The sequence below is a fragment of the Methylorubrum sp. SL192 genome (assembly GCF_026672325.1).
Classification (GTDB): Bacteria; Pseudomonadota; Alphaproteobacteria; order Rhizobiales; family Beijerinckiaceae; genus Methylobacterium; species Methylobacterium extorquens.
In genome coordinates this window covers 3,659,980-3,775,322 of sequence record NZ_JAPPQV010000003.1, presented here as the reverse complement: position 1 = coordinate 3,775,322, position 115,343 = coordinate 3,659,980, and the positions used below count along the sequence as shown (strand labels likewise).

General features: G+C 65.4%; 81 protein-coding genes, 3 tRNA genes and 7 pseudogenes (2 of these 91 only partly in view). 42 read left to right on the top strand and 49 right to left on the bottom strand.

What is annotated here, in order from left to right:
* Positions 1-8,803, top strand: partial view of a hypothetical protein gene (locus OVA30_RS18420; RefSeq protein WP_268176317.1) — the 3' portion only. The gene continues 1,202 nt to the left of window position 1, outside the view; 8,803 of the gene's 10,005 nt are visible here — the last part of the coding sequence; its start codon lies beyond the left edge, outside the window; its stop codon occupies positions 8,801-8,803.
* Between the two features lie 50 nt (positions 8,804-8,853).
* On the opposite strand, the pseudogene OVA30_RS18415 reads toward OVA30_RS18420, so the two are convergent.
* The 4 genes and pseudogenes from OVA30_RS18415 to tnpC all read right to left on the bottom strand — a co-directional run.
* Positions 8,854-9,110 (bottom strand): annotated as a pseudogene (locus tag OVA30_RS18415) (transposase); the annotation flags it as partial.
* Between the two features lie 767 nt (positions 9,111-9,877).
* Positions 9,878-10,696, bottom strand: a complete 819-nt coding sequence (locus OVA30_RS18410) for an IS5 family transposase (RefSeq protein WP_268176316.1) — start codon at positions 10,694-10,696, stop codon at positions 9,878-9,880.
* Between the two features lie 249 nt (positions 10,697-10,945).
* The gene (locus OVA30_RS18405) at positions 10,946-11,710 is read right to left on the bottom strand and encodes an IS5 family transposase (RefSeq protein WP_268176315.1); all 765 of its coding nucleotides are present in this window, start codon (positions 11,708-11,710) and stop codon (positions 10,946-10,948) included.
* 254 nt (positions 11,711-11,964) lie between these two features.
* Positions 11,965-13,245, bottom strand: coding sequence for an IS66 family transposase (gene tnpC / locus OVA30_RS18400; protein ID WP_268176314.1), 1,281 nt, complete (start codon positions 13,243-13,245; stop codon positions 11,965-11,967).
* A gap of 188 nt (positions 13,246-13,433) precedes the next feature.
* Here tnpC and OVA30_RS18395 point away from each other — a divergent pair, with 188 nt between their 5' ends.
* From OVA30_RS18395 to OVA30_RS18385, 3 genes are read left to right on the top strand one after another with little or no spacing between them, the layout of a single operon-like run.
* Entirely contained in the window at positions 13,434-13,922 is a 489-nt protein-coding gene (locus tag OVA30_RS18395) for a TIR domain-containing protein (RefSeq protein ID WP_264045761.1), read from the top strand.
* A 9-nt stretch (positions 13,923-13,931) separates the two neighbouring features.
* Entirely contained in the window at positions 13,932-15,092 is a 1,161-nt protein-coding gene (locus tag OVA30_RS18390; RefSeq protein WP_264045763.1) for a toll/interleukin-1 receptor domain-containing protein, read from the top strand.
* A 2-nt stretch (positions 15,093-15,094) separates the two neighbouring features.
* Positions 15,095-15,751 (top strand): SLOG domain-containing protein, encoded by a 657-nt coding sequence (locus tag OVA30_RS18385; protein ID WP_268176313.1) that lies wholly within the window; start codon positions 15,095-15,097, stop codon positions 15,749-15,751.
* A gap of 406 nt (positions 15,752-16,157) precedes the next feature.
* On the opposite strand, the gene OVA30_RS18380 is transcribed toward OVA30_RS18385, so the two are convergent.
* Entirely contained in the window at positions 16,158-18,782 is a 2,625-nt protein-coding gene (locus tag OVA30_RS18380) for a hypothetical protein (protein WP_268176312.1), read from the bottom strand.
* Between the two features lie 342 nt (positions 18,783-19,124).
* Positions 19,125-19,886, bottom strand: a complete 762-nt coding sequence (locus OVA30_RS18375; protein WP_264045769.1) for a toll/interleukin-1 receptor domain-containing protein — start codon at positions 19,884-19,886, stop codon at positions 19,125-19,127.
* 175 nt (positions 19,887-20,061) lie between these two features.
* On the opposite strand from OVA30_RS18375, the pseudogene OVA30_RS18370 reads away from it, so the two are divergent.
* Positions 20,062-20,921 (top strand): annotated as a pseudogene (locus tag OVA30_RS18370) (IS3 family transposase); the annotation flags it as partial.
* A gap of 213 nt (positions 20,922-21,134) precedes the next feature.
* Here the strand turns inward: OVA30_RS18370 and OVA30_RS18365 are convergent.
* Together OVA30_RS18365 and OVA30_RS18360 are read right to left on the bottom strand one after the other, a co-directional pair.
* On the bottom strand, positions 21,135-23,180 hold the full coding sequence (locus OVA30_RS18365; RefSeq protein WP_268176311.1) for a DUF6538 domain-containing protein: 2,046 nt from the start codon (positions 23,178-23,180) through the stop codon (positions 21,135-21,137).
* 99 nt (positions 23,181-23,279) lie between these two features.
* Positions 23,280-23,354 (bottom strand) — tRNA-Gln (locus OVA30_RS18360).
* A 199-nt stretch (positions 23,355-23,553) separates the two neighbouring features.
* On the opposite strand from OVA30_RS18360, the gene OVA30_RS18355 reads away from it, so the two are divergent.
* Together OVA30_RS18355 and OVA30_RS18350 are read left to right on the top strand one after the other, a co-directional pair.
* Complete coding sequence (locus OVA30_RS18355) at positions 23,554-24,303, top strand: SDR family oxidoreductase (RefSeq protein ID WP_268176310.1); 750 nt, start codon at positions 23,554-23,556, stop codon at positions 24,301-24,303.
* Positions 24,304-24,409: 106 nt separating this feature from the next.
* A complete protein-coding gene (locus OVA30_RS18350; protein WP_003596251.1) occupies positions 24,410-26,029 on the top strand; it encodes a peptide chain release factor 3 in 1,620 nt (539 codons plus the stop codon).
* A 199-nt stretch (positions 26,030-26,228) separates the two neighbouring features.
* Here OVA30_RS18350 and OVA30_RS18345 read toward each other — a convergent pair whose 3' ends face one another.
* The 5 genes from OVA30_RS18345 to OVA30_RS18325 form a co-directional block, all read right to left on the bottom strand.
* Positions 26,229-26,420: a hypothetical protein gene (locus OVA30_RS18345; protein WP_012255472.1), complete on the bottom strand. Its 192-nt coding sequence runs from the start codon at positions 26,418-26,420 to the stop codon at positions 26,229-26,231.
* 139 nt (positions 26,421-26,559) lie between these two features.
* Complete coding sequence (locus tag OVA30_RS18340) at positions 26,560-26,994, bottom strand: tellurite resistance TerB family protein (protein ID WP_003596249.1); 435 nt, start codon at positions 26,992-26,994, stop codon at positions 26,560-26,562.
* A gap of 101 nt (positions 26,995-27,095) precedes the next feature.
* Positions 27,096-27,857: an ABC transporter ATP-binding protein gene (locus tag OVA30_RS18335; RefSeq protein ID WP_268176309.1), complete on the bottom strand. Its 762-nt coding sequence runs from the start codon at positions 27,855-27,857 to the stop codon at positions 27,096-27,098.
* A complete protein-coding gene (locus OVA30_RS18330; RefSeq protein WP_268176308.1) occupies positions 27,854-28,606 on the bottom strand; it encodes an ABC transporter permease in 753 nt (250 codons plus the stop codon). The genes OVA30_RS18335 and OVA30_RS18330 overlap by 4 nt, the downstream gene beginning before the upstream one ends.
* A gap of 19 nt (positions 28,607-28,625) precedes the next feature.
* On the bottom strand, positions 28,626-29,651 hold the full coding sequence (locus tag OVA30_RS18325; protein ID WP_268176307.1) for an ABC transporter substrate-binding protein: 1,026 nt from the start codon (positions 29,649-29,651) through the stop codon (positions 28,626-28,628).
* Between the two features lie 211 nt (positions 29,652-29,862).
* Between OVA30_RS18325 and OVA30_RS18320 the strand changes: the two genes are divergently transcribed.
* Entirely contained in the window at positions 29,863-30,291 is a 429-nt protein-coding gene (locus OVA30_RS18320) for a DUF3597 domain-containing protein (protein ID WP_268176306.1), read from the top strand.
* 455 nt (positions 30,292-30,746) lie between these two features.
* Here the strand turns inward: OVA30_RS18320 and OVA30_RS18315 are convergent, their stop codons facing one another.
* Positions 30,747-31,454 (bottom strand): DJ-1/PfpI family protein, encoded by a 708-nt coding sequence (locus OVA30_RS18315; RefSeq protein ID WP_268176305.1) that lies wholly within the window; start codon positions 31,452-31,454, stop codon positions 30,747-30,749.
* A gap of 326 nt (positions 31,455-31,780) precedes the next feature.
* On the opposite strand from OVA30_RS18315, the gene OVA30_RS18310 reads away from it, so the two are divergent.
* Entirely contained in the window at positions 31,781-33,043 is a 1,263-nt protein-coding gene (locus tag OVA30_RS18310) for a flavin monoamine oxidase family protein (protein ID WP_268176304.1), read from the top strand.
* Positions 33,044-33,222: 179 nt separating this feature from the next.
* Here OVA30_RS18310 and OVA30_RS18305 read toward each other — a convergent pair whose 3' ends face one another.
* A complete protein-coding gene (locus OVA30_RS18305; RefSeq protein WP_268176303.1) occupies positions 33,223-33,801 on the bottom strand; it encodes a DUF308 domain-containing protein in 579 nt (192 codons plus the stop codon).
* Between the two features lie 163 nt (positions 33,802-33,964).
* Between OVA30_RS18305 and OVA30_RS18300 the strand changes: the two genes are divergently transcribed.
* The 3 genes from OVA30_RS18300 to OVA30_RS18290 all read left to right on the top strand — a co-directional run bounded on the left by OVA30_RS18300 (position 33,965) and on the right by OVA30_RS18290 (position 37,785).
* Positions 33,965-34,858: an AraC family transcriptional regulator gene (locus OVA30_RS18300; RefSeq protein WP_268176302.1), complete on the top strand. Its 894-nt coding sequence runs from the start codon at positions 33,965-33,967 to the stop codon at positions 34,856-34,858.
* Between the two features lie 403 nt (positions 34,859-35,261).
* Positions 35,262-36,878, top strand: a complete 1,617-nt coding sequence (locus OVA30_RS18295) for an FAD-dependent oxidoreductase (protein ID WP_268176301.1) — start codon at positions 35,262-35,264, stop codon at positions 36,876-36,878.
* A 220-nt stretch (positions 36,879-37,098) separates the two neighbouring features.
* Positions 37,099-37,785 (top strand): zinc metallopeptidase, encoded by a 687-nt coding sequence (locus OVA30_RS18290; RefSeq protein ID WP_268176300.1) that lies wholly within the window; start codon positions 37,099-37,101, stop codon positions 37,783-37,785.
* 260 nt (positions 37,786-38,045) lie between these two features.
* On the opposite strand, the pseudogene OVA30_RS18285 reads toward OVA30_RS18290, so the two are convergent.
* Positions 38,046-38,231: pseudogene (locus tag OVA30_RS18285) on the bottom strand (amidase); the annotation flags it as partial.
* Here OVA30_RS18285 and OVA30_RS18280 point away from each other — a divergent pair.
* Positions 38,231-38,458, top strand: a pseudogene (locus OVA30_RS18280) (amidase family protein); the annotation flags it as partial. The pseudogenes OVA30_RS18285 and OVA30_RS18280 sit on opposite strands and share 1 nt — an antisense overlap.
* 4 nt (positions 38,459-38,462) lie before the next feature.
* Here OVA30_RS18280 and OVA30_RS18275 read toward each other — a convergent pair.
* The 4 genes from OVA30_RS18275 to OVA30_RS18260 all read right to left on the bottom strand — a co-directional run bounded on the left by OVA30_RS18275 (position 38,463) and on the right by OVA30_RS18260 (position 44,939).
* Positions 38,463-39,146, bottom strand: a complete 684-nt coding sequence (locus tag OVA30_RS18275) for a type 1 glutamine amidotransferase domain-containing protein (RefSeq protein WP_268176298.1) — start codon at positions 39,144-39,146, stop codon at positions 38,463-38,465.
* Positions 39,147-39,318: 172 nt separating this feature from the next.
* Positions 39,319-39,921 (bottom strand): TetR/AcrR family transcriptional regulator, encoded by a 603-nt coding sequence (locus OVA30_RS18270; RefSeq protein WP_268176297.1) that lies wholly within the window; start codon positions 39,919-39,921, stop codon positions 39,319-39,321.
* Between the two features lie 458 nt (positions 39,922-40,379).
* On the bottom strand, positions 40,380-43,574 hold the full coding sequence (locus OVA30_RS18265) for an efflux RND transporter permease subunit (RefSeq protein WP_268176296.1): 3,195 nt from the start codon (positions 43,572-43,574) through the stop codon (positions 40,380-40,382).
* A gap of 99 nt (positions 43,575-43,673) precedes the next feature.
* On the bottom strand, positions 43,674-44,939 hold the full coding sequence (locus OVA30_RS18260) for an efflux RND transporter periplasmic adaptor subunit (protein ID WP_268176295.1): 1,266 nt from the start codon (positions 44,937-44,939) through the stop codon (positions 43,674-43,676).
* 88 nt (positions 44,940-45,027) lie between these two features.
* On the opposite strand from OVA30_RS18260, the gene OVA30_RS18255 reads away from it, so the two are divergent.
* Positions 45,028-45,633: a TetR/AcrR family transcriptional regulator gene (locus OVA30_RS18255; protein WP_268176294.1), complete on the top strand. Its 606-nt coding sequence runs from the start codon at positions 45,028-45,030 to the stop codon at positions 45,631-45,633.
* Here the strand turns inward: OVA30_RS18255 and OVA30_RS18250 are convergent.
* Complete coding sequence (locus OVA30_RS18250) at positions 45,571-46,398, bottom strand: DUF6538 domain-containing protein (RefSeq protein ID WP_268176293.1); 828 nt, start codon at positions 46,396-46,398, stop codon at positions 45,571-45,573. The two genes, OVA30_RS18255 and OVA30_RS18250, sit on opposite strands and share 63 nt — an antisense overlap.
* 333 nt (positions 46,399-46,731) lie before the next feature.
* Between OVA30_RS18250 and OVA30_RS18245 the strand changes: the two genes are divergently transcribed.
* The gene (locus tag OVA30_RS18245; protein ID WP_268176292.1) at positions 46,732-47,307 is read left to right on the top strand and encodes a hypothetical protein; all 576 of its coding nucleotides are present in this window, start codon (positions 46,732-46,734) and stop codon (positions 47,305-47,307) included.
* 61 nt (positions 47,308-47,368) lie between these two features.
* Complete coding sequence (locus OVA30_RS18240; protein ID WP_268176291.1) at positions 47,369-47,560, top strand: hypothetical protein; 192 nt, start codon at positions 47,369-47,371, stop codon at positions 47,558-47,560.
* Positions 47,561-47,911: 351 nt separating this feature from the next.
* On the opposite strand, the gene OVA30_RS18235 is transcribed toward OVA30_RS18240, so the two are convergent.
* The 6 genes from OVA30_RS18235 to leuC all read right to left on the bottom strand — a co-directional run bounded on the left by OVA30_RS18235 (position 47,912) and on the right by leuC (position 52,538).
* Complete coding sequence (locus OVA30_RS18235; protein WP_268176290.1) at positions 47,912-48,151, bottom strand: hypothetical protein; 240 nt, start codon at positions 48,149-48,151, stop codon at positions 47,912-47,914.
* 207 nt (positions 48,152-48,358) lie between these two features.
* On the bottom strand, positions 48,359-48,511 hold the full coding sequence (locus OVA30_RS18230; protein WP_268176289.1) for a hypothetical protein: 153 nt from the start codon (positions 48,509-48,511) through the stop codon (positions 48,359-48,361).
* Positions 48,512-48,726: 215 nt separating this feature from the next.
* Complete coding sequence (locus OVA30_RS18225) at positions 48,727-49,023, bottom strand: hypothetical protein (protein WP_268176288.1); 297 nt, start codon at positions 49,021-49,023, stop codon at positions 48,727-48,729.
* Positions 49,024-49,301: 278 nt separating this feature from the next.
* Complete coding sequence (locus OVA30_RS18220) at positions 49,302-50,630, bottom strand: hypothetical protein (RefSeq protein ID WP_268176287.1); 1,329 nt, start codon at positions 50,628-50,630, stop codon at positions 49,302-49,304.
* Between the two features lie 264 nt (positions 50,631-50,894).
* A tRNA-Leu gene (locus OVA30_RS18215) sits at positions 50,895-50,979 on the bottom strand.
* Positions 50,980-51,128: 149 nt separating this feature from the next.
* The gene (gene leuC, locus OVA30_RS18210) at positions 51,129-52,538 is read right to left on the bottom strand and encodes a 3-isopropylmalate dehydratase large subunit (RefSeq protein ID WP_268176286.1); all 1,410 of its coding nucleotides are present in this window, start codon (positions 52,536-52,538) and stop codon (positions 51,129-51,131) included.
* Positions 52,539-52,812: 274 nt separating this feature from the next.
* Between leuC and OVA30_RS18205 the strand changes: the two genes are divergently transcribed.
* Positions 52,813-53,787: a 2-hydroxyacid dehydrogenase gene (locus OVA30_RS18205; protein WP_268176285.1), complete on the top strand. Its 975-nt coding sequence runs from the start codon at positions 52,813-52,815 to the stop codon at positions 53,785-53,787.
* Between the two features lie 11 nt (positions 53,788-53,798).
* Entirely contained in the window at positions 53,799-54,695 is an 897-nt protein-coding gene (locus tag OVA30_RS18200) for an AprI/Inh family metalloprotease inhibitor (RefSeq protein WP_268177512.1), read from the top strand.
* A 69-nt stretch (positions 54,696-54,764) separates the two neighbouring features.
* On the opposite strand, the gene OVA30_RS18195 is transcribed toward OVA30_RS18200, so the two are convergent.
* The gene (locus OVA30_RS18195) at positions 54,765-55,517 is read right to left on the bottom strand and encodes a sulfite exporter TauE/SafE family protein (RefSeq protein ID WP_076641994.1); all 753 of its coding nucleotides are present in this window, start codon (positions 55,515-55,517) and stop codon (positions 54,765-54,767) included.
* A 43-nt stretch (positions 55,518-55,560) separates the two neighbouring features.
* Positions 55,561-55,809: a hypothetical protein gene (locus OVA30_RS18190; RefSeq protein WP_268176284.1), complete on the bottom strand. Its 249-nt coding sequence runs from the start codon at positions 55,807-55,809 to the stop codon at positions 55,561-55,563.
* A 173-nt stretch (positions 55,810-55,982) separates the two neighbouring features.
* On the opposite strand from OVA30_RS18190, the gene OVA30_RS18185 reads away from it, so the two are divergent.
* Complete coding sequence (locus tag OVA30_RS18185) at positions 55,983-56,936, top strand: LysR family transcriptional regulator (protein ID WP_268176283.1); 954 nt, start codon at positions 55,983-55,985, stop codon at positions 56,934-56,936.
* Positions 56,937-56,964: 28 nt separating this feature from the next.
* Here the strand turns inward: OVA30_RS18185 and OVA30_RS18180 are convergent, their stop codons facing one another.
* Entirely contained in the window at positions 56,965-57,975 is a 1,011-nt protein-coding gene (locus OVA30_RS18180; RefSeq protein WP_268176282.1) for a 2-hydroxyacid dehydrogenase, read from the bottom strand.
* Between the two features lie 653 nt (positions 57,976-58,628).
* Here OVA30_RS18180 and OVA30_RS18175 point away from each other — a divergent pair.
* Both OVA30_RS18175 and OVA30_RS18170 read left to right on the top strand, forming a co-directional pair.
* Positions 58,629-61,691, top strand: coding sequence for a hypothetical protein (locus tag OVA30_RS18175; RefSeq protein ID WP_268176281.1), 3,063 nt, complete (start codon positions 58,629-58,631; stop codon positions 61,689-61,691).
* A gap of 43 nt (positions 61,692-61,734) precedes the next feature.
* The gene (locus tag OVA30_RS18170) at positions 61,735-64,290 is read left to right on the top strand and encodes a hypothetical protein (RefSeq protein ID WP_268176280.1); all 2,556 of its coding nucleotides are present in this window, start codon (positions 61,735-61,737) and stop codon (positions 64,288-64,290) included.
* Between the two features lie 172 nt (positions 64,291-64,462).
* Here OVA30_RS18170 and OVA30_RS18165 read toward each other — a convergent pair.
* Positions 64,463-64,729 (bottom strand): annotated as a pseudogene (locus OVA30_RS18165) (transposase); the annotation flags it as partial.
* Positions 64,730-65,241: 512 nt separating this feature from the next.
* On the opposite strand from OVA30_RS18165, the gene OVA30_RS18160 reads away from it, so the two are divergent.
* The 3 genes and pseudogenes from OVA30_RS18160 to OVA30_RS18150 form a co-directional block, all read left to right on the top strand.
* A complete protein-coding gene (locus OVA30_RS18160) occupies positions 65,242-65,610 on the top strand; it encodes a hypothetical protein (protein ID WP_268176279.1) in 369 nt (122 codons plus the stop codon).
* 523 nt (positions 65,611-66,133) lie between these two features.
* Positions 66,134-67,048, top strand: a complete 915-nt coding sequence (locus tag OVA30_RS18155; protein WP_268176278.1) for a hypothetical protein — start codon at positions 66,134-66,136, stop codon at positions 67,046-67,048.
* A 524-nt stretch (positions 67,049-67,572) separates the two neighbouring features.
* A pseudogene (locus OVA30_RS18150) lies at positions 67,573-67,746 on the top strand (SOS response-associated peptidase family protein); the annotation flags it as partial.
* Here OVA30_RS18150 and OVA30_RS18145 read toward each other — a convergent pair.
* From OVA30_RS18145 to OVA30_RS18130, 4 genes and pseudogenes are all read right to left on the bottom strand, one after another.
* Positions 67,740-68,348 (bottom strand): annotated as a pseudogene (locus OVA30_RS18145) (helix-hairpin-helix domain-containing protein); the annotation flags it as partial. The pseudogenes OVA30_RS18150 and OVA30_RS18145 overlap by 7 nt on opposite strands.
* A gap of 463 nt (positions 68,349-68,811) precedes the next feature.
* The gene (locus OVA30_RS18140; RefSeq protein ID WP_268176277.1) at positions 68,812-69,360 is read right to left on the bottom strand and encodes a hypothetical protein; all 549 of its coding nucleotides are present in this window, start codon (positions 69,358-69,360) and stop codon (positions 68,812-68,814) included.
* 338 nt (positions 69,361-69,698) lie between these two features.
* Positions 69,699-70,229 (bottom strand): hypothetical protein, encoded by a 531-nt coding sequence (locus OVA30_RS18135; RefSeq protein ID WP_268176276.1) that lies wholly within the window; start codon positions 70,227-70,229, stop codon positions 69,699-69,701.
* Between the two features lie 460 nt (positions 70,230-70,689).
* Complete coding sequence (locus tag OVA30_RS18130; protein WP_268176275.1) at positions 70,690-71,898, bottom strand: PGN_0703 family putative restriction endonuclease; 1,209 nt, start codon at positions 71,896-71,898, stop codon at positions 70,690-70,692.
* A gap of 642 nt (positions 71,899-72,540) precedes the next feature.
* Between OVA30_RS18130 and OVA30_RS18125 the strand changes: the two genes are divergently transcribed.
* The 3 genes from OVA30_RS18125 to OVA30_RS18115 all read left to right on the top strand — a co-directional run bounded on the left by OVA30_RS18125 (position 72,541) and on the right by OVA30_RS18115 (position 84,023).
* Positions 72,541-77,067 (top strand): hypothetical protein, encoded by a 4,527-nt coding sequence (locus OVA30_RS18125; RefSeq protein ID WP_268176274.1) that lies wholly within the window; start codon positions 72,541-72,543, stop codon positions 77,065-77,067.
* Between the two features lie 367 nt (positions 77,068-77,434).
* Positions 77,435-82,333 (top strand): ATP-binding protein, encoded by a 4,899-nt coding sequence (locus OVA30_RS18120; protein ID WP_268176273.1) that lies wholly within the window; start codon positions 77,435-77,437, stop codon positions 82,331-82,333.
* A gap of 106 nt (positions 82,334-82,439) precedes the next feature.
* A complete protein-coding gene (locus OVA30_RS18115; RefSeq protein ID WP_268176272.1) occupies positions 82,440-84,023 on the top strand; it encodes an LA2681 family HEPN domain-containing protein in 1,584 nt (527 codons plus the stop codon).
* A gap of 905 nt (positions 84,024-84,928) precedes the next feature.
* Here OVA30_RS18115 and OVA30_RS18110 read toward each other — a convergent pair.
* From OVA30_RS18110 to OVA30_RS18080, 7 genes are all read right to left on the bottom strand, one after another.
* A complete protein-coding gene (locus OVA30_RS18110; protein WP_268176271.1) occupies positions 84,929-85,633 on the bottom strand; it encodes a hypothetical protein in 705 nt (234 codons plus the stop codon).
* 17 nt (positions 85,634-85,650) lie between these two features.
* Positions 85,651-86,040, bottom strand: coding sequence for a hypothetical protein (locus OVA30_RS18105; protein ID WP_268176270.1), 390 nt, complete (start codon positions 86,038-86,040; stop codon positions 85,651-85,653).
* 77 nt (positions 86,041-86,117) lie between these two features.
* Positions 86,118-86,654: a hypothetical protein gene (locus OVA30_RS18100; RefSeq protein WP_268176269.1), complete on the bottom strand. Its 537-nt coding sequence runs from the start codon at positions 86,652-86,654 to the stop codon at positions 86,118-86,120.
* 43 nt (positions 86,655-86,697) lie between these two features.
* Positions 86,698-87,183: a hypothetical protein gene (locus tag OVA30_RS18095; RefSeq protein ID WP_268176268.1), complete on the bottom strand. Its 486-nt coding sequence runs from the start codon at positions 87,181-87,183 to the stop codon at positions 86,698-86,700.
* A 77-nt stretch (positions 87,184-87,260) separates the two neighbouring features.
* Complete coding sequence (locus tag OVA30_RS18090) at positions 87,261-87,722, bottom strand: hypothetical protein (protein WP_268176267.1); 462 nt, start codon at positions 87,720-87,722, stop codon at positions 87,261-87,263.
* Between the two features lie 115 nt (positions 87,723-87,837).
* Positions 87,838-88,917, bottom strand: coding sequence for a hypothetical protein (locus OVA30_RS18085; protein WP_268176266.1), 1,080 nt, complete (start codon positions 88,915-88,917; stop codon positions 87,838-87,840).
* Positions 88,914-90,164 carry an MBL fold metallo-hydrolase gene (locus tag OVA30_RS18080; protein ID WP_268176265.1) on the bottom strand — a complete coding sequence of 417 codons (1,251 nt, stop codon included), beginning with the start codon at positions 90,162-90,164 and terminating at the stop codon, positions 88,914-88,916. The genes OVA30_RS18085 and OVA30_RS18080 overlap by 4 nt, the downstream gene beginning before the upstream one ends.
* A gap of 106 nt (positions 90,165-90,270) precedes the next feature.
* Here OVA30_RS18080 and OVA30_RS18075 point away from each other — a divergent pair, with 106 nt between their 5' ends.
* Positions 90,271-90,528, top strand: a complete 258-nt coding sequence (locus tag OVA30_RS18075; RefSeq protein WP_268176264.1) for a helix-turn-helix domain-containing protein — start codon at positions 90,271-90,273, stop codon at positions 90,526-90,528.
* A gap of 45 nt (positions 90,529-90,573) precedes the next feature.
* Here OVA30_RS18075 and OVA30_RS18070 read toward each other — a convergent pair whose 3' ends face one another.
* The 6 genes from OVA30_RS18070 to OVA30_RS18045 form a co-directional block, all read right to left on the bottom strand.
* Positions 90,574-92,325, bottom strand: coding sequence for a site-specific integrase (locus OVA30_RS18070; protein WP_268176263.1), 1,752 nt, complete (start codon positions 92,323-92,325; stop codon positions 90,574-90,576).
* A gap of 116 nt (positions 92,326-92,441) precedes the next feature.
* Positions 92,442-92,515, bottom strand: a tRNA-Gln gene (locus tag OVA30_RS18065).
* 222 nt (positions 92,516-92,737) lie between these two features.
* On the bottom strand, positions 92,738-93,922 hold the full coding sequence (locus OVA30_RS18060; protein ID WP_012255447.1) for a hypothetical protein: 1,185 nt from the start codon (positions 93,920-93,922) through the stop codon (positions 92,738-92,740).
* Positions 93,923-94,091: 169 nt separating this feature from the next.
* Positions 94,092-94,910, bottom strand: a complete 819-nt coding sequence (locus tag OVA30_RS18055) for a glycosyltransferase family 2 protein (RefSeq protein ID WP_268176262.1) — start codon at positions 94,908-94,910, stop codon at positions 94,092-94,094.
* Between the two features lie 94 nt (positions 94,911-95,004).
* The gene (locus OVA30_RS18050) at positions 95,005-95,766 is read right to left on the bottom strand and encodes a LuxR C-terminal-related transcriptional regulator (RefSeq protein WP_003600126.1); all 762 of its coding nucleotides are present in this window, start codon (positions 95,764-95,766) and stop codon (positions 95,005-95,007) included.
* A 193-nt stretch (positions 95,767-95,959) separates the two neighbouring features.
* A complete protein-coding gene (locus OVA30_RS18045; protein ID WP_268176261.1) occupies positions 95,960-96,610 on the bottom strand; it encodes a response regulator transcription factor in 651 nt (216 codons plus the stop codon).
* A 693-nt stretch (positions 96,611-97,303) separates the two neighbouring features.
* Here OVA30_RS18045 and OVA30_RS18040 point away from each other — a divergent pair.
* Together OVA30_RS18040 and OVA30_RS18035 are read left to right on the top strand one after the other, a co-directional pair.
* Complete coding sequence (locus tag OVA30_RS18040) at positions 97,304-98,518, top strand: sensor histidine kinase (protein ID WP_326493637.1); 1,215 nt, start codon at positions 97,304-97,306, stop codon at positions 98,516-98,518.
* 7 nt (positions 98,519-98,525) lie between these two features.
* Complete coding sequence (locus OVA30_RS18035; RefSeq protein ID WP_015824421.1) at positions 98,526-99,230, top strand: response regulator; 705 nt, start codon at positions 98,526-98,528, stop codon at positions 99,228-99,230.
* 319 nt (positions 99,231-99,549) lie between these two features.
* Here the strand turns inward: OVA30_RS18035 and OVA30_RS18030 are convergent, their stop codons facing one another.
* Complete coding sequence (locus tag OVA30_RS18030) at positions 99,550-100,110, bottom strand: TetR/AcrR family transcriptional regulator (RefSeq protein WP_056502457.1); 561 nt, start codon at positions 100,108-100,110, stop codon at positions 99,550-99,552.
* A 219-nt stretch (positions 100,111-100,329) separates the two neighbouring features.
* Here OVA30_RS18030 and OVA30_RS18025 point away from each other — a divergent pair, with 219 nt between their 5' ends.
* The 12 genes from OVA30_RS18025 to OVA30_RS17970 form a co-directional block, all read left to right on the top strand.
* Complete coding sequence (locus OVA30_RS18025; RefSeq protein ID WP_268176259.1) at positions 100,330-101,493, top strand: efflux RND transporter periplasmic adaptor subunit; 1,164 nt, start codon at positions 100,330-100,332, stop codon at positions 101,491-101,493.
* Positions 101,490-102,641: an efflux RND transporter periplasmic adaptor subunit gene (locus tag OVA30_RS18020; protein WP_268176258.1), complete on the top strand. Its 1,152-nt coding sequence runs from the start codon at positions 101,490-101,492 to the stop codon at positions 102,639-102,641. The genes OVA30_RS18025 and OVA30_RS18020 overlap by 4 nt, the downstream gene beginning before the upstream one ends.
* Positions 102,642-102,709: 68 nt before the next feature.
* Positions 102,710-105,772 (top strand): efflux RND transporter permease subunit, encoded by a 3,063-nt coding sequence (locus tag OVA30_RS18015; RefSeq protein WP_076642024.1) that lies wholly within the window; start codon positions 102,710-102,712, stop codon positions 105,770-105,772.
* A 292-nt stretch (positions 105,773-106,064) separates the two neighbouring features.
* A complete protein-coding gene (locus tag OVA30_RS18010) occupies positions 106,065-107,399 on the top strand; it encodes an MFS transporter (protein WP_015952477.1) in 1,335 nt (444 codons plus the stop codon).
* Between the two features lie 233 nt (positions 107,400-107,632).
* Positions 107,633-108,757 (top strand): ubiquinol oxidase subunit II, encoded by a 1,125-nt coding sequence (cyoA, locus tag OVA30_RS18005; protein WP_268176257.1) that lies wholly within the window; start codon positions 107,633-107,635, stop codon positions 108,755-108,757.
* Positions 108,758-108,796: 39 nt separating this feature from the next.
* Positions 108,797-110,800 (top strand): cytochrome o ubiquinol oxidase subunit I, encoded by a 2,004-nt coding sequence (gene cyoB / locus OVA30_RS18000; protein ID WP_003600114.1) that lies wholly within the window; start codon positions 108,797-108,799, stop codon positions 110,798-110,800.
* 47 nt (positions 110,801-110,847) lie between these two features.
* Positions 110,848-111,456 carry a cytochrome o ubiquinol oxidase subunit III gene (gene cyoC, locus OVA30_RS17995; RefSeq protein ID WP_373691184.1) on the top strand — a complete coding sequence of 203 codons (609 nt, stop codon included), beginning with the start codon at positions 110,848-110,850 and terminating at the stop codon, positions 111,454-111,456.
* Positions 111,453-111,833 carry a cytochrome o ubiquinol oxidase subunit IV gene (cyoD, locus tag OVA30_RS17990; RefSeq protein ID WP_003600111.1) on the top strand — a complete coding sequence of 127 codons (381 nt, stop codon included), beginning with the start codon at positions 111,453-111,455 and terminating at the stop codon, positions 111,831-111,833. The genes cyoC and cyoD overlap by 4 nt, the downstream gene beginning before the upstream one ends.
* Positions 111,834-111,894: 61 nt before the next feature.
* Positions 111,895-112,620, top strand: a complete 726-nt coding sequence (locus tag OVA30_RS17985) for an SURF1 family protein (protein WP_268176256.1) — start codon at positions 111,895-111,897, stop codon at positions 112,618-112,620.
* A gap of 214 nt (positions 112,621-112,834) precedes the next feature.
* Positions 112,835-113,245, top strand: a complete 411-nt coding sequence (locus OVA30_RS17980; protein ID WP_012255437.1) for a hypothetical protein — start codon at positions 112,835-112,837, stop codon at positions 113,243-113,245.
* A gap of 148 nt (positions 113,246-113,393) precedes the next feature.
* Positions 113,394-114,092: a TVP38/TMEM64 family protein gene (locus tag OVA30_RS17975; RefSeq protein ID WP_268176255.1), complete on the top strand. Its 699-nt coding sequence runs from the start codon at positions 113,394-113,396 to the stop codon at positions 114,090-114,092.
* A 58-nt stretch (positions 114,093-114,150) separates the two neighbouring features.
* Positions 114,151-115,343, top strand: the 5' portion of a protein-coding gene (locus tag OVA30_RS17970; protein ID WP_326493620.1) for a phospholipase D-like domain-containing protein. Its footprint extends 355 nt past the window's final position; the window shows 1,193 of its 1,548 coding nt (coding positions 1-1,193); the start codon lies at positions 114,151-114,153; the stop codon falls past the right edge of the window.

Genomic DNA, 115,343 nt, shown 5'->3' with positions numbered 1-115,343 from the left:
TGTGATCGAGGAGGAGTACGCCCTCGCGCTCACGGCCGGAAACAAACCGCACCGCGACCGCACGTCGTGGATGAAGCTGCATCGCGGGGGCGAGATGGACCTGCTTGCCGAGCCGCCGAGCGGGCGCACGCTCGACGCCGTGGCGAGCGCTGGCACGACCGTCCTCAACCATGCGCCGCTGCTCCGCCAGGTCGGGACAGGGGGGACGGACAAACATGCCGGCTTCCTGCCGGTTCTGCCGCCACGCGGCGTCCTCGCCGACGACCTCGACCTCGCGAAGGCTTTCGACCGCGGCCTACTGGCGCGCGAGCGTCGGCGCGTCTCGCAGGCACCCCGCGGCGCGAAGCGGGGTCAGGTACCGATGGTGGCGGGCGCAGCGTCGCCCGTGACGACGCCCCTCGGCTTCGAGGTCGAGACGAACGCGGACGGATCGCCGACCCGCCTTGTCTTCGCCCGAGTCAAGCTCGAGACCGGGGAGGCCGTCTTTGCGCTTCGAGGCAAGGCCGGAGCGCCGATCCCGTCACCGATCCTCGACGCGCTGGTCCGCAACAAGCTGTTCCTGGTCGCAAACCGCATGCCGAGCGCGGTGGAGGTGCCGGGTCTCGACTTCGAGAGTAGCATCAACATCGGCGGCTACTCCTTCGACGTGCGGCTGGACGCGCCGGACTCGATGGTGCCGATTGGTGAGACGTCGCCGCGCTTCGACACCTTCGTAATCGTCAAAAATGTCGCCGACCGATCGATCGCCGAGCTGGTGGGTGATCCCTCGTCATGGTCGGGGCGCGGGCTGTTCCTGACCAACCCGCGTGCGAACACGAAGGCCGGCGCCGATCCGAAGCAGGCCGTTGGGGAGGTCCAGAAGGCGCTCGACGCCTTCATCGCGCGCGCCCGCGCGATCTCGGAGGGCAAGATCCCGACTGGAGGGGACGAACCCACGCCTGCCGACCCCGCGCGGTACGGGCGCCTGTACAACGCCATCCTGAACGACGCGTCTTGGCAGGGCGTCCTCGTGGTCGGCGCGAGCTTCGACCTGGCAGGCTTACCCGTGCAACTGAAGGGGCTGCTCGGCGGCATCGATCTAGAGAGGCTAAAGGCGGAGTACATCGCGGTCCCGCTGAAGCCGCTGCCGAGCGGCGGGGTGCCGCAATCGCGACTCCAGGGCCTCGTCGACTACCGGGGCCCGCCGAAAGCTAAGCCCGATGTCAGTCCGGAGGAGGGTCAGAAGGACGACGAGGAGGGCCCTTACGGCTTCGACGTGCCCCGGCTCGTCGTAGAGTTCGCCCGCGGCGAGGTGTTGGGCTTCGAGGCCAGGGTGCGCCTCGTCGCGACCAAGCTGTTCCGCGCGGTTGGCAACATCCAGCAGAAGAAGAACGGAGGCTGGGAAAGCGCCACGACCATCGAGCTCGACGGCCGCTACGAGAAGCGGCGCGAGGGCGACACGGTGCTGGAGAGCTACGTCTTCGAGACCTCCGGCTCCTATCGCTACGTCAGCGGCACGGATCCGGAGGGAGACCCGGCTGCCATCATCCGGCGCGCGACGCTCGACCGCGTCGCCTACGAGACCCTGTCGGCCGAGTCCAAGGACGGCAAGTCAAAGGTGGGAGCCGCGTTCCGGATCAACGGCGACATCGAGTTCGGGAACGTGAAGATCCCCGGGCTGTCGGACCTGTTCAACATCGAGAAGGTCGCGTTCTCCGACCTGCGCATCTCGTGCGACTTCCTGCTCGATCTCGTCAAAGGCGTCATCGACGGCGTCAAGAAGATGTCGTTCCGGGTCGGCGCGCTCGGCTTCGACTTTCCCAACGCGAGCGTCCGCAAGGACGGCGGAGGCCTGTGGTCGGCCTTCCCGCTGAAATTCCGGAAATTCTGGATGTTCGACGGGCCGGTCAACCTGCCGTCGCTCGGCTATGTCAGCTTCGCCGAATTCGACGCCGCGCTCGCATTTCGGTTCGGTTTCGACTTTGATCTCGACCTCGGCACTCTCGGCGGCCTGTCGTCCTTCAAGGGCCTGCGGCTCGGCCTCCTGTTCGCCTTCGTGGACGGCGGGTCGTCGGCCGGTAACGTCACGTTCGGCTTCCGCTTTCCCGAAGGCGACGGCTCGCTCGATATCGGCCTGCAGGGCTTCCTGAAGCTCAAAGCGAAGAAGTACGGCATACTCAATACCGCCTATTCTAACGGCAAGAAAGCAAAGGCGATTTACAGCGTCGGCACCCAGCTGGAGGTGCTCGGCCAGGACTTTCCGGCCGATCCGGGCATCACCTTCGCGGTGCTGGCCGCCCCTGAGCTGATCAAGAAAAACGGTCTCGGTTCCATCGGCTGGCTGGCTGCGCGCAAGTTCGCTTCCGACACGGGCAGGATTGGCAATGTCATCGACCTCGAACTGATTGCGCTCGGTCAGCGCGTCGACCCCATGAAGGGCGTCGAAGTCAGGACGACGAAGGACTTCGTTGCCCAGCTCGGCAATCTTTTCGCGGATGACCTCGGCAGCGAAGAAGCCGACCCCAAAAAGATCGCCGAGAAAATCATCAAGGCGATCGAGACCAGCATCGGGTTCGCGCCCGACCGCAACTGGTCGCTCGGCTTTAGCGCCTGGATCGCCGACCGGGTGCAGATCGGCCTGGCGGTGCGCGACGCCGACATATACGGCCTGCGTGTCGACCTCCGCAAGTCGCGCAGCAGTCCCGATCCGCTCTTCGCGGTCGACGTGCTCTACCGCAAGCTATCGGAGCGTCTCGGCGTCTACTCGATCGAAATCGTGCCGCCGGAGCAGTTGCGCCAGATCGATTTCGGCTGGGTGGTCGTTGACCTGCCGGCGATCGGCATCGAGATCTTCACCGACGGCGGCTTCACGATCGATCTCGGCTATCCACACAACATGGACTATGCGCGCGCCTTCAGCGTGCAGGTCCTGCCCTTCATCGGCTCCGGCGGGCTCTACTACCGCCAGGTCTCGGGGCCGGGCGCGAACCTCATTCCGCACCCCAGGTTCAAGAAGGGCGGCGTGCTGCAGCCGCGGGACGAGACGGTCCTGTCCTACCAAGTGGTGGAGGCCGGCATCGCGTTCCGGGTCGGGCTCGGCAAGGAGATCGACAAGGGCATCTTTAGGGCCGGGCTATCGCTCACCGTATTCGCCACGCTTGAGGGCGGCTTCGGTTACCTCAAGAAGAGCGACGCCTTCGCGCAGAACGGTTTCGCGACTGGGGCGGCCACGACCTTCATCGCCGTTGGGGGCACCGTGGGCGTGATGGGCGAGGTCTACGGCTACGTCGATTTCGGTATCGTCAAGGCCGGCGTCGCGATCAGGCTGTGGGTCGCGCTCAGTCTCGACTTCAAAACCGACCACCGCACACGGCTCTTCATGCAGGTCGGCGTCAGCGTCGCGGTCGAGGTGGAGATCGCGAGCTTCAAGATCTTCGGCCGGCGCATCTCGATCTCGATCTCTTTCAGCTTCGACACGACGGTGGAATACTCTACCTATCTTGGCAGTGACCGCAACGCCGAATATTACGAAGTGGGCGCGGGTGTCGGAGTCGCCTCGATCCCGCGAGCCCGGACGGCGGTCGCGGAGTACGGCCCGATTGCCGCGTTCGACTGGACACGGTCACTCGCGCCAGCCGAGTGGCGCGAGGCGGCCGCGAAGCTCGCGTTCGCGCTTCGCTTCTCGCCCGACGTGACTCTCGCCAACCATGCGAACCAGATGCGGCCCGAGGCCGTCATGATCCTGACCTCGGAGGTGCCGGACAAGACGCCGACCGACATTGACGGAGTACCGGCGATGCTGGCCGCCTGGGCATTCAGGGCCGCTTACGAACCGGGCTCGATTCGGGACAAGACCGTTAGCTTCGACGAGCTCGACGCGCTGGCGCGCGCGGTCGCCGAGGGTCCGCCGCCGATACCGGGCGCTCCGGCGCCGACCGCACCGCCCGCCCGCCTCGCCCATCTCCCGGACGTGAGCGCGATCCTGTCGCTTTTCGCCGACAACATCGCGGCCACGTTCGAGGAGCACTTGGTACACGACGACCCACCGCCGCCACCGGTGCCGGCGGTATTCTGGCCGATACCGCCCCGGACGCGGATCCGCCGCCACGGGTTCGCGGACGACGCCATCTTCGACGACGTCACGCCGTCCGAAAAGCGTGTGGTCGATGACCACTACCGCGACACGGTCGACCTCGCGTTCCGCGAGCAGATGGCGGTCCTCAACCGGGAGGATGGGCCGGGGACGGTTAGGGCCCAGGCCGCGCCGCCGCCGATCTCGATCGCGGACGCGGCCTTCACCGAATACGCGATCCTGCTAATGCGCGCCGCGCTGGTACGGCTCGCGAGCCTCGCACACGAGTCGATCCTAGCGGACAAGGACCGCCCCGATCGCGTCCGGCTCGGTCCTCTGCTCGACCGGCTGACCGCCTCGCCGGGCGGGACCGGCATGCCGGACGTCCCTGGCCCGGCGCGCGACATTCTGCGGTCGGCATCGCGGATCTTCATGCACGCACCGCGCCTGCCGTTCCCGGAGCTGGCGAAGGGCGACCTGTCGCTCGTGCCGCCTGACGCGATGGACCCGACTGCGCATCACAGCCTGTTCCGCCTCGGCTGGCTGCAGGTCCCGCTGGGCGCCGCAGCGAATACGGGGGGCGCCGGAGCGGACACGAGGAGGATCGAGGTCGAGATCGATCCCGGCTTCGGCGCGAAAGCCACGCTGAGCGTCGACGACGTCATCGGGGCGAACCTCGACACCTTCGCGGCGCTCGGCACGACCAAGCCGGCGCTCGGCGGTGCCTGGCACCCGTCGCAACTCGTCCGCACCGAGCGCCGACGCTTCCACGCCGGCCTTTCGCATCCGCGCAACGACGGCGGCCGGCTGGTGATGCTCGACCCGCTACTCCTGAGCCAGCTGGCCGAGCGCGCCCTCGCGGACGCTAGCCTCAAGCTGTTCCTGCGGAAGCTCCCGGACAGCGACAAGGAGCTGCCCGCGCTTCCGGCCGATATCGAGCACGACAAGGACACGTTGAAGGCAAAGCCCGCGATCGCGGTCCGCATCCGCCTCGCGTCGCGCCGCGCCGAAGGCGGCACGAGTGATCTCGACGTGTTCGAAATCCTCGGCATGAGCGAGGCGAACCGTGTGCGGCTCGACCGCTACGAGGACGGGCAGAACCCCGGCGAGATCGTCGGCATCGCGTTCTACAGGCTTGGCGACACGCTGCTGAACGACGTCGGGGCGCCACCCGACGCCACGGTCGTCCAGGTCGACGTCTCGGCCGAGCCGAAGCCGGATGCCGACGGCGCCAAGGTGCAGCCGGCGCCGGTCCAGGCGACCTACGTCGCGAGGCTGGACGAGATCGGCGCCTTCGTTGACATCGTCCGGCGTACCGGCATCGTCAATCGTGGCGGCACCGTCTTGGGCTGGGATGGCGGTAAGGGAACGTTCGGCGCCGGCTCGACCGTCGAGGCCTTGATGGTGCTGACCCTGCGGGCTGATGCCGTCGGCCAAGCCAACGCGATGCTGATCGCGCCGGCGGACGCGGCCGGGGCAGATCGGCTTGAGGCCGTCCTCGCCGGCGACGCGGGCACGGATGCGGTCGCGAGCGTCGGCGAGCCGGTCGCGCAGGCCGGCACCATGCCGGCTATGGTCGTGCGCAAGCCGCTGCCGCCGCCGGAGGGCGCGGATGCCGGCGCCTGGAAAGCGCTAATAGACCGGTTCTCGATGCTGGCGGTCGGCATCTCGAGCCAGGACGGCACTGTTCTAGTAGAGGCCGCGAAAGCGCTCTCGGTCGGCCCGACGAAGGACGCCACGACGGGCGCACTTATGTTCTCCTTGCCGATCCCCGTCGCCAAGCTGTTCCGCGACGCCTCGCCGTATCGTCGGGTGGGCCAGACGCTGATGCTGCGCGGCCTGTGGCGCGACGTCTACGGCAATGAATGGCCGGTCCCGGCCTTCGTAAAGCCCGACGCGCGAGTCCAATATGTCGATCGGCTGACCCCGTTCACCGACCTGCCCGGGCTCGGCATCGGCTGGTGGCCGACCGCGACGCCTGGCATCCTTCAGGTCAAGCTCCAGATCGAAAGGCGCTGGCCCAACAGCCTAGTCCCGTCACCGCCTCCGACTCAGTCCCAACCCGATGACAAGCTGACCGCGGCCGCCCAGGCCGAGCTCGCGGGCCGTCTCGAACGGACACGCGCCGTCTATGCCTGCGCGGCCGAGCAGATCGCTGATCCTCTCGCGGATGCGACCCTGACGGCGAGCTGGAGCGAGGCGACGGTGGCGCCGGAGCTAGGGACTGCGCTCCAGACCTTCATGAAGCTTGCAGCTGATGCCCTCGGAAAGCTGGTAGAGCTCGATCTCGCGCGATCGGCGACGGCGATCCGCGACGACATTAAGAACGCTATTGCCGGGCTGTCTCGGTCCGTGTCTGCGACGGCACCCATTCCAACTATCGGAGAGTCGAACGCGGACTTCTTCGAGCTGGCGCTCACCCTCAAGGTTGCCCGGCGGGAGACGAATGACGCAGGCGACCAGATCTTCTTCAGCACCGACGCGACGTCGGACATGAAGTCGTTCTCCATGCCGGTCCGGCTGCGACTGCGCGAGCTGGACTCGATCCCGCCGGACGACCCGTTCGGCGGCACGCTGGTCGAGCTGCAGCAGGCAGTGTGGAGCGGCTTCGCGCCGCACCACCTCGTCGGCACGGGCCTGTCGGCCCAGCCGGGGATCGGCGACCGCGCGGCCTGGCTGATCCGCCGCGAGGTCCTGCCGCCACCCGACCATCTCAAAAGGGGGGCGCGGCACGATTTCGCGCTGCCGCCCGTGTCGACGCACCTTCATACGGTGGAATTTACGGAGAAGACTGGTCTCTTGCCGACCTTCGGCGGGATGCCGCGCTCGGCCACCTTCCGGGCCGTCGATGCGGATGTCGAGGCGGCGCGGGCACTCGCCGCCTATGAGCAGATCCTGAAGCCCGAGATCGTTGATCGACTGATGCGATCATCGGTAGGCAGGGCGGCCCTGCAAGAAATCGTTACAGCCAAGGCCGGTTTCTCCGAGGACGTGACTGAAGAAGAGAGCGAGAAATTGGGCATCGCGCAGCTTCTCGCGACGCGGGCCGCACCCGTCTTCGTCGGCAGCGCGCCCGCTCCGCAAAGCCTAGCACTCACCCATCGGGTGCTGACCGATCTGGTGCGGGGCGTGCTGACCCGCGCCGACACGATCGACACGATCGTGGTCCTGGGTGACCCTGATCCGACGACCCGACCCGTAGCGGGTAAGAAGCTCGAGGCCGGCCCGCAAGCCTACGGGCGCTTCGAGCCGGAGGGTGCCGCGATCGCGTCCGTGCGTCCCTTCGTGATGAGCGTCGGCACGCAGAGGGTCCGACGCGACCTCGCGATGGCGGTGGACGTGCCGCCGGACTTTGCCGAAGCTTTCATCCAGGTCGTGGGTCGCTATCGCGTCACGCACGTGCAGCGCCTGGACCGGCCAGACAACGTGGAGGCGGGGCGGCCCGGCCGCTACCGGCCGACCGCGTGGCTCGCCCTAGTGCCCCCCCCCGTCGAGAAGAAGCAACCGGGATTGTCGCCTGCCCCTATTCCCGCCTGGCTCCCGGAATACGAGATCGAGCTGAAAGACGTCCCCGTGTTGCGCCGCCGCTATCCGGTCGTGCCGGCCCTCCTGCGCGAGACCGCGACGGAAACGTCCTGGCCGCCGGCGATGCCGATCGACGCCAGCCTTCGCGACTGGTCATCGTCCCGGACCTGGAAGGCGGAGGCCATTGGCCCCGACCGTATGGACCTCGGGCTGCGCTACAATCCCAGCCCTGGTCGAAGCGACGTGGTCTCGTCGGCGGCGAGCGCCACGGAGTTCGCCTGGGCGACCGCCTTCCTACGCTTCGCCGAGACGGTCGGCCCAGCGCTGGAGACGGCGCGCAAGACCGGGCCATCCGCCGCCGACGTCGAGCTTGCGGCATTCCTGCGCGACGCCTGCCAGTCGCTCTGGGTCACCCTGCGGACGCCGCTCGCGACACCCGCCTCCTCGGATCCCGACATCTTCGATCGGCTCAGGCTTGAGGAAGAGCCGTCCACCGGCGGTTCTCGCCGGATCAAGCTGCGCCGAAACGCAGACCCCCGGGTTGCAGGAACCAGGCTCACGCTGGACGTTATGAAGAGCGACACCGCGGTGGCGGGCTCGTACGCAGTTGCGGACGGCGACTGGGCGAACGCGCCCAGCACGCCTGGGTCGCTGCAGATCCGGCAGCTCGGCGCAGAGGGTGCCGACATCCTCCTGCTGCGTGCCGTCCAGACGGAGCTCACGCTGAGCCGCAACGCGATGATCGGTCCGAAGACGGTCGACGAGCCCTTCGTGTACCGTGTGCCGACCGTGGTTTCGGGCGCGCCGGTCCTGCCGGTCATCGACGTCGCGGAGGCTCCGCTCGCGACCGCGCCGGCCCCTTTCGAGACGCATCTCGCACAACTGCTTGACGCCTTCATCGGGCCGGATGGTGGCCCAGCCGCGGAGGCCCTACAGGAACTAGCGCTCGATCTCGTGCTAACATTTGAGCCCGAACTCGCTCCCGGGCTCGACGTGACGGCCGACGGGCTGCACGTTGCAGGGTTGAGCCGGCTCGACCTGTCGACCAAGCGCGCGGCGTGGATTCAGCCCTTCGTGGACGCCGTCGCTGCGTGGCGAGGCACGCGGGCTCCGACGCGAGGCCTGTTCGCATTTGACGTGCGGCTCTACGAGCGCGGTGAGGGCCGGAGCGAGCGGCTGATCATGCGAGTGCGGCGCATCACTCTGGGCATAACATTGATTACGTGATTATCACGAGCAAGTAATCAGAAGAGATTACCGTCCCGTGCCGGGAAAAATCGGACACGGCTGGTGCCGAAATGTCTTCGTCCGCCTGCACGGCTTGGTGATTGCCCTCCAGTATGCGTCGCGTCCAGGCGAAGAGCTGAGACGCCCCGATCCCGGCCCACCTCGTCACGAACGAGACCGACATGCCGGGCTGCATCGTCTCCTCGACCAGCCGCACCTTCTCGGCCGTGGATCAGCGACGACGACGCTGAACGAAGGAGATGACCTCCACACGACCGGGCGGAGCAAACCTCGGATCCGATGACATAATCTTGCTCCTAGGCGAATGCCTATGCGAGCTACGTTGCTTGCTCGGTGAAAACGGGGTGCAGTTCATCCACCCGCACTGCATCCCCTACTTGACCTCCCACTTGCCGACTTTCCCCGTTCCTAGAAAATGAGCAACTCCGGAGTTGCCAGGTTGGGCTTCACCCGGAATAAGATTGTAGAAGAAAGCCTCAACGTTAGCGCCGCTCTCGCCGACGAGCAGTCCCGTCCCCTTTACGGCGAAGCCGGGAACCACGTTCGTACCAGATTTGTACTTACCGCTTCGAGATTTAATAATATCACCCGCCCCGCCATTGGTCCCCGACCATTTCTCAGTTCCTCCGTTAAGAAATACAGAAGCAGTCTCACTATCTGATGAGGTGAGTCGAACGGTAATATCTGCAGCATTCGCCACGGATACACCGTATAGAAGTCCTACGAGGGTAATTGCTAAGCTTGCGCATCGTACGATCATCATCGGGTCCCCCTCTGAAATTAGGAAGTCTGTGATACCTAGCGCGTATCTGACGTCACTTAAGATCGCTACAGGCACTTCAGCGACATACGAGACTCCGAACGATGCGGTCGTTGTCGGCACGCCACCAGTACCGCAATCGTGCACCGAGATAGTAGTTAAAGATCCCGCCCCGGATCAAGGAGAAGTCACCATCAGCCCGCGTTTGAGCTTGCGTGCGGGGTTTCGGGTCGACCGACTGTGCGCAGGAGGTGCTGCGAGTTGGCGCTACCCCATTCTGCTTAGACCCTGTTTCATAAAGCTCGGGCGATCCGTCTGACGAGGATCATGGCTGCGGCGAGGACGAAGAAGGCGAGCGCAGAGGACGGGGTAGCCTCGTGGTCGCGAGCCAACCTGCGGCAGCGGGCGATCCAGCCGAAGCTCCGCTCGATGACCCACCGCCTGGGCTGCACCGCAAAGCCCTTCTGGCCCTCCTTGGGTTCGACGATCTCGACCGTGATGGTCGTGGCCGCGCCAACACGCTCGCCTCGATAGGCACGGTCGGCAAAGCAGTGGGCCAGGAAGGGAAACAGTCCGCGCGAGGCTCGAAGCAGGGCAATCGCGCCGTGGCTGTCGTGCAGGTCAGCGGGTGAGACCGCAGCCACGAGCAGGCGCCCGTCTGTATCCGTCAGTGCGTGGCGTTTGCGCCCGACGACCCGCCGGGCCGGATCGTAACCGCGTTCGCCGGCCACCCCCACGCCACCCGAGCGGGCAGCTTGCGCATCGACGACACAGCCGGTCGGGCAGGCCTCACGTCCGACGCGCTCACGGTCGGCCATCGTGAGGGCATGAGCGAGGCGCTCGAACACGCCTGTCTGCGAGAGACGCAAGAACCAGCGATGCACCGTGCTCCACGGCGGGAAGTCCAGCGGCAGATGCCGCCACGCGCATCCTGTCCGCAGGACGTACAGGATGCCGTCGAAGACCGCGCGCAGGGGCCGGCGCCATGGGCGGCCTGTGCTGGACGGCGCAGGCAGAAGCGGCGCAAGCACCGCCCACTCGGCATCGCTGAGATTGGTTGCGTAAGGCAGGCTCTCGCGCGCAAGCTCGGCGCGGGCGGCGGGCGTCCACATCGGGGTTCCTGGGTGAGCGTCAGAAACTCTCCCAACGCCTGCGATGCTCGCCGCTCACTCAATAGCTAAGCTGTTCTGCCCATTATGAAACGGGGTCTTACGAGGCTTCAACGCCCAAGACCTTACGGCGGGTTGTTCTCGTCCCCGGTCTGTCCGGTTCGCCATCAACTCACATGGCCCTCGCAATCTCATTCGCGCGGGTACCACGCTGTTGGTGGAACGCGTCCTCAGGCCGTCGCCGAGCCGAACCTAGAGGCTGTTAGGGGCTTCTGCGAGGTCGGCCGCCCTGCGGAGTAGCAGTACACTGACGGCGACCAGGTGAAGTCCTGCCAGGGTGGTGGGCAGGCGTTCATAGTCACGAGCGTGGCGGCGGAAGCGCGCCATCCAGGCGAAGGCGCACTCGACCACCCACCGTCGCGGCAACAGAACGAAGCCGCGCTTGGCCTCGGGCAGTTTCACGACCTCCAGGGCAATGCCGTGATCTGCCGCCGCCTTCGCTGCACGCTCGCCCGTGTAGCCTTGATCGACATAGGCGAGATCTACGCTGTCGCCGGTCGCCTCCTGCACGGCATCAGCCAGCGCGGCCACGGCAGCCCGATCGTCGGTGTTGGTCGGTGTGACGTGCAGCGCCAGCACTTGTCCAAGCGTATCGACCGCCACGTGCAGCTTCGAGCCGCGGTTGCGCTTGTGTCCATCCCAGGCCTCGCGAGCGCCGCTTTCAGGCGTCGAGCGCAGGGTGCGGCTGTCGAGCACCACGTCCGAGGGCTCCTCGGCCCGACCCGAGGCGAGGCGCAACACGGCGCGGAGGTCGTGGACTAGGTTCTCGAAGCAGTCGGCCCCCAGCCAGCGTTGCGCCTGATCGTACACGGCGTGCCAGGATGGCAAGTCATGGGGCATCGCGCGCCAAGCCACGCCGTATCGCACCACGTAGCGCAATCCATTGAACACCTCCCGCAGGCTGTGTTCACGCTGGCCGGCCGCTTCAGGCAGCAGCGTCAGGTAAGGGGCGACCAAGCCCTATTATTCATCGCTGACATCGGATGGGTAGGCGCGGCGGGACTGCATCCCCCAAAACTGGTGCACCCAAAGATCCGTAACAGCCTCTAAATTTTCTGATGCACAAGCGCTTGGATAATCGCCTGTGCGCGCTGTCCGGGGCAGATCACAAACTAATGCTGCAGGGCAGACATGCAGCAAGAGACTTCTCGTGCAAGTGATTCGGTACCACGGCTGTTGCGAGTAATTACCCACGCCTGTGATGGCAGGGTTCAGGCACCGATGGTTTTGAGGACGGTGCTGAAGGGGCTGCTGCCTGTGAGGCGCGCGGTGTCGACGACGGTGCGGATGGCGGCCTCGCCCTCGGCCGCCCACATGACGCGATAGCCGTTGGTCACCTTCCGCTGCACGACAGCCGGACGAAGCAGCCGCTCGGAGCCGTTGTTGGTCGGCTCGACCTTTCCGGGATAGGCGAGGAAGACCAGGAGCTGCTCGCGGGCGCGGCTGATCTTGGCCTGCAGCTCGCGGGTCAGGTCACAGCGGCTCGGCGTGGTCAGGATGGCACCGAGTTGCCGATCCAGGCTCCGGCGCTTGGCCGAGAGCGTCGAGGCCGCCAAGTCGGTGACGCGCTCGGCCAGGGCGAACACGCTCTGCAACCAGAGCTGCAGGCGCCAGGGGACGGGATCGTCGCTGACCTCGACAGCGTAGGCGACATCGCGCGCCAGATGAGCCAGGCAGGTCTGGTGCTCATCCGCGTGGCCTTGTTGGGCCGTGTAGCGATCCGAGATCCACACTGCGGGCCGGTGCCCGTCCATCATCTCGCGCACCACGACAGCGCCGCGCGTCGGCGAGGCCGTGTGCACCACCGCGTCGGCCGAGTGGAACAGCCAGTGGTACGCGTTCGAGCCCTCGATGCGCACGCCGGTCTCGTCGCAGGCGACGACCTCGGCCTTGCGCAGGACCGAGACGGCCGCGTCACGACCGGCACGGAACCGGCCCTGCGCGCGCCGGAGCAGGTTCATCAGCCCGCCCTGGCTGAGGGTCAGGCCGAACAGGTCGGACAGCGCCGCCTGCAGCCGTTCGTATGAGAGCGCCTGAAAGATCTTCAGGTACGTCGCCACCGCATGCAGCCGCGGACCAAACGGGGTGCCGCGCGCTGCCTCCGGCACCGGTGCGACCACCCGCTCCCCACAGCGCGGGCAACAGACCGCGAGACGCTGGTGCTGCGTCACGATCGGCGCCACCGCGGGCAGCTCGATCTGCTCGGCGACGCTGGCGACCTCTGCCGGAAGAGCGGCGTGCAGGCTGGCGCCGCAGCACGCGCACGCCTCGGGACGATGCTCGACGACAGCATCGGGATCGTCGCTGACGACGCGGCTATGGCCCTCGTGACCGGGCTTGGCGCCGCCGGGCTTGGACTGCGCGCGCTGCTCATTGCGATCGGTCTCGGGCGGTTTGGACGAGGTGCGCGACGTCTTCTCTGGCCGCTGCAGACGCAACACCAGCTCGATCAGCTCTTCGCGGCTCAGCCGTTCCAGTTCGCTGCGGCCCATCTCACGAGAGAATCAGCGAAACCCATCCCGCGCAAGGGCGTGGGTAATTACTGTTGCGAGACGCCGAATGCCGTCGCGCTCGCCTGAACGATTGCCTGATGCCATAAGAGGGAAGCTGGAGGGTTTGCCATCGAGGCATCCTCAGCGACAAGCTCGACCGAACCATTGGGCATGGGACGAGGTTATCTATGGCGAGACGGGTCTTTTTCAGCTTCCATTACGCTCGGGATGTCCGACGTATCGTCCAGGTCCGCAATTCTTGGGTCGTTCGGGCGAAAGGCGAAGCGCAGCCCTTCTACGATGCCGCCGCGTTTGAGGAGGCGAAGAAGCGCGCTGGCGGCATCGAGAAGTGGATTGAGGAACAACTCAGGGGCACGTCGGTGACCGTAGTACTGTTCGGCGCGCAGACCTACGAGCGTGAGTGGGTACGGCACGAGATCAAGCGCAGCTACGAACTCGGAAAGGGACTGCTCGCTATCGACATACACAAGGTGAAGGACCCGCAGCTTGGCGCAGACGTGCAGGGCAAAAATCCTCTATCCTACTGGTCAGTCGAACAAAACGGCCAGAAGGTACCCTTTAGCAGCCTCTATAAGACATACGATTGGGTCCAAGGCGACGGCTACACCAACATGTCTTCGTGGATTGAGGCCGCAGCGACAGCGGCAAGGCGTTGAGGTGCACCGATGAGTTTATATGAGCTCGCGATCCTGGGTCACGTAACGCAAGACGAGAAGGCAATCCTTACCGCGACGCTGTGCGGGATGATTGAGGACTTCGGTCTTGCCATTGACGAGGACGTGCGCATTCTCGATGGAACGAACGTGGCTGCGCGGGACAAGCGTGCGGCGTTTGCCGCCGTCTATTTCGCCAGCGAAAATCCCTTGGACGTTGAGGCCACGCGGGAGGTGGTCCGCTCGAGCGCACCGGTCATTTCAACTGTCGCTGCCGACAGCGACTTCGGATGTCAGGTTCCCAATTTCCTCCAATCTACTAACGGATTGAGGCGGCGCAACGATGATCCAGCGATGTCTGAACTCGCTTCCGCGTTGCTCGAATGCGTGGGACTGCTACGAAGGCAGCGACGGGTATTTGTCAGCTACCGTCGAACAGAGTCACGCGCAGCCGCATTACAATTCCACGACCTGCTCACCGAGCGCGGGTTTGATGTCTTTCTCGATACGCACGATATTCGGCCAGGAGACCCGTTCCAAGACGTCATCTGGCACCGCCTGGTCGACGCGGACGTTATGGTTATGCTCGACACGCCGACCTACTTCGACAGCCGCTGGACACGCCAGGAGATTGGGCGCGCCCGCGCGAAGGACATTCAGGTGCTCCGGGTAATCTGGCCTGCGCATACGCCCAACAAGCTGACGGACATGGCCGAGACGGTCTACCTTGAGCCCGCCGAACTTGCGGGACCTGATGGGCCCATCGCTCAGACTGCTGCCGAAGCAATCGTACTTCGTTTGGAGCGACTGCGCAGCCGTGCGATCGCTGCCCGATACATGTCCATTACCGGTAAGTTGCGGGCCGATGTCGAAAAGATCGGCGCATCAGTGGACGGCGTAGGCGCTCATCGAGCGATCGCAGTGCGGCTGCTCGATGACCGAAAGATCTGGGCTTACCCGATCGTCGGCGTGCCGACCGCCGAAATCCTTAACGATGTCGCCGAAAAGGCGCGGCGCGCGGATCAAGGCGAGGTCCCGGTGCTGGTCTACGATCACATCGGAATCCGCGAAGCCTGGAGCGCGCACCTGCAATGGCTCCAAGAAAACATCCGTGTCGTCCGTGCCATCAAGGTCTCCGAGGCCGGTTGGGCACTAGCCGGCTGGGAGGGCTGAGCTTGACCGAAGCCGTATTCCTCTCAGCAGGTATCCCCGATCCACGACGCGGACCGCAATACGCTGCTACCGCCGACACCGTAGCGATTACTGCGGCGGTGTCGGCGCTCGTCCATGTAACGCTCGGTCGTCGGCTGCTCGTCTGGGGCGGCCATCCGGCGATCACGCCGATGATCTGGGTGATCGCACAGGACATTGGCGTCGATTACGGAAGCTGGGTCCGACTCTACCAGTCGCGGCATTTCGAGGATGAGTTTCCGCAGGACAACGAGCGTTTCAAGAATGTAACGTTTACTGATGAAGTCGGATCAGATCGTGAGAAGAGCCTCCTGGCAATGCGCGAGCGGATGTTTTCAGATCATCGATTCAAAGCCGCCGTGTTTATTGGCGGCATGGGCGGGATAGTGAATGAGTATGAGATGTTTCGGCGCCTGCAACCTGACGCTACTGTCGTCCCAGTTATATCAACGGGTGGTGCAACACTCGATGTCGCCGCAAAGGCCGGACTCTTCTCAGATGATCTTGTCAGCGACTTTGACTATGTGGCGTTGTTCCATCGACACTTGAATGTTTCGGTCAGGGAGGAGCGTTTCAGAAGTCCAGAAGCTCAGCCAGCCGCGGTCGAGCAACGCTTCTGGGACGCTGGGACAAAACCGTGATCCGCACTGGCATTCCTGCGAGAGGACGACAGACACTCGTGAGCGCAACGGCGCTGCCTTCCAATATCCTCGCGGTGTGACTCGAAGTAAGAGGTGTCAATGCCGCGACTTTCTTATCAACGCATACGCGGCCGACATCGTTCTATACAGCTTTTATTGCGCCCAAAAAATATTGTTCATCTAAGAAAATGTGAAAGGAAGATAGACCCTGCCGGAGAGGCCTTTTATGCCTTTCGAACCATACACTGCCGATCTTCGGCAATGATCTGCCTTCCAAATCGATCGAGATCATCTAAGGTTGCATACTGAGCCGAAGCAAAATCTCGTTTGGTACATCCGGAGGAGAAACATGCGCCCTGGCATGATAGAACAAAGCTTATAGGTGTTTTGCGAAAACATACCTAAGCTAAATAATGGGTCTGAGCAAATTCCTGCTTAAAGCTGCGAACCAGTCTTGTAGAACCACATTTTGTTCCTTATTTATGTCGCCGACCAATGCGTCTAGGAACAGTTTTTCCCCCACGTGCTCACCCAAAGCTCTGTAAGCTTCGAATTGAACCTCGCTGAAATTCTGGTGGGCGGTCGGATGATGCGGAAAGACCGGCTCATCGAGACGGTGCCTTCGCAGAAACTCTCCCTCATTACCAGTGAGAGACAATTTAACATAAAGCAAATATCCGCAAGGAATTCCGGTTCCCGGATAGATGATACGGCAGAGTCGAAAATGCGACCGACTCAATCCCGTCTCTCGTAATCTAAGATCGTCTAGGTCGATTTCGACTCGGATCCCAAAGTCTATTGCTGCCAATCTCTGCAGGTTTGCGAGACCATGAAAGGTCATCTCGGGATCCTGCTCTCCGTCGATCGCGACTATGAATTGGCATCGGCGGCGCAGAAGTTCATAAACCCCTAGATTCTCGATATGCCCGCCATCCGTGACATTGATAAACCCCGATTTTTCATTCATTGATCCGCGTAATTCTTTGAGAAGGTAGAAAATATTCGGCGGAAGTAGACGTAACTTGTTTGGCTTTCTCAACCAGTATCCAAGACGTGCGTTCAGTAATGTAAGCCAAAATCTAGCTCGATTATCCGAATTCACCCCCATAACAGGGGAAACGGCTGCGCCCGAGATGGCCATAGCTGTTCCAACGTTTAAGTTCGGATTTGAGCGCTCCCATGTCTTTGTACACTGATATCGCGTCAGCGGACTACCGCAATATGCTGGACTAAACAGGAAAAAATCTGTAAGTCGTCCTTGTATAGTAGTATTTGAAGATCCAGGCACATTGAGAGCGCAGTTCATTAGGGGATAAGAGCCGCACGATGAAATTAGCAAATCGGAAAGTTTTGTTGATACGTCAGCATTGAATGATATGTTATCTGGGATGTCATCTTTGGGTTGGATAAGAAAAGTTTCTGCGAGCTTCCTTCGATAGTGTCTGTGTGGCGATGTAAAGTTTATATCAAGCAAGATCCCAAAAATCCACAATCCGAGCAGTAAAGTTCCAAGCACGCTATAGCGATTACTGAGATCCGCAGGCCCATACGCCGTCCCAGTGAGCCACAAATATACATACAACTCTATCCCCAAAAACAGCACAGGAGCGGCAAGGGCCGCCAGAATTGTAAGAACCAATTTTGTGCGAAAGTGCCGTTGGTTTAATAGGCTGAGTAATGCCGATGCTGTAAGGGGAATTGCAGCCGAAGTGAATAGGAGCCAGCCACCAGCTCGCTCTCCGAGCGAAGCGACGCCGTTATGAATGTAACCAAGTACATTCCAGGCTAGAAGCAGAACAGCAATGCTGCTTACGAGCGCAATCAAGCCGTCCGCGTATCTTCTGAGATACGGAATAAAGCGTACTATCGAAGGGATTATCAGCGCAAATACGGCTGCTGCGACCGCAAGATAAAAGAATTTTGAACTATCTGGGCTGGGGTTTCCGTTGACTGGTCGAACTCCAGCCTCGATCCATCCGATGGTACTCGGAACAACCAATAAAGCCAGTATATTCGATGCCATGCCGTACGCTTGAGCAAAAGCAATCTTTATTCTTTCCCATAGAGAAGTTTGCAGATATTTGCTTCGGTGGCGTATGTAGCGTAACGCGGGGGCTTCACCTTTATCCAAGATAAACGGCTGCTGTGACGACTTTAACCCGATTTTCTTCTCTTTTACTTTCAGCTGCTTAGTAGCGAGGAAAGTTGTGAGAAATGAGCCTAGATAACCTCCTCCCGATACGGTTGATAGGTAGTCAAATTGGGGAAGAAGATTCCGGCGGCCGAGTGAAACTAGAATTCCAAGTGCAAATGTTGCGGACCGAATCCCGCCGCCTGAAATTGCGAGTCCGGATGCGCAAACCGCGTCCATATCTAATCCGTAATTCTTACGACGTGCCTTGATGGCGGCAACCTCAGCTAGGTTGATAGCCTCCGCGTCTTCCGGGTGAATTTTTCCAAAAGTGACATCAATACCAAATGGGAGCTGTGTTCGCACCTCTCGCTGTACGCTGTCATCCTTCTGGCCGGGTTCGGCCGCCGGCGGCGGCGCATCATCGCGTAGGTCAACCAGTAGAATGTCAAAGCACTGGAGCAGGGTTTGCAGCTTCTTCAAATCTGCGCGAAACTCGTCTGTCGAATCCAGTGCCTTAAGTGCTCCAAGTTTCGCCTCGCGATGCCAGCGAGACGTGAATGGCCGAACGTGAGTGTTGAGGACATGCCATACAACCACGTCAAAATGACGGGCACCAAAATTATTATCTGCTGCGTCGCGGGCCCGATCGAAAAGGAGCGAAACACTCTCGAGTGCAGAGACCTCGTCGCCGTCTTGATATCCAATAGCTTGGGTCGCAACGCGCGAGCTAATTTGCGTGTGGAGTATACTTGCAGCTTTCTTGTCTGCCTCCTGGGGATTCCAGATCTGCCCGCCCCAGCGCTGTAGAAACACCTCGTCAAATAAAGGATGCTCTTCGCCGGCGTAGGATTTTAATTTATCGAACCAACTTACGTGCGGCACGGCGTCTGTTCCCATCTTCGTACTAAAGCTCATGGGCCTTATTGTTTTATTTTCAGTGCGGACTAAGCAATGGTGAGCTCGAATATGCCGGCTTGTTTAGATCGTTGGTGCTTGCATGGTGCCGACTGCGGATGCTTCTAATCGACCAGCGTTCAGCAGACATGGCCAGCAAAGTTCAATGAAGCCTCGAGCCAGCCTTATTGCCTGCGTCTTGAAGTACCAAGCGGGCACGATAAGGGATGCCAGGTTTCCAGCGTCGCCCAAAGCTGAAGACTATGACAAATGCATCCTAAGGTGATCGGTGTCGTAGGCTTCGGGCCTTTGAATTAACAATTAAATTTAATTCTAGAACTTTATTTAGTCCATAAGATTAGGGTGGTTCGCAATAGACGGCACATTTCGGCAGATGGTTTTCAGAAGTTGCGGTAAGGAACTTTCACGACGAGCTCTATCTATAAGTTCGACACATGCCATGGCTACATTCGGTCTATTGACGTCATCATCCATTCGCCGCTCGAATATGTCGAACCAAATGACGCCGATCTGATCAATCGTTAGCCGGTCCGACATCGCGTATCTTAGACTGCCTAGCTTGGCGCGACCCAAGGTGTCTACGCAGGGATTCGGGCCGCCATGATGTTTGATTGGAGAGGATTGTCGAAATCCAAAGGACAACGCCTCTGACGTTTCCGATTGTGACTTAAAAAATCTCCTGAGTTGAGCGAGGCCCTTCGCGAAGGATTCACGAAAATCGATATATAAATAGCCGCTAAATTCAATTGGTAGCTCAGCGTTGTCCGTTAGAGCAGGTACGATCGTGGTCTTCTTCTCCCGTGAAAGCTCGAAAGCATAGGAAATTTCACGTTTGACCCACTCTGACTTCGAAGATTTGTCCGTGATATATAGCAAAAAATAGTCAGATCCCGCAATGCCATCTTTAATCTTATCTGCTGGTCGGTCGCCGAGCAGAATGTTATCTCGATCTATCCAAACATCGAGCCCAGCGGACCGAACAGCTTCTTTAAGTTGATCTACTTGATGTGCATCTGCCCAGCTGTAACTGATGAAAACGCGCTTTTTTTGTTCCCGCTCAGAAGGTCCGTTGCTCATCATCGACATGCGTTGTTTCCCAAACCGCGTCCACGCACACTAATCTCCTACGATAAAAGGACGGTTGCAAGCGTACTCAGCGCTCAGGCTTTGGTCGGGATTAGGGGCTCAGTTGCGGGCGATCCTCCCTCGGTTTTACTGACAACTTTGATAAGCTCGTCATGGGCCGAGAAGGTGTCCGACGATTAAGACTAAGCGCGAGTTGACGCCCGAGTTCAAACGGGAAGCGGTTGCCCTGCTGGAGAGCAGCGGCCAGCCGCAGATGCAGATCGGGGCCGAGCTTGGGATCCAGCCCTCGACGTTACGGCGGTTGCGGGCCGCGCTGAAACGGGGGCCCGCTCCGACCGCGGCTGGCTGGATCGATCGGGATCTCACTTCCAGGCTTGGTCGCGGCGCCGTCCGACCAGGCCGCCGAGATCGCGCGCCTGCGAGGTGAACTCGCCCGCACGCGCATGGAACGCGACGTCCTAGGAAAGTCACAGGCATCTTCGCGGAAATGCCCAAGTGACCTACGCCGTCATTGAGCAACATGCACGCAAGTGGCCGGTGCGTCTCATGTGCCGCGCGCTCAAAGTGTCCCTCAGCGGGTTTTATGGCTGGCGGTCAAGTCCTGAGAGTGCCCGCTCGGCCTCCAACCGTCAACTCCTGGAGGATGTCCGGCGGTTCCGTGTCGCCCATCACCGACGCTCTGATGCCCCACGGGTGCATGCCGCCCTGCTGGCCGAGGGCCGTTCAGCCAGCCGCGGGCGAGTGGAGCGACTAATGCGCCGCTACGGCATCTGTGCCCTGTCGGTGAGTCGGTTCCGGCCCTGCACGACTTATAGCCGCCACGATCTCCCGATCGCCCCGAACCTTCTGACGCAGGGCTTCTAGGCCACTCGGCCGAACACGGTCTGGCTAGCCAATATCACTTATTTGCCAACGGGCGAGGGCTTGCTCTACTTGGCTGCCGTCCTCGATCTGACCACGCGCAAGATCGTCGGCCGGTCCATGCGTGATCACATGCTCAGTGAGCTGAGTGTAGCTGCACTGATGATGGCTGCCCACACATGCACGCATCGCGCGTCTGAAGTCGCTTGTACGTGTGGTCAAGAGCGCATAATATCGGCTTGATGGCAGACAGCTAAGTGTTGGATTTTTCCCTAGTTAATTGGCATGAATTCGAGTCCTGCCGGAGACACCAATGCTCCACCTCGAATGAATAATTTCGGAGCGGTTAGAGGCGAAATAGGCAGCCCTTTGATCTACTTCAGAGGCTTAGCGCGGCGAGGCTCCTTTCGCGGCACGCTTCGACTGACGAGCGAAAGGAGCGGGCTTTTTGTCGGAAACCCAACCGAGCAGCCGAATCGGTTGCGCATCGAGATGCGCCGTCACGGCCGGTAGCTTGATGAGATCGGCGAGCATGGAGCGCAGTGCGATCGGATCACAGTACCGCTCGTCGGTCTCACCCTTGCCGCCATGCCCGAGGATGTCCGCGCGGATCTCCGTATGGACCCGCGCCTGTTTCAAGTTGTTGCCCAGGGCATGCCGGAAGGAGTGGATCACTTTCTTCCTGACGGCGGCATCAGGAATCGCGATCTTCATGCCCTCTAAGAACTCGTCATAGAGCCGATCTCCAAGGGGAGCTCTTGAGCTCGGGGATTTCAAATCCGGAAACACAAGGGAGTACCCGAGATTTTTGATAGCTTGAACGTAATCTAAAAATCCGAGGCGTAAAATCTCGGGGTGCAACGCGATGTACCGAACCGACTGATCGTTCTTGACGCGCCGCGTCTGATTCCGCCTGATATCGATGTATGCAACGCCATCGAGTTCACCCACATCATCGACATGGAGACCGCAAATTTTCTCCCGTCTTGCGCCGGTGTAGTAAAGCAGGATGATCGCAAAATACAGCGCTCGATGGATCGTGTCGGGGCCGGGCTCGAACGGTTGCCGCCAGGATTTGCAGCCAGTGAAGCAAGTCAGTCGGAAGATCGCCCCGACATCCTCGTTGGTCAGCGCCGCGCGCTTGTTGCGAGCCCGGTTCTTGGTCTTGGCCCGCAGGAGGGCGACACTGATGCCGGGGTCGAGCGGCAGTCCCTGCGCCTTCAGATAGGTCAGCAATTGGCCAAGGAAGGTTAGGTGGCGATTGAGGGTGGCACCCGAGATCCCGCGCGCCTCCGGCGCAAGCTTGGCGCCGACAGCCCTGAGTTCGGCCGTGGTACGGTTCTGATCCTTCGGGCTCTTACCATAGCTCGGCGATACGGCACGCAGAAGGCCGACGAGATCGGCGAAGTGGCTCTGGCGCAGGTCAGCGACGTCCACCAGATTATTTTCGAACAAGAGCTTGGCAAAGAGGGTGAAGATCTGGCGGGCCTGGACCTGCGTCTTAGTATCCCAGTCCTCATCCCTGGCGCGTGCCGCGATCATCGCCTCGCCGAACTCGATGACGGGGTGATTTTCGAGAGACACCACCCGGGGGCTGGGCTGTCGAGGCGACGAAGGCCTGTCTGACGCCCGATCCGCGGCCTCCTTCGCCCGCTGCGGCACAGGTTTGGAGGCCGTTGTCGGTGATTGAGAAGCCGCGGCATCGGTGAGCGGAGCGAAAGGGTGTGTGATCGCGGTGACTTCGCCGAGGACGATGGCGTCCAGCTTCGCCTCGTCTTCGATTCGCGCGCCGTCGTAGCGACGCTCGGTCGCGAAGGCGGCGGTCGCCATCGCGCGAAACGTCACCTCTTGCGCTAGCGACAGGTTCACTGACGTTGCCGGGGCCTCCTGGTTGATTAGAAGTGCTTCGAGACGCTGCTGGGGCATCCGATGCGCGCCTTGCGCGATCATCGCGGCAAGCGTGGCGCTGACCTCGGCGACATCCTCTCGGCTCAGTCCCTGCTCGGCCATCTTCGCGGCCGTGCCGTCGTCGACGAAGGCGGCAGCACCTCGACCGGCCAGCAGGCGAAAAACCCACCCCATGCGGTGGTCGCAACGTCGGCTGTCGTCGGGATCGAAGTTCGGGTCGGCGCGCTCGGCGGCGGCGACGCGATCGAGCTTGTCGAGATGAGCGAGCAGGCTCTCGCGGAATACGCCGTCGAGCTGGCGGCGGGTCATGACGATGTCGGGATCGGCGTTGGCCATGGCGCGCTGGAACATATCGTCGGAATGGGCCGTGAGTTGGCCGGCGAGGAAGCGGGCCCGACGCGGGTCGCGCGTGCCGAGGCTGACGATAAGCGCTTCGCCCTTACAAAATCGGCACAGCGGCTGCGGGATTCGGCGGCGCCAGGTATAGGTCGCGCCGCGGCGATAGGCATGGGCGATGGCGGGCATGGGGCACATCCTGTGCTACAGGCATGTGCGACAGAGATGTGTGCCGGCTCCAAATCCGCAAGGCGAATATAGAGCAAAATCAACGACTTGCGCGGAGATTGGCTGGGGCGCCAGGATTCGAACCTGGGAATGGCGGTACCAAAAACCGCTGCCTTACCACTTGGCGACGCCCCATCGGCTTCAAGCCGCCGGATCTCTAGACGGGCCGGGCGGGACTGGCAACTGGGTTGGAGGCTTGTGCCTCGCACCGACGCGCGTTTGTGAGGGGATCACTTGGGCTCCTGCGATTGGCCGAGGGTGCACGGCGCCCCTGCACCGGATCGATGCAACCGCTTATTCTGGGGCCGGATGGCAGGAGCAGGACGGCAGAGGAATGGCGATGAGGGATCGGGTGGCGGTCGTGACCGGGGCAGGCTCCGGCATCGGGCGGGCGGTGGCGCTGGGGTTGGCGCAGGCCGGGTGGCGGCTGGTGCTGGCCGGGCGGCGGGGCGAGGCGCTGGAGCGGGTCGCGGCAGAACTGCCGGGCCCGTCGTTATGCGTGCCGACCGACGTGTCCGGTCCGCGTGCCGTCGAGGCCCTGTTCGCCGCGGTGAGCGAGCGCTTCGGGCGGCTCGACCTGCTGTTCAACAATGCCGGGATCTTCACCCCCGCCGCGACGGTGGACGAGATCGCGGTCGAGGATTGGCTCGCCAGCGTCAACGTCAACCTCACGGGCACCTTCCTCTGCACCCGCGCCGCCTTCGGGATGATGCGCAAGCAGGACCCCAGGGGAGGGCGCATCATCAACAACGGCTCGATCGCGGCCTACGCGCCACGGCCGATGTCGGCGCCCTACAGCGCCACCAAACACGCCATCACCGGCCTCACCCGCGCCACCGCGCTGGACGGGCGCCCCTTCGACATCGCCTGCGGGCAGATCGATGTCGGCAATGCCGAGACCGAGATGACGCAAAGCTTCGGGAAGGGCGCGCGGCAGGCCGACGGCTCGATCCGGCCCGAGCCCTACATGGAGGCGGCCCATGTCGCGGAGGCCGTCGTCTACATGGCCGGGCTGCCGCTCTCGGCCAACGTGCTGTTCATGACCGTGATGGCGACGAACATGCCCTTCGTCGGGCGAGGGTAGGGGAGTCGGCTTTGCGTAGGCGGCGCGGAACGCGTAGAGAGCGGAACACCGCCCGGTCCCCCTTCGAGACGAGCGGCCGACCGCCCCGCGGCGGCCGGTGCCCGCCATGCTGATGCAAACAGACGCCAAATCCGCTGACGCGAAGACCGATCCGGTTGCGCGGCGGCGCACCTTCGCCATCATCTCGCACCCGGATGCGGGCAAAACCACGCTCACGGAAAAGCTGCTGCTGTTCGGCGGCGCGATCCAGCTCGCGGGCGAGGTCAAGGCCAAGCGCAACCGCGTCTCCACCCGGTCCGACTGGATGGGCATCGAGAAGGAGCGCGGCATCTCGGTCGTCACCTCGGTGATGACCTTCGAATACGGCGACTGCGTCTTCAACCTGCTCGACACGCCGGGCCACGAGGACTTCTCGGAGGACACCTACCGCACCCTGACGGCCGTCGACTCGGCCGTGATGGTCATCGACGCCGCCAAGGGCATCGAGGCCAGAACGCGAAAGCTGTTCGAGGTGTGCCGGCTGCGGGACATCCCGATCGTCACCTTCGTGAACAAGCTCGACCGAGAGGCGCGCGACCCGTTCGAGACGCTCGACGAAATCGAGAAGACGCTCGCCCTCGACGTGGCGCCCGTGACTTGGCCGATCGGGCTCGGGCGCAACTTCGCCGGCACCTACGAACTCGGCGGCAACCGCGTGCGCCGGCTCGACGCGGCGGACGATGCCGGCACGATCCCGGTCTCGGGCTTTGGCGACCCGCTCTTCGACACGCTGCTGACGGAGAACGGCGCGGCCGATGCGTGGCGCGAGGAGGTGGAGCTCGCCGAGGGCGGTCTCAAGACCTTCGATCTCGAAGCTTTTCGCGAGGGACACCTGACCCCGGTTTTCTTCGGTTCGGCCTTGCGCAATTTCGGCGTGCGCGACCTCATCGACGGGCTCGCCCGCTTCGCGCCGCCCCCGCGCGGCCAGGAGGCGGACAAGCGCGCCGTGCAGCCGTCCGAGCCGAAGATGACCGGCTTCGTGTTCAAGATCCAGGCGAACATGGATCCGAACCACCGCGACCGCATCGCCTTTATGCGGGTCTGTTCGGGCCAGCTCCGGCGCGGGATGAAGGCCAAGCTGGTGCGCACGGGCAAGCCGATGTCGCTCTCGGCGCCACAATTCTTCTTCGCCCAGGACCGCGCCATCGCCGACGAGGCCTATGCCGGCGATGTGGTCGGCATTCCCAACCACGGGACGCTTCGCATCGGCGACACGCTGACCGAGGGCGAGGAGATTGTCTTCCGCGGCGTGCCGAGCTTCGCCCCCGAGATCATGCGGCGGATCAAGCTCACCGACGCGATGAAGGCCAAGAAGCTGCGGGAAGCGCTCCAGCAGATGGGCGAGGAGGGCGTCGTGCAGGTCTTCATCCCGCAGGACGGCTCACCGGCCATCGTCGGCGTGGTCGGTGCGCTGCAGCTTGACGTGCTGAAGGAGCGGCTCCAGGCGGAATACGGCCTGCCGATCGACTACGAGACGACGCGATTCTCGGTCTGCCGCTGGATCGAGGCGGAATCGGAGGTCGAGATCGATCGGTTCGTGAACGCCCACGGCTCGGCCATGGCGAGCGACCTCGACGGTGCGCCGGTCTTCATGGCCACCACCGCCTTCTCACTCCGCTACGAGGAGGAGCGCTGGGAGAAGATCCGGTTCACGGATGTGAAGGATTACCAGAAGCGGGCGGCGTAAGCGGCGTCTCCCGACCCCGCCATCCCGCTCTTTCCCCATCCTGAGATGCCGCGGAGCGGCCTCGAAGGAGGGCTCCGGACGTCGCGCGATCCCTGGAGCCCTCTTATCGAGGGCGACACTTCGGGATGCGGGAGTGGGTTGAGCAATCCGTCGGATAGAAGCGCTCGATGCTGAAGCTCGATCGGCCCTTCGAGCCAGCTCAGTCGTAGTCGAAATCCAGCGAACGCTCGAAGGCGATGGCGCTCATCTCGCGTCCCTTCGGGTCGGCGACGGAGATGTTGCGAAAGCCGCGTCCGGCCAGCTCCCAGGTCTTCTCGAGAGCCTGCTCGTCCGTGCCGCAGGCGAAGGCCAGCGTGCGGCCGGCGGGATCCGTGCCGGTTACCTTGTACATGGCCGCGCTCCTGTCCGAGCCGTGAAGTATAGGCTCGGTGCCGTTCGAGAGAAGGGGTTGGTCCGAGCATCGTCTTTTCCGAAAGCCGGTGACCATCTTTCGGGACAATGTTGAGAGCAGGGCGCTCCCGCGCAGCGCCTCAGACGAGCAGCGCCGCCTTGTCCACGTCGAGCGCCCGGGCCAGCTCGTCGAGCACTGCGTGCTCGCTCTCGGTGATGCCGCCCTTGTCGGCCACGTCCGCCGCGATCAGGAAGACGTGTTGGCGCTGCTCCAGGGGACGGTCGGCGATGGCCGCGACGTGCTGGCTGTTCTCCAGGCGCCCGGCGCGCAGCTCCGCACGGGCAAGTGCTTCGAACAGCGCCTGTTCCAGGGTGAGCGTGTCGTAGGATTTCTGAAGGATCGGGTTGGCCCGCATGCTGACGAGAGCCGCCTCGATCTCCTCGTCATCGGTGTCGCCGTCGGCGACGATCACGTTGGCCGCGGCGGAGACCGCCGCCTGCATGAAAACGGAATCGCCGGCGTAGGACATCACCACCCGGTTGAAACGGACAAGGGCGTCCTGAAAAAACCCCATCTTGCAATCCCCCCAGGCGCCCGGACCCAAGCGCACCACCCTAGCCCCGATGGTTCCAACGCAGGCAGAGAACCGTCAAGATGGCAAGCTTGACGGATCCCTCACAGTTCCGCCGAGCGCCGCGATAGTTCCGCCCGCAGGTGGCGCGCCGCCTCGACCAGGGCCGCGTCCCGGCGCTGGCGCGGGCGGGGCGGCGCGAGGGTGACATCCGCCGCGATCCGGCCGGGGCTGCCCGCCAGCACCACGACCCGGTCGGCGAGGTAGACCGCCTCGTCGATGTCGTGGGTCACGAACAGCACCGTCTTGCCCGTCTGCGCCTTGATGCGCTGGATCTCGTCCTGCAGGCCCTCGCGGGTGAAGCTGTCGAGCGCCGAGAACGGCTCGTCCATCAGCAGCACCTCGGGCTCGACCGCGAGGGCGCGGGCGATGGCGACGCGCTGGCGCTGGCCGCCGGAGAGCTGGTGCGGCCAACGGCCGGCGAGATCGGACAGCCCGACGAGCTTGAGCATCGCCGCCGCCCGCTCGCGGCGCTCGGGCTTCGACAGGCCGTGCCGCTCCAGGCCGAAGGCGACGTTGTCGATCACCCGCCGCCAGGGGAGCAGCCGCGCGTCCTGGAACACCAGCGCCATCGGCGTGCGGGTTTTCTGGGGATCGGTGCCGAGATGGACCGTGCCTCCGCTGGGTTTGGCCAGATCGATCAGCACGCGCAGGAGCGTCGATTTGCCGACGCCCGATTCGCCGACGATGACGAGGAACTGCCCCCGCGGCACCGCGAGATCGAGGGCGGATAGGATCTCGGTGCGCCGTCCGTTGCGCTCGTAGGCGAGGCTCAAGCCCCGGATGTCGATGATGGGACCACTCATGCGCGCCACCGCAGCAGCCAGCCCTGCAGGGCGACGAAGCCGGTATCGAACAGGCCGTACAGCCCGGCCATGGTGAGCATGTAGACCACGACGATGTCGGTGGAGAGGAGCGAGGAGGCCTGCATCATCCGCGCGCCGATGCCGGGCACGCCGAAGATCTCGGCGGCGACCACCGCCATCCAGGCCTGTCCCAGTGCCGTCCGCAGGCCGACGAGGATGCCCGGCGTGGCGGCGGGCAGGAGGATCTTGGTGAGCCGCGCAAGGGGCCCGCGGAAACCGAAGGCCTGGGCCACCTCGATCAGGTCGCGATCGACGTGGCGCACGGCGCCTTGGGTGGCAAAGAACACGATCCAAAACACGCCGATGGCGATGATGAACACGGCGGCCGTTGGCTGGACGCCGAACCAGATGATAGCGAAGGGCACCCAGGCGAGGCCGGGGATGGGGCGCAGCAGCCGCACGATCCCCGCGGTCAGGCTGTCGAACCAAGCGAACATGCCCGTGGCCAGCCCGAGGGCGACGCCCGCAAGCGCGCCCGCGCCGAGCCCGACCACGTAGTGGCTCAGGCTCTCGACGACCGCGGTCAGCCAGGCGCCGTTGGCGATCTCCCGGGCGAAGGCCGCCGGGATGGAAGAGGGCGGCGGCAGGAAGGCCGGGTTGATGAGGTCGAGCCGGGGTGCGGCCTCCCACAGGGCGAGGAAGGCGGCAAGCCCGACGACCGCCAGGGCGGCCGAGCGGAACGAGGTCATGGCGTCAGGATCGTGGAAATCAGGGCTTCTTGACCGCGTCGAACGGCTTGGCGTCGAACAGGCCGTCGGTCGGCGCCTCCTTGTCGAGGGTGCCGATCGAGACCTGATAGGCCTGCATCTTCTTCGTCGCCTCGATGATCGTGCGCGGGTCGGCGACGAACTTCGCGGCCGGCGAGGAGAGCGCCTTCTGGATCGTGGCGACGTCCGTAATGCCCTTGCCGAGCGCCGCCTCGACCGGCGGCGCGGCGCGCGCCGGATCGGTCTTCAAGAGGTCGGTTGCCTTGACCAGCGCCGAGACGAGGCCCTCGACCGCCTTCGGGTTGGCATCGGCGAACTTGCCGTAGACGGCCACCACGGTGCCCGGCTGATCGGGGAACATCTCCCCGCCGGTGGCGATCAGCGCGATCTTCGGGTTGCGGCCCTGGACGATGGTGAGCGCCGGCTCGCGGATCGAGGCGCCATCGACGGCGCCGGCCAGCAGCGCCTGCTGGGTCGCGTCGATGCCCATGGCGACGATCTCGACATCGGCCTTGTCGGCCTTCGCCACCTGCCAGAGCCAGTGCTGGAGGGTGGTGTTCGGCACCGAGCCCGGAGGCTGCGTGGCGAGTCGGGCGGGGCGGCCCTCCTTGGCCTTGAACTGCTTGAAGGCCTCGGCCTTGCTCGGGGCGGACGCGAAGTAGGGCGCGAGCTTGGGGGCTGCCACGAACACCATCTCCTCGATGGCGGTGGCGGCCACGACCCGCACGTCGATGCCCTTGGTGCGGGCGACCGCGAGCGGCGCGATGCCGGCGACGTAGACGTCGATGGTGCCGGACGCCAGCGCCTGGATCATGTTGGGGCCGGATTCGAAGGTGGTGAAGGCCGGCGCCAGCCCGGCTTCCTTGAGCCATCCCTCGCCGTTGGCGACGAAGACGGGTGCCGCGCCGATCACCGGAATGACGCCGATGCGCACGGGCACGGTCTGGGCGGCGAGCGGGACCGCGAAGGGCACGGGAAGGGCGAGAAGCCCCGCGATCAGGCCGAAGGCCTTGAACAGATTGCGCATCGAAACGGGTTCCAGGGGTGCCGGATGGCGTCCCCCATGGCACAGCGGGCGCGATCTTCCAATCGCGCTTCCACACCAGCGTCACGCGGCAGCAGCACGCCGGGCGACGAAGCTTTGCCGGCCTGCGACGGAACGGCCCCGTTCCTCCTGCCGTTTACCCAGCCGAAAGCGGCATCCACGCCGCGGGACAGACGACAGGACACCCTACGCCATGAGCCTCCTCGGCAGCATCGTCAGCAAGATCCTCAACCCGTTCGGCTCGTCGGAGGCGAAGGCCAGCGAGTCGTCCGCCAAGCCCTCCGAGACGCAGGCCCAGCCGTCCTCCGGCGGCGGCAGCGCCCCGGTCTCCACGCCCACCAGCGGCGGAACGTCGTCGGGCGGACAGGTCGATGTCGAGGCCGTGCTCAACGACCTCGCCGCGAAGAACTCGCAGAAGCTGAACTGGCGCAGCTCGATCGTCGATCTGATGAAGCTGCTCGACCTGGATTCGAGCCTGCACGCCCGCCAGCAGCTCGCCGACGAGCTGCACTACACCGGCGACAAGAACGACTCGGCCTCGATGAACATCTGGCTGCACAAGCAGGTCATCAAGAAGCTCGAAGAGAACGGCGGCAAGGTCCCGGCCGACCTCAAGGACTGAGAAGACCGATAGCGGTCACGTCGACACCCTCGCCGGCATCAGAAAGTGGGTGGCGGGAGAGAACTCCCGCCACCCACTTTCGTTTTCGAGGCCGCTCGAAGGCGTGATTTCCGGCGGATTTTCCAGAAGCCGATCAAAACCGGCACAGCGCGATCTGCCAGCGCGCCGCCAGGGCGAAGCGAACCCTTCAGGCAAGAAAAAATCCCGCACCCTTCAGCAAGGTACGGGATGAAAATTTAGAAGACCAAGGATCTCGATGGGTCAGAGATCAATTGGTACCCGGGAGAGGATTGCCCACTTTCCCAACAAAATCTAGCAAATGCAGAAGCTTAGACTGCGCGCCTCGGCAACGTTTGTACCACCGTCGATGCAGAATTCATTCGACGGTAGGGTCGCTGGTCATTCGCCAATGTCGATCTAAAGCTGCAGCGGCTGAGTGCAGCAAACAGCACCGATCAGTCCTCGCGGGAAGCAGGCGAAGGCGCATCACCGAGCCCGGGTTCTGGCGGTTGAATCGGGGCAGCGGCCTTTCGCGCTTCCGTCACAAGCGTGTCGAGAATCGCTTGCGCCCTCTGGGTAATGATCGGCCCTGCCGCGGCCGGACTTCCTGCCTCGAACGGCGGCTTGGGCGCATATTCGGCGACGAGTTGTGCCGTTCGTGCATAATCCTCGCCACGCAGGCGGGCGGCGAGTGCCAGGGCGAAGTCGAGCCCAGCCGAGACGCCGGCGGCGGTCACCCGGTTGCCGTCAAAGACGACCCGATCATCAACCGGGATCGCCCCGAGGAGCGGAAGAACAGTATCGCGAGCACACCAGTGTGAGGTCGCGCGATAGCCCTTCAAGAGCCCGGCTGCTCCGAGGATCAGCGATCCGGTACAGACACTCGTCACCCAGCGCGCCCGGCTGGCCCGATCCCGCAAAAAGGCCAGCGTAGCAGCGTCGCGCATTTGAGCGGCTGTGCCATCGCCTCCCGGCACGAAGAGCACATCCAGTTCGGTGGGACAGTCGGCAAAGCTCGTCGTGGCGATCAGGCTGAGGCCGGTGTCGCTTAAGACGGGTCCGGCGGACCGGGCGACGAGGTGGAGGGTGTCCGGCGCAAGTCCCGCCAGCAGCCCTTGTGGGCCAACCACATCGAGGGCCGTCATACCGGGATAGAGCAGCATGGCGATGCGGACTGGTGGCACCCTCACGGATGGCCTGGCTGCATCAAGCGCCTGTGACGGTCGAGCCGCCAGGAGGGCAGCGGCGGCCAGCGCAGCCGCCCCGATCTCACGCCGGTTCGCCACAGCTGTCGGCCCTCAAGTTGTGGTTCTTTCGTCCGAAAAGCGCCATTTCCGGACCTTCGTTCCCAAGGCAACGGAATGGCCCTTGTCACGTAACGGCCAACGTTGACGCGGGAGGTAGCCGCGCTTGCGGCCATCGCGGCCGGTGCTCAGACGAGAAGGCCACGACGCTTGTCCCGCCCGATGCCCGACCTCACCTCCCTCTCATGGAAAGTGCGTTCGACGTCATCATCGTAGGGGGAGGCGCCGCCGGCATCGGCGCCGCGCGACGGCTGGCAGCACACGGGCTGACTGTGCTGGTGCTTGAGGCGTCCTCGCGGCTCGGGGGGCGCGCATTCACGCAGGATCTTGGTGGGTATCCGCTCGACTTCGGTTGCGAGTGGCTCCATTCGGGTGAACGCAACGCCTGGGTCGCCATCGCCGAAGCGTCCGGCTTCTCGGTCGACCGAAGCGAACCGCCATGGGCCAAAGCGCATCCCGGCATCGTCCAGGACGAGCAGGAGGCGGCGCAAAGGGCGTTCCGGGACTGGAACGAGCGGCTTCCTCACGTCGCGCAGGGCAGCGACCGCGCGAGCGATGCCCTTGAGCCCGGGGGTCAGTGGAACGCCTACGTGCGGGCCATCGCCGGCTTCATGAGCGGAGTAGCGCCCGAGCGAATATCCGCCGCCGACTACATGGCCTACGACACGGCCTCGACCGGTCGGAACTGGAACGTGCCACTCGGATACGGCACGCTCGTTGCTGCCAGCCTACCGTCCGCGGTGGCGCTGCGCCTAGCGACCCCTGCTGAGCGGATCGACCTGACGGCGGACGGCGTCGCTGTTACTACGCGGGCCGGCACTGTCCGGGCCGGGATCGCCATCCTCACAGTCTCGACCGCAGTCCTGGCCGGCGATGCAATCCGCCTACCCTCCGGGACCGAAGCTTGGCGCGAAGCGGCCGCCGCCCTGCCGCTCGGGCGCAACGAGAAGGTCTTTCTAGAGATCGGGCGCGATACCGCTTTCGAGCCGGATTCGCACGCCTACGGCAACCTGCGCGACGTGAGGTCGGCCGCGTACTCGATCCGGCCTAACGGCTGGCCGGTCATCGAGGCGTTCCTCGGCGGCGAGGGGGCCCGCATTGTGGAGGAGGAGGGCCCAGCCGCCGGCTTCGCCCATGTGTCCACCGAGTTGATCGCCCTGTTCGGCAGCGACGTGGCATCGGCCCTTCGCCCGCTCGCGGCCACGTCGTGGAGCCGTATGGCGTTCATCGGGGGCGCCTATAGCTGCGCCCTGCCGGGGCAGTCGTTCGCGAGGGCGCGGCTGGCCCAGCCGTTCGAGGATCGGCTGTTCTTCGCCGGCGAGGCGACGCACCCGTTCGACTTCACCACCGCCCATGGAGCCCACGATAGTGGGGTGCGCGCCGCCGACGAGGCGTTGGCCGCGCTTCGGGCGAAACGTCCTGCCTTCCGGCGCGCCCTGCTTTCGTGAGAGCCGTCACGCGGGCGAACGGCGGGCGTCGTACCGCAAGGCGTCCACGGACCTACGGCGACCACTTCGTCGCGAACCGGTCTTGAGCGTGTCCAGGCCCTTTCGCCGAGAATGGGGCCGTGGGAGGCCGCCGGCGGCCAACGACGCGGGTTCGAGTGTTCAGCCGGCGCCGCGCAGAGTCATGTGGTCCGTTCCGACACTCCCTTCCGGGCCTGCGCCACGGTCAACCACACGGCTGAGACCAGGAAGTAGAAGGCACCGAACGCGGCGTAGGGAGCGATGTCCGTGATCCCAGGCGTCGAGGCACCATTCGCCTTGAAGATGAAGTGGGTGCCCGCGAGGGCCGACTGGGCTCCGCTCAGCGCCATCGCCCACTGACCACCTGCATTCCAGCGCCGCACGCCGGTCGCAAGCTGCAGCAGGCCGGAGAGGATAGCCCAGACCCCAAACACCGCCAGCACCGCGTGCTGGCTCCACCCCAGCGCGACGGCGACCGCGAGGGCGACGACGGTGCTAGCAGCCGCGTTGAGGACCTGGCTGGGATTGGCGGCCAAGCCGCCACTGCGCCGCGCGTCGATAACGTTGGCGACGGCGTCCCAGGCGGGATAGGCGACCAGGAGCGCCGCCTCGGCCGGCGGCATGGCCCTTCCGAGGGTGAAGGCGGCCGCAACCCAACCGACGGACACCCCGGCACGGAGGAAGTAATAGGAGCTCAGCCAGCCCGAAGTGTCACGGCCAGGTTGTTGGACGGTCGTCATTGACGTTCCCTTCGGGTGCGCGGCGCAGCGGAGAGTCGGGACGACGGGCAATCACGCGGCAGCCTCGGCGACCGAAACGCCAGGCTTCGTGAAAGCGGCGTCTTTTCAGAGAGATACGCCTCGCTTCGGAAGGTAGGTCTACAATCGGACGCCGATGGCACCCATGACCGGATCACTGGAAAACTTGACCGTTCTTCCGGACGCCGGACCGGGCGTCTCCGGCGACCTGCTCTCGCACGTACTGGCGCAGATCCGGCTCACCGGGGACCATGTCCGGTCACACGAAGTCGCGTGGTCGAACGTCTTGGACCTGGAAGCCGGAGCCGCCCATGTCCTGGTGGTCGCCGACGGCTCGCTCGACGTCGAGGACGGGGAGCGCGTCGTGATCAACACGGGCGATCTCGTGCTTCTGCCCCGCGGGCTCGGAGGGTCCAGGCTGGTGGCGTCCGCCTCGCACGCATCGGTGATCGTCTGCCGGTTCTCGTTCGATCCCCACAGCCTTCGCGGCATGATCTCGACCCTGCCCGGGCGCATCCACATCCGGCGCGCCGAAGGAGCCGGGTGGCTTGACGGCATCGTACCCTTCCTGATGGTCGAGGTGACTGACGACGAGCCCGGCGCGGCCCTGATGATCTCACGGATCATCGACGTCATCGTCATCCGCACCTTGCGGACCTGGGTGCAGCGCGGGCACACCACCGGATGGCTGGGGGGGTTGTCCGACGCCCGCATCGCCCGAGCGTTGAAGGTCATACACGAGCGACCACTGCAGCGCTGGAGCGTCGACACCCTGGCCGACGCGGCCGGCATGTCCCGGTCGAGCTTCTGCGAACGTTTCGCCGCGCTCGTCGGGCGCTCGCCACTGCGCTACCAGAACCAGTGGCGGCTCACGCTCGCCCGGAACATGCTCGTCGCCCGCGAGGCACGTGTCGGCGAGGTCGCACGACGGGTCGGCTATGAGTCCGAAGCAGCGTTCAGCCGTGCTTATAAGGCGATGTTCGGCCATCCACCGAGGGACGAGCCGGCACTGCCGAGCGAGAAGAGATTGCAAAAGTGAGCCGTTTGCTTGGAACGGCAGGGGCGTAATGAACCACGATCTGCTGATGTCGTGACCGCCGCTCAAAGGTCCGCTTCTTCCTGCCGAGCGGACGTTTCGGCCGGTAGGCTTGAAGGTCTGCAAGGGGTCAGGAGTTCGCACGCCGATGGTTCTGCTGTGCGCCACAACCGGACCGTGGCCTTGGGTCCAGAAGCGGCCCTTCGGCTTTGCGCCCGTCTCAATCATTCGGCAACAGTCGCGAGCATCACCGAAGCAGAGGTCGGCTCAGGCCGGGTTGCACGTTCTGGGAGCGCCACCCCAGACCTGCAGCTTCGACCATGCATACGCTCGCGCGCAGGACTTGCCTACCGAAGCTCAGCCACTGATGCTGCGCCGAAGCGGATGACCTGCGAGGGGGCGACCCATGGAAACGATCGGCCGTGATCTGCGCGAGATGCAGCGCATCCCCTTGGCCGAATCGCATGTCGCCGCGCTTCGGGCGATCGGAGCCGAGAAGCACTACCCGGCCGGTACATTTCTCGTCCATGCCGGTGATCCAGCCGACCGCTTCGTCTATGTCGAGGCCGGCGAGATCGAGGTGGTCAACCCTTTCACAAATGAGCGCCATCTGCCGTCTACCCTCGGACCGACCCAGTTCATGGGCGAGATCTCGTTCCTGAACGGCGGGGTCTGGTCGATGCCCATGCGGGCGAGTGCGGATACCATCGTCACCGAGGTGCCGCGCCCGGAGATGCTGCGACTGATGTCCGAAGTCCCGGAGATGTCGGACATCATCATCACGGTCCTGGCCGCACGGCGGCGGCGGCAGCTCGACTCGCACGACGGCACGCTGGTTCTCCTCGGCGAGGACGACGACCGGAGCGTCCGGCGGATTGCCGAGTTCGCGAGCCGGAACCGCCTTCCTTACAGGTCCTATCCGCTGGGCAGCCCGGAGGCGGCGAGCGTCGCCAGGAGTTGCTCAATCTCGTCCGAACGGCCGGCTGTGATCTTCGGGCGGGATATCGTCGTGACCGAACCGACACCCGCCAAGGTCGCGCAGCTGCTCGGCCTCGACTACAACCTCGTCGACGACGAGGCCTTCGACGTCCTTATCGTGGGCGGCGGACCGGCCGGGGTGGCAGCGGGCGTCTATGCGGGCGCGGAGGGGCTTCGCGCGCTCGTCATCGAGGATGTGGCGATCGGCGGTCAGGCCGGCACATCGAGCCGGATCGAGAACTATATGGGCTTCCCGACCGGGATCTCGGGCGCCGACCTCGTCTGGCGCGGCGAGGTCCAGGCGATGAAGTTCGGCACGCGGTTCGCGATGCCGCGGCGCGTGGCGAAGCTGGAACGGCTTGAGGGCGGATCGTTCTGTGCAACGTTCGACAACGGCCGGCGCGTTCGGGGACAGGCCGTCGTTGTCGCCACCGGCGTCCAGTACCGAAGATTGCCGATCGAACGCCTCGAGGCGTTCGAGGGTGCAGGCATCTACTACGCTGCGACGGAGATCGAGGCACGCTACTGCAGGAATGCCGAGACGATCATCATCGGCGGCGGCAACTCAGCCGGCCAGGCGGCGATGTATCTCAGCCGCTCGGCCCGACATGTTCGCCTTCTCGTGCGCGGGCAATCGCTTGCGACGTCCATGTCGAACTACCTGTCGAGCCGGCTGGAGGCCGACCCGGGGATCACGATCGAGTACGGGGCCGAAATCATCGCCCTTCACGGCGACGATCACCTCGATGCGGTGACGATCCGCAACGTCGCCGACGGCACGATGCGTACGATCTCGACCTGTGCCGTTTTCGTCATGGTGGGCGCCGCCCCCAACACCGGCTGGCTCTCGGGGCTCGTCGAACTCGATGGCCACGGCTTCGTCCTGACCGGGGACGCGATCGGCGCGCGTTCACCCTATGCGACGTCGCATCCGGGAATTTTCGCGGTCGGCGACGTGCGAGCCAACTCCGTCAAGCGTGTCGCAGCCTCGGTCGGCGAGGGTTCGGTCGTCATCTCCAAGGTGTGGGAGCACGTTCGGACGTAGATCGCCCCCCTGCCGCGTCCGACCGGGGCGCTGACTCTATCGACGACCGGGCCCGCGCTCCTGCCGTTTCAGCCGGCGCTGCGACGGCTTGGGCGATCCGGATCAGTCTCGACGATCCCGCGATGGCCAAGCGCAGCGCGGAGATCGCCAAGGCGGCGTATCCATGGGTGCCAGTCCTGGCCCGCTTCACCGAATCGGGCCGCGCGCCTACATACCCGGCATGCCTCTCCTCGTAGCGCTCGGAGCCGCCCTCCTGTTCGGCCTCGTGTTCGGCCCTCAGTGGTGGGTGCGCCGGGCGATGCAGCAACACGCCACCGAGCGGCCGGACTTACCCGGGACCGGGGGAGAGCTCGCCCGCCATCTGCTCGACCAAGCACGACTCGAGCACGTTCCCGTCGAGGTCGCGCCGGCCGACCACTTCGACCCGGTCGCGAACGTCGTGCGCTTGTCGCCGCAGAACCATGACGGCCGCTCGATCACGGCGGTCGCGGTCGCAGCGCACGAGGTCTCCCACGCGCTCCAGCACGCGGCGGGGGACCGGCTGCTCGCGGCGCGGGTGAGGTTCGCCCCGGTCGTGCAGGGCTTCGAGTTCGCCGCGGCCGTGGTGACGATGACCGCGCCCTTGATGCTCGCCATCCTCAAGTCGCCTGTCCTGCTCGCCCTGCAGGTGGGGGTCGGCATCGCGCTCCTCGGTGCGCGCCTCGTGTTCCACCTCTTGACGCTGCCCGTCGAGCTCGACGCGAGCTTTCGCAGGGCTCTGCCTATCCTGGAAACGGGTCGCTTCCTCGAGGCTGACGATATGCTTGGCGCCCGCACCGTACTGCGCGCTGCGGCCCTCACCTACGTCGCTTCGTCCCTCGTGTCGCTCGTGAACATCGCCCGCTTTCGGCGGCTCCTGCCGTTCTGAGACCGATGAGGCGCGCGTCCGATTTCCTGCTGCGCTCCATGCAGGCGGACCGTCTCCGATCGGCCAGCACCGGCCAACACGCAGCGCTCGCCTCAGCGTCTTGGATTTGTGGTTTCCTGCCTGTCCGGTCCCGGGAAGCAAAACACAAGAAGCGGACGTTTGCTCGGGGAGCGGAGGTTGGCCGCTACGCTGCCGTTTCAGCGGTTCGACGTCCGCGCATGGCCGGGCACTGGTGGCGCTCCCCGGCAGGCTCTCTCCTGTCAGAGGCTCGCGTGCAGGCCGCGGACCGGGCTCACACCCTCCAGGACCGAGGCCGCGTGAAGGATCGTGGTCTCCGCCTGCCAGCGGCCCACCAGCTGCACGTTGATCGGCAGACCCTCGCGGCTCGTCCCGAAGCGCATCGACAGGCCCGGCAGGCCGGTCACGTTGAGGGGCACGGTCGCACCTTACCCGCACGCCGGGCGGATCGAGCGGCGGTGAGTCGGCGGCCATCGCGGCGGGCATGTCGCCGCTGAGCCTCGGCACCGACCTCGCCATCTCTGTGCGCGGTCCGGCCTCACAGACTGGCATCGTCTCACTGAAGGCCACCCACAGGCGTGTGCCGATGACCGGCATCTGGCCGCGGGCGCCCCGCCGCTTCTGGCACGTCGGCCCGATCCCGGGGGGCGCCCGCGTCCTCAGCGGTTCGCGAGGTGGGCGACGAGACGCTCGGCGGCGGGACCGGAGGAGGCCGGGTTCTGGCCGGTGATGAGCAGGCCGTCCGTCACGACGAAGGGATCCCAATCGGCACCCTTGGCGTAGAGGCCTCCGTTTCGCTTCAGCTCATCCTCGACCAGGAAGGGAACCACCTCGGTCAGGCCCACGGCCTCCTCCTCGGTGTTGGTGAAGCCAGTAACCTTCCGGCCTTCGACAAGGGGCTTCCCGTCCGGAGCCTTGGCATGGCGGAGGACGCCGGGGGCGTGACAAACAAGGGCAAGGGGCTTGCCGGCGCCGAGCGTCGTCTCGATCAGTCTGATCGAAGCCCGGTCCTCGGCGAGATCCCAGAGGGGGCCGTGCCCGCCGGGATAGAAGACGGCATCGAAGCCCTCTTGTCCGACGGCATCGAGCCGGCCCGTCTCGGCGAGCACCGCCATAGCCGCAGCGTCGGCTTCGAAGCGGCGCGTCGTGTCAGTCTGGAAGCTCGGCTCGGCACTCTTTGGATCGAGCGGCGGGCGGCCACCCTCCGGTGACACCAGGACCACCTCCGCACCTGCATCCTTGAACACGTAGTAGGGGGCCGCGAGTTCCTCCAGCCAGAAGCCGGTCTTCCGGCCGGTGTCGCCGAGTCGGTCGTGCGAGGTCAGCACCATCAGGATCTTCATCATTGCTCTCCGGGTCTTTCGCTTGGGTGAGGGGGCAGTCTTGATTTCCGAGCCGTTCGCCTAGGCCACGCTCGCGCCGACCCAGAAAACCTGGCTCTCATTGACAGTAGACCGGTCGTCTCGAATTTGCCCGTGGTAAGTTGGGTTTTCGGCAACGTTGGAACGCGGTGGATCAGTGTGACGTGAGGCCGAGAATGCGCCGGGTTGTCCCTATGGCAGCCTCGAATGGGGCGTCGGTCCGGACGATCTTGGCCATTAAGCTCGCACCGAGCCAGACGTGATACAGATTCTCGGCGGTCGTATGTGGCTCGCTCTCGACCGTGAGCGAGCCCTCCGCCACGCCCGCCGCGATGGATCGCGCCAGCCGTTCTATGATCGCGGCAGTGCCGCTCTTAAGGGCGAGCCGCATAGGCTCGGACAAGTCCGAGACCTCCGCAGCAAGCTTCACCGCAAGGCATTTGCGCTGGTCGTCGATGCCCCCCTGCGTGGCCTGCCATTTGCGCCAGTAGTTCATCAGGCGCTCGGCATGGCTCAGCCCAGGCTCGGCGAGTGTCGTGTCGAGGTCGGCGAGATAGCTCTCGAAGTAGTCCGCCAAGAGAGCCTCGCCGAAAGCCTCCTTGGAGCCGAAGTAGTGGTAGAATGACCCCTTTGGCACACCAGCCGAGGTTAGGATCTCGTTGAGCCCGACGCCAGAGAACCCCTTCGCGCCGACCAAGCCGTAGGCGGAGTCGAGGATCTCCTGTCGGGTGTCGGTCTGTGCAGCGAGGCGTGCCATGACGATGAGATAGATCGAATTAGACCGGTCGTCTAGAGGCGTTTTGCATTTTTGTCGGAGGGCCCACGAATGTTCGCCGAGCAGTTTTCGCAGCCTGCGGACGTCACCGCGGAACGTCTTATGGGTGGTGTCCGCTTTCAGGAAGCGGGCGCGTCGCCTGCTTCGACCCAATCCGATCGGAGGCGGAACGTCTGGTTCCAGGCGAAAGGCGAAGGTCCGGTTTCCGACCAATCCGGACCTTCGGCGGCAGCGTCTTGAATGTCCGCGAGGGGTCAGGAGTTCGCGCGCCAATAGTTCGACGGTGCGCTAGTAGCGATCCTTGGACCAGCTTCGGGAGGTGGACCTTCGGCTTCGCGCTCACGACCGCCATGCGACCTGTGCGAGCGATGCCCTCGAAGGGCCATTCACAGCAGCCTCGACCGCCGAGCTCGATCGCTCGAACAAGGAGGTCGAAGCCGCTAGGCAGCTTGCTCGATGTCGTCTTGGCCGGTCATCGGCGCGCTTGCAGCGTGCTGCTTGAGTTGCGCGTTTCCGGAGAGGCGGCGCAGCAGGACGTAGAAGACCGGCGTCAGGAACAGGCCGAAAGCGGTCACGCCGATCATGCCGGAGAACACGGCGACGCCCATGGCGCTGCGCATCTCCGCTCCGGCCCCGGTCGCCATCACGAGCGGCAGGACGCCCATGATGAAGGCCATCGAGGTCATCAGGATTGGGCGCAGGCGCAGGCGGCTCGCCTCGATCGCCGCCTGGATCGGGCTGCGACCGGCGAACTCGAGCTCGCGGGCGAATTCGACGATCAAGATCGCGTTCTTGGCCGAGAGACCGACCAGGACGATCAGTCCGATCTGCGTGAAGACGTTGTTGTCGCCCGCCGACAGCCAGACCCCGAACATGGCCGCCAGCAACCCCATCGGCACGATCAGCAGGATGGCGAGCGGCAGGGCGAGGCTCTCGTACTGCGCCGCCAGCACGAGGAAGACGAGCAGCAGCGCCAGCGGGAAGACCCAGATCCCGGAATTGCCGGCGATGAATTCCTGGTAGGTGAGGTCGGTCCATTCGAAGGCGAAGCCGCGCGGCAGCGTCTCGGCGGCGATGCGCGCCGCCGCCGCTTGCGCTTGGCCCGACGAAAAGCCGGGGGCCGCCCCCGCGTTGATGTCGGCGGAGAGAAAGCCGTTGTAGCGCATGGCCCGCTCCGGTCCCGCGGTCTGGCGGACACGCAGCAAGGCCGAGAGCGGCACCATCTCGCCCGATCCGGCGCGGACCTTCAGCAGCCCGACATCGTCCTGACGAGCGCGGAACGGCGCGTCGGCCTGGACGCGCACCGAGTAGGTGCGGCCGAACCGGTTGAAGTCGTTGACGTAGAGAGAACCCAGATAGATCTGCAGCGTGTCGAAGACGTCGGTGACCGGGATGCGGAGCTGGCGCGCCTTGGTCCGGTCGATGTCTGCGAAGAGCTGCGGCACGTTCATCTGGAAGCTGGAGAACAGGCCGGTGAGCTCGGGCGCTTGCGCGGCTTTCGCCATGAACGCCTTGGTCGCCTCGTTCAGCGCCTCGTAGCCGAGGCCGGCGCGATCCTCGATCTGCAGCTTGAAGCCGCCGATGGTGCCCAAGCCATTGACGGGCGGGGGCGGGAACATCGCGATGAAAGCTTCCGGGATCGCGGCGAACTTCCTGTTCAAGGACTGCGCGATGGCGGCCCCGCTCAGCGCGGGATCCTTGCGCTCCGCGAAGGGCTTGAGCGTCGAGAATACGATTCCCGAGTTCGAGCTGTTGGTGAAGCCGTTGATCGAGAGCCCTGGGAAGGCGACGGCACTCTCGACGCCCGGCTCCTTCAAGGCGATCTCGCTCATCGTGCGGATCACCTCCTCGGTCCGGTCGAGGGTGGCGCCGTCGGGAAGCTGCGCGAAGCCGACGAGGTACTGCTTGTCCTGACCCGGCACGAAACCGCCGGGGATCTGGCGGAACAGCACCACGGTCACGCCGACGAGCACGAGGTAGAGGACCATCATCGCGCCTTTTCGCGACACGACGGAGGCGACGCCGCGTCCGTAGCCGTCGGAGGCCCGCCCGAAGGCGCGGTTGAACCGGCGGAAGAACCAGCCGAGCAGCGTGTCGAGCGCGCGGGTCAGTCGGTCCTTCGGCGCGTGATGGTCTCGGAGTAGGAGCGCCGAGAGGGCTGGCGACAGGGTCAGCGAGTTGATCGCCGAGATGACGGTCGAGATCGCGATGGTCAGGGCGAACTGCTTGTAGAACTGGCCCGTCAGGCCGCTGATGAAGGCGAGCGGCACGAACACCGCGACGAGCACCAGCGCGATGGCGATGATCGGCCCCGAGACCTCGCGCATCGCCTGGTAGCTGGCGTCCCGCGGCGACAGCCCCGCCTCGATGTTGCGCTCAACGTTCTCGACCACGACGATGGCGTCGTCGACGACGATGCCGATCGCGAGCACCAGGCCGAACAGGCTCAGCGCGTTGATCGAGAAGCCGAAGGCATGCATCACCGCGAAGGTGCCGATGATGGAGACCGGCACAGCCAAGAGCGGGATGATCGAGGCTCGCCAGGTCTGCAGGAACAGGATCACCACGAGAACGACGAGGGCGATCGCCTCCAGCAGCGTGTGAATGACGGCCTCGATCGAGGCGCGCACGAACTGCGTCGGATCGTAGACGATCTGGTAGTCGACGCCTTCCGGCATATTCTTCTTGATCTCGGTCATGGTCCTGCGGACCTCGTCCGAGATCTGGATCGCATTCGATCCCGGCGACTGAGAGATCGGAATCGCCACCGCCGACTTGTTGTCGAGGAGCGAGCGGAGCGCGTAGTCCGAGGCGCCGAGTTCGATCCGGGCGATGTCGCGAAGCCGCGTGATCTCGCCGTTCTCCCCGGTCTTCACGACGATGTCGCTGAACTGCTCCTCGCTGGTGAGGCGCCCTTCCGCGTTGAGCGAGAGTTGCAGGTCGAGGCCGGGAACGGCCGGTGAAGCGCCGATGACGCCCGCCGCCGCCTCCACGTTCTGCGCCTGAATTTCCCGCACCACGTCGCCCGCCGACAGGCCGTGCTCGGCCACCTTCTGAGGATCGAGCCAGATCCGCATCGCGTAGTCGCCGGAGCCGAACAGCTGCACCTGTCCCACGCCGTTGATGCGGGCGAGGCGGTCCTTGATGTTCAGCACGGCATAGTTGCGCAGATAGGTCATGTCGTAGCGCCCGTTGGGCGAGACGAGGTGCACGACCATGGTCAGGTCGGGCGAGGACTTCACCGTGACGATGCCGAGCTGGCGCACGATGGCCGGCAGGCGCGGTTCGGCCTGCGAGACACGATTCTGAACGAGCTGCTGCGCCTTGTCCGGATCGGTGCCGAGACGGAACGTGACGGTCAGGGTCATGACGCCGTCCGTCGTGGCTTGGCTCGACATGTAGAGCATGCCCTCGACACCGTTGATCTGCTCCTCGATCGGTGTCGCCACCGTCTCGACGATGACCTTGGGGTTGGCGCCCGGGAAGGTCGCCCGCACCACCACCGAGGGCGGCACAACGTCCGGATACTCGGAGATCGGCATCGCGAAGAGCGAGATGAGGCCGCCGATGAAGATGAGCACCGAGAGCACGCCCGCGAAGATCGGGCGGTCGATGAAGAACTTGGACAGGTTCATGTTCGCCCTCCGGGGTCGGGCATCAGGCGCAAGGCGTCGGGCGGCCGCCGAGAGGGCGGTCGCGCGCGTCGGGTCGGGAATGGTCGAAGGGGCTGAAAGCTACGGGGCCTCGGCGCTGGCGAGCTCGCGCGCTCCGGCGGCACCGGGCGCACGCACGCCCATCGCCACCGGCTCAGGGCGCAGAAGCGTGCCGGGGCGGATGCGCTGCAATCCGTTGACGACGATGCGCTCGCCGCCGGAGAGGCCCGCGGTCACGACGCGCAGGCCCTCGACCGCCCGGCCGAGGGTGACGGCGCGGAACTCGGCGCGGTCGTCCGCTCCGACCACGAGCACGAACTTCTTGTCCTGATCGGTGCCGACGGCCCGTTCATTGACGAGGAGCAAGCGCTCGGGCGTGGCCTGACCGAGCCGCATCCGCGCGAACTGACCGGGAATGAGGTGGCCGTCGCCATTGGCGAAGGTGGCGCGCACCCGGACCGTGCCGCTGCGGGCATCGACCTTGTTGTCGATGAACTGCAGATGCCCGCGAGCGCGAGCCCCGTCCGCCGTCACCATCTCGACGGGGATGCGGTCGAGCCTGCCGCGCCCGCCTGCGGGGCCGGCGATCGAGGCCAGCGCCTTCACAACAACGGTCTCGTCCGCGTCAAAGCTCGCGTAGACCGGATCGACCGAGACGAGGGTGGTGAGCACCGCGGCCCCCGCTCCCGTCGCCACGAGGTTGCCCGGCGTGATCTCCCGGCGTCCGACGCGTCCGCCCACCGCTGCCCGCACCTGGGTATAGCTCAGGTTCAGGCGCGCCGCCTCCAGCGCCGCCTTCGCCGCGTCGAGGCTCGCCTTCGCCTCCTTGAAGGCGTTGGCGCGCACGTCGAGGTCGCGCGCCGTGACGATCTGCTGGTCGGACAGTCTGCGCCCGCGCTCCAGATCGCTCGACGTCAGGGCGACGCGCGCCTCGGCGCCGGCCACCTGGGCCTCCAGACGCTGGACCTCCGCCGCGTAGGGCGCCGGATCGATGGTCACGAGGAGATCGCCGGCCTGGACAAGCTCGCCTTCCACGAAGTGCGTGGACTGGATCGCGCCGCCGACGCGGGCCCGCACGTCGATTCGGTCGACGGCTTCGAGCCGGCCCGAAAACGCGTCCCAGAGGACGACGTCCCGCGGCTCGACGGTGGCGACCGAGGCCGGTGCGGCCTGCTCGGCTTGCGGCGTTGCGGCGACCGCCGCATCCCCCTTGAAGAGCGGTGCCGAGACGAACTGATAGGAAGCACCCGCCAGCAAGGCGAGAGCGAGTCCGACCCCGGCGCTGCGCCGGAAGAGAAAATGGCCTAGGGACGTGTCGCGATGGGGGTGCACGGCCGGCTCCGACATCTGTATCGTGTGATACACATGTCGGCATGGACGCGGCGCGTCAAGAGACTTATCTACCACTCGATACAAAAGTTGGAGCTTGCGGACAATGGCGATGGGGCGGCCCCGGTCGTTCGACACGGACAAGGCCCTTGATGATGCGATGGAGGTGTTCTGGCGCCATGGCTACGACGGCGCGAGCCTCGCGATGCTGACCAAGGCGATGGGTATCAAGCCGCCGAGCCTCTACGCGGCCTTTGGCAGCAAGGAGGGTCTGCTCAAGGCGGCCCTCGACCGCTATGCCCAGCGCCGGTCCGAGCACATGCGCTACGTGCTTGCGGGCCCCACCGCGCGCGACGTGGCCGAGCGCTTCCTGTTCAGCATCGTGGAGAGCCACACCGATCCGGCCAACCCACCCGGCTGCCTGCTGGTCCAGGGGGGACTCGCCTGCGGCGAAGGCTCGGAGAACATCCCGTTCGAGTTGGCATCGCGGCGCGCGCTGTCCGAGACGGAACTGCGCGAGCGTTTCGTTCAGGCTCAGCAGGACGGCGACCTTGCCGAGACCGCCGATCCCGCAGCACTGGCGCGGTTTCTCTCGACGGTTGCCTCGGGCATGGGCGTCCTCGCGTCGTCCGGAGCCGATCGGGGGGCCTTACGGGAGGTCGCGCGTGTCTCGCTCAGCGCCTTCCCGGGGCCCGAGAAAGGCAATCAATAAGTGGAAGGCGTGAGCGTACGCCGCGTGGGTCGAAACCGACTTGCCGGTCCGTTCGGCCTCAAGCCACCAAGCCTCGACCAGGGCACTCAGCTTTTCCGGCCGTAACGTGGTCGGTGCTGTGCCGTACGGCTGGGCAGCCATCGCCGACGACGAAAAGGTTTGAGGCGCAATAAGGTGTTGGCCGACGTCGAGGGGTTCGCCCTGCGCCGCGGCCCTGAGGGCGAGGCTTGCCCGCTGCATCACCGCCGCGACAGCCCGGGCGAGTTTTCGACGGTCCGACTTACCGACAACAATGCCGCGCTGCTTCAGCACGGCATCAGCTTGGTCGTTGCACCACTCCTCCATGTCTCGCCGAGCACCGACCGCTGGATCTGCCGCCTCTTTGATGAGCGTGGCACCCAGGTTCGGTTGAAGCGACCAGCCCGACGGGCGGCGGGGCCAAAGATTCTCGCCGAGATCAATCCGCCAGAAGGCCTGCTGACTCGGCTCGTCGCAATACTGGTCGATCCACCATGCGTAGAGTGGGTCGACCATCTCGTGTGCCTCGCGCTCGCTCAGCAGCTTTGGGCCGGCGCGGAGGTTCGTCCACCGCTCGTCGAGTTCAAGGAGGGCACGGGCATGGAGGCTCTTGGCGAGAACCGGATCCTTCGTGCCAAGGCTGATCTTCTCCTCGCGCTTGCAGATGAGCGCGAGAAGGTCGGCTGGCACGGCCCGCCGCAGATAGTAGATGCCGGTTTTGGGATGCTTCCAGGGACGCGTCGTCATCAACGACATTTGTACCACCCGTTTGTACCACCCGGGCAGTCCTAAGTGTCTGTTTTACCTGATTGCTTTTGCGGCTCAGCGGCTTAGCCAGCTGATGGTGCCCAGGAAAGGATTGCGCCAGGATTCCGCTAATTGGTTGAAAACAAAGAACCGATGCGCATGGCGGCGGGGGCTTTGTAGCACGGTCTGTAGCACGGTGGCGGAAGGGGGCTCAAGGCGGCTTGCATACACAACTTCAAGATCTGTCAACATTGCTGGCGGAAGCTGCATGCCGCATATTTCAAGCCAATGCAGCGCGAGCCGATCGTTATCGGCAGATCGAAGTTTGTTCAAATGGACGCCCTGGCAGTTGAAAAGGCGCATCGCAAATTAAAAAGGGCCGAGAGAGCTGTTGAGGCCTTGCGCTCGTCAACAGATGCCGAGCAAACAGAAGAGGCTTGGGAGGATTTTCTTGCAGCCTTCGGCACGATCTACGCTACCTTCGAAGAAGGATCCAAAGGTGAAGGCAAGAGCTCATCCTGGTTTGGGCGCGAAAAAAACTGCCGAAAGAAGGATCCACTGTTGCGGTACCTGCACTTTGCTCGCAATGCAGAGGAGCATGGTGTCAGGAGGATTGTCGAAAGAGGAAGCACCAGCATAAGTTTGAGATCGCCCTATGCCGGCGTCATGCTGCGTTCCAACGGCATCGACACTTGGACTGTAGTAGGCATTCGAGGTGATGTGCATTTTGCCAGCGATATAGTTCGACTGGTCGAGGTGCGTGACGATAGATTTGGCGATAGATGCGGCCCGCCCGATACCCACCTCGGGCAACCAATAGCTCGAGCGACACCCCTAACTATTGCAGAGTATGGCCTAAGCTATCTTACGTCTATGGTAGATGCCGCCAGCAAGCTCGTGCTCGGTTGAGTGGTACCGCGATCTAAAGCGAACGGCTCCTCCACCCCCCACTACCCATCGCATGTCACACATGAAGAACCCCGCGCTCAGCCTATGGCTCTCTTCCGTTCACGGGGCGGTCGGCTGGTGGCAGGGCCATACGGCCAACGCGGTGCGTAGCCAGCAACGTGCGGCGCTCGCGGAGATGCTGAAGCCGGCTCCGAGCATCCTGAGCAAGCCGAAGCGGGGAGCGCGGCGGCGTAAGGCGAAAGCCAAGCGTTAGGCAGTCCGACGGCGGAGACTTCCTCGACACAACTACCCCTTTCCTCCCTGCACCACCCGCAGCCTCATCATTCCGGGCGGCATGTCGGGCGGCTGGGGGCTGGCGGCCTCAAGATCTGGGAAGTGCGCCTTGCACTTCGGTACGTACTGGCTCTTGGCTCGGGGGTGACGCTCATCGAGCCACGGGCAATCGAAGGCGATGCGTCGAAGCACGTCCTCCAGCGGGGTCTCCGGGCCCAGCCGTGCGGCCAGCCGGGCAAGCCGATAACTGCCCGTGCGGTTCGGACAGTGCGGGCAGGCAACGCGGACGACGACATACGGGTACGCCGCCAGGCATGGGACTTCAGGCCGGCTAGGCGGTCGCACGCTGCTGCTCCTGCCGGGTCGCTTCATGAAGCGCAGCCCGCACGAACCCACGCGAGATGAGGCGGTCTTGGCGGCGCGTCCGGCGCTCGGCCTCACAGAGATCCGCCAGGGCATCCGAGATGGCGCAGCGAAGAGCCATCCCCGCGTCGCCCTCCGAGGTCAGGAGGTAGGACCGGGCGATTTCCTCGACGGTATCCGGCGGGTCGGTCGGTGCCCATCGGTCCATGGCGCGTGATTCCCTTGCAAGAACGAAGAGTGAACACGTCACGGCTCAGATGGTTCGGTCAAGGTGGTCTGACGCTTGGTGTGGGCTGCGCCCGTGTGGCCTCGCTGGCGCTCGCAGTAGCGTGTTGTTCGCCCTCCGGGCTCACGCGGCCTGCGGCTCTCAAGACCCCCTCTCATCGACGGGAGAGCATAAGGGCCTTTCAATGGCTCAGATCGTAGCGCCGAGGAGCATCACGGCGTAGACCGTAGCCAGCGCTGCATGGCACAAACACCCAAAGCGTGAGTCTTCGAGCTTCCAGTCATGCTCGAAGTAAGCAATCCAGAGAGACACGGCAACGATGGCCGAGATAAAGAAGCCCATTTATTGACATCCAAGTTTGCACCAAATTGTTGGGCCTCCGTGAATTTTCATCGGTCACCTTCCCGGAAGCCCGCTATTTATAGCCTGAGTTTCTGCATGAGCATCTAGGCCGGATGGCCTATGCCTTTCGGCCTATGCCAACGGTGCTGCACCTGAGAGGTCAGCGGGAGGGCAAGGGCACTCGAAGCCACCACCCTCCCGCCACTGTCTTCAACTCACTCCGCCGTCAGCAAGCCGCCCAGATCTACCCCGAACCCGCGGCCCATCCTCTCAAGGGCCTCCGCGCCGACTCGCTGGTCCGACTTCGGGGCGTTCCTCGCGGCCACCGCCGCACGGCCCTTGGCGCTCACCTGGAACATCGCCTGGCGCACGTTCGGGTCCCGCATCAGCAGCTTCAAGCCCATCTCCCGGTACTTCGCCGCGGTGCCCGTAAGCATCGCCTGCTTGGTCCCCTTGGTCGCGTGGTCTCCGGGCTCGCCGTCCGGTGCGCTTTGATAGGCTCGGGTCGCCATGAGCCGGCCCATCGTCTCCTTCAGGCTCGCCCCTTGCGGCGGGTGCCCGAGGCCCCTCCCTTGCGGGCATGGGGTGGCTGCCGCGGCGGCGGGCCTCGGGGCGGTGGTGCTGATGCTGGTGGTGATGCTGCGGTCTACCGGCTGCGGGCGGGCCTAAAGCCGCTCACCCTGATGCTGGGTCACGCTGCTGATGATGGTCGGGCCGGAGGCAGGAGCCACCCCACGTAGACCGTCCTCCGGCCCTCTCCCCGCGCGGGGAACTCGGGAAAGGTTGGGCCTTAGGCGGCCTCGTGGGCCTCCGGCGGCTCTTCCGCGTGGTAGGCGTCCACGAGGCGGAAGGCATCGCGCAGAACCTGCCGGTACTCCTCCGCGGTGGCCGGAAGCTCAGACCGGCGGTGGGTCCGGTGGAAGTTGGCGAGGGCGGTCTCGATGGCGTCCCCGCGGTCCCGCTTCGGGGTGCCGCTCGGCCGATCCGCTTGGGGCTTGCCTGCCGATGCCTTGAAGAAGTTGGCCGGGAGCTGGGCGTGATGGTCGGCCCGCTTCCGCTGGCGCACGACATCCCCGAGCTTGGCATCGTAGATCAGCCGGCCCAGCGTATGCCGGGAGACCCCGCCCCATGGCCGGAGGTACGCCCAGCCGTTGCCCGCATCGTTGACCGACAGCCCCCCGCCGTAGGCAAGCAAGAGGTCGAGCATGAGGAAAACTTCGGGAGGGGTCCACCGGGGACCCCGCTCGGCATTCTGGATGGTGAAGAAGACCGCCGGCTCCCCGCTCTCCGGGTCGGGTGCCTCCCAGACCGCCGTAAAGGGGCCGTGCGGGTGGGCCGTGAGCAGGCTGATGGGCGGCTCGGGGAGAGTGGGATCGGTGATCTTGGCGAGGGCGGCTTGGAGGTTCTTGAAGCCGAGCACATCGTCCGCCGTCACGCGGGCCGCATCATCGTGCTTCAGGTAGGCCACAAAGGCGGCCGTCGTGTTGCGGTAGCTCTCGTGGGTGCTGGGCTTGAGGCCAGCTGCCTTCCGCTCCGCCCACCAGTCCACCACGAGGCCGGTCAGCGAAGTCTTGGGCGAAGGCGGGGAGGCGGTCTTGGGCTGCGCCGTGAGTTCGGGCGGCTCGTAGTCGGGGAAGCGGGCTGCCTTCGGGTCGGCGCTATAGTCGCCCTCCAGGTTCCGCTTGCGGTTCAGGAAGGCATCCCGGAGCCCTTGAGCGCAGGCCTTGAGAAGAATGGGCCGGGTGTCTTCATCTACGCTGGCGATGCCCCGGCGCAGGAGCAGGCGGTCCACCACGGGCCCGAGATCATGCTCCAGCTCAGACGGCTCGATGCTCTCGGACGCCGCATCCAGCCGCACGAGGATCGGCTCCAGGGCGCCAAGCTCCTCATCGGGAGTCTCGCTGTCGCGCTGCCACCGGCCATCCGGCATCAGGGTGACGCTGGTGGTGCGCACCCGATCGGCGGTCCATGCGCGGTAAAGCTCGCCCGCTAGGGCCGTCGCCTGCTTGTGGTCGAGGGTGACAGGCCGGCACTTCCGCAGCGTGGCCCAGAAGGTCTCTAGCGTAGCCGCCGCCTGACCCTGCCGTGCCTTGGCCTCGCTCGGGTCCAGCGTCCGCAAGGAGAACCGAATGCTGCCCATAGTGGGCGTGATAGCGATGCGGACGGTCTCAGAGCCAAGCGGCACGACAAGCGTGCGACCGATGGCGAGGGAGCGCACATCGGCGGGGATTCGCTGAGTGAATTGTGGGTAGGAGGAGTCGCTTCGCTTCACCGGACGAACGAGCTGAAAACGCATCTGTAGCACGCCGTTGTAGCACGGTCGGCCTAGCGTATCACTCTGTCTGGATTTAAGTTTCTGAGATGATGGCTGTTCTCAGAAAATTGGTGCCCAGGAAAGGACTCGAACCTTCACCTCTTGCAAGACTGGTACCTGAAACCAGCGCGTCTACCAATTCCGCCACCTGGGCGCCGGACCGTTGCCGGTCGGCGATGGGGTTCGTTTAGGGGGCGGCGGCGAAGGCGTCAATCGCTGTTTCGCCGCCGCCGGTCAAAAATCCCGAAGCGGGCTTTTCTCGCGGCGCGGAGGCAACACAAACCTGCCGCGCCGGAGCGACGCTCAGCCGCGCCACTCGCGGATGTCGACGAAGCGGCCAGCCACCGCTGCGGCGGCCGCCATTGCCGGGGAGACGAGGTGGGTGCGGCCGCGCGGGCCCTGGCGGCCCTCGAAGTTGCGGTTGGAGGTCGAGGCGCAGCGCTCGCCCGGCCGCAGCTTGTCCGGGTTCATGCCGAGGCACATCGAGCAGCCAGGCTCGCGCCAATCGAAGCCGGCATCCTTCAGGATGCGGTCGATCCCCTCGGCTTCGGCCTGCGCCTTCACCAGTCCGGAGCCCGGCACCACCATCGCCGAGACGCTGTCATGCACCTTGCGGCCCTCGACCATCTTGGCGACGATCCGCAGATCCTCGATGCGGCCATTGGTGCAGGAGCCGATGAACACCCGGTCGAGGGTGACGTCGGTCATCCGGGTTCCCGGCGTCAGGCCCATATAGGCCAGCGCCTTCTCCTTGGACTGGCGCTTGTTCTCGTCCGCGATCTGGGCCGGATCGGGCACCGTGCCGAGGATCGAGACGATGTCCTCAGGGCTCGTGCCCCAAGAGACCAGCGGAGGGAGGTTGGCGGCGTCGAGACGGATCTCGCGATCGAAATGCGCGCCCTCGTCCGTGGCCAGGCTCTCCCAGTAGCGGCGGGCCGCGTCGAACGCCGCACCCTTCGGCGCCTTCGGGCGGCCGTTGACGTAGGCGTAGGTGGTCTCGTCAGGCGCGACCAAGCCGGCGCGGGCACCGCCCTCGATCGACATGTTGCAGATCGTCATCCGGCCCTCCATCGAGAGGGCGCGGATTGCCTCGCCGGCATACTCGATGACGTGGCCGGTGCCGCCGGCGGTGCCGATCTCGCCGATGATGGCGAGCACGATGTCCTTGGCGCTGACGCCCCGCGGCAGGGTGCCGTCGACCGTCACCCGCATGTTCTTGGCCTTGCGCTGGATCAGCGTCTGCGTGGCGAGCACGTGCTCGACCTCCGACGTGCCGATGCCGTGGGCCAGCGCGCCGAAGGCGCCGTGGGTCGAGGTGTGGGAATCGCCGCACACGATCGTCTGGCCCGGCAGGGTGAAGCCCTGCTCCGGCCCGATGATGTGGACGATGCCCTGGCGCTGGTCGAGGGCATCGTAGAACTCGATGCCGAAGTCGCGCACGTTCTCAGCGAGCGCCTCAAGCTGGGTGCGGCTCTCGGGATCCTCGATGCCCTTGGAGCGGTCCGAGGTCTGAACGTTGTGATCGACGACGGCCAGCGTCTTGTGCGGCGCTCGCACCGTGCGGCCGGCCACGCGAAGCCCTTCGAACGCCTGGGGGCTCGTCACCTCGTGCACGAGGTGGCGGTCGATGTAGAGGAGGGCGGAGCCATCCGGCTCGACATCGACGACGTGGTCGTCCCAGATCTTGTCGTAGAGGGTGCGCGGCGCGGTCATGATGCAGCTATTCTGACGGGTTGAAGGCTCCATCGCGGAAAACGCCTCGACCGGGCCGCGGGAAACCATGCGGCCGGATCGTGGGGAGTATCCGGAAGACCTCTTGTGTAATGCTCCTCGGGCGATTTCGGAAGGGCGGCCGCGCACATGCGGCGCGCATGACACTTTTGCAGCCCGCTCGCCCCACCGGCTGGACCGGCGCGCGGCGCAGCGATACTCCCGGCCTATCCTTTGTTGACCTCTTCCTTGCCGACCTCTGGGAGGCCGTGAGCCGGTGCCACCAGCCGAGACGCCCGACATCCTCCTGATCCGGCAGACCCGCCCCGACGTGGCCGGGCGGCTCGCCGAGCGCTTCCGCCTGCACCGCCTGGAGGAGGCGCCCAACCGCGAGGCGTTCCTCGACGCCGTGGGACCGCGCATCCGCGGGCTCGCGGTCGGCGCGATGTGCCCGATCGATGCGAGGCTGTTCGACCGGCTGCCGCAGCTCGAAATCGTGGCGAGCTTCGGCGTCGGCTACGACACGATCGATGCGGGCGAGGCGCATCGCCGCGGCATCGTCGTCACCCACACGCCGGACGTGCTCTCCGACGAGGTGGCCGACCTCGCGCTGGGCCTCCTGCTCGCCACCCTCCGCCAGATCCCGCAGGCCGACCGCTACCTGCGCGCCGGGCGCTGGCGGGAGGGCAGCTTCCCGCTCACCACGAGCCTGCGGGAGCGGCGGGTCGGCATCCTCGGGCTCGGCCGGATCGGGCGGGCGATCGCCCAGCGGCTCGAGGGGTTCGGCGTGAGGATCGCCTATCACGGGCGCACGCCGCAGGCCGACGTCGCCTACACCTACCACGACAGCCTGCTCGGGCTGGCGCAGGCGGTCGATACGCTGATCGTGGCCGCACCCGGCGGACCGGGCACGAACGGGATCGTGGATGCCGGGGTGCTTGCGGCGCTCGGGCCTGACGGCATCGTCGTCAACATCGCCCGCGGCAGCGTCATCGACGAGGCGGCGCTGATCGCCGCGTTGCAAGCGGGGACGATCCTCGGGGCGGGGCTCGACGTGTTCGCGAACGAGCCGCAGGTGCCGCAGGCGCTGATCGATCTCGATCGAACCGTGCTGCTGCCGCATGTCGGCTCGGGCTCGCACCACACCCGTGCGGCGATGGGCCGGCTGCTCACGGACAATCTGTTTTCGTGGTTCGACGGCAAGGGGCCGGTGACGCCGGTGCCGGAAACGCCCTGGACGGGCCAGCGATGAGGGGCCCGACGATGATGCGCATGGCACGGTCAGGCGCTTGGGCAGGCGCTTTAGCCGGAGCGTTGGCCGCCGCCCTGGTGGCCCTGCCGCCGAGCGCGGCCCGGGCGCAGGAGAGTCCACCCGCGGCGGAGCCCGCGCCCGCGGTCATGCCGGCCGAGGGCGGAGGCGGCGCGCCCGCGGGACTCGCGACCCTGCCCGAGACCCTGGCAGGCGCGGCGGGCACCTGGGATCTGTCCCTGGAGGGCGGACGGCGGCGCTGCGTGCTGACCCTCGCCATGGAGACCGGTCCGAGCGGGCGCGTGGCGCGCTTTCCCGCCGGCTGCCGCCGGGCCCTGCCGCTCATGGCCGGGATCGGCGGCTGGCTGTTCACGGGGGAGGGCCTGCGCCTCGTGGACCGGAACCTGCGGCCGGTGCTGGCCTTCGCCAAGAACCCGGACGGGATGAGCCTCGGGGCCTCCGCTGAGAACGGCGAGCGCTACAACCTCGTACCATTGCAGATCGCGGCGATGCTACCGCCCGCCGCCCCCGGTGCGGCCACCGTCACGCCCGCGGCGAATGCGGTGGAGAGTGACGCGCCCGCCTCGGCCGCCGTGCCGGAGAAGCCGGCGGAGGGTCCGGCTTCGGGCCTCTACGCCCTCGACCGCGCCGAGCAGAAGGATGTCTGCCGCCTCGAATTCGCGCTGCCCCCCGAAGCTGGTAAGGACACCGCCCCGGTGCGGGTGCTGCCGGATTGCCGCGACAGTGGGATCACGGTGTTCGATCCGGTGAGCTGGCGCTTCGCCAACGGGCATCTGACCCTGAAGGCGCGGCGCGGCCACGCGGTGAGCCTCGTGGCGATCGGGGAGGGGCGCTGGCGCCGCGACCCCGAGATCGGCGTGCCCCTCGTGCTACGGAAGGTCGAGCCCTAGGGCGCGGCGCGCTGAGCTTTCGGCCTCGTCTTTTTCCGAAAGCCGGCCATTACCGTTCGGGACGATGCTTCAGAACAGCGGCCGCAGGACGAGATGGAGCCCGAGGCCCAGCAGGCCGACGAAGAAGCAGCGGCGGAACACGCGCTCGCTGACGCGCCCCCGCACCCAGCCGCCGAGCGCCATGCCGAGCAGGGCCGGCACGAGGGCGATGAGGGAGGTGCCCGCGACGCTGAGCGAGAGGGCGCCGCCGCCGGTCAGGGCGATGGCGAGCGCGACGGTGGAGACGGTGAAGGAGAGCCCCAGCGCCTGGATCAGGTCGTCCTTGGTTAGGCCCAGCGCCCCGAGATAGGGCGCGGAGGGGAACGAGGAGACGGCGGTGGCCGCCGTCACCAGCCCCGTCGCCGCGCCGATGAGCGGCCCGAGCCAGCGTTCCATGCTCGGCGGAACATGGAGCCGCAGGGCGGCAAGGCCGATCACGGCGTAGGCGATCAAAGCGAGGCCGAGGAAGACCGTGGCTTCCGCGCCGTAATTCCCGTGAAGGATCCCCGCCGCGACCAGGGTGCCGACGACGCTCGCCGCCAGCATCGGCCAGAGCCGGCGCAGCAGCGTGCCGAAGCGCGGGCCCGCGGCAAGCTGCCAGACATTGGTGACGAAGGCGGGCACCACGAGCAGGGCCGCGGCCTGGACCGGCGCCATGACGAGACTGAGCAAGCCCATGGCGACAGGCGGCAGGCCGAGCCCGACCATGCCCTTGACGAAGCCCGCAAGCAGGAAGGCCGACGCAGCGACTGCGAGGGGGAGGGGGTCCATGGAAAACGTCATGAGCACGTTCTGATCGGAGGAGGGGCAAACGGGTCAGTAGGGGTTAGTCGTGGAGCCGCATGTCGCGCAGGATCGCCTGCCGCGCGGCTTCCGCCTCGGCCTCCTTCGTAGAAAGCAGCGCGGCTTCCGACATGGGCCGGGCGACCGCGACCGGCGGCGCGCCGGTGCAGGCGCGCGGGCCGGGATCGGAGCGGCCGATGGCAATCAGCGCGGTGAACCCCGCGAGCAGAAGGGCCGCCGTTTCGAGCCGGGCGTCGCCCGAGCGGATCGTTGTGTGTGCGTTGCGTGGCATAGCTTGAGTTTCGCAGCGCGACGACGTGCGACAATGCGGAAGTGGCCCGTATCAGCCTTCGGCTGAGCCGAAGCCTTTGCCGCGGGATGCGGCCTCGCCGACGAGGCTCTGGCTTTTTGTCCCTGCATCGTCTTCTTCCGAAAGCTGACGGCCACCTTTCGCGACGATGCTCCATGCGCTTCGATCTGACCGACCTGCGCCTGTTCCTCCACGTCGTCGAGGCGGAGAGCATCACCCGTGGCGCCGAGCGGGCCGGGCTGGCGCTTGCCTCTGCGAGCGAGCGCATCCGCGGCATGGAGGCGGATGGCGGCGTGCCGCTCTTGGAGCGCCATGCCCGCGGGGTACGCCCGACGCCGGCGGGCCTCGCCGTGGTGCATCACGCCCGGCTCGTGCTCGGCCAGCTCGAACAGATGCGCGGCGAACTCGGCCAGTACGCGAGGGGCCTGCGCGGTCATGTGAGGCTCCTGTCGATCACCGCGGCGGTCGCCGCCTTCCTGCCCGATGCGCTGTCCGGCTTCCTTGCGTCCCATCCGAGCGTCGACATCGATCTCGAGGAGCGCACCAGCCGCGAGACCGTCGATGCTCTGGCGGGTGGGCTTGCCGACCTCGGCATCGTCGCCGACACGACCGATCTCGGCGCGCTCGAAACCCGGCCGCTCCTTCTCGACCGGATCGTGCTCGCCGTGCCGGCGGGCCATGCCCTGGCGCAGCGGAGCGGCGTCGCGTTCCGGGAGGTGCTGGACGAGCCTCTGGTCGGCCTCAGCCACGGCCGGGCGCTGCAGGCGCATCTCGCGACCCACGCCGCCCGCGCCGGCCGTCCGTTCAAGCTGCGGGTGCGCCTGAACGGGCTCGATGCGGTCTGCCGCATGGTCGAGCGGGGCGTCGGCGTGGCGATCGTGCCCGAGGCGGCGGCGCAGCGCGCGGCGGAGACGCTGGCGATCCGCGCGATTCCGATCGACGAACCCTGGACCGTGCGCCAGCTCAGGCTCTGCGCCCGCAGCTTCGCAGCGCTTCCCCCGCACGCCCGCCAACTCGCCGAGCACTTGCTGGCGCATCTCGGCGCAGCTGAGAGTCCGGGTTTCGAAAGGACAGGTCCTTTCGCGGGTCCAGGGCAGAGCCCTGGCTGACATCCGTGATCGACGTCACCAGTCGCGATCAGGCGAGGCGCTCGACCGATACGGGATGCCGCGGAACGCCCTGCTTCTCAAAGCAGGACAGGTTCTCGATAGTGGTCGCCGCAATCGCCGCCAGCGCCTCGGCGGTGAAGAAGGCCTGATGCCCCGTCACGATCACGTTCGGGAAGGTCAGCAGGCGCGAGAAGACGTCGTCCCGGATGATCTGGTTCGACAGATCCTCGAAGAAGAGGCCGCCTTCCTCCTCGTAGACGTCGAGGCCGAGATCGCCGATCACCCCTGATTTCAAACCCTCGATCAGCGCCGCGGTATCGACGAGCGCACCGCGCCCCGTATTGATCAGCATCACGCCGCGCTTCATCCGCGCCAGCGCGGCACGGTCGATCATGTGATGCGTGTCGGGCGTCAGCGGGCAGTGCAGGGAGACGATGTCCGCCTCGGCCAGAAGCCGGTCGAGGCCCACCGCCTCCGCGCCGAAGCCGGCGAGTTCGGCCGAGGGCATGGGATCATAGGCCAGCACGCGGCAGCCGAAGCCGGCGAGGATGCGCGCGACCGCACGACCGATCTTGCCGGTCCCGACGATGCCGACTGTGCGTCCCTTTAGATCGAACCCCAGCAGCCCTTCGAGTGCGAAATTTCCCTCGCGGACGCGGGCATAGGCCCGGTGGGTCTTGCGATTGAGCGCGAGGATCAGGGCCACCGTATGCTCGGCGACCGCGTCCGGCGAGTAGGCCGGGACGCGGCCGACCGCGATGCCGAGTTCCGCGGCGGCGGGAAGATCGACATTGTTGAAGCCGGCGCTGCGCAGGGCCACCATCCGCGTGCCGGAGGCGGCCAGCACCTCTAGAACGGGCCGGTCGAGCACGTCGTTGACGAAAGCGCACACGGCCTGCGCTCCCTGCGTCAGCGGCGCGCTCTCATGCGTCAACCGGGCTTCGAGATAGCGCAGCCGGTGCGGTTCGCCCGCCGCCGCGTTGGCCTCGTCCAAGAACCGCCGATCATAGGCCTTGGTGCTGAAGATCGTGACGTCCATGCGACCTCATCTCGCGCGCTGCGATCCGACCATGCGGTTGATCCTGCATGCCGGGCTCTGGATCAGGACCGACACCGAACTGCCTCGGAACCACGCTCCGCGCCGGTCATGCGGATCACCCATACCGGGCGCCGTGTACCCTCGAAGCACGAAGCGCGTTGCAGGACGAGCAGGCCCACGGATGGGACGCCAGAAACAAAAAACCCGCCGGGTCACGGACCGGGCGGGCGAAAACCGATGGCTGGGGGACCTGGATCCTGTCCTTCACGCCAGCCCGGAATTTTCCACAGTTTCATCAGTTGGTTAGCTTCTCAGCCGCCAGGGGATTTGTAGCAGGATCGTGTGTCAGCCGGCAACCTCCTGTCGGCAGTTGGAGTAGAGTTTGGCGTGAGCGCTTGGGGCAGCTTTCGACCCTTGTCGGAAGCTCAGTACGTTCGCTTGCCCGCATTCTGGTCCCGCTTCGTAACTAGTCCTGGCCGAACTCGGCCCGGCAGCTTTCAGCGTCAATGCGGAGAGAGCGGACGTTCTAGTCGATAGACCCAAGCTTGCAGTCTGGCGCAAGCCGTCACGTTGTGGAGCACCCTTGATGGTCGACATCTCCCCTAACGGCGGCCTACCGTCCTGAACGAAGAGCTCAGACGTGAGAGGGGCGGGTGGCTAAGATCGAGATCGATTTGGATTGGGTGGGTCCCGGCGAGAGCAAGCCGGGCGGCGGCACCGGTGAGACCAGCATACGCCAGGACGCCATGCGGCAGGTCCTGAGCAAGCTCGCGGCGACGCCGGGGCCGGAGGAGCCCGAGCAGGACGACCGCTTCAGGTCCCGACCGCGGGCGCTCGACGTGATGCCCTACCGCCGCCACGAGGCGATCCTAGTGAGCGCACGGCGCGGGGACGGCAAGACGACCTTTCTCACCGACGTCCTGCGTCTTATCCAAGAGGGCACATCGGCCTACCGGCCGTACGTGCTCAAGAGGAAGGCCGACGATAAGGTAGCGGCCCTCTACAGCCTTGGGATTGTCGACCCGACCCTCATTGAGTCGAAACAGAACATCGTCGTCATCGTCATCGAAAAGATTAAGGTTGCGGTCGATCAGGCGTACCGGCGCAACGAATCCGCGAAAAAGGGTGCGTACGAGGATTTCAAGAGGGCTCTGCGCGAGCTGGCCGCGGGACTCACTCTCCTCGACGGCATCGGCGACAGTACGCTCTACGGCAAGGACTGGGCGGACGCCGACTACGTGCTCGATCGTGGTCTCGAGAAGGCCCGCAGCGCCGGCGGGTTCGAGCGGGCCTTCCACCACTACGTCAGGGCGGCTTGCTCATTCATCGACGCGGACGCCTTCGTCCTCGCCATCGACGACGTAGACACCTCCTTCGACAAAGGCTGGCCGGTTCTCGAGGCGCTCAGGAAGTACTTAGCGACATCCCGCTTGAAGGTGATCCTCGCCGGCGACCTCAGGCTCTACAACCTGCTCGTGCGTCAGCAGCAGTGGAAGCAGATCACGAAGGAGTTCCTGGACGTCGAGCAGAAAATCTTCAGTATCGAGCGAGAGATGGGCGGATCGGGTTCCTACGCCGACCAGCTTGTCAAGATGGTGGACGTTCTCCAGGATCAATACCTCGTCAAGATCGTTCGACCGGAGAACCGGATCGAGCTGCCACCACTACTGCAGCTAGCCAACCAGAGCAACGAATTCAAGTTTCACGCCTCGAGGTCGGCTTCAGAGGAACGGCGGAGCGAGAGAGACGTCAGCGAACGCTTCGCGCAGAGACTCCTCTGCATTCAGGCACGCACCGATCTCGAGCTGATCCGCTCGACCGTGCTTCGGCTTCCGATGCGGAGCGCTCTCCAAGTCATGTCAGGTGCATGGGCCCTGACTGCTGAGGACAAGCCGCCTCACGGCAATAAAGTATCCGAGGACAGAGCCGAAGCACTGAACGCACTAAGGCAGGTCGCGTCCGCGTCCCTCATGAGTCTCGATCTGGACGAGTACGGTCTCACGGACCCGAACTCGGGCCGGGTCCTGGGAGCGCTTAGTGAGTGGCTGGCCTCAAAGGCCGATCTCTGGCTGGCGATGTCGCGTTTCCATCCCGGTGGCGTCGATGAGAAGGCCGATCTCGTCAGCATTCGGATCGCGGCTCAACTCGTCGAGCTTTTCCGCCGCCAGCCCAACGCTATGATCGACTACTGGCTTCGAATCTGCACAATCCGCGAGAAGCTGGACCGCGGTGAGGTCGTCTCGACCAATCGAAAGGCTTCGGATCGGTCGACAGAAGACAACGCGCGAGACTTGCATGGCCTGTTGGAGCACGTCAATGCGGGGACGGCGGAACGCCCGACCCAGTTCGTCAGCCGATTGGCGGCTTGGGATGCGAGCCGGGATGCGAACCGAGGACGTCAGTTACTGCGCGGCATACGCCTGAGTAGCACAAACGTTCCGGCGAAACACTCAAGTTTAGGAGATGCCGCAGCTCTCCAACTTTATGGAGTCGCCAGCGCAGAAATTGTGAATGAGATCTTGAAAAACACAATGATCGGCAACTCAGAAGCCAGCAAAGATCGCCTTCTTGGTATACTTCCTCCTCCCCTGCGCGTATACTTTGAATTATTTGAAAATCATAACAAAGAATATCAGATGGGCTCCTTATTTGAAAATGGATCAAAAGGCATATTTGCAAATAACCTAGACTCACTTGAGAATGGGCTAGCTGGAGACGCGCGCTTCGCTGCGATGCTCCCTGCTCTCCGGATCGTCAGCGGACGAGGCTCTGAAAACGGGGCCTACTCCGTTCTACGTCCTATCGCCTTCGTAGCCGAGATGCTCGGGGCGGCGCAGCCGGAAGTCTCTCGTTCTTACACGCAGAACATCATGAACACGCTCGCGATCCTTAGAAGTTATCCCACTGCGATGAATTTACAAAGTACGATCGCAGACGATGAGGGAGGCACCGAATATGATGCTCCAGATATAGAGTTCGAAGAATTTCCTGATTCGGAAAAAAATGGCAACTCGCCGCTTCTCGCGGATCTACTAGCGGCTTGGCTTCGCAGTCTTGATCTTGAAAATGGCTCTCTGACGGTTGCTCCTGCAACTCTTTCCCGGATGTGGACGAGATTCGCGTACTCGTTCGATTCTATTGTGGCCGAACTCAAGCCTGGTGAAACTCGCTATTTAGGCGTCTTGATGCATCGCTCCATAACGGCATTCTTGCATGCAGTTGGAGTCGAAGCCTTGAGAGCTGCAGGTCATGAAGCGGCAGGACGGGCAGCTGGAAATCCGCTTAGAAACAGCACACCTCTATTGAGTGTTCTTACACAAATCAATAAGGCTAAATCACTTAAGGACGATCCTAATATTATGTTTTTTAACGCAATGTTTTCTTGCCCTCTTTGGGGTTACTATCTAGCGCGTTCTGAGGCGCATATAAGCAACAAGGCGATTCGTTTAGATGCTGCGGCAATGATTTTTCGGCGCTATGAAAATGCCGTCAAATTAGCTTCCAAAAGGTCGCCCTCATATGTATTTTACTTCAAACATCACGACTCGACAATCATTTCAGACGGGCTATTCTCAATCTTAAATTCAGTATACATTCAAAATTCATCCAGCGGATCCCGGTCCACAACCCGAAAAATTTCCGGCCTCGGAGACAAAATAATGTATCTTGCGCGGGAATTAGGCATTGGAATGAGCATTACAAATTCGAGTAATTAGATATTTTTTTACTTAGTTTTCTTTGTAAAGTTCGATACTACCCATGGCCGCTCTCATCTACCGCCGCGCCTTCAGCGACACCTACGGCCTCGCCATGCTGGGCCGGGGGGAGGTCCCTTCAATCGAGGAGACGCGGCGGCGGATCTTCATCGCTGAGCGGCGGTCAGACGTCGGGCGCCCGGACCACTTCTACAAGGGGTACCTGGAGCATCGGCTCGGGAACGCTGAGCACGTCGGTGACCTTCCCTGGATCGTGCTCGGTAGCCTCGCCGAGCGCTACCTGGAGCGGCGGGACGGTCGGGTGGCCGTGCGCTACGAACTGTTCGGGGAGTGGCACGAGCTGCTACCGTTCCTCTCGCCGCTCGCCGTCATCGTCGCTTTCCTTGTGCAGGAAGGGCGCGGGCCGGCCCCCGGCGTGGATCCGCGAACGTTCCTGGCGCGGGAGATCGGCGAGACGGCGCTCGTCGGGGCCGCGGATCCCGGCCTCGACGACCTCGTCGCCCGCGAGGGGCTCAATGAGCTGCACATGCACCTCAACGGCTCGACGGAGCTCGACGTGTTGTGGCCGGACGCGTGCAAAGCGCCGGTCGCGTTCTACGCCGAGCTTAAGGAGGCTCAGAACAAGAGCCCGGAGCCGTCCCTGGAGCTCTACGAGCAGCTCGAGCCAGGGCTGCGGCCCTATGGCGTCTACCAGCGGCTTCGCGCGGCCCGGCGCGTGCGCCGGCACCTCGTCGCGGAGCTCGGGGCTCGAGCGGAGGAAGACCCGTCGGTGACGGGGATCGAAGCCCTCTTACGGGCGGCGGAGTTCTCCCTTTCGGACAGCGACTGGCCCCACCCGCTGGGCATGCCCCTGAGCCTGCATCCCGCCCACGTCCTGTTCGGCGGACCGCCGCACCGGCCGATCGTCGACGAGGCGGCTCTGCTCTACGCCTGCCTTGCCGCCCTCCGGCGCGACCCGGGGCATCGGGCGATCGGCGCTGGGCTCTACTTCGATCTCCTGATGCTCACTCAGCTGGCGCGCCTTGCGGTCCAGCAGGTCGACGAGAGCGGTTTCGACCAGTTTCAGAAGTACACCTTGCTCGGCACTCGGGAGCGGATCGAGCGGCGCTACCTCAGCCGCTTTCGCCAGCTGAACGGTCGCGAGCCCTTCGACATGCTCCGGCACCTTGAGGGCCGCTTCGCGCCCAAGCCCACAGTCGCCAAGACCTGGGCCCTTATCGCAGACATCGTGGACGGCTACCTTGAATTCCGGGGCTGCCGTTCCGAAAAGCGGGAGCGGGACCTCCGGGGTGCCCCACCGCCCTGCCTCCTCGGCCGCCAGTGCGCGGAGGAATCCTGCTGCGCTTCGGGGCGGGCGAACGCGGAGCTCACGCTCGTCGCCCACTTCATCAAGCGGCCTACGTCCGACCTTAACGATCGCAGCCGGCGCTGCCGCGACAGCGACCTGCGGATCGGGCTCAACGAGCAGGCCCGCGTCCTGGAGACGCTCCGGAACGGCAGCGCGACTGGGCGAGCCCTGATCCAGGGAGTCGATGGGGCCGCGAATGAGCTGCACGCCCCGCCCGAGCCCTTCGCACCGGCCTTCCGCCTTGCACGCCGCGCGGACATTCCCCGCGCCACCTTCCACGTCGGCGAGGACTTCCGGCACCTGCTGTCCGGGATCCGGTCCGTAGCTGAGGTGCTCGAATTCCTAGACCTCCGCTCGGGCGACCGAATCGGCCACGCGACGGCGCTCGGCATCGACCCGGCACTCTGGTTGTCTAGGACGGCCCCGAGGGCGGTGCTAAGCCGGATAGACGTCCTCGACGACGCGGTCTTCGCCTTTCGCGCTCTGGCGATGATAGGGGGGTACGCGCAGGACATGTTCCATCTTGAGCGCCTGATCGCCGAGCACTCCGAGATCCTCTACGGGACGGAGCGAAGCCCGGACCTGCTCCAGCGGGCCTGGGAGCTGCGCCGCCTCGATGCACTCGAGGTGCGGGCGGTGGAGCGGAGCCTCTTGAGAGACGGCCAGGCGCTCACGGGCGAGGCCGTCGCCGGGCAAGCGCGGTTCCTGTCTGAGACCGCCGTGGACGCGCATCGCTCCGCCGAGCTTAGCCTGATTGCGGACCTAGTCGCCCACTCGGGGGCGGCCTACGAGGTTTTCAGCCGGCGGCACGCGCTTGATCCGAAGCGGGCGAACGAGCGCGTCGACGTCGAGGCGGCGCAGATCTCGAAGGAGGCTTTCGCGGCTTTGCAGGACCACGTCCTCGGCCTTGTCAACGGGCGCGGGGTGGCTCTGGAGACGCTTCCGACAAGCAACCTGCGGATCAGCTTCTACGACGGCATGGCCGAGCATCACCTCTACCGTTGGCTCGGGCTGTGCGAGCCGACGATCACGAACCGCCCCACCGTGTGCGTCGGGAGCGACGACCCCGGGATCTTCGCGACGAACCTTCGCAACGAGTACGCGGCGATCGGGAGCGTCCTGCGCCACCGCTTTAAGCTGACCGCGTCCGAGGCCGCGGGCCGGCTGGAGCAGTTGAACGCGAACGGCCGCGTTCATCGTTTTGCTCCCAAGGACCCGCTCCCGGGACGGGGCAAGCCATTCTCAGAATGACGGCTCGGGACTGGAAAAGGTCGTCCTTGCCCCTGATACAATACGTAATCGGATCTCCGCCCCAACAAGCTGCTTTTCTAATCTGCCCGGTTTTAAGGTCAGACGGGGGTGGGCGATGTATGGTGTGCTGATCTACTCGGTGATCCCGCCATCGTTCTAGAGCCGTTCCCGCTTACGTAGCGACAGCCAAGTCGTTGTCGTAGCCGGCGGAGGCGAGTCTGTTGCGGCACTCGTTTGGGGTGAAGCGGGTGAAGGCGTGCCGGATGGCGTCCCAGAGGTCTGGCACGGTGCGGGCGGCTGCGCTCCGCAGCAGGGCTTTCAGCTTGGCGAGGATCTGTTCGATCGGGTTGAACTCGGGGCTGTAGGGCGGAAGGTAGAGCAGCTGGGCGCCGGCCGCCTCGACCCGCTCGCGGATGCCCCTGACCTTGTGAGCTTGCAATTAGCGGCGCAAGAGGTCCGCAACACCCAATCTCGATCGGCTACTTCAAGGTTCGGGGACGTTCGTTCCGGCGTTCCTCAGCGACGTGCACGCGCGCCGAACACCAATCCGGACTCGCAGTCACCTTGAATCTAGCGAACCTTGATGGGTCAACCGCCGCATCGCATCCCCCTTTTATGCGACTGAGTTACTTTGTCGCACATTTCCTTGTAAATTGTAATATCTCAGAATTTCCACCTCAAGGTTGAGACGGCGTACCAGAACTTCGTCGCCTGATAAGTTTTCTAATTCAGGCATGCGGCATATGCGCCCTCCAACCGAGATTTAGGAATTTATTCTGTAAATCTCGTTATATACGGCGGTCGCTAGGTGGCCCTGCTTTGTTCTTCATCGAAACAAAGGCATTTTTTGTTCATAGCGCAGGGTTGATATTGGGATCAGAATGACGACTATTTCCGGAATGGGCGCGATACTCATCAATCGTGCTTTGAATTGAAAACCGGAAGAGCTTTATGGCACTCCTTGATCATTCCACTAATCCGCTTCAGATGTCTGTGGTCTCGACTGACGCTCCTCATCCTCCGGCAGCGACCAATAATTGCGTTAATCCAGAAGACATCACTTTATCTCAGATTATGAAAGAGCCGGACTTGAAGGAGCGGGCTTGGCTCATGTACGTTTCTAATCTGCAACCGATCTGCGAAGTGCATCGCGCCGCGCTTGCTTCAGTGGCGGAGGCCGGACCGATCGGCATTGTGGTTAGCTCTAGGCTGACGAACGCCCCTAACAACAGTGCGAAAAATTCGCGTCGTCGTGAGACGAAGCAGCAGCAAATCAAGCGCGAGATTGTTGAGGCACTAGCATGCGCGCACCGTCTCTGATGAACTAATGAGAAGTGCGCGCGTAAGCGTCAACTAAGGCAAGCGCGAACAACTGACGTCTTCCAGCACCAGCAATCGAAGCAGTCTAAGATTAGAGTTTTGGTGCAGCTGAATTATCTGACTTAGTCGACCGCGCCTGACTATAAAGCGCAGTCTCCCTCCCTTTTGTCCGGCGTGGGCTTTTGCCCGTGCGGTAATGCCCCCGATGACCTCGTTGGGGCACAAACCGCTGCGCGCCGTGACCGATTCGTGAGTTCCTCCATGGCGTTGAATCCCCGCCCCGAGTTCTGCCGCAGCCAGTACGGCGACAGCGATTCGTGGTCAGAGGCGTTGTACCACGGAGGCGCCATGCCCGGTGTCGATTTCCATCTTGGTCTGGTCACAGGGTACTATGGCAATCAACTGCGGATGATGTGGGATGAGCCCCCAAATTCGCTAAGTAACTACGACTACATACAAACAAATCAGGCAAAGCGCCCTGATACGTTCGTGCGTAAATTGTCGTCCCGTTTCTGGACCAGACGTGCACCGCGGCGCTAGCTCCTCCCGCCGTTCGACTTCCACCTTCATCAGCGAGAAGGAGTTCGCCGGGCACTACGCCGCAGCGGCGTTCGCTGCTTGGCACCGGCTGTACTGTGAGACGGCAGTGACCATTTTGTGGGGTGCGCTCGGCGCTTCAGACGGGCCAAGCGCACAGGAGTTCTTCTCCGACTTCCTAAAGCACTTGAACGCTTGGCTGCATGAAAGGCACTTACCTACCGTGTACTTCTTCAGTCACGAGAATTGCACGCGGGTCGGCTTGCATACCCATCTAGCCGTTTACCTGGGCCTGCAGCCATGTACGCGTTCGGCGCAGCGCGATGAGTTCCGGCGGTGGGTGATGAAGTGGCCGGAGCGGAACGGGTATGGATCCTGTCCGCGGGCCATCCGTGTCACCGGCCCGGCGAAGCGGACTCCCTGGCTGCACTGGCACCGCTTCCACTACCAGGTGAAAGGCTACGACCCTCGGGCGGTCGTGCGGCAGGCCTACAACTCGCCGTCCGGAACCGACGTGATGTTGGGCGACTTGATCGCGTGGCCCTGGCAGGATCCGGGCATGGTAACGATGATGCCGCGTCTCGGCTCATGCTTGAACCTGGGCCCAGCGCGCCGCGAGATCGGCATCCCGAAGGACTGTGACGAGCTTCGCAACCCGCCGCGGCCGAAGCGGCCGGTGGTGCCGCGGGAGATGTGTCTTGAGGAACAGCTGCAGAGCCTTCGGCTGCCCCAGGCTCCGCGTCCTCCGTTCATATCGCGGTACGATGATGGGTGGCGTGATGTTCGTTGGTTGTACCCGCGGGAGTTCAACACGCGGGTAACGAAGTTGTCCTACCTGCCTGAGCCGTCGCGGCGGCCCCCACCGCCCGAGGAGTTCCGATTGGAGATGGAGCTGATCTGAGGCATCGCCGGGCTCAACGGCCGTGCCCGCTCGGGTCCGGACACCTGGCGCCTGGCGCACTGATGTAGTTTGTAGCTGTCCGGTGGGACTGTAAATGAGGGGGGCGCTCGCCGATGCGAGCGCCCCCTTCTCGTTTCTGGGCCTGCCCCGCGTTGGTGGTGGCGACGGACGTCGTCACGTCGAACGCTGCCTCAGTATGGCCCCGTGGCGGAGGAGGCTGACCCGCAAGCGCGTGCGACATCTGCCCCATCCCTGACGAGGCAGATGGTTGCCGCAACGATCCGAAATCGCCCATATTTGTCAATTGCTTGCTAAGGGGCGGGGCAGAGGTTTGTGACTATACGCGGATTTTTCGTGGGTTTGGTCTTACGCGTGGCTTGCCGTGTCCGTCCCGTCGGGGATCGACCCGGCGGGGGACGATCATCCGCCCCCCGCCGGCGGGGCCATGGCTTCGGGTTGCTGGCCTGGGTTCGGGACGGCGACCACCTCCGATCTTGCCCGTCCCCGTTGATCCTACACGCCGTCTTGGGCCGGCCCACCGCTGCCTCGTGCCGGTGACGGCCTTCAGCGAGTACGCCGACACCAAGCCGCGCAAGAGGCCGGTGTGGTTCGCCCTCGACGAGGACCAGCCTCTGTTCGCCTTCGTCGGCATCTGGCGACCCTGGACGGGCGTGAGGGGGACGAAGGCCGAGAAGCCGATGCCGCGGATGTCTTTTGCTAGCTGGTAGGGATCCTCGGTCATCACCGCGATGGCGTCGTGGCCGTAGGCCTTGAAGATGCGCACCGCACGTGCCGTGCCGACGCCGTGGGCGTGCAGGAACAGCATGATCTCGCGCACGGCCTTCTGCTCGGCCAAGCCGGGACGATGCGGGCGGCACGCTTCGGGCCGATGCCGCCGACCTCGATCAGGCGGGCGGGCTCGGCCTAGATGATCTCGAAGGTGGCCTCGCCGAAGGCTGCGACGATGCGTTTGGCCATAGCCGGACCGATGCCGCACATGTGGCCCGAGGCGAGGTACTTCTCGATGCCCTCCACGCCGGTGGGAGGCGTGACCTTGAGGGTATCGGCCTTGAACTGAAGTCCGTGCTGGCGGTCGGTGTGACACGTGCCGGTGGCGGTGATCCACTCACCCGCGCCGGTGGCCGATGACGGGGACGAGGTCGCGCTTGCCCCGCGCCTGGACCTTCAGCACGCAGAAGCCGGTCTTGGGGCTGTGGAAGGTGACGCGCTCGATCGTGCTGGCGAGCGCCTCGACGGGCTGGCCGGATCGCGGTGCTGCACGGGGCGCGGCGCCTGACATCGTCGCCGGTATATCGGCATCGGGGCCGTACGCGGTCAGGGTGAGCCGTGCGCGGGCGCGACGAAGGGCTTGTCGTCCGGCGGGGCGAGCTGCAGCTCGTTGGCTGCCGTCGAGGCCGCATGTCGGCAGAGTGCCCGAGGTCAGGGGCGTCGAGTTTCAGACACTTGGCGGGCGGTGGATCGGCGTGAGAATGGAGATGGTCCGGGTCGGGTGGTGCCTGCATGCACGGCGCGGTCGGTTATGCGGAGCGGTCGCGTGCGCCCGCTCCTTCAGGCGCCGGAGTCAGTTGTCGGCGAGGTCGCTCAGGGCTTCCGTCAGGCCGTGGGGAGAGGCAAGATCCCGTAGTGAAACGTCGACGCTGCAGTTCGAGGCTACGCCGAACTGGCTCCTGCGTGCGGCGAGCATCCCAGGGACGGTGAGCGTCCCCGGGATGCCTGAATGCTCTATTGTGGGGCGGCTGCTGTTAGTCCGCCGACTCGCGCAGGATGCTGCTCTGCTCGACGAGGCGAATGAGGCGCTCCGTGGCCTCGAGCCAGAAGGTGTGCAGGTCGACCCGGCTCGTGTACCGCCACAGCATCGCGCTGTGATAGCCGATCCGAAGCTTGAAGCCTGTGGAGGTCGTCTTGCCCTCCCACTGACGCTTGTCGAGGTCCAGATGCAGATAGACCGGGTGCTCGTCCATCATACCTGGTACGGCAGATGTGTAAAACTGAATCTCCATGAAGTTGTAAGCACATAGCGTCTGGGGGGCCAGGACGTACGTGATGGGCTCTTCGTCCGTGCTGCCCTTTGTCTTCCAGATGGTCTCGCCTTTCGGTTCGGCGGAGAGGGAAACCAGTTCCTGGTCAGGGGGCACGATCCAGCGCTGGAACAGCTCCGGGTCGGTCCAGGCCCGATAGATCTCGTTCCTGCGTGCGAGCACGAATTGCTCGATCGTGAACGTGATGGCGGGCTCCGTAGCCTTGTACCCATCGTCGTTGAACGGCGGCAGTGGTGGTGGTGTGTCGTTCACAGCTTACCCCTGGGTTTCAGGTCTAAAGTTGCCGCAAGAGAGAGAGCCGCAGGAACACTGACTTATTTTCTGCGCAGTCTCTGCTGCCTGCTCGCCCGATATATTCGGCAGCTGTTCGCGCGAGCATGCGGACGCTGGGTGATTTTCAGTCGTCCTTCGCATCGTTCTGAGTTTTCGCGCCTCTCGGGCCTCGGAAAGGCGGGGCGAGCTGCAGCTCGCAGGGTTCGCCTGAGGCGGCATATCGGCAGAACGTCCGTGGTCAGACGCGCCAAGTTTCGGACACTTGGCGGCGCGCGGATCGCTGCGAGAAAGGCGATGCGCCTACGCGGGTGGTGCCGTCAGGTACGGTGTGGTCGATGGTGCTGCGCCGTCGCATGCGCCTGCTTCTCCAGGCACCAGAGCCAGAGGTCCGCGAGTTCGCTCAGGGCGTCCGTTAAGTCACGCGGCCACCAGGGTTCGGGCACGAAGTGGAAGGAGAGGATCACGCGGGTGGCGATCGCCGGTCCCGGCTGGAGAAGCGGGCTCAGATCAGCGGTCAGCACGAAGGTGTGCGCCCCGCGAACGTCAAGGACGGCCTCATCATCACCAGTCTCGGCCGTGAGGCGCAATGTCGAGAGATATCGCGTTTGGAGGCGGCGGCGCTCGGTAGTGCCGCTCTGTGGACAGCTGAGCGTTACCGCGCCGCGACCGTTGGGGGCCGGATCGAGGTTGATCGCGATTGAATGGCGTCGGCGCTGTTCTGCTGCCGACGCAGTGAACAAGCTTGGGTGACGCAGGATCCACGCGAGATAGTGCGGGGCGGCATCAACGCGGCGGCTTGTCGTGAGCGTGGTGATGAAGCGGCTGTGATCGTCGTGGTCGAAATGCATGAAGGGGCGCCCCGTGGGAGGGACGCCGCACCGGGTGCTGCTGCAGCGGTTCTGGTAAGGGCGCAGAATTTAGTAGCACCTGCTGCTAGCAAGCGCATAAGTACAGACGAGGTAAGTCGTGTTCGCGGCAGAGCTCCGGCACGGCGCCGTCGATCGAAGCTGCTTTATCTAAACTACAGGCGCCTGCTTTGATAGATTATACCTCCACATGAGTCGTATAGAGCCATCAAGGCTTCACGCTGGATAGCAGGATCTCCCAGTGTGTGCGCTGGCCTCGCTGTACGACGAAGCGGTCTGGCCGCGGCCGGTAGTTCGTGTGTCGGCTTTGCGCATCTTCGGCGGCGGTGGCGCGGCCCAACATGAAGGCCCGGCGCGGTGTTCGGCTGCGCCGGGGACGAAGCGGTGGTGTGCGATCGCCAGTGTAGAGCGGGGCGGGCGAACCGAAGTGGAGGGGGCCGTGTCAGGCGGGGCGGGCAACCTGCTTGGAGAATGGACTGGTTGCGTGCGGTCGGCTTCGCCGCGTCAGCAGCTTCGAACCCGCCGGTATGTCGGTGGTGGTCCTCGCGGTCGGTGCGGCGGCGGGAACCGGTCCGGTCGTGGGCATGGCCGCGAGTTCGAGTTCACCGTCGACGAGCCACCAGTCCGTGTACCGGCGGTGCAGCGCGCGAGCATGGTCCGGGAGGCCGGCTGTCGCTATCGCCACGAACGCATGCTCCAAGGTTGTGGGCACGAATGGGATCGGGCCAGCCTGTGGGTCGGCGAGCTGGCGCGTGTAAGTTGCCGCCGCCGCATGCGCGAGTTGGTTGTGGGTCGGGGCGATGAAGGCCAGCGTCGCTTTGTCCGCGAGACCGGCCGTGAGCATGGCGCTCGCGAGGCAGTGCTGGCGGAAGAGCTGCTGGCAGGCGGGGCCGGTGAGGGTCGGGTCGTCCGGATCCACGAACAGGTCGGGGGTGGTGCGGGCGATCTGCGCATGTCGCGGGTGGGGTGGCGGCGCGTGCTCGTGGCCCACCTCGCTATATTTGACCTCCATGGCGACGATGGCGCGGGCGCCGGTCGCGTCCCGACCGCGCAGGACGATGTCGAAGGCGGTGCGGTCGGCGGTGAAGCGGGGGGCGCCTCGCCCCGGCGAGTGCTCGAACAGGATGTCGGTGACCTCGGTCAGAGTCCCGGGGAGCAGTTCGGCGACGAACCGGGTGGCGAGTGCGAGGTCGCAGGCGAGTGGGCCGAACAGGTTGAAGGCCAACGGCTGTGAGGACAGCAGGTTGGTCTTCAGCCGGTCGACGTCGTAGGCAGCGCCCGGCTCGCGATACGCCAGGGCGCGGGTGACCACCGGGACGATGTCCGGATGAAGGAAGTTGCTGCCGAGTGCCCCGGCCGCGGTCGAGATACGTGAGCCGAGACGGCGTGGACGGTGCGGTTCGCGGCGGTCGAAGTGGGTGCCGATCGCCAGGCCGCGGTCCTCGCGCCAGAGCGCCTGCATGAAGCGGGCGGCGGCCTTGAAGCGGTGGTCGGCGGGAACGAAGACGCAGTGTCGGCGACGGGCGGTCTCGGGGATGAGGGGCACGCGGTCGATCAGGCCGAGGTCGCTGGGGTCGAGGATCGTGTGGCCGGCGGTTGCAAGGGGGGCGGGCTCGTCCGCGGCGGGCGGCAGGGGGGCGGTGATATCCATCGTGCGGGTCCTGGGTCACGGCCGCGGTGGTGCGGCTGGACTGGGTTCCCGGAGGAGGCAGCGGGATGAACGACGAAGGGGACGACGCGGCGTGGCTCCCGACCACACCAGCAGTGCGCATGACCGTAATCCGTCTGATACTTCGGCGTGGTCGCCGGTCGAGGTGCCGGTCCACCAGGAGGCGGTCGCAGCCATCGTCGTCCACGTCGGCGGTGGTACGGCAGGCACGCTGGCGGGTGTCGGCGTAGGGGTGGTAGGCGCAGGTAGCGCACCACCGCCGCCACCCGGCTGGCTGCGTGAGCCTCGTCCCTGGTCTGGCTGATGTTTTCGCGAAGATAGCGGGTCGGACAGCCGGGGCGCACTCGCTGCGCTGCGTCAAAGCGCCGTCGCTCGTTCTGAGATGCTCCATGAGCGGAAGTTGACCCGTCGTCGGGTGGTGGACCGCAAACAACTCGGGCGCCGTCCTGTCCAGTAGTGAGCGCGCCTCTGCGCCAGTCGGCCGCAGAACTTGATGGCGATCTCTGGAATCGGCGCCCACAACGCGGCGAACCGTGCCAGGATGTCCAGCTGGAACGAGAAATTGGTAATTTCGGACGAGCAGTCCTCCCGCTATACCCTAACGTCGAGTGTTTCAGCGTGCCAATGTCGTCTCCCGAGATCGATTTCCGAGCCATCCGTCCGCACCACGGCAGTCGGCACAATGGTTTCGAGGAAGTCGTCTGCCAGCTAGCAGCGCTAGACACACTGGCCGGCATGCCCTTCCATCGGAAGGGGATCGGCGCGGATGCAGGCCTAGAATGTTACCGCGTCGAGCGTGACGGCTCGGAGACGGGCTGGCAAGCGAAGTACTTCTTCGAGTTTGGAAGCGGAGAGGCGGGGCAGCTTACAGAGTCCTTCAACAATGCCGTCGATAAGCATCCTACGCTCGCGCGCTTCGTCGTCTGCCTTCCGTTCGACTTTTCCGACGGACGCGTGGGCAAGCGGAAATCGGAGCGCGATCGCTGGGACGACTGGAAAGCGGCGCGAAAGGTGTCAATCGCCCCACGTGTCGTCGAGATCGAACTCTGGGGCAGCTTCCAGCTCACGGAGCGGTTGTCGCGTAACGATCCACTCCATGTGGGACGTCGTACCTACTGGTTCGACATCCCACACTTCAGCATCGAATGGATGCGGGATCGCTTTGCGATCACGCGCGCGGCGCTCGGCCGACGATACTCGCCTGAACTCAACGTCGAGCTACCCATCCGCCAGAGTCTGGTGGCGTTCGCGCGCGATCCCGATTTCGTCCGCACGCTTCTTGATCTAGCTGACGATGTCGACGAGTCACGGCACCGCGCGGTCGACCGCATTCGCGACGTCCTCGGAACGCCCTATGACGACCTGCTGGTATCGCTCCGTGAAGAGGCGGCCGCTGTCTCTTCATCCATCCGAAAAGCCCCGCTCGGCCCGACCGACCCTATACCGCTTGCCACTTGGCGAGCTTTGGCCTCTGCCGCGATCGCGACGCTCAACCGCTGCTCGACAGTGATGTGGGACACTCGCCGCAAGCCCGGCGGCGAAGGTGAGGCTGCTCGCAGCGGCATCCACTTCGCCGAACGACTCCGCGAAGTGCTCGACCGCGTGGTCGAGGTGACCGCGGCGGATGGGATTAGATTGGCCAACACGCGGCGCTTGCTGCTGACCGGCGAGGCCGGAGTCGGGAAGTCGCATCTGCTCGCCGACGTGGCGGAGCATCATATCGGGCGTGGCTTTCCCGCGGTGCTCGCGCTTGGCGCGGCGTTCGGGGACGCCGATCCCTGGCGGCAGATGTCCGATCAGCTGGGCCTCATCGGCATGCCGCCGGACGCGATTCTCGGCGCACTCGACGCCGCCGCCGAGGCGGCCGGGGCGCGGGCGCTTGTGATGGTGGACGCGCTTAACGAGCGCAACGGCGTCGCGGTCTGGTCCGAACGCATTGCCGCGTTTCTCGCCACCGCTGACCGCTTCGCGCACGTCGCGGTGCTGGCCTCGTGTCGGACGACCTTCGTCCCATACATAGTACGGGACCTCGACGAGGCCGCGTTGCCGCGGCTCGCGCATCCTGGCTTCGCAGGAAAGGCGACTGAAGCTGCCCGACGTTACCTAGACCAACGCGGGATCGTACGGATGGCCGCCCCGCATCTCGCCCCCGAGTTCGAGAACCCACTTTTCCTACGCACTTGCTGCGACATGCTGGAGCGACGCGGCGAGCGCGAGCTGCCGCGTGGCATCGCCGGCGTTTCCAGCATCTTCGACTTCTACTTCAGGGCAGTGATCGATACCCTCAACCGGCGCATGGGCCTGGAGCCTCGGCTCAAGCGCGCCGAGCGTGCGCTCGATGCGATAACGGAGGCGATGGTCGCGGCGGCTATCGGCTACCTCCCTCTCGACACGGCTATATCTATCCTCGAGACAATCCACCCGTCCGCCGGACGCGCCGAGCAGAGCCTGTGGTCTCAGTTCGAGACAGAAGGGGTGCTGGCGGTCGAGCCGATGGGGGAGAACGGTATCATCGTCGAGATGGTGCGATTCACCTTCGAGCGATTAAGCGACCATCGCATCGCCCAGCGCCTGCTCGAAACTCATGTCGGGCGGGACGATCCCGAAGACGCCTTCGGGTCCGGTGGGCCACTCGCTCCATACGTGGTCGGCTCAGATGCCTACCGTTTCGCTGGGGTGGCCGAGGCTTTGGCCGTCCAGCTGCCGGAGCGATACGGAGTCGAGTTGATCGACGTCGTCAAGAATAGAGGTGCGCAGTGGGAACTTGTGCACGGCTTCCAGCTGAGTCTCCTTTGGCGTCGCCAGGACGTCTTCACCGAACGTACCATGGAGTTGGTCAAGATTTGGGCTGACGCAATTGGGGGCGACGCGGTTCTTGAGACCATACTCTCCGTCGCCACTGAACCTAGAAACCGCTTTAATGCCAGCGACCTTCACAGTCGGCTCCAGTCGTTGTCGCTGCCCGAGCGTGACCTCCAGTGGTCAACCCGGGCCGCGAACCTAGCTGAAGAGGGTGAGGGTGCAATCCAGACGTTGATCGAATGGGTCCTTGTAAACGGATTGGAGGAGATCGAACCGGAACGTGCGCAGTTGGCCGGGATCACACTCGCCTGGCTGACCAGTTTGAGCCATCGGTGGGTACGCGACATGGCGACCAAGGCGCTCGCCACGTTGCTCGTCGATCGTCGCGATCTTGCCGCCTCACTGGTCCGTTCGTTCGCTGACGTTGGTGATCCCTACGTCGTGGACCGCGTACTCGCTGCCTCCTACGGCGCAGCGACCCGCCGCACGGGCAGCGATGGCCTTGCCGAACTCGCTCGAAACGCCTTCGCGGCCGTGTTCGCGCGCGATCCGCTACCGGTTCACGCACTGGTTCGCGACCACGCGTGCGGCATCATCGAACTTGCCGCCTATCGAGGTGTCCTGCCGGACGACGTCCCACTTGACCGCGTCCGCCCACCCTACCTTCGCGGAGAGCCGCTCGAGGAGGTCGGAGAGGAGACGATCGATGGCTATCTTGAGGACTATGGTAAGAACCGCTTCCGCGATCAGATCTGTAGTTCTGCGGTCGAAGACGGCGACTTCGCTCGCTACGAGATCGACTCGCTGGCCGGCCGCTTCTTGTTACTTTCTCGTGAGGAACATGGCCGTTCGATGCGCGAAATATACGAGGAATGGCACACGAAGGCCATCGTGCCCTTTCCCAAGCGCCAAGCTGCACTCGACCGCGTAATCGAAGTAGCTGGGCGATTGAATAGTATGCCCACTAGATTTGATCTATGGACTTTCAGCTCTGGCGCGGATGGGGAATTTGATGCGCGCCGCGCTTTAGAGGATCAACGCGACGCCGCGATTGCCAAGCTTGAAGCCCTTTTAACAAAAGAGGAGTTGCTGGAATTCGAGATCCGCGCGGCCGGCTTCCTACGAGGTCGCATGTGGGACGAGCAGGCAGCGGCTTGGCACCCAACCTACGCTGGCATGTCGGCTCGCCGTTGGGTCGCCTGGCGCGCGCACGAACTCGGCTGGAATCCAGAGCGATTCTCAGATTTCGACCGCCGGGTCCCGAGCGGCGGACGCATGGAACATCGAATCGAGCGAATTGGTAAAAAGTATCAGTGGATCGCCCTTCACGAGTTAGCCGGACGGCTGTCAGATATTGCTCTCGTCGCCGGCAGTTTCCGAGATGAACCCGTGCCTTATCGCGGGCCTTGGCAAATCAGCGCGCGCGAGATGGACCCAACCGTCCTCGTCACCCGCACGAAGGAGTCCGTCTCAAATCGGCAATCGGCGACTTGGTGGTCGCCGCACGTCTCGCGCTGGCGCGACGATCCACCAGAGGCACGCATCGCTTGGATGGAAGACGAGACGCGAGATCTACCCGACCCTGTGTCGCAGATTGACGTTGCCGACGCAGGCGGCCGACGCTGGCTGGTACTCGATACGACTGTCAGCCGCAATCAATGGTGTATGGTCGATGGTGAGCGCGTGATCCACCGCATGACCTGGCATAAGGTCAAGTCGATGCTCGTCTCTCGTGGCGACGCAAATCGTTTGGAAGCGTGGCTCGCTCGATCGGATCGGGACCGTAGGGAGCCGACCGAAGTCGAGATACCTAGTGGCGGCTATCTCGGCGAATATCCATGGCACCCGGCCTTCGCTAACATCGACGGCCTCTACCATCTTGGCGACGGGGATACTGTGCCTGTTGAGGCAACTGTTGCCGATTGGTACATAGAGCGTTCGGGTCATAACTACTCAATCGAGGAAAGCTTGAATTTCACGGTTCCGGCACCCGCGCTGATACGAGGGCTTGGCCTTCAGTTGGTGGAGGGCCGTTCTTTGGCCTACTCAGATGCCGCTGGTCGCATCGTCTTCAAAGATCCTTCAGTCGACGAACCCGGTTTTAGCGCGGCCGTCGTTGATCGTGATGCGATGCGGGCTTTCCTTGAAGCGGGGACTTCAGAAATTGTGTGGACTTTCACCGGCGAGAAGAGTGCCCACGGAGGAAGGCCTCATGGCAGCGGCTGGGGCGGGGAGCTGAACTACTGGGGTATCTACCGATTCGACGGTCACTCGGTCCGCGGCGCGCTCAATTTTGAGCGTCGTCACGCGAGCCGCGGGCAACTCACAGAATTCCTAAGCAACCCATAGTATCAAGCTATCTTAGCTGCGGCTGCTCTGGTGTCATGAGTGCTACGCGTCAATGCCAACGGCCTCCTGATGTGTCTTGGCGTTGTATCATCTGCACCGATCCCGGTCCGGAAGCTGTTACCGCCTGGTGCGAGGCGCCTCGTGCAGGGCGGGGCGGGCTCGGCTCGCGCCGCGGCATGGCCAGCCGGCCTGGGCTTTAAGATGGCCGCCGGGCGACCTGAGGTTGAGATTGCTCGCCGTAGTACGGAAGAATGGCGCGAGGTCGATCGCTTAATGCCGCATCAGCTTGTGATGTCGGTGGCATGCCCAGTGAGGGCAGTATTTTTACGGAGCGCACTTGGCTAGCAAAGCTTCACCGACATCTAAAATGCGCGCCGGTGGCCGCGCGACCGAAGCTGGCATGGATTTTCAGGCTGAGGTCGGCACCTGGCTTGCCGCCCATTTGCTGGCACGGATGCCAGTCGGCGGGCGCTTCGGCCTCGGCAACACCGCCTTGCCAATATCCATCCAGCTTGAGACCGGAGACGGGCTCGACGACATTCGTCTGGATCAGGACGATGCAAGCCGCATCGACCTGCAGAGCAAAACCAACGCCGGGCTAGATACGAGTCCCACGAGCCCACTCGGCAAGACGATTAGCCAGCTCGTTGCCTTCATGATCAACGCCCGCGCCGCCGGAATCGCCTTCGATCCGGCGAAAGCGCGAGCCGTTCTCGCGGTTGCCGCAAATGCGCCGCGCACGCTCGACACGCTGGAGCGGGGATGCCGTGCGTTCGATCTCGGTGGCAGCTGGACGACGACGAAGGCCGGACGGTCTTCAGCAGAGCGCGACGCGCTTAATCTATTCCAGACGCATGCGCAGACTGCATGGGCGACGCATTCAGCCACGCCGCCGACCGACGTCGAACTGGCGATGATGGCGCGGGTGTTCCGCATCGTCCGCTTCTCGATGAACGAGGGCGAAGACAATTGGCGCGAAGCTTCGCGCCTGCTCGGTGCACGGCTCTACGGTGCCGAAGCCGCTGGCGACGCGCCTTTGCGCGGGTTGAAAGGCATCATCCGCGGCATGATCGGCAGCGGCGCGCCTGCGGATCGCGCTGGCCTGCTGCAAGAGCTTCGCAGGCTCGGCCACAATGACATCGGCGCCGCCGACTACACCGCCGATCTGGAGTGCCTATCGACCGCGACCGAGGCCGAGCTTGCGCGTCTCGCCGGACACACGTGCCTGCCGATCGCCGGCGGCATCCCGATCGCGCGGGCCAGCGACGGACCGCTTGGCGCCGCGGTCGATACAGGCTCGCTGATCGTCATTGGCGAGCCGGGCGCCGGTAAGACCGGTGGGCTGGTCGCGCTGGCTCAGGCGTACCGCGCGACGGGCGATACGGTGGTGTTTCTCTCGGTCGACCGCTTTCCAGGCGTCGCCATCGCCGCCAATCTCCAGTCTGAGCTGGGGTTGGCGCATCCGCTGACCGAGGTGCTCGCCGCGGCGCCCGGCGCTGGGCGCAAGCTGCTCATCATTGATGCGCTCGATGCCGCGCGTGGCGGTCCGGCGGAAGGCGTCTTCGCCCAGCTGATTGAGATGCTGGGAGCCTCAGCGCCGAACTGGACCGTCATCGCTTCGATCCGCACGTTCGACCTGCGCAACGGTCGGCGGTTCCGCGACGCCATGCCCGGTTCGCCGCCGGATTCGGCCTATGCGGAGTCGGGTCTTGCAACCGTGCGGCATTTCCAAGTGCCGCGGCTTGTGGACGAAGATCTTGACGCCGCCGGCGTCGCCTCCGCCGATCTGGGCGCATTGCTTGCCGCCGCGCCCGGCCAGCTGCGCGACCTGCTGCGCAATGTCTTCAATCTCTCGCTTACCGCGCAACTGCTCGCCGATGGCGCCAGCCCCGACAGCATCCGAACCGTTGCCACCCAGTCCGACCTGATCGACGCCTATGAGGATCACCGGCTCGTCGGCACACCGGCGCATCAGGCCGCGGCCGCGACGGTCGGCGCGATGGTTGTGCGGCGCCGGCTCGCAGTGCGCAAGGTCGTCGTCGGGCACGATCAGCTCGATGCAGTCATTCAGACCGGCGTGCTCGCCGAGGCTAGCGATCTCGTCAGCTTCTCTCATCATGTGCTGTTCGACCATGTCGCCGGCCGCTTCTTCCTCGAGTGGGACGATCCCGCGCGGCTCATTCCGCAGCTCGGCGGCGACAGCTCGATCGCGCTCATGCTCGCGCCCGCGCTGCGCTTCGCGATTGAGCGGCTGTGGCGCCAGGACGCTGAGGGCAAGGCGCAGGTCTGGCGCTTGGTCGCCGACATCTACGCCAATCCGGCGGTCGATCCGGTGCTCGCCAATGTCGCGCTGCGCACCGCTATCGAGCGCGTGGCAACGCTGACCAATATCGCAGGGCTGGTCGAGCTGATCGCGGCTCGTCCCAATGACGAGGCGCTGGCAACGATGCTCTCGCGGCTCGCCCGCTTCGTCGGCCTGGCGGGTGATGCTGCCGGCAGCATCGTGCCGGACGAAGCGCTCGCCTGGGCGACGGTCGCCGACGCCGCGATCAGGACAGGCTCGCGCGACCTTTCCGACGCGACACGCTTCCTGCTCTACACCTTGTTCGACAAGAGCGACATTGTCGAACCCGCACTGCTCGAAGTTTTTGGCCGCGCCGCGCGTGCGCTGCTCGCCTTTGCTTGGGCCGCCGATCCGCCGATGCAGCAGACGGCGGCAAATGCGATCCGCTTCGTCGGCAAGAGCTTCGCGTCTAATCCCGCCGCGTCGCGGGCGCTGCTCGACCGGATGCTCCGCGATCCGCATTTCTCGACCCATGCCGACAAGGAAGCGATCTGGCTTTCCGAGCAGATCATGCCGATCGCGAGAGCCGACGCCAATTTCGCGATCGAGATCTACAGCGTGCTTTACTCGCGCGACATCACCGACGGCAGCACCTCGTTCATGGGCGGGCAGGCGAGCCGGATCATGCCACTCTCGTCAAACCGCAGCCAGGACTACCGTCACTGCCGCTACAATCTGGGTCGGCGAGTCACACGCCTGCTTGAGTTTTCGGTGCTACTCGGCACGCGCGCGATCGTAGAGGCATCGCTCCGTAACACCGATCGCGCGATGCCCTTAGGCGACTCCCGCAAACAGGTCGTCATGCAGGGCCGGGCGCCGTTCGACCTGCTCGGCCACGGTCATGAGTATAAGGCCTGGGATGACATTGAGGATCGCCGCGGCACACAGGACGACGATGTGCTCGCACAGCTCGTCGCGCATCTGCGCAGCTGCTCGCCTGCCGCCTTCGCCGACACGGTCGATGCGGCCGCAACCGGCTATGCCGGGCCGGCGGTGTGGACTCGGATCCTCGGCGTCGGCGCCGAGCGAGTCGGCGAGGTCGCCGACCTACTGTGGCCGTTCGCATGCAACATCACGATCCTGGCGCATGGCGACATCGTACGCGATGCCGTTCGCTTCTTAGCCGCGGTCTACCCGTCGGGTTTGCTTTCCAGGCGGGCGGCATTCGAGAACGAAGCGCTCCGGGTCGGTCTATTTGCGGATGAAACCGAGCAGCGCTGGTGGCGCCGTACGCTGAGCCGCTTCCTGTCGCTGGTCGATGCGGACGCGATCGCGACCGATCCTATGCGTGCGCTGCGCGAGGAACTAGTGGCGGCGGACGAACTGACCGGCAATCCGCCGACGCGTTCGATGTCGCTGCGCTGGGGATCCTCGCGCGGGGTCGCGCGCGGCCTGCTCGCTGACGAAGGCGTCGATGTCGAGGAAGGCGTGGACGCGCAGATGTTGTCCCAGTCCGAGGAGCTCAACGAGAAAACGGAGGCCATGTCCGTAAGCAGTGGCTGCACGGCGCTCGCCGAGCTCTGGGCGAAAGTGTCGGCGACGATTGCGTTCTATGACGCTCAAGCCGATGCGCTGCATGAAAAGGTCGAGCAGCCGGTCTGGGGGCATGTCAGCAATGCTGTTGAACGCATCGCCAGTGCGAAGGCCTATGCGCCCGGGGTCGATGGCATGCCGCCGATCGAGGAACTGCTCGAAGTGTTGCGGCGGCTTTGGGCGAGCCGCTTTCCGGAGGCCAGGGAAAAGGACGAAAACTCCAGCCTGAGCTGGGGCAATTGGGAGGTCCGCGTCTTTGCTGCCAAAGCCTATGTCTCGCTTTCTGACCGGTTCGGCAAAGATCATGTTGAGATCGTTGACATGATCGACGCGATCCTCGCCGACCCGGCGCCGCAGGTCCGTCTCCAGGCGTCGCAAAGCCTGCAGGTGCTGAGTCGCATCGCACTCGGGAAGATGTGGGCGCTGGCCGAGCACGTCGCGCGCGACGAGCCGCACATCGAGGTACTGAGCGCCTTCCTGCACTATGTCATCTGGCGCTTAACCTGGCACGATGTCGAGAAGTGCAAGGCGATCATCGAGATCGTGCGGGCTCGCTGCGAGGCGGTCGAGCACGATGACAAGCCCAGCCGCGACAAGGTAGCCGAACAGCTCGGTGGCCTGACCGCGCAGCTCTGGTGCTGGCAGGAAGAGGCGCTCGCGCTCGAATGGCTCAAGACCGGAGCCCGCAGTCCCGCCGCGCACCGCGAGTTTCTTACCTCTTTTCTGTCGATGCTGCGCGGCGCGTTCTACGCCCGCTATGCGAGCGGTGAGCAGCGCGATGCAGGGCTTGCCGATCGCGCGCAGCAAGCGGCGATGGTCATCCTGGAGGCGTGCTCGGCGGCTGCGGAAACCAGCCATGCCGCGGTGACAGGCGGGACTGTCGAGGGCGCCGAGCGCGATACCGCCATTGCCAACTACAGGGCGGCGGAATCGGTGATCGGCCACCTCATGAACCAGCTCTATTTCGGCTCGGGCGCGCATGCCGACAGTCGCGAGGCGGCGGTCGGACTCATGTCAGCCGACACCATGCACCGGTTCCTTGTCGATTATCGCCCGATGCTCGCTCTACTGGCGGCCTCACACGAACCTTCGACACACCATCATCTCGTGCAACTCTACGAGTTTCTGATCCCCGGTGATCCGGCCGGCGTGTTCAACGCGCTCTACGCGCTGCTGACAGGCCCAGCCGCGCGCGAGGGCTATCATCACGAAAGCCTCGCCGCGCCAGTCATCGTACAGATGATCACCCGCTATATTGCCGACCACCGCTCGATCTTCGAAGACGACACGCGCCGCGCCGCGCTCGTTGAGACCCTGCGCCTGTTTTCAGACGTTGGATGGTCAGACGCGCTGAAACTTCTCTACGAACTTCCCGACCTGCTTCGCTAACGTTAAGCCGATCTCCCGAATTTCGATGCGTGTGCTCGTAGCGCTGCGTGATCGACTGATGCCAAGTCATCACACCGGACACGGACCGCCGACAAAGGGACGATGTATGCCGACTTTGTCGGAGATGGAAAAGTTGCGTGAGCGTTCGATCGCAAAGCTCGATGCCGACGCCGCACTCAATCATATCGCGACCTTAATCGACTCGTCCCTTGACGCACAGTTCCGGCCCGGTGCCGACCGCGCCCTTTATCTGCTCAACGAGCTGGCGAAGTGCGAGCTGACGCTCAAGCAAGGTGCTCTCATCGAGTACTTCCGCGCGAATGCTTGGAGCGCCAAGGAAGAGCTGGCGGGTGAGCGCGGTTCCCGGGACTGGGAGCATGCCGAGCGGGAACAGCAGGTCTTGGCTCTATCCCGCGCCGCCGCACACCCCGGCTTTGCCGAGCTCCACGTCGTCCGCCGCTGCCAGATCCTAACCAATCGCGCCAACCAGCTCCACACCATGGGACGCTTCGTCGACGCGATCGAGGGCTGGGACACGGCACTGCGGATCATCCCCAATTTTGCGATGGTGCTAGCGAACCGCGGCTTGGGCCTCAAACATTATGGCGGGCTGCTGGAGGATGATCGTGAACGGGCGATCCTCCTGCTGCACGCGCATGACGGATTGGCGGCAGCAGTCGCGCCGGATGCTATTTATGAAGGCGATAATCAGGATGACCTGCGGCAGCAGTTCGCCGCGACCGCCTCCGCATATGCCGCGGCGGTCGATCTAAATCGTGTACGCGCTTTACAGGATCTCGATGGCACGGCTCTCGGGCGCAGCAAGGCCGAGCAAGCATATCGGCGCTGGTGTCTGGACCGTAGGCTCTTCCTCAGCCCGCTGAACGATCTCGGTCCTTTCACGGCGGCGGCAATCGACGATCTCGTGCTGCCGGCGATCACAGAGTCTTTTGATGACCGGCCCGGCGCCTTTTCGCCGCCGCCGGTCATCGGCTTCTTCAATCAGATGAAGCAGGAATATGCCTCAGCGCGCTTTATGCTGTACGAGGGTTTAAACAGCACCAAGCTCCATTTCTCGGACCGCGGCGTGCGGTTGTTCGATACGCTCGACTACCCGGCACATTCGTTAGCGACCGAGCGCGTCCGCTCCGCCTACCGCATCGCTTACTCATTGCTAGACAAGGTGGCGTACCTCGTTGACCATTTCTGGAAGCTCGGCAAAGTCGCCGACCGCATTAACTTCAAAAATGTCTGGATGGCCGAGGGCAAGCCGCGCCTACTGGATCAGTTCAAAATTTATCCAAACTGGCCGTTGCGCGGCCTTTACTGGTTATCGAAGGAGTTGTTCGACAACGAACTCAAGCGTACTACCGGGGCGGACGCCCGCGAGTTGTACGACATCCGCAACGCGCTCGAGCATAAATATCTGCAGGTCCATGAGGGATGGGCATGGGATCTGATGCTCATCTCGCCGGCGACCAACGGATTGGGCCAATCGATCAACAGCGATTTGCTCGAAGCCAAAGCACTACGGGTGATGAAGATTGCGAGGTCAGCATTGATTCAATTGGCGCTCGCTATCGGCGTTGAGGAGCGCAACAAAGCCGCGGCAGCGCCAGACCAGCTGATAGGATCGATGCCTCTCTATGGGCTTGAGAGAGGGCGAAAGCGGCGCGATCCTAGCTGGTAATCGCAGCTTCTTGCCCATTGCCGGCTCGAACTATCGTTCAAACGAACTCTACACATCGATCACGCGCCGCCATGGCCCGCGTGGCCGTGCGGTGACCTTTGGAATCTGGTTCCGTCCTCGCGCCGGGTGCACCAGCATGTGAAGCGCGATCGGCTGCCGTCAGCGCTGGTGCTCGCGCGGGCGCCAATCCTGACATGGTGGTGTGCGGCATGGGACGCTGACCCAGGTCTGGTGGAGCGGTTCTGGGCGGAGGCACGGGCAGCGTTACCGATCGGGGCGGACGCTTCGTTCGATTCCGCGTTCGCGGGTCTCAAGTGGCGACGGCTGCGCGTCAGTCAGGATCAGCAGGCGCCGGAGTGGAAGGGTTCTCGCGGCGCCGCACGGCGGCAGGGCGAGGCCGTGAGCGGCTGAACTGCTCGCGTGGCTCGCCGACGGTGGCGGAGCAGATTTGGGATTGGGGTGGGCTCACCAAGGCATCGATCCGTCGGGCCGAGCTGGAGGTCGTTGGCCACTATCGAGGCCGCGTGTCGGCAGAACCGACCCGTCGAGAGGTGCCAAGTTTCAAACCCTTGGCGCGGTCGAGATTCGCGGAAACCCTGCGATGGTCCGGGTCGGGTGGTCTCGGTGCTGAGGTCAGCCGGGCGGAGAGCTCAAGAGCGCCAAGCCGTAGGGGCATGGCGGCAGAGTTGCCCTAGCCGAGGGGGCACTCATCCGCCAGCCGGTGGTACGCCGGCGCCCACCAGCGGGGGGCGCCGTAGGCGGCAGGGGGGCTGCTGGTCCAGCTCGTCTGCCGCCGGCTGGGGTGATTTTCGCTGTGATGTAGTCGTTGCGACCGGCGCGAAACAGCCCTGGACGCGGTCGCCCTACGCAGCGATGCGGAGCTGTCGTGTTGGACGGCCGCGCCCTTAGCGCTCCCCGTTGTCCACGGCCTCCGCCCGTTGTAGCTGCCAGACCGGCACTTGGTTCGGGTCGAGCCGGGCACGCCGTTCTGCCATGAACCGGCTGAACGAGGACGTGGTCGACAGGACCGCGTCACCGATCGACAGCCGCAGCCGCCGCTGGCCGCTCTCCTCGACATCGTCCGTCTCACGCAGCAGGCCCTGCACCCGGTGGAGGTCGACCGTACCGCCCGCGATCAACGCACTGGCGTTCATGGCATGGTCGGTGGCCTCGGTGTGGCACCACAGCCAAAGCAGGTGCTCCGCGCTCGCCAGTTGCGCCGGCACGCCGAACCACGGGAGGGTGACTGCCTCATCTAGCAGCCCCGCCTCGGTCGTACCGGTGCAGGGGCGCAGTGTCAGGACGATGGGGCGTCGGCACTGGTGCGGGTCCATGTGTGCTGCGAACCGAGACCGCGTCGCCCGTACGAGCTTCGCGGCGTGCTCGCCCCCGTCCGGGTCGAAGTCGGCGACGATCTCGATGTCGCCGACGAAGCGGGCTTGCTCGTGCAGGGTCAAGGCGATGCGGCCGACCACGGCGTAGGAGAACCCGGCCGCGTTGAGCCGCCCGACGATGTCGCGAAAGATCGCCGGCAGCATCCCCGGCGTTGGGTTGTCCGGGTAGGTGACGTCGACCAGCAGCGCTTCGATGTCGGCCGAGCTGCCGCCCATGCTGCGTGTCCTCCGGGTCAGGCGAGCGTTCGATAGTGTGCGTCCGATCGCACCGTGTGATGCTCCCTTGTGAGGCCGAACAAGCAGACGAGTTCGGCGATCGTCTCCGGCCGCTGCAGGCGCCGGTCGGCGTAGAGGGTGAACAGCGCCGGCCCACGCATGTAGACCACCCGCCCGCGTGGGAACGCCTCGTATTCGTGCCCCGCAATGGCTGGCGGCAGACCACCGCGGCGCAGAGCCGTCGCGCCGAGGCTGCGCCAAGCTTCCCAAACCTCGTGGTGCCCGCGCGGGTGGGTGAGGCAGTCGCCGTAAGATTCCGCCTGCGCCAGGGTCGTGCGGTCCGTGACCAACACCGTGCGCCCGTTATCCGGCACGCCCCAGAAGATGCCGACCGACGGCTTGGTCACCGTCTCGCGTTCAGCGCACGCCGGCCCGTGTCCTGCAGTGTGGTCCATATGAAGTCTTTCCGACGGGAGGGCCTTGCTCATGGCTTCAGGATGTCCTCGGGCTGTGTGATTGGCTTCTCCTCGGGTCTTTCGGTCTCCTGCTCGGGATAGCCGAAGCGGCGAGCAAGGTCGGTCGTGTCCTCCCGGTTGCCGGCGCCGATTGCGTGGCAGGCGGCGAAGTAGATCGTCGTCGCCGTCTCCTGCACGCCCGGCGGCCCGAAAGTGGCGTTGATTGGTAGGTACTCCGCCGCCCAGCGTCCCTGCACATCGCGATTGATTAGTGCTGGCTTTGTCTTTGAGCAGAAGACGTAGCTGGTGCGCGCTTGCCCACCCTGCCGCGGCGCCTTGCGGCCGTAGTTGCCGTCCGGATGGTGCGACTGCCAGCCCTTGAGCACGATCTTGAACAAGGCTCCCGCTTTCGCGGTGCCGACGAGATCCTTCTCCTCAAGACTGAACCAGCTGCATGAGCCCATATGGCAGCGCCCGGGGATCAACTCGGCCGCTCTTGTCGTAGCCGGCATCAAGGTCAGGCAGGCAAGGAGCGCCGCAAGCTCTCGAATTGTCAGTCTGTGCATGGGGGTGCTCCGATCACAGTGCAGGGGGACCGGTAGGGCCAGCTCAGAACACGAACTTCCAGTCGATCCGCCGCATGGGGGCACCTGCGTCGGCCAGAGCCGCCGAGCACATCACGACGATGTCCTGCTTGATCGGCGTGGCGCCCGCACGCAAGGGATTCGGCTTGACCATGAAGCACAGGCCTGTGGCTGGCCAATGCCGCTGCTGGTTGGGAGCGCCAACGGACATCAGCGTCACGTGCGTCAGGCGGAGCGCGTAGCCGTAGGCGTTCTCCATGTCGGGTGTCTGGGCAGTCGCGAAGTTGATCACCATCTCCGGCTTGGTCTGAGCCGCACGATAGCCGGTGACGAAGTTGACCTCGCCTTTGCCGTCATCGACGAGGCGGAAGTCGTGGTTGCAGGAGGCGGGCTTTCCGTCGAGCTTGAGTTCGAGGCAGCCGCCGGACTTGATTTCATCGACCGGCGGGTTCGCCTGGGCCGGGTGGGCGGCCAGCAGCAGCAGGCCGAGCGGCAGCGTCGCGCGCATCATGAGGGTGATCCGTCGAAAAGAGAGGAGGGGGAAGCCGGACGGCCCAGGCGCGGAGGCGCCCAACCGGTGCGGAAAGGTCAGCGGCGGGTCAGCGCGCCAGCGAAGGCGCAAGACGTCCCGTGGAAGTCGCCGCAGCCCTGCTCCTCCATCCGCACGCGCTTACGGTCAGAGCCGAAGCGCAGTGTTAGAGCGCAGATCTCCTCCGAGCCGCTCCCCTTGCGGTTTAATGTCAGCACCCCGGCGCCACCGGGCTTGGCAAGACCGCGCAACTCGCCGGTGCATTCATTCGGAATCGCCGTCTCGGCAACGACGAAGTGAGTGCCGCTGCCGTCACCCAGCTCAAACACCTGCAGATCGAGCCGTCCCTCGCCGCGGCCTTGGTAATGCCCTTCAAAGGGCGAGTCGGCATGAGCCGGCATCGCGGTGACGGCGAGCGCGACCAGTACGCCGAAACGCAGGGCAGTCGTGGCGGCATGCATGTGCCGGCGAACGCGTGGCCTGCGGCCGATCGAGGTGGGTTGACGGGCCGAGAGGGACATGACGAAGGGTCTCGCGGAAGCTCCGGCGGAGCCGAGGATAGGTATTCCCGTTCCCCACCCCGCGATTTTACCGCCGGCTGCATATTCCTGCTGCGGCCGGCGGTCGCACCCTGGGTCAGACTGCCTCGGATGACAGATCCTTCGGACGGCGAAAGGCAGCCGTGCCTTTGCCTGGCCGGCCGACCGCGTAGACCCGCAGACCGTGCTGGCTTTTCAGGCTCTCGGTGATCATCCCGACCGTGCCACCCCTTTGGTCCGCGTCGAAGCCGAACAGGACGAGGCGCGGCTCGGAGTCGACCCGCAGCCGGCGTGCGCCGGAGGCCACCTCGTCTACGAGCGGATCGCGCTGCGGCAGCGCCGCCACGTCGAGGCCGCGGGCCAGCCGCACCGTGCGGCGCAGCGTGTCGAGGCGGACGAGGTCGCGGCACAAGGCGGGGTAACTCGTAGCGAGGCGATCGGCCTCGTGCTTCAGCGTGGCACGGTAACGTTCGACCTGCCCCACGATGGCTGGGGTCGATCTTGAGCGCAGGGCAGGGTTTGTCGCGAGCTTGGCCTCATGGAAGACGAGCCACGCCTCATCGGCCACGCCCCGCTCCTCCAAGCTCGCTACGTCGAGCCGATCCTGCCGCGTTAAGGCCACACCCGCGTCCGCGTCAGGGGACTGGAGTACGGCGTCCACCTCCGCTTGCGCTCCGTCGGGCTCGGCCGCGATGTCGAGGGGGGCCCCGGTGAGTGAGACCTCGACATCGACGACGTTCGGGCTGGCCTGTACCAGCGCGTGCACACCCGTCTTCTCCAGACCGGCGAGCGGCGTTGCGGCCCGCTTCATTTCTGCCAGCGTCACCGGTCCTTCATAGCGGGTCCAGACCGCTGCGGCCGGATCGAGACCGAAGCCGCCATCCGCGGCGAGGCGGGTCATGGCCTGACGCTGGCGCACAAGGTACTTCACGTGCGTCTCAGCCGCGACGCCCTCGCTCGCTGGGGTGATCCGGAAGAGTGAGGCGCCGCGGTAGTAGACGTTGAGCGACCGGTTCCGGACCGCCAGCAGCAGGTCCGGGTCGGCGAGCACATCGGCCCACCATGCTCCATTCGGCGCGTCCAACAGCGCTTCGAGGGCGGCGAGGAACGGCTCGCCCAGGCGTCGATACGGAACGGCAGCCGTACTGCTTCCGGGGGCGTTCTCCACGCTACTCATGCCGCCGTCTCCCACCATTGTCCGTCCTCTCTGATCGTGACGCGTGACCCGAACAGCGCCGGGAAACGCTCGGGTTCGAAGGTGTGGATCGGAACGAGCTGGCGCGGCGCAATCGCCTCTGCCAGGCGCTTGAGGTCCGGGATGCTGGCGTGGCCCGAGGTGTGGGCATGGCTGAGCGGAATGGCGCGCGCAGCCAGATCGATGACGAGGGCTTGGCCACGAGGCTGGCCGAGGTAGCCGGCCCACTGCGACCAGATTGCCCGTGCGCCGGTGAGACAGTCGGCTCGGTCGAGGTCGGGCAGCAGCGAGTGGCGGAACAGTAAGGCGGCGCGGGGGGCAAGTGCTGCGAGTTGTTCGCCGAAGATGCGATTCGCTCCGTGCCGCTCGATCAGGTCGAAGCGGCTGGTGCGCTTGACCCGCACGCGCTGGTGTTGCGGTACGAAGACATTGACGCCCGGCCAGTCGGATTGCGGGATGCGCGGGTTGCCGGTCGCGGCCAGCACCTCGGCGGCGTAGAGGTCGAGCACCAGCGTGCGGCGGGTGCACTTGCATGCGCGGAAGAGGGAGACGACGCGGTCGATGTTCTGGGCCGAGGCCGCCACCAGCGCCATGCCTTCGGTGTCGGCAAACAGACTGACGAAGCGGTCCTCGATGTCCGCCTCGGTTGGGAAGGCGTGGTCGTCGTCGAGCCGACCGAGGCTCGATCCCTCCAGCAGCAGGGTGTCGATGCCGCGCGGCGGGTCGCGCACGAGGCGCTCGAACAGCGCGCCCTTGCGCCCGTGCGCGCGCAGGTCGCCGGAGTACAGCAGCCGTTGCTGACCTGCCTCCACCAGCAGGGCGTAGGCGTCGTAGGCCGAGTGGTCGACGAGGATCGGCGTGACGGTGAACGGGCCGAAGCGGAGCGCCTGCCCGTCGGTGAAGGTGATAGTGTTTGTCGGGACATAGCTGTCCGGGACGAAGGCAGCGGCGACCCGGAGGATACGCAGGGTCGCGGCGCCCATCGCCACGGGTAGGTCCGGCCCGGCGAGGTGGCTCAGTCCGACGTGGTCGCGGTGGCCGTGGCTGAGAACGAGCGCGAGGAGATCACCACCGCCGGTCAGTCCGTTGATCGCCGGGTGGTGGCTCGTGTCGTCGGGGGCCCCGTCCAGTGGCAGGCCGAGGTCGAGCAGCAGGCGGGCACCATCGTGCTCCAGCTCGACACAGGTGCCGCCGATCTCGCGCGTGCCGCGGTGGATGCGCACCCGCATCGTGACCCTGTGCCCGTACGGTCTCCCTGCCGCAGGGCAAGCTTAGCCTTACCCTGTGGCTATAGCCAGTGGTTAGATAGCCCCTGCTGACCGCTGATCCTCATCCTTGAAGGGTCGGGCATTGGTCGCGTGGAACCTGCGCCGGGTGCGCGTGGCGCAGAATTTGAGCCAGGAGCGGCTGGCGGCGGACGCGGGCGTGGACCGTGCGTATCTCGGTGGCCTGGAACGGCAGGCAGAGAACCCGACGGTCGATTTGCTCGACAAAGTCGCCGAGGCGCTGGCCGTCCCGCTGGGGGAGTTGTTCGTGGCGCCGGCCGAGGGTGAGGCACCACCTGCGCCACTCAGAGGCGGGCGACGGCGCTGATGGCCTGATCGAACCCCGGTTGCTGGGGGTCTTTCGCTCGGTGGCTTAACTCGACACATTGGGGTGGAGGCGCGAGAGATCCACTCCGATCGCAATCGTTTCGATGGCGGTCTGTAATTGCGGCAGGGTCGAGCGCTTGGTGTATCGTGCCGTTTCGCCTGCCGTCGCGTGGCCCGTGACGTGGTCGATCACCGCCGGCACCACGCCCGCTTGGTGCATCAGCGTCGTCGCCGTGTGCCGAAACGAGTGAAAGTCGAGGCCGACCCGGTAAACCCCGACGTCGCGGCGGTAGCGGGTGAACCATTTGGTGAAGGCGTGGCCGAGCCTTGCATCCGCTCCGCCCGGTTCGAGGCCGGGGAAGAGCCGTTGTTGCTTGATGCGCCGGTGCTTCTCGACGTGCACGAGGAAGCCGAGGCGGATCAGCTCCGAATGAATCGGCACGCGGCGCACCGCGGTCGCATTCTTCACCTTGCGTGGTGGCCGATCATTGATGTCGATGAACCAGACGTCCTCGTCCTGTCGGATGTCCTCTACGTGCAACTGGCAGATTTCTTCCTGACGCATGCCGGAGAACACGGCGATCAGCGGCAGCCAGAACTTCTCGTCGCGCAGGATTAGGGAGCCGGGCGTGGTGCGTCGAGCCGCTGAGGCGCAGCCCGTCCAGATTGGGGTCGCGAACAGGCGGGCAAGCTCGGCCCGCTCCCACATGTCGCGCTGCTCACTGGTCTTGCGGCTGTTGGCAAAGCGGAAACCGGCGAAAATATTGGCGGCCGCCTCGTCCTTCGCCACGGCTGCGGTCCAGAGTGCGGACAGCGCCGAGAAGTGCCGCTTGACCGTTTTCTGCGTGATGAGTGGCGCGCGGCTCACGGCCGGCAACGCGTTGGATGCGGCTAGAATCTCCTCGACGGTGAGGGCGCGGTAGCGCGGGTGCTTCCCGTAATCGTTTGGCAGCCGTTCGATGCGATCTCGGAAGCGGCCGGCATCCTTGCGAGAGTAGGCGGAGAGTGGCCGGTCCCCGCAGACGTCCACGAATAGCCGAAAGGTCGCGCTAGCCTGGGATGCTGTCTGTCGGTCCCAGGCACCTGTAGCAACCTGCGTGGCGCGAAAGGCCGTTCCCACGATCGACAGGGGATCGACGCCATGCTGGGCTGTTTGAGGTTCGGGCTCGACCGCAGCAGGAGGGGCCGTCGGCGGGACGGACGACCCTGAGGCCAGCGCCTCCAGCTGTATTTTCAGCAGGCGGTCGCGGGGCTCGAAGTTGAAGTCGCCCTGATATTGCGCTCGGATGGCCTCAGCGACGTCGATGCCCGCCCGCAGCATGGCCTGTCGCGCCTGGGCGAGGTCCGTCGGGCTGAGGTCAATGACCGCGATGCCTTGCTTGCGTAGCATCTGCTCGGTGACGAAGCCGGCTTCCTCCAGTCTGTTACAGGCGAGCGCGTCGCGGTTGCGTACTGCCATTGTCTCGTACTGCAAGACCCGGCGCTCGCGCACCTCGTTCGGGATGGCACCGTGCGCGAGGCGTCCTCGGCTCTCACCGTCGAGGATGAGACCGTAAAAATCCTGTACGAGGCGGGCGAGTTGGGCGTCGGTCAGCATCGGCATCGCACGGAGGGCCGAGAAAAGGCTCTCCGAGGCAACGTATAACTGACACGCTCTTAGCTTGGCAGTGCGGACATCGGAAGTCGCGAGGCTGCGCACCAGCTCGCGCCGTCCGATGCGCTTACGCAGATCGTCGGGGATGCCGCGCCGGAAGTGAAAGACCGTCCCTCGCAGGACGAAATTGGATCGTGCCGACACTCCGCTCCTTCGCCGTTCCTCGAACGGACTTTGTAGCAGCGGATTGTAGCAACCGGCTCACTCCGCAGGGCGGCTGCGCGAGAAGCTCAACGAACTGAATGGCTTAGGAGTTTAAGTGGCTGGGGGACCTGGATTCGAACCAGGACTAGCGGAGTCAGAGTCCGCGGTTCTACCGTTAAACTATCCCCCACCGAAGCCGTCACCGGCCCCGTCGAGGGAGGCCGGAAGCAGGTGGGATCGCGTTGGCCGCCATCCCGCGCTCGGTGCTGGCGTCAGATAGGCTGTGATGGGCGTCGCGTCAACATGGCTGCACGCGTGATCGTGTGAGTGAGGCTCAGCAGCCACGGTGCTGGAGGCTGCCGGGTCTCGGGCGGGGCGGGTGGCGGTGTCCGCGCGCTCGGAAGCCACCCGTTCAGTTCAGGGAGGGCTGCCGGTGACCGGCCTTCGCCGCGACGAGCGCCTCGCTCGGCGGCGACGCCGTTCGAGGGGACGGGCCTAGCGCCAGTGTCTCGGCGATCACGTAGCGGGCCAGCGCGTCGAAGGTGTAGACCCGTTCGACCAGAGCCTGAGCGGCCGACGTCATCCGGTCGACCCCCGCGTCGTCCGTGCGCAGCAGCTGGTCGAGGGCGCGTTCCAGATCCTCCTGCGGGTCGAGATAGAACCCCTCGCGGCCGTGCAGGAAGGGTTCGATGCCGGTCAGCGGGCGGGTATCGAAAATCGGCACGCTGCCCAGCGACGCGACCTCGTAGTGCCGGTAGCAATCCCAGCCGACGCCGCCCGGTGACAGGCAGAACCGGCTCCGGGTGATCGCCTCGGCGAAGGCTTCCGGGCTCAGGCGATGCGTCGGCGCGTGGATACGCCAGCCGCGGGCTGCCAATCGCGGCAGGACGCCGCTGACGGTCTCGCGGAAGGCGATGCCCTGCGCCGAGCCGGCGTAGAACAGATCGTAGCTGCGCGCGGAGGCCGGGATCGGGGTTTTCAGCGCCGTCGCCTCGATCCCGAGGGCGAAGGGGCGCAGCTTGGCCCGGAGCGCCAGGCAGGCGGGATCCTGGCGCGCATGGCCGGCGCAGGCGCCGCGGGGCAGCACCGTTTCGAGGGTGTTCCACGGATTGGCGGCCAACTCGCGCTTGAAGAACAGGTCGCACCGCCGGAGGAAGGCGCGGTCGCGCGGGTGGATCGTGAGATGGTCGGTCACGTCGAGGACCGCGAGCCTGACGCGGGGGCCGCGGGCGGCGAACAGGACGAGGCCGCGGAAGGCGAGCCCGATCAGGCTCAGGGCCGCATGGACGGGGTAGGCGTGCCCGGCGCTGTTGACCGGACCGACACACCGGGCGACGACGATGTCGTAGTCCTGGGCGAGGCAGGCCCGGCCGATCCCGGCCACCCGCCGCGCCAGCTTCAGCAGCCGCAGCGGCAAGCTGCCGGAACGCGGCGCGCGGGTCCGCACGTCGGCCCAGCGCAGCCGCGTGTCGAGGAAGGTCGTGCGCTCGGGGAAGGCGGCCGTCACGAGCGGCATCAGCCCGAATTCGAGAATCCGCGGAGGGCCCGGGAGTCCATCCGACGCCACGTGGCGGGCGCGGTCGATCAGCGTCTCCATGGCGACTCCCTGGCGGTTTCGGGGTCGGCATAGCGGCGCCCGCCCCGCGCCGGGACCGTGCCACCGGATCCGCTCGAACGGAGCGGCCTCCGCCTCATGACGCCGGCGCGATGTCCGAGCCGGCACCCTCCGTCATCGCGACGGGATCGCGAGGGCTTCGCCTCGGACATCAGAAGTGGGCATGGGGCTGAAGCTTCAGCCGGCTGCGGCCGAGATCGAGCTGTTTGCTGACGAGCCAGTCCGGATTGCGGGCGTTGAAGTAACCCTTCAGCGCGTAGCGCCAGAATAGCTCTTCCGCGCGGGAAGACGGCCCGTGCACCCCCTTCACCTGGGCGACTTCGCCCAGCGCCCGGGCCTTGTGGGCGAGGTTGGCGCTGTTGTTCTGCCCGGTGCGGCGGAAGCAGGCGACCGGCCTAGCGACGCGGGCATAGGGCTCCTGCGCCAGGGCACGGCAGAACATCTCGTAGTCGCCGCAATCCCTGAACGCGTAGTTGAACCCGCCGAGCTCGGCGTAGAAATCCCGCCCGATGTAGGTCGCCATGTGCATGACCGGGTTCCAGCCGAGGCACACGAGCATGCGCGGCGTCATCCAGTTGGGCGGGGCGGCCAACCCGCCCAGACCCCGGCCGCGCCCGTCGATCCAGCGGATCCCGCCGACGACCCAGCGCCGATGGCTGCCCTTGTAGGCCTCGACCACGGCCTCCAGGCCGCCTTCGAGCAGCACGTCGTCGGCGCCCAGGAAGCCGAGCAGTTCGCCCGACGCAGCGAAGGAGCCCTTGTTGATCGCGTCGAAGATGCCGCGATCCTTGCCCTGCAGCACCGTGGCGCCGAGGCTTTGCGCCAGTTCGACGGTACCATCGGTGCTGCCCGCATCGACGATCACGTGCTCGACCTCGATGCCGTTGCGGGCGCTGGCCCGCGAGGATTCAATACATTCGCGTAAGTATTCGACGCCGTTCAGCGTCGGGGTGACCACGGACACCTTCATGGCCGGCTTCCTCGTCTTTCGGCTTGCGATCGCGTGCGGGACCACGCGCGTTCGGGCAGGGGCGGCGCCGGGCCCTCACGGCGCCGCATGATCGTCAGGCCACAGCCGCGAGCGCGCTGGAGAAGCTGTCACGGCCGGCGACGAGGGGGAGGGGCGCTACGAGGCCGCCGAACCGCTCGGCGGGGGCACAGCCGTTGGTGACGATGCCCTTGTTCATCGCCCAGACCGCCGCCTGCGTCCGATTCTTCACTCGGACCTTGCGCAGGATCGCCTTGACGTGAACCTTGACGGTCGCCTCCGCGATATCGAGGTTGCGGGCGATGACCTTGTTGGACTCCCCCAAAGCCAACCCTTCGAGGATGTTGACCTCGCGGCTCGACAGGCTGGAGAGCGAGGTGCCATCCGCCCGCTGCAGCCCGGTCAGGGCGGCGACCGGACCGGGTGCGCGCACCGGGTCGAAGGCCAGGCACAAACGCCCGAGGAAGCTCACCGGCAGCACCGCGCAATCGGCGATCACCACCTCGAGAGTCTTGAGCAGGTCGGCCGGAGAGACATCCTCGGTCAGATAGGCCGAAGCGCCGAGTTGAAGGCTGCGCAGCATCAGCCCTTCGGTATCGCGCAGCGCGAGCGCCACGATCTTGACCTCGGGCAGCGCCTCGGCGACCTGCCCGACGATGCCCGCGGCCTCCTCATCGATGACGACGAGCGCCAAATGCGCCGCCTTGAGGTCGGACAGGTGAAGCGCCGGGCTGGCCGCGACCTGCCGCACCATGAAGCGGGTGCCGGAAAGAAGCGCGATCAGGCTTTCCCGGACCATGCGGTTGTCACTGACGATGAGCGTATCGATGTGTTCCATCGGAGCTACTCCCCTGATCTCCTGAAAACCTCCCGCGCCGGATCACTCTGACCGCCAGATTCTGTTCAGGCCGTTCAAACGCACATATTGTGCGTCGCAGAATGGTTAGGCACAAATTAACTAGACCGAATGGGAGGTGTCCTGTCATGTCAGAAAAAACTTGGACATCTCAACAAGGCGTATCCAGTTCGTACTAGGCTTTTCCCTTGAGAATGGTCGGCGCGAGCAGCGCAGCCTCGGTTCGATTTCTGACGCCGAGCATTCGGATCACGGCTGAAACGTGAATTTTCACGGTCGCCTCGGCGATACTCAGTGCGATCGCGATCTCTCGATTGGATAACCCCTTGCCGATCAGCGCCAGAACTTCACGTTGGCGCAGGGTCAACCCGAACGTTCGCACGCTGCGCTCCGGTTGCCGCAGCCCCGACCCGGCATCCGGCGGCTTCACGGCCAGGATGGTGGTGGGTGCGTAGAGCCGGCCATCGAGCGTGGTTCGGACCGCCTCGAGCATTTCCTCGTGGCGCTGGCGCCGAACGATCAATCCGTGGAAGCCGAGGCTCAGGGCATCCTGGAACAGGTCGGCCGAGGCATGGGGGACGACGAGCAGGAGGCGTGCGGTGCCGGCCGCGCGCTTCAGGGCTCCGAGATAGGTCGGATCCCCAGCCGGAAGGAGGCGCGATCCGACGATCACGAGGTCCGTCTTCAGCGGTGACCGGAGACTGTTAATCAATTCTGATGAATTCGAAACATCGACGACGACGATTCCACTCAGATTCAATTCCAGAGTTCGCCGCAAGACGATGCGGAAATTTCTTTGGTCATCTGCGATGATGATCCGCAACATAACTGAGCGTTAACTCCTTAGATTGCCGGTCATCGCGAGTAAAATGAATATATCTGCTATAAATTCACTTCGAGCGCGCCGATCTGTTTTTATGCTCTGAAAATCACAGCTTTCGATCGCACCGCACTCAGGAAAACGTCAAATTAAAACGAAATCCCGAATTATAGACAAATTGACAGACTTTCCTGCCTCGCAGAAGAGCTCTGCCTCGCCCAATGCTTAACATGCGAACCGCAATCGGCAAGTTTCTCTCAAGAGACTACCCGATATTGGCAAATATTATTTTGAATCGTCGATTCGATCAGGAGCTCATTCCAGAAAATCCGCGACGCGCTATCAATTATGAACTGAATACGCCTTTCGGGCTATCAACAATGAGGTATCAGCAAAACACTTTTGTTATATACCGCGCCGCAGCAGAGTCATATCGTACAACCTTACGGTCGCCTGGGCAGAACTAATCCGGTGTTTCGATCATAACCCGGATGGATCATGCCACCATGGCAACGGTGGGTAGTGGGGGGACTCCGTCGATGTCAGTAATCGTGGCGGGTGATGGCGGCTCGATCACGCGGCTGATGTACGAGCGTCGATGCCGAACGTTCTCGACACGCTTATCGCGCCCTCGCCGGCTCCACGGAACAACACGCGTGGCCGCACGGAGGCGGTGACGTGTCCGGGGGGGCCTCGTCGATGGATCAGAGCGTGGCGACGGCGGCCGGCTCAGGCCCGCTGACCGCGGACGCGGCGCGCGTCCTCGATGCGGTCGATGCCCCCGTCCTGGTCGTCGCCCGCTCGGGCAGCATCGCCTACGCCAACGATCCCGCCCGCCTGCTGCTGATGCGGGAGGATCCCTCCCGGAGCCATCTGAGCGGTCATACCTCACGCAACAGCGAGACCTCGCCGGCCGACAAACACGCGCTCACAGGCAAAATCTCGACGGTGTTTCTGGCCCGAGCCAGAGCGACGCGGACGCCGCTTCCCGGCGTGATCGCGATCAAGCGGGGAAGCGGGATACGCCGTTACCGCTGCCACGGCTTCCGCCTGAACCGGGAGGGGATCGACCCCCTGGTTCTCCTGCGGCTCCTGCCGACGCCGGAGATGCGGTTCAATCTTCAGGCGACCGAGGCGGCGATGCTGCGGCGCGAACTCGCCGCGCGCGAGCGCCATCAGCGCAGCCAGCAGGCGCTGCTGCGCGAGCGTGACCTCCTACTGGCCGATTTGCGCAGCAGCGCGCAGGCGCGTCTGCGCGCCGAACGCGACCGGGACGCGGTCCTCGCCCAACTCTACCGGGCGCATCAAGCCGAGCGGGAGCGTCTGGCCCGGGAACTCCACGACGAGGCCGGCCAGCAGCTCGCATGGCTGAAGCTTCAGCTCGAGCGCCTGCGGCGCGCGCCCTCGCCGACGCAAGTCGAGGCGATGTTGAAGCAGGTCGATGCGATCTCGGCCAGCCTGCGGCAGGTCGTTCGCGAGCTGCGCCCGGTCACCCTGACCGAACTCGGCCTCATCCTCGCCCTGGGCGGCCTCGTGCGCGAATGGTCCGACCAAAGCGCGATCCCCATCGACTTCCAGCTTTCGGGAACCACGGTCCGCCTCACGCCGGAGATCGAGGTGACGATCTTTCGGCTGGTGCAGGAAGCCCTCACCAACGTCGTCAAGCACGCGCCGGGGGCGCGCCACGTCTCCGTGACCCTGCAATACGCCAGTACGGGCGTCACCCTGGCGATCGAGGACGACGGGCCCGGACTCGCCTGCGAGCAGGCGCACGAGGCGCGGCGGGCGGGCGGCGGCTTCGGGCTCGCGGGCATGCGCGAGCGGCTGACCCTGCTCGGAGGAACGCTCATGATCGAATCGCCTCCCGGCGGCGGGACGACGATTCTGGCGCGATTGCCGCTGACAGGGGGATGAGATGCGAATGGCGAAAGAACGGGTCAGGGTCGCCCTGATCGACGATCACCCAATCTTCAGAAGCGGGGTCCGCGGCCTGCTCGGCGAGACGGCCGGCATCGAGGTCGTCGGAGAGGCGAGCGACGGCCGGCACGCCCTGGATCTGGTCCTCAGGACCAAGCCCGACGTCGTCATCATGGATATCACCATGACCGGCATGAGCGGCCTCGCGGTGGCGCGTGCGCTCCGGGAAGTGGGCTCCGCGGTGCACATCGTCTTCCTGACGGTCAACGAAGACCTCGCCTTCGTCGACGAGGCGCTGACCGCGGGGGCCCAGGGCTATGTCCTGAAGCGTTCCGCCGGCACCAGCCTGCTGGAGGCCATCGAAGCGGTCGTCTTGGGCGGCCAGTACGTCGATGCCGAAATGCGGGCGCCGCCAGCGCCGCCCGACCGTACGGAAGCCGGCCCGCCCGCTCCGCATCCCGGCCAGGAGGGCGGCCTCACCGCACGGGAGCGCGAGGTGCTCCGGCTCATCGCCCTCGGCATGACCATGAAAGAGGTCAGTCTCGCCATGTCGATCTCGGCGGCCTCGGTCGACACCTACAAGATCCGCGGCTGCAAGAAGCTCGGCCTCCGGTCCCGCGCCAGCATCGTCCGCTTCGCGCTCGGGCAAGGCTGGCTCGAGACCGAGAACAGGCGCTTGTCGTCGGAGCGGCCACCATCACTGATGTGAGTCTTATCGAAAACCGGCGTTTCGTTTGCGTAGGAGTTGAAACCATCCCATGAGCGGCGCACCCGATCACCTCGTGCGTTTCATGCGGCACGACGCGGACAACCGACATCCGGCCATCGACGGAAGGCACCCGACGGATCATTGATCGTCGAGATTCTACCGCTCCGCATGACCGGGGCGGGCGCTCTCTTGCATATTGTCAGAGCTTTTTCTCGTAGCAGGGCCGACCGGCCAAAGCTGCCCGTTTCATTGCAAGCGTTGCACCGCCTCGGCAGCCGAACGGCCCGCGACAAGCCCGGCCCCTTCTCACCGAGCCTGCTCAGCCCAGTTCCTGCGCCGCGCGTTCCAGCGCGCCCAGAAGCGGTTCGATCTGCGCGGCGCTCAGATCGTGGAAGCCGAGGGTGCGGCCCATCACGACGCCGAGCAGCGCGAAGAACAGGGCGGCCCCGACACCGGCCGGCCCCTCCGCAGCCTCGAACCGGGCGAGCCGCTCGGCCACGAACACCCGGTAGCCGGCGAGGGCATCCGGATTCTCGGCGGAGGCGAGCAGAAGGGCGCGGCTGAACTCGTCCTCCTCGCAATAGCTGCGGCGCAGATGCTCGATCATGCCGAGCGCGAGCCCCGTCGCCCCCGGGCCCCGCTCGGCCTCGCAGGCGGCGATGCCGGTGCGCAGCTCCTCCAGCTTGCGGCCGACGAGGGCGAGGATCAGCGCGTCCTTCGAGGCGTAATGGTGCAGCACGCCGCCCTTGCTCAGGCCCGCCTCCGTCGCCACGGCGTCGATGGTCAGCGCACGCGCGCCGCCCCGGCGCAGGACCGCGCCCGCCGCGTCGAGAATCACTTCGGCACGGTCGTCGCGCCGGCTGCGCGTCTTCTGCGACATGATCGCCCCCGATCCCCGCCCCTGCACGCGCCATTCAGCGTGCCACACTAAATCACTGTTGTCGCTGATGTTTCGGGAGAAACCAGGGGCGTCCCCCAAGCCAGCTCGCTTAAAAACCGTCTGGACGGTCGGTAAGATAGGCGATAAGCCTGCGCCGCGAAAGCCGTCCTCTCACGAATCGGCCGTATGCCCCGTCCCCGCCGTCCGGAAACTCGGCCGATGTCCCCACGGCTCCGCCCCCTTCTCACCGCCACCGCCCTCACGGCCGCCCTGTCGGCCCTCCTCGTGACGGCGGCCTTTCCTGCGGATGCGCCGGCGACTTCCGCCCTCCCGGAGGCGGAAGACCCGTCCGTCGCGCTGGTGCGGGTCGTGACGGCGACGGAGGGCCCCGTCACCTCGGATGTGGTGCTCACCGGCGACATCCAGGCCCAGGCCCAGACCAACGTCGCCTTCCGCACCAACGGCAAGGTCGCCGAACGCCGTGTCGAGGTCGGCGATCACGTCACCGCCGATCAGGTGCTCGCGGTGCTGGAGCCGCTGACGCAGCGGGCGAATCTCGACAACGCCCGCGCCGCCCTGGTCTCGGCGGAGGCGCAGCTGACCCAGGCCAAGGTGACCTTCGAGCGCCAGAAGCAGCTCATCAACGGCGGCTACACCACGCGCCCGTCCTACGACAACGCCGAGCAGCAGCTGCGCACCTCCCAAGCCGCGGTCGATTCGGCCAAGGCGGCGCTCGGCACCGCCGAGGAACAGCTCTCTTATACCGAGCTGCGCGCGGGCGTATCCGGCATCGTCCTGAGTCGCACCTTCGAGGTCGGGCAGGTTGTGCAGGCGGGCCAAGCCGTGATGGTGCTGGCCCAGGACGGCCCGCGCGACGCGGTGTTCAACGTCTACGAGGCGCTGACGGCCCACCCGCCCGGCGACAAGACGATCCATGTCACGCTCCAGTCCGATCCCGCGGCGGCGGCGACGGGTCACGTGCGCGAAATCTCGCCGACCGTGGACGCGGCGAGCGGCACGGTCCGCGTCAAGGTCGGCTTGGAAGCGACCCCGCCCGCGATGTCGCTCGGCGCCGTGGTGATCGGCCGGGGCCACTTCGCCTCGCGCGAGGCCGTGGTGCTGCCCTGGTCGGCGCTCTACCGCTTCGACAACCGGCCGGCGGTGTGGATCTACGATTCCGCCGCGGGCACGGTCTCGATCCGCGGCGTCGAGATCGACCGCTACGGCTTCGACAACATCGTCCTGAAGGGCGGCGTCAGGTCCGGAGAAACGGTCGTGGTCGCCGGCATCCAGTTCCTCCGCCCCGGCCAGCACGTCGCGCTGGCGGCACAGAACGCCGCGCCGGAACCGACGAAATCCGCCGCGGGGGAGGGCGGACGATGAGGCACGCGCTCCTTGTCTGCGCCGTGGTTGCCGGCGCCGCTCCGCTCACCGCCTGCCAGCCGTCGCAGGAGGCGCCCGCACCGCCGCCCGTGCGGCCGGTTCTGACCACCCTGGCACAGCCCACCGACAGCGTGATCTTCGGCCCCTTCGCCGGCACGGTCGAGCCGCGCTACCAGTCGCAGCTCGGTTTCCAGATCGGCGGACGGGTGGTGGCCCGCGACGTCACCGTCGGCGACGTCGTGAAGAAGGGCCAGCGCCTCGCAGCCCTCGACCCGATCGTCTCGCGGTTCGACCTCAGCCGCGCCGAGGCGGAACTGTCCGATGCCAAGGCCCAGGCCGAGAACGCGACGGCGACCGAGGCGCGCACGCGGCGCCTGATGGAGGGCGGCAACGTCACCCAGGCCCAGCTCGACGCGGCGGTGGCCCGGCGCGACACCGCCCAGGCCCGCCTCGCCCAGGCCGGGGCCAGCCTGCAGAAGGCCCGCGACCAGATCGGTTACACCGAGCTGCGTGCCGATTTCGACGGCGTCGTCACCCAGCGGCTCGCCGAGATCGGGCAGGTCGTGAGCCCGGGGCAGGGGATCGTGACGCTGGCCCGGCCCGAGACCCGCGAGGCCGTGGTCGACATCCCCGAGACGCCGGCCGGCGCCATGCCCAAGGACGGGCTGTTCACGGTGGTGCTCCAGAGCGCGCCGGAGATCACCGCCCGCGGCCGGGTGCGCGAGGTCGCCCCCTTCGCCGAAGCCGGCACCCGCACCCGCCGCGTCCGCCTGACCCTGGAAGAGCCCGGCCCCGCCTTCCGGCTCGGCGCCACCATTACCGTCGCGCTGGAGCGCCGCATCGAGCGCCGCTTCGTCCTGCCGGCCACCGCGCTCCTCGACGCCGAGGGCCGCCGCTCGGTCTGGATCGTGCCGGCGGCCGACAAGCGCGGAGACGAGAATGCGGGTGGGCAAGAGGCCGCGCAGGGGGATGAGCCGGGCGACCGGCACGTCGAGCGCCGCGACGTGACCCTCGACGGGGACGGGCCGGACGGAAACGGGCGCATCGCCGTGCGCACGGGGCTGAAACCCGGCGAGCGGGTCGTGGTCGCGGGCGCCCATTCCCTGCGCGACGGCCAGACCGTCCGGCTGGCCGACGACCGGAACTGAGCCGGAACCCGGCAAGGGATTCGGCCCGGCAAGACATCCGGCAAGACATTCTGCAAAGGTTTCCGCGCGTGAAGGACTTCAACCTTTCCGATTGGGCGCTCGGCCACCGTTCGCTGGTCTGGTTCCTGATGCTCGTCTGCCTCGTGGCGGGCGTGATGGCCTATTCGCGCCTCGGCCGGGAGGAGGACCCGCCCTTCGCCATCAAGACCATGGTGGTGCAGGCGAGCTGGCCCGGCGCCACGATCAAGGACACGCTCGATCAGGTCACCGACCGGATCGAAAAGGAACTCCAGCAGATCAACGCGCTGGATTACGTGCGCAGCTACACCACGCCGGGGCAGGCGACGGTGTTCGTGCAGTTCCGCGACACGACGAAGAAGGAGGAGATCCAGCCCGCCTTCTATCAGGTGCGCAAGCGCCTGGGCGACATCCAGCACACCTTCCCGCAGGGCGTGCAGGGCCCGTCGTTCAACGACGAGTTCGGCGACGTCTACGGCAACGTCTACGCCTTCACCGCCGACGGCCTGACCCACCGGCAGCTGCGCGACTACGTCGAGGGCGTGCGCACCGAGATCCTCAAGGTGCCCAATATCGGCAAGACCCTGCTCATGGGGGTGCAGGGCGAGACGATCTATCTCGACTTCTCGACCCGCAAGCTCGCGGGCTACGGCATCGATCTCCAGGCCTTGATCAAGGCGCTGCAATCGCAGAACGCGGTGGCCGCCTCCGGCGTGGTCCAGGCGGGGCCGGAGCGGGTGAGTCTGCGGGTGAGCGGCCAGTTCTCCTCCGAGGAGTCGCTGCGCAACGTCAACCTGCGCTTCAACGACCGCTTCTTCCGCCTCGCGGACGTGGCCGAGATCTCCCGCGGCTACGAGGACCCGCCGGCCGCCCTGTTCCGCGTCGACGGCAAGCCGGCGATCGGGCTGGCCATCGCCATGCGCCCCAACGCCAACCTGCTCAAGTTCGGCGAGGATCTGAAGGAGCGCATGCACCACGTCGAGGGCAAGCTGCCCATCGGCGTCGGCATCCACCTCGTCTCCGACCAGCCCAAGATCGTCGAGGAGGCGGTCGGCGGCTTCACCAAGGCGCTGGTCGAGGCCGTCGTCATCGTGCTGGTCGTAAGCTTCGTCAGCCTGGGCCTGCGCGCCGGGCTCGTGGTCGCGATCTCGATCCCGCTCGTGCTCGCCATCGTTTTCGTCGTCATGCAGATCATGGGCGTCACGCTCCAGCGCATCTCGCTGGGGGCCCTCATCATCGCGCTCGGCCTGCTCGTGGACGACGCGATGATCACGGTCGAGATGATGGTGGCCCGCCTCGAACTCGGCGACAACCTGAAGAAGGCGGCGACCTTCGCCTACACCTCCACCGCCTTTCCGATGCTCACCGGCACGCTGGTGACGGTGGCGGGCTTCCTGCCGATCGGCTTCAACGGCTCCTCGGCGGGCGAGTACACCTACTCGCTGTTCGTGGTGATCGCCGCCTCGCTGCTGGTCTCCTGGGTGGTCGCGGTGCTGTTCGCGCCGCTGCTCGGCGTGACCATCCTGCCCAAGACCATGAAGCACCATGCCGAGCGGCAGGGCCTGTTCACCCGCATCTTCATGGCGGTGCTTCGGGTCGCGATGCGGCTGCGCTGGATCACCGTGATCGCCTGCGTCGCCCTGATGGGGCTGGCGGTGGTCGGGATGGGCCACGTGCAGCAGCAGTTCTTCCCGTCCTCCGACCGCTCCGAGCTTCTCGTCGACCTGACCCTGCCGCAGAACGCCACCATCGCCGAGACGCGAGCGCAGATGGACCGCTTCGAAGCCCGGCTGAAGGCCGATCCCGACATCGAGCGCTGGAGCTCCTATGTCGGCCAGGGCGCGGTGCGCTTCTACCTGCCGCTGGACCAGCAGCTCGCCAACGCCTTCTTCGGGCAGATCGTGATCGTCACGAAGTCGCTGGAGGTGCGCGACACGGTCATGGAGCGGCTGCAGAAATTCGGCCGGCACGACTTCGTCGGCACCGACGTCCTGGTGCAGCCCCTCAGCCTCGGCCCGCCGGTGGGGCGCCCGATCCAGTACCGTCTCTCCGGCCCCGACGTGCAGGAGGTGCGCCGGCTCGGGCTCAAGCTCGCCGACGTGGTGGCGACCGACAAGCGGCTCGCCGTGCCGACCTTCGATTGGAACGAGCCCGGCAAGGTGCTGCGCGTCGAGATCCTGCAGGACAAGGCGCGCCAGCTCGGCGTCACCAGCCAGGACATCGCCGGTATTCTCAACGCCGTCGTCGGCGGCCAAGCGATCACGCAGGTGCGCGATTCGATCTACCTCGTGAACGTGGTCGGCCGGGCGCGCACCGTGGAGCGCACCTCGCTCGACACGCTCCAGAGCCTTCAGGTCGCGCTCTCCAACGGCTCGGTCGTGCCGATCCTGGCCTTCGCCAAGATCGATTACGACCTGGAGCAGCCGATCGTCTGGCGCCGCGACCGGGTGCCGACGCTCACCGTGCGCGCCACCATCAACGACGCGACCCAGCCCCCCACCGTCGTCGCCGCGCTCCAGCCGGCCATCGACGCCTACATGAAGGCGCTGCCGGAGGGCTACACGCTGGCGGTCGGCGGCGCGGTCGAGGAGGCGGGCAAGGGCCAGGGCCCGATCGCCGCCGTCGTGCCGGTGATGCTGCTGGCCATGGCGGTGTTCCTGATGATCCAGCTCCAGAGCTTCCAGAAGCTCTTCCTGGTCTTTTCCGTCGCGCCGCTCGGCTTGATCGGCGTGGTCCCGGCGCTGCTGCTGTTCGACAAGCCGATGGGCTTCGTCGCCATCCTCGGCATTCTGGCGTTGATCGGTATCATCGTGCGCAACGCCGTGATCCTGGTCAGCCAGATCGAGGAATGCGAGGCCGAGGGGATGGCGCCCTGGGACGCGGTGGTCGAGGCGACCCGCCACCGCATGCGGCCGATCCTGCTCACGGCGGCGGCGGCGAGCCTCGGCCTGGTCCCGATCGCCCGCGAGGTGTTCTGGGGCCCGATGGCCTACGCGATGATCGGCGGCATCCTGGCCGCGACCGCCCTGACGCTGCTGTTCCTGCCCGCACTCTATGTCGGCTGGTACAGGATCAGGCCGCCCTCGCGCGACGCGGCAGCGCCCAGCCATTGAGGCCGGGCCGGCGCGGGCGATCCTCGCCCGGTGCCAGTGGCATCCCGCGGCAGCCGGCGGATTCGAGACGATCACGCACAGATGAAACCAGTTGTATTATGCATCTCACGCGTTTCGAGCTGAGATTTTTGCGCTTGAGCGCATGACCTCTGCTTTCGCTGCATAGCCGTCCTGTGCGGCAACACGCGTCGCCAAAACCCCTTTGCGGATGTCAAGCCATCCGCTAGGCACGTCCCGAACGCCGCGCCAAGGCGGCGGCTCCGATCACCTTCAGGCGAGCCGGCTGCCCGCGATGACCACCGACCACGCCACGGCCAATTCCCACCCGCTCGAGCGCGACGCGCAAGTGGCCATGAGCCACCACGACGTCAGCCCCAACGACATCGCGCTCGGCGTGGTGATCGGGCGGGCGTCGGAATATTTCGACTTCTTCGTGTTCGGCATCGCCTCGGTGCTGGTGTTCCCGAAGGTGTTCTTCCCCTTCGCCGCCCCCCTCACGGGCACGCTCTACTCGTTCGCCATCTTCGCGCTGGCCTTCATCGCCCGCCCGCTCGGGTCGGTCTTCTTCATGTGGGTCCACAAGCGGCACGGACGCGGGGTGAAGCTCACCCTCGCCCTGTTCCTGCTCGGCGGCTCGACCGCGGCGATCAGCTTCCTGCCGAGCTACAACTCGATCGGCATCGTCGCCATCGAGCTGCTCGCGGTGCTGCGGGTCGCGCAGGGCTTCGCGCTCGGCGGCGCCTGGGACGGCATGGCCTCGCTGCTCGCCCTCAACGCGCCGCGGGAGCGCCGCGGCTGGTACGCGATGATCCCGCAGCTCGGCGCACCGTTCGGCTTCATGGTGGCGAGCGCGCTGTTCGCGTTCTTCTCCGTCAACCTGACCCCTGAGGATTTCACCGACTGGGGCTGGCGCTTCCCGTTCTTCTGCGCCTTCACCATCAACGTCGTGGCCCTGTTCGCGCGGCTCCGGCTCGTGGCCACCCCCGAATTCACCCGGCTTCTCGACAAGGGTCGGCTCGAGCCCGTCAGCGTCGTCGATCTCGCCCGCCACCACGCCCTCGACGTGTGGATCGGCGCCTTCGTGCCGCTGGCGAGCTTCGCCCTGTTCCACCTCGTCACGATCTTCCCGATCGCGTGGCTCGCCCTGTCGAGCGAGCGCTCCGCCGGCGACTTCCTGATGGTGCAGTTCTCCGGCGCCATGGTTTGCGCCGGCGCGATCGCCGCCTCGGGCCTGATCGCCGACCAGATCGGGCGGCGCAACGTGCTGCTCATCAGCGCCGGGCTGATCGCCGTGTTCGCCTGCGGCAGCATCCTGGCGCCGCTGATCTTCGGCGAGAACGCCATCGGCCAGACGATCTACGTCAATATCGGCTTCATGCTGCTCGGCCTGTCCTACGGCCAGACCGCCGGTGCCGTGACCTCGCGGCTGGGCGGGCGCTACCGCTACACCGGCGCGGCGCTCACCTCCGACCTCGCCTGGCTGTTCGGCGCGGGCTTCGCTCCCCTCGTGGTGCTGTACCTCTCCACCGAGTACGGGCTCGCGATGGTCGGCGTCTACCTGCTGTCAGGCGCGCTGGCGACGCTGCTCGCGCTCTCCCTCGACCGGTCCGAGATGCGCCAGATGTGAGTTTTGCCCCGCGGGCGGAGACTCATCTCGCCGCGGGACCGGGAGCGCTTTCCGCCGAACCCTGGATGCCGGTCCGGCGCCAGAAAGCGTGTCACAACAAGGTCCCGGAGAGGCCGAGCCGACACCGTCGGCTCGGCCTCTCCGGAGAGAAACGAACCGCCGCCACGCGGGAAGTCACCCGCGCGGCCCTTGCGATGGAACGAAGATTCGTGGCCATGACCGCCGACCGTTCAATGAGAGCCCGTGCCGGGGCCGGCTCCGCGGGCCGGATCCTGCGGGGTCTCGTCCTCCTGCCGCTGTTCGGCCTGCTCGCCGGCTGCAACCTCGTGGTGATGCAGCCCTCCGGCGACATCGCCATGCAGCAGCGCAACCTCGTCCTCGCCTCGACGGGGCTGATGCTGCTCATCATCATCCCGGTGATCGTGCTGACCCTGCTGTTCGCGTGGCGCTACCGCGCGTCGAACACGGCGGCCCGCCACGACCCCGACTGGGACCACTCGACCGGGCTCGAAGTGGTGATCTGGACCGCGCCGCTGATGATCATCATCGCGCTCGGCGCGCTGACCTGGATCAGCACCCACACCCTCGACCCGTTCCGGCCGCTCTCGCGCATCGAGCCCGGCAAGCCGGTCGCGGCGGAGGTGAAGCCGCTGGAGGTGGAGGTCGTCGCCCTCGATTGGAAGTGGCTGTTCTTCTACCCCGAATACAACGTCGCGACGGTCAACGAGCTGGCTGCGCCGGTGAACCGGCCGATCACCTTCAAGATCACCGCCTCCTCGGTGATGAACGCCTTCTACATCCCCGCGCTCGCCGGCATGATCTACGCGATGCCCGGCATGCAGACGCAGCTTCACGCCGTGATCAACAAGCCGGGCGCCTATGACGGGCTGTCGTCGCACTACAGCGGCACCGGCTTCTCGCGCATGACGTTCAAGTTCCACGGGCTCGACGGCGACGGCTTCGACCAGTGGATTGCCAAAGTGAAGCAGCAGGGTTCGGAATTGAGCCGTGATGCCTATCTCGAACTCGAGCGCCCGAGCGAGCGCGTTCCCGTCACCTACTACGCCTCGTTCGCCGACGGACTCTTCAGCAAAATCCTCGGCATGTGCGCCGTGCCCGGCAAGATGTGCATGCACGAGATGATGACCATCGACGCCAAGGGCGGCGCCGGCAAGGAAAGCCAAGAGAACGCCGAGCGGCTCCAGTACGACAACCGCCATGTGCAGCGCGGCGACGAAGCCCCGGGGGCGACGACCCCGGCCTCGCACCGCGCGCCCAAGAGCGAGTCGCCCGACGGCGATAAGAACCACGAGGGGAGCGGCCAAGGCCACTCCGCTCCCGACCAGACCAACAACTGATCCGTCGCCGCCTCAGGATTTACGGACGAGTTTCAACCCATGTTCGCAAACACGGACCTGCAGCACCTGCTGTTCGGGCGCCTCTCCTTGGAGGACATCCCGTTCCACGAACCGATCCTGCAAGTGACCTTCGCAGGCGTCGCCGTGGCCGGGATCGCGGTGATCGCCGCCATCACCTATTTCCGCTTCTGGGGTCCGCTCTGGCGCGACTGGTTGACCTCGGTCGACCACAAGAAGATCGGCATCATGTACGTCGTCCTGGCGCTCGTGATGCTGCTGCGCGGCTTTGCCGACGCGTTGCTGATGCGCTCGCAGCAGGCGATCGCGTTTGGCTCCAACGAGGGCTTCCTGCCGCCGCACCACTACGACCAGATCTTCACCGCCCACGGCGTGATCATGATCTTCTTCGTGGCGATGCCGTTCGTCACCGGCCTGATGAACTACGTCGTGCCGCTGCAGATCGGCGCACGCGACGTCGCCTTCCCGTTCCTGAACAACTTCTCGTTCTGGATGACGGTGTCCGGCGCGGCCACGATCATGATCTCGCTGTTCGTCGGTGAGTTCGCCCGCACCGGCTGGCTCGCCTACCCGCCGCTCTCGGGCGCGGACATGAGTCCGGGGGTCGGCGTCGATTACTACATCTGGGGCCTGCAGATCGCGGGCATCGGCACGACGCTGTCCGGCATCAACCTGGTCGCGACCATCGTGAAGATGCGCGCGCCCGGCATGTCGATGATGAAGCTGCCGATCTTCACCTGGACCTCGCTGTGCACGAACGTGCTCATCGTGGCTGCCTTCCCGATCCTCGCCGCCGTTCTCGCGCTGCTGAGCCTCGACCGCTACGTCGGCACGCACTTCTTCACGAACGACCTCGGCGGCAACCCGATGATGTACTTCAACCTCATCTGGATCTGGGGTCATCCGGAGGTCTACATCCTCATCCTGCCGGCCTTCGGCGTGTTCTCGGAGGTCACCTCGGCCTTCAGCGGCAAGCGCCTGTTCGGCTACACCTCGATGGTCTACGCGACCGTCGTCATCACGATCCTGTCCTACCTCGTGTGGCTGCACCACTTCTTCACGATGGGTTCGGGCGCGAGCGTGAACTCGTTCTTCGGCCTGACGACGATGATCATCTCGATCCCGACGGGCGCGAAGATCTTCAACTGGCTGTTCACGATGTACCGCGGCCGCATCCGCTTCGATGTGCCGATGCTGTGGACCGTCAGCTTCATGGTCACCTTCACCATCGGTGGCATGACCGGCGTGCTGCTCGCCGTGCCTCCGGCCGACTTCGTGCTGCACAACTCGCTGTTCCTGATCGCGCACTTCCACAACGTGATCATCGGCGGCGTGCTGTTCGGCATGTTCGCCGGCGTGAACTACTGGTTCCCGAAGGCCTTCGGCTTCCGGCTCGACGAGTTCTGGGGCAAGGTCAGCTTCTGGTTCTGGACCATCGGCTTCTACGTCGCCTTCATGCCGCTCTACGTGCTGGGGCTCATGGGCGTGACCCGCCGTGCCCAGCATTTCGACGACCCGTCGCTGCAGATCTGGTTCGTGATCGCCGCCATCGGCGCGGGTCTGATCGCGCTGGGCATCGGTGCGATGATCGTCCAGTTCGCGGTCTCGATCAAAAACCGCGAGGCGCTGCGCGACGTGACCGGCGATCCGTGGGAAGGCCGGACCCTCGAATGGGCGACCTCCTCGCCGCCGCCGGACTACAACTTCGCCTTCACGCCCGTGGTGCACAGCCTCGACGCGTGGTGGGACATGAAGGCCCGCGGCTTCCAGCGTCCGCTCTCGGGCTACAAGCCGATCCACATGCCCAAGAACACCGCCACCGGCGTGATCCTGGGCGTGGTCAGCATCGTCTTCTCGTTCGCGATGATCTGGTACATCTGGTGGCTCGCAGCGCTCACCTTCGTGGCGATGCTGGCGATCACGATCGCCCATACCTTCAACTACAACCGCGACTTCTACATCCCCGCTGAGACGGTCCGCCGGACCGAGCAGCAGCGGACCGAAGCGCTCGCGGCGCGGGTCTGAGCAGCATCATGGCAACGCACGCGACCCACACCCTCGTCGGCGACCGGATGTCCGGCGCCGACGTGCCGGACTTCCTCGATCTCGAGGGCGAGCATCACCCGGAAGGGGGCACGATGCTCGGCTTCTGGATCTACCTGATGAGCGACTGCCTCATCTTCGCAGTCCTGTTCGCCACCTACGCCGTGCTCGGCCGCAGCTACGCGGCCGGGCCCTCGCCCAAGGACCTGTTCGACCTGCCGATCGTGGCGGTGAACACGTCGATGCTGCTGTTCTCCTCCATCACCTACGGCTTCGCCATGCTGGCGATGGAGAAGGACGACCTCGCCAAGACCCAGCTCTGGCTTGCGATCACCGGCCTGTTCGGCGCGGCCTTCGTCGGGCTCGAACTCTACGAGTTCGCTCACCTGATCCACGAAGGCGCCACGCCCCAGCGCAGCGGCTTCCTGTCCGCGTTCTTCACCCTGGTCGGAACCCACGGCCTGCACGTCACCTTCGGCCTGATCTGGCTCGTCACGCTGATGATCCAGACCCGGCTCAAGGGCCTCGTTGTGGAGAACAAGCGCCGGCTGATGTGCCTGTCGATGTTCTGGCACTTCCTCGACGTCATCTGGATCGGCGTCTTCACCTTCGTGTACCTGATGGGAGTCCTGCAATGAGCGGGGCAGCGCACGCCGACGATCACGGCCATGGGCAGGATGCCCACGGCCACGGCTCTTTCAAAGACTACGTCACGGGCTTCGTGCTCTCCGTCATCCTGACGGCGATCCCGTTCTGGCTGGTGATGGGCGACGTGCTGGGCGACAAGCTCATCACCGGCGTCGTCATCCTCGGTCTGGGCGCGGTGCAGATCGTGGTTCACATGATCTACTTCCTGCACATGAACACGAAGTCGGAGGGCGGCTGGACCTTCATGGCGCTGATTTTCACGATCACTCTCGTGGTCATCACCCTGTGCGGGTCGATCTGGGTCATGCACCACCTCAACACCAACATGATGCCGATCTCGCCCGAGGAGATGCGTCACGCTCCCTGACGCGTCCCGCAAACCCGACGCTCCGGCGCCCGCCGCCCCGGCAACGGGTCGGCGGCGCCCATTGCTCGTCCGGCTCGCGCTGATCCTGGCGGGCCTTGTGGTGACGGGCGTCTTCCTCGGCCTCGGCACGTGGCAAGTCGAGCGCCGGGTCTGGAAGCTCGACCTGATCGACCGAGTCGAGGCCCGCATCCGCGCCGAGCCCGCGCTCGCACCGGGCCCGGAGGAATGGGCCGGTCTCACGGCCGCCTCCGCCGAGTACCGGCGGGTCCAACTCACCGGCCGCTTCGCCTATGATCGCGCCACGCTGGTCCAGGCGGTGACCGCCCGCGGCGCTGGTTTCTGGGTGCTGGTGCCGCTCGTGACCCACCGCGGTTTCACCGTCCTCGTCAACCGCGGCTTCGTGCCGACGGAGGCCCGCGAGCGCACGGCCCGTGCTGCGGGTGAGCCGGACGGGGACGTGACGGTCACGGGCCTGCTGCGCCTGACCGAGCCCGGCGGCGCCTTCCTGCGCCACAACGATCCGGCGGCCGACCGCTGGTACTCCCGCGACGTCGCGGCCATCGCCGCCGCCCGCGGGATCGACGGCACGCCAAATCAGGTCGCGCCCTATTTCGTGGATGCCGACGCCGCGCCCAATCCCGGCGGCCTGCCGGTCGGCGGCCTCACGGTGGTGGCTTTCCACAACAACCATCTCGTCTACGCGCTGACATGGTACGCCCTCGCGCTGATGACCGCCGCGGCCCTCATCTACGCCCTCAGGGGGTCTCGCAGGATGCCGCGTCGCTGACGGACCGCCCTTTGTCGGTCTGACGGGGTGATGACGCGCGGCATCCGGCCATGACGCCGGGTGAGGCGACGCGCCCGGAACCGTTGAAACTATTTTTCACATTTTTTCCTGGACCTGTATCGATTTAACAGTTGAGGTTGTTAACCCTTCGTACACCAATCACCATCGCGATTCGCGGCAGCCCTTGCCGCGCCGGATGAAGCTGGGAGCCAGGATGGGAGTCGCCCTGCACGGGCCTGAGCGGGACGGACGTGATCGCCGGGATGGCGACGGAGTCTCCCGTGGCGTACCCGAGCCGCTGGCGGATCTCATCGTTGCCATGGAGCGGACGCTCGTCGCGCTGGCAGGGGAGGGCGGGGGCCGCAACGAGTTGCACGCCCTGCGCAACTATCTCTCCGACCTCTGCGTCCTGACCCAGGAGACGCCGACGATCCGGCGGGCGGTGGACCGTCTGGTCTTCGCGGGTGACCGCCTCGGCGAGGCGGTGATCGCGCCGCGAGGCTACGAGCGCCGCTGGCGGAGCCCCCGCCTGAACAAGGCCCGCCAAGCGCTCACCTCCCTCGAACGGACGCTCGCCGGCGCGCGCCCGAGCCGGATCGCGGTGCGGCTCGACCGCGACTGGTGACGGCAAAGCGGTCGGGACCGACGCCGCGCCGCGTAGGCGCCCATCGAACCGCGCGCGATAACGGCCGAGCTTGGCGGAACAGTTGCGCCGGCCAACGGTTTGGGGACGCGTGCGACAGGCGCACCGTTCCCCCCTTTCGAGCCACCGAATGGATAAACCCAGCCGCTCGGCCCAGACCTGGGCAGCCACGGCCGGCGCCGCCGCGCTGGCGGTCGGAGCATGGTACCTCCTGCCCGTCGAGGACTGGCTGCGCGCCTTTTCGGACTGGGCGAACGGCCTCGGTCCCTACGGCCTCCTCGCCTTCGGCGTGCTGTTCTTCCTGGCGACCCTTCTCGTCGTACCGGGCACCCCACTCACCATCGCCGGGGCCGTCGCCTTCGGCTGGGCGGTGATGCCGGTGGTGCTGTTCTCGGCAACGCTCGGCTCCTGGCTCGCCTTCGTGGCCGCCCGCCACCTGTTCCGCGAGCGGGTGCGGGGACTGATCGAGCGCCGGCCGGCGCTGAACGCCACCGTAGAGGCGGTCGGCGACGGCGGCTGGCGGCTCATGACCCTGATGCGGCTCAGCCCCTTCGTGCCGTTCAACGCCCAGAACTACGTCTTCGGGGTCACGGATGTCCGCACCTCCGCCTATCTGGTCTCCACGGTGATCGGCATGCTGCCGGGCACGGTGGTGTGCGTCTATCTCGGCGTCATCGGCCGCCATGCCGGCAGCGACGAGCCGACCCACTGGATCACCCTCGGCCTCGGCCTCCTCGCCACCGTCGCCGCGGTGGAACTCACCCGGCGCCGGGTGCGGGCCAAGCTTGAAGCCGGCAAACTCAAGCTGGGAAAGGCCGGGGCAGGATGAGCGTTCCGCTCGAACAGGGGATGAGCCTGCCGTCGCGGCGCGGCGGCTCGGTGCGCGCATGAGGATGGAACGCGGGGTGGGTCAAGGATCGTCCGAGAGCTGGCTGCGGCCCGGGCTCACCTGCTGGCGACAGGAGCGAGCGGGGCGCGTCGCGGTGCTGCATGACGGCGCGGCCTATTTCGCCGCCGCCCATGCGGCGCTGCTGAAGGCGCGCACATCCATCACCCTGATCGGCTGGAGCTTCGATCCGCGCGCGCGCCTGCTGCCGGGGGATTCCCCCGATGCGGGCGAGACCCTGGCGGAACTGCTGCGGCGCCTGAAGGCCGCGCGGCCGGAACTCGCCATCCGCATCCTGATCTGGGACATGCCCTGGCCGATCTCAGCGGGCAACGACCACACCCCCGACAGCGTGCGGGAGAGCCTCGGGCCCGAGATCGACTTCCGCATCGACGGCACGCTGCCCCTCGGCGCCTGCCAGCATCAGAAGATCCTCGTGATCGACGATGCGATCGCGTTCAGCGGCGGCAGCGACTTCGAGGTGAACCGCTGGGACACCCCCGCCCACCGCGATCGCGACCCCCGCCGCCGCCTGCCCTCCGGCGAGGACTACCCGCCGCGTCACGACGTGATGATGCTGGTCGATCGTGACGCCGCGCGGGCGCTGGCGGATCTGGCCCGCGAGCGCTGGCGCCGCGCCACCGGCGAGAGCCTTCCGTCCGCTGACGGTGATCCGGACGGGGACTCGGACTTGGATCCTTGGCCCGAAACCCTCGCGCCGCACCTGACCGACGTGACGGTGGGGCTCGCCCGCACCGATCCCCCGCTGGCTGGGCGCCCGGCGGTGACGGAGAGCGCCGCGCTCTATCGCGCCTCGATCCGCGCGGCGGAGCGCTTCATCTATCTGGAGAACCAGTATCTCACCTCGCCGGTCGTCGCGGAGGCGCTGGCCGAGCGCCTCGCCGAACCCGACGGGCCGGAGATCGTGATCGTGCTGTCCGAGCGCAGCCCGAGCGGCTTCGACCGCCTGACCATGGACAGCGCCCGCCGTGGCCTGATCCGGGCTTTGCGCCGCGCGGACCGGTTCGACCGGCTGCGGATCGTGGCGCCGCACACGGAGAAGGGCCGGCCGATCCTGGTCCACGCCAAGGTCGCGATCATCGACGAGCGCCTGCTACGGATCGGCTCGACCAACCTCAACAACCGCTCCCTCGGCTACGACACCGAGTGCGACCTCGCCGTGGAAGTGCCGGC

Bases quoted from the DNA above. Each gene is read 5' to 3' on its own strand.
- OVA30_RS18410 (WP_268176316.1), bottom strand. From the start codon at position 10,696: ATGTGGACGCCCGCCGCCCGCGCCGAGCTTGCGCGCGAGAGCCTGCCT.
- tnpC (WP_268176314.1), bottom strand. From the start codon at position 13,245: ATGGGCCGCAGCGAACTGGAACGGCTGAGCCGCGAAGAGCTGATCGAG.
- OVA30_RS18395 (WP_264045761.1), top strand. From the start codon at position 13,434: ATGGCGAGACGGGTCTTTTTCAGCTTCCATTACGCTCGGGATGTCCGA.
- OVA30_RS18390 (WP_264045763.1), top strand. From the start codon at position 13,932: ATGAGTTTATATGAGCTCGCGATCCTGGGTCACGTAACGCAAGACGAG.
- OVA30_RS18380 (WP_268176312.1), bottom strand. From the start codon at position 18,782: ATGGGAACAGACGCCGTGCCGCACGTAAGTTGGTTCGATAAATTAAAA.
- OVA30_RS18375 (WP_264045769.1), bottom strand. From the start codon at position 19,886: ATGTCGATGATGAGCAACGGACCTTCTGAGCGGGAACAAAAAAAGCGC.
- OVA30_RS18365 (WP_268176311.1), bottom strand. From the start codon at position 23,180: ATGCCCGCCATCGCCCATGCCTATCGCCGCGGCGCGACCTATACCTGG.
- OVA30_RS18355 (WP_268176310.1), top strand. From the start codon at position 23,554: ATGGCGATGAGGGATCGGGTGGCGGTCGTGACCGGGGCAGGCTCCGGC.
- OVA30_RS18350 (WP_003596251.1), top strand. From the start codon at position 24,410: ATGCTGATGCAAACAGACGCCAAATCCGCTGACGCGAAGACCGATCCG.
- OVA30_RS18345 (WP_012255472.1), bottom strand. From the start codon at position 26,420: ATGTACAAGGTAACCGGCACGGATCCCGCCGGCCGCACGCTGGCCTTC.
- OVA30_RS18340 (WP_003596249.1), bottom strand. From the start codon at position 26,994: ATGGGGTTTTTTCAGGACGCCCTTGTCCGTTTCAACCGGGTGGTGATG.
- OVA30_RS18335 (WP_268176309.1), bottom strand. From the start codon at position 27,857: ATGAGTGGTCCCATCATCGACATCCGGGGCTTGAGCCTCGCCTACGAG.
- OVA30_RS18330 (WP_268176308.1), bottom strand. From the start codon at position 28,606: ATGACCTCGTTCCGCTCGGCCGCCCTGGCGGTCGTCGGGCTTGCCGCC.
- OVA30_RS18325 (WP_268176307.1), bottom strand. From the start codon at position 29,651: ATGCGCAATCTGTTCAAGGCCTTCGGCCTGATCGCGGGGCTTCTCGCC.
- OVA30_RS18320 (WP_268176306.1), top strand. From the start codon at position 29,863: ATGAGCCTCCTCGGCAGCATCGTCAGCAAGATCCTCAACCCGTTCGGC.
- OVA30_RS18315 (WP_268176305.1), bottom strand. From the start codon at position 31,454: ATGCTGCTCTATCCCGGTATGACGGCCCTCGATGTGGTTGGCCCACAA.
- OVA30_RS18310 (WP_268176304.1), top strand. From the start codon at position 31,781: ATGGAAAGTGCGTTCGACGTCATCATCGTAGGGGGAGGCGCCGCCGGC.
- OVA30_RS18305 (WP_268176303.1), bottom strand. From the start codon at position 33,801: ATGACGACCGTCCAACAACCTGGCCGTGACACTTCGGGCTGGCTGAGC.
- OVA30_RS18300 (WP_268176302.1), top strand. From the start codon at position 33,965: ATGACCGGATCACTGGAAAACTTGACCGTTCTTCCGGACGCCGGACCG.
- OVA30_RS18295 (WP_268176301.1), top strand. From the start codon at position 35,262: ATGGAAACGATCGGCCGTGATCTGCGCGAGATGCAGCGCATCCCCTTG.
- OVA30_RS18290 (WP_268176300.1), top strand. From the start codon at position 37,099: ATGCCTCTCCTCGTAGCGCTCGGAGCCGCCCTCCTGTTCGGCCTCGTG.
- OVA30_RS18275 (WP_268176298.1), bottom strand. From the start codon at position 39,146: ATGAAGATCCTGATGGTGCTGACCTCGCACGACCGACTCGGCGACACC.
- OVA30_RS18270 (WP_268176297.1), bottom strand. From the start codon at position 39,921: ATGGCACGCCTCGCTGCACAGACCGACACCCGACAGGAGATCCTCGAC.
- OVA30_RS18265 (WP_268176296.1), bottom strand. From the start codon at position 43,574: ATGAACCTGTCCAAGTTCTTCATCGACCGCCCGATCTTCGCGGGCGTG.
- OVA30_RS18260 (WP_268176295.1), bottom strand. From the start codon at position 44,939: ATGTCGGAGCCGGCCGTGCACCCCCATCGCGACACGTCCCTAGGCCAT.
- OVA30_RS18255 (WP_268176294.1), top strand. From the start codon at position 45,028: ATGGCGATGGGGCGGCCCCGGTCGTTCGACACGGACAAGGCCCTTGAT.
- OVA30_RS18250 (WP_268176293.1), bottom strand. From the start codon at position 46,398: ATGACGACGCGTCCCTGGAAGCATCCCAAAACCGGCATCTACTATCTG.
- OVA30_RS18245 (WP_268176292.1), top strand. From the start codon at position 46,732: ATGGACGCCCTGGCAGTTGAAAAGGCGCATCGCAAATTAAAAAGGGCC.
- OVA30_RS18240 (WP_268176291.1), top strand. From the start codon at position 47,369: ATGAAGAACCCCGCGCTCAGCCTATGGCTCTCTTCCGTTCACGGGGCG.
- OVA30_RS18235 (WP_268176290.1), bottom strand. From the start codon at position 48,151: ATGGACCGATGGGCACCGACCGACCCGCCGGATACCGTCGAGGAAATC.
- OVA30_RS18230 (WP_268176289.1), bottom strand. From the start codon at position 48,511: ATGGGCTTCTTTATCTCGGCCATCGTTGCCGTGTCTCTCTGGATTGCT.
- OVA30_RS18225 (WP_268176288.1), bottom strand. From the start codon at position 49,023: ATGGCGACCCGAGCCTATCAAAGCGCACCGGACGGCGAGCCCGGAGAC.
- leuC (WP_268176286.1), bottom strand. From the start codon at position 52,538: ATGACCGCGCCGCGCACCCTCTACGACAAGATCTGGGACGACCACGTC.
- OVA30_RS18200 (WP_268177512.1), top strand. From the start codon at position 53,799: ATGATGCGCATGGCACGGTCAGGCGCTTGGGCAGGCGCTTTAGCCGGA.
- OVA30_RS18195 (WP_076641994.1), bottom strand. From the start codon at position 55,517: ATGACGTTTTCCATGGACCCCCTCCCCCTCGCAGTCGCTGCGTCGGCC.
- OVA30_RS18190 (WP_268176284.1), bottom strand. From the start codon at position 55,809: ATGCCACGCAACGCACACACAACGATCCGCTCGGGCGACGCCCGGCTC.
- OVA30_RS18185 (WP_268176283.1), top strand. From the start codon at position 55,983: ATGCGCTTCGATCTGACCGACCTGCGCCTGTTCCTCCACGTCGTCGAG.
- OVA30_RS18180 (WP_268176282.1), bottom strand. From the start codon at position 57,975: ATGGACGTCACGATCTTCAGCACCAAGGCCTATGATCGGCGGTTCTTG.
- OVA30_RS18170 (WP_268176280.1), top strand. From the start codon at position 61,735: ATGGCCGCTCTCATCTACCGCCGCGCCTTCAGCGACACCTACGGCCTC.
- OVA30_RS18160 (WP_268176279.1), top strand. From the start codon at position 65,242: ATGGCACTCCTTGATCATTCCACTAATCCGCTTCAGATGTCTGTGGTC.
- OVA30_RS18135 (WP_268176276.1), bottom strand. From the start codon at position 70,229: ATGCATTTCGACCACGACGATCACAGCCGCTTCATCACCACGCTCACG.
- OVA30_RS18130 (WP_268176275.1), bottom strand. From the start codon at position 71,898: ATGGATATCACCGCCCCCCTGCCGCCCGCCGCGGACGAGCCCGCCCCC.
- OVA30_RS18125 (WP_268176274.1), top strand. From the start codon at position 72,541: ATGTCGTCTCCCGAGATCGATTTCCGAGCCATCCGTCCGCACCACGGC.
- OVA30_RS18120 (WP_268176273.1), top strand. From the start codon at position 77,435: ATGCGCGCCGGTGGCCGCGCGACCGAAGCTGGCATGGATTTTCAGGCT.
- OVA30_RS18115 (WP_268176272.1), top strand. From the start codon at position 82,440: ATGCCGACTTTGTCGGAGATGGAAAAGTTGCGTGAGCGTTCGATCGCA.
- OVA30_RS18110 (WP_268176271.1), bottom strand. From the start codon at position 85,633: ATGGGCGGCAGCTCGGCCGACATCGAAGCGCTGCTGGTCGACGTCACC.
- OVA30_RS18100 (WP_268176269.1), bottom strand. From the start codon at position 86,654: ATGCACAGACTGACAATTCGAGAGCTTGCGGCGCTCCTTGCCTGCCTG.
- OVA30_RS18095 (WP_268176268.1), bottom strand. From the start codon at position 87,183: ATGATGCGCGCGACGCTGCCGCTCGGCCTGCTGCTGCTGGCCGCCCAC.
- OVA30_RS18090 (WP_268176267.1), bottom strand. From the start codon at position 87,722: ATGTCCCTCTCGGCCCGTCAACCCACCTCGATCGGCCGCAGGCCACGC.
- OVA30_RS18085 (WP_268176266.1), bottom strand. From the start codon at position 88,917: ATGAGTAGCGTGGAGAACGCCCCCGGAAGCAGTACGGCTGCCGTTCCG.
- OVA30_RS18080 (WP_268176265.1), bottom strand. From the start codon at position 90,164: ATGCGGGTGCGCATCCACCGCGGCACGCGCGAGATCGGCGGCACCTGT.
- OVA30_RS18060 (WP_012255447.1), bottom strand. From the start codon at position 93,922: ATGGAGACGCTGATCGACCGCGCCCGCCACGTGGCGTCGGATGGACTC.
- OVA30_RS18055 (WP_268176262.1), bottom strand. From the start codon at position 94,910: ATGAAGGTGTCCGTGGTCACCCCGACGCTGAACGGCGTCGAATACTTA.
- OVA30_RS18050 (WP_003600126.1), bottom strand. From the start codon at position 95,766: ATGGAACACATCGATACGCTCATCGTCAGTGACAACCGCATGGTCCGG.
- OVA30_RS18045 (WP_268176261.1), bottom strand. From the start codon at position 96,610: ATGTTGCGGATCATCATCGCAGATGACCAAAGAAATTTCCGCATCGTC.
- OVA30_RS18040 (WP_326493637.1), top strand. From the start codon at position 97,304: ATGGATCAGAGCGTGGCGACGGCGGCCGGCTCAGGCCCGCTGACCGCG.
- OVA30_RS18035 (WP_015824421.1), top strand. From the start codon at position 98,526: ATGGCGAAAGAACGGGTCAGGGTCGCCCTGATCGACGATCACCCAATC.
- OVA30_RS18030 (WP_056502457.1), bottom strand. From the start codon at position 100,110: ATGTCGCAGAAGACGCGCAGCCGGCGCGACGACCGTGCCGAAGTGATT.
- OVA30_RS18025 (WP_268176259.1), top strand. From the start codon at position 100,330: ATGTCCCCACGGCTCCGCCCCCTTCTCACCGCCACCGCCCTCACGGCC.
- OVA30_RS18020 (WP_268176258.1), top strand. From the start codon at position 101,490: ATGAGGCACGCGCTCCTTGTCTGCGCCGTGGTTGCCGGCGCCGCTCCG.
- OVA30_RS18010 (WP_015952477.1), top strand. From the start codon at position 106,065: ATGACCACCGACCACGCCACGGCCAATTCCCACCCGCTCGAGCGCGAC.
- cyoA (WP_268176257.1), top strand. From the start codon at position 107,633: ATGAGAGCCCGTGCCGGGGCCGGCTCCGCGGGCCGGATCCTGCGGGGT.
- cyoB (WP_003600114.1), top strand. From the start codon at position 108,797: ATGTTCGCAAACACGGACCTGCAGCACCTGCTGTTCGGGCGCCTCTCC.
- cyoC (WP_373691184.1), top strand. From the start codon at position 110,848: ATGTCCGGCGCCGACGTGCCGGACTTCCTCGATCTCGAGGGCGAGCAT.
- cyoD (WP_003600111.1), top strand. From the start codon at position 111,453: ATGAGCGGGGCAGCGCACGCCGACGATCACGGCCATGGGCAGGATGCC.
- OVA30_RS17980 (WP_012255437.1), top strand. From the start codon at position 112,835: ATGGGAGTCGCCCTGCACGGGCCTGAGCGGGACGGACGTGATCGCCGG.
- OVA30_RS17975 (WP_268176255.1), top strand. From the start codon at position 113,394: ATGGATAAACCCAGCCGCTCGGCCCAGACCTGGGCAGCCACGGCCGGC.